Below are 100,051 nucleotides of genomic sequence, written 5' to 3' on the forward strand. Positions count from 1 at the left end.
CGCGCCCAGACCAAAGACCGAGATACCTGAAGCAGTGATGGCAAATGTCAAAATAGCGGCTTCCCTCTCCGCTGGAACATCAAGCGCTGCGTGGGTGGCGTTGGCAAGCACTCCGATCAACGCAATCCCTGTCAGGGTGCCCATCAGCAGCGGATCAGCATGTACGGCAAACCCGGTGATGGCCACCGCGAATACACCAAACAGGCAATAGAATACGCCTGCCATCACCGCCGACCAATACCGTTGGGCCGGGTTTGGGTGGCTGTCTTCGTTGGAACACATGGCGGCGGTGATCGCTGCAAGGCAGGTGGCCGGCGCCCCAAACGGGGCCGACAGGATGCTGGCCGAACCGACCGAAGAGAACAACCTGCCGGGGGCGGGTGTGTAGCCAAAGCTGCGCATCACCGCGATACCGGGGATGTTCTGCGTCGCCATGGTGACAATGAACAGCGGCAGGCCAATACCGACGGCAGAGGCCAGCGAGAAGGTTGGCATTGTCCAGACCGGTGCGGCGACAAGATGGGTTGGCGTGACGGGCGTGTCGCCCGCATTCAGAACCACAACAATTGCTGCGGCTACAACCGCTGCCGGAACCGCAAACAAGCGGTTCACCCGCCCTGCGATGAACCAAGTCAGGATCACCGGCAAAGCCTGCCAGGGCAGTTCAACAGCGGCCTTGAAGGGCAAGATGCACAGGGGCAACAGAACACCACCCAGCATTGCCTGCGCCAATGTTGTCGGGATGGCCGCCGCCAGCCGTCCCAAAGGTCGCCACAGCCCGGCCAGCACGGTCAGCGCTCCCGCGCACAGGAACGCGCCGACCGCGTCAGAAAACCCTGCTGTAGGCATCGCGGACACGGCCAACAGCGCAACGCCCGGAGTGGACCACGCAACGCTGATGGGTTGCCGGTACCACAAGCTGAGACCGATGGCCGTCACTCCCATGGCAATGGCCGCCATCATCAGGCCCGACGCGGAGTCCTGCGCCGAGGCCCCCATGGCCGCCAGTCCCTGCAACACGATAGGGAAAGAGCTGAAGAACCCGACAATGGCGACCACCAGCCCGGTAGAGATGGTTTGGATCGGGGGAAATGCGCGTGCCATCTGAGACCTCGGGGTTATATCCGCCTTTGCTAGCAAGGGCTTGCAAGTGGGGGCAAGGGCCGTGTGTGCAAAAGTAAACCCCACCGTGGCATACGCGGCGGGGTTTGGGATTTGAGTATTTTTGAAAAGATGAATATTAGGCGATTTCGGCCAGGCGGGCCAGCGCCTCGTTCAGCTTTTCTTCTTCCTCTTCGCGGGCGGCGAGATTGGCCTTGGCTTCGGCAACAACCTCCTCCGGGGCCGAGGCCACGAATTTCGGGTTGTTCAGACGTCCACGCAGACCGCCCAGTTCTTTAGCCAACTTGCCCTTGGCTTTTTCCAGCCGTTCCTTTTCAGCACCGATGTCGATGATATCCGCCAGTGGCAGGCCGAAAGTGGCGCCCGGTGCGGCAATGGAAATCGTTCCTTTGGGTAGGTCGTCGACCTTGGTCAGGCTGTCGATCCGTGCGAGACGCTTGATCAGCGCCTCGTTGCGGTCCCACGCTGCCTGTCCGTGGGCGTCGATCTCGGTCACCAACATCGGCACATAGAGCCCTGCGGGAACCCGCATCTGCGCACGGGCCGAGCGAGTATTTTCAATCACCGAAATTACCCAGTTCATCTCACGATCCGCATCGGCGTCGATCAGGTCGGCGGCGGCGTAAGTCGGCCAGTCGGCGTGGACGACCATCTTGGCGCGGTTGCCGGTTAGACCCCACAGTTCTTCGGTGATGAAAGGCATAATCGGGTGCAGCAGGACCATGCACTGATCCAGAACCCAGCGCATTGTGGCGCGGGTTTCGGCTTGCGCCTCGGCGTCATCGCCTTGCAACAAAGGTTTAGAGAGTTCCACATACCAGTCGCAGACCTTGCCCCAAACAAAGGCATAGAGCCCATTGGCCGCGTCGTTGAAACGGTAGCTTTCTAGCGCCGCGTCGACCTCGGCCCGCACACGGGCGGTTTCGCCGATGATCCAGCGGTTGACGGCGGCTTTGGGTTTCAAGTCGGCTACGTCCAGTTGCGGCACGGCGTCGGTGAAGACCTCGTTCATCTCGGCAAAGCGGACGGCGTTCCACAGTTTGGTGCCAAAGTTGCGATAACCGGTGATGCGCTCGCGGGACAGTTTCAGCACGCCGCCAATCGCCGCCATCGAGGCGTTGGTGAAACGCAGCGCGTCAGCGCCGAATTCGTCGACGATCTCCAACGGGTCGATGACGTTGCCGGTGGTTTTGGACATCTTCTTGCCCTTCTCGTCGCGGACGAGCTGGTGCAGGTAGACGGTGTGGAACGGGATCTGATCGACCACGGCCAGCTGCATCATCATCATCCGGGCGACCCAGAAGAACAAGATATCGAAGCCGGTGATCAGCACATCCGTGGGGAAGTAGCGCTCCAGTTCCTCGGTCTGCTCGGGCCAGCCCAGGGTGCCGATGGGCCATAGGCCGGAAGAGAACCAGGTGTCGAGGACGTCGGGGTCGCGCCACACCGGATAGACAAGCTTGGTCGGGTCTTGGTCGACAGCGTATTGAGCAAGGCTTTCAGCGAACTGATGGATCGCTTCCTGTTTGTCTGCGACTTCGATAACGGTCGCGTGGCTCAACGGGCTGGGGATGTTGGCATTGTCGTCGAGGAATTTTTCTGTAACGGCCTCAAGGCTCGCCGCGCATTCCATGACATTGCCACGGTGCAGCATACCGCCTTCGTTCAGCAAACGGCCCAACTCGACCAGATCAAGATCGCCGTCGTTCTCGTCGTCTTTGAACCCCTCTGCGGACAGGTCGATCCCATACCAAACCGGAATCTGGTGCCCCCACCACAGCTGACGCGAGATGCACCAAGGCTCGATGTTTTCCAACCAGTGGTAATAAGTCTTCTCGCCTGACTCGGGGATGATTTTGACCGTGCCGTCTTTGACCGCGTCCAGCGCGGGGCCGACAACCTTTTCGGCGTCGACGAACCACTGGTCGGTGAACATCGGCTCGATGACAACTTTCGAGCGGTCGCCGAAGGGCTGCATGATTGGTTTGCTCTCGACCAGCGGGACCAGCTTGTCGGCACCTTCATGCTCGGGCTTCAGCGCGGTCGAACCCAGACGTGCGTCATCGGCACGGCACATGACGGCCAGTCCATCGGCGGTGATTTCTTCGACCACTTTCGCGCGCGCCTCGAACCGGTCGAGGCCACGCAGGTGATCAGGGACAAGGTTGATTGCGTCAATTTCGTTCTCGGTAAATTTGCGCCCTCGCGCGTATTCCTGCGCTTTCCCTGCTTCGTCTGCGTAAGGGGCGCCATCGGCCCGCATCGCGCCTTTGGTGTCCATTAGACGGTACATCGGAATGCCGCCGCGCTTGGCAACCATGTTGTCGTTGAAGTCATGCGCACCGGTGATCTTCACCGCGCCCGAGCCGAAATCAGGATCAGGGTAGTCGTCGGTGATGATCGGGATCTGACGGCGGTGTTCTTTCGGACCAACCGGGATTTCACATAGTTTACCGACGATTGGCGCGTAACGTTCATCCGACGGATGAACAGCAACCGCGCCGTCGCCCAGCATGGTTTCGGGCCGCGTGGTGGCGATCGAGATATAGTCGCGCTCCTCGCGGAAAGTCACATTTCCATCTTCATCTTTTTCCAAATACTCATATGTCTCACCGCCCGCCAAGGGGTACTTGAAGTGCCACATATGCCCGGCGACTTCGATATTCTCGACCTCCAGATCCGAGATCGCCGTTTCGAAATGAGGATCCCAGTTGACCAGTCGTTTGCCGCGATAGATCAGGCCCTTTTCGTACATATCGACGAAGACCTTGATCACCGCGTCATGAAAATTCGCAGAATTTTCGTGCCCCGTGCGTGGATCACCCGCCGCACCGGCCATGGTGAACGCATTGCGCGACCAGTCGCAGGATGAGCCCAGACGCTTTAGCTGCTCAATGATCGTACCGCCGTATTCGCCTTTCCATTCCCAGACTTTCTCAAGGAACTTCTCACGGCCCAACTCGCGCCGTCCGGGCTGTTGGGTCGCAGCCAGCATCTTTTCCACCTGCATCTGGGTGGCGATACCGGCGTGGTCCTGACCCGGTTGCCACAGCGTGTCGAAGCCACGCATACGGTGCCAGCGGATCAGAATGTCCTGCAGCGTGTTGTTGAAGGCGTGGCCCACGTGCAGCGCGCCCGTCACGTTGGGCGGCGGGATCATGATGGTAAAGCTTTCATCGCGCGATTTGTTTGCGCCTGCCTTGAAGGCTCCGGCCTGTTCCCAGGCCTCGTAAATGCGGGCCTCAGCCTCGGCCGCGTTGAATGTCTTTTCCATCGCCATGGGGTGCGTCCTGCGTCATCAATCTTGGGTCAGCGCCTGCAATAACGAATGCGCAGGGGAAGGGGAAGGGTCTGCGGGTACTCTGGACAACGAACCGGTGCAGCCTAAAGTCGCCCCTACAGGCCGAGGCAGGAGCATCCAATGGACAAGTTCGGAAAAAGTCAGCCGGTCAAACGGACCGAGGATCAGCGGTTTCTAACCGGGAAGGGGCAGTACATCGACGATGCTGTGCCCGGCGACGCCCTGTTTGCGGCGTTTTTTCGCAGCCAGGTTGCGCATGGGCGGATCACCGCGCTGGATCTGGATGCCGCGCGTGAGGCGAATGGCGTGCGGCTGGTCATGGCGCTGGACGAACTGACTGAGGCCGGGATCGACACGGTTTTAAACGCGGCGCTTGTGTCGAACCGGGACGGCTCGAAAGCGGCGGCGCCGGATCGCCACATGCTGGCCAAGGACCGCGTGCGTTTTGTCGGTGAGCCGGTCGCGGTGGTCATCGCCGAAACGCAGATACAGGCCCGTGATGCGGCCGAGTTGATCTGGATGGAAACCGAGGATCTGCCCGCCAAGCTTGACCTGGAGATGGGCGGCGAACCGCTGCACATCGAAGCTCCTGACAACCGTGCCTTTGACTGGGGCATGGGGGATGAGGCAGCGACCGAGGCGGCCTTTCAGGACGCCGCGCACAGAGTGCAACTGAACGTTGCGGATAACCGGGTGATCGTTACATCGATTGAGCCGCGCGGCTGTCAGGCTGCTTGGTCCGACGGGCGGCTGCACTTTGCCTACAGCGGGCAGGGCGTCTGGGCGATGCGCGGGCAATTGGCGCAGAAGCTGAAGCTGGAACCTGAATTCATTAGGGTCACCACGCCCGACGTGGGCGGTGGGTTTGGCATGAAGGTGATGCCGTATCCCGAGTATTTCTGTGTCGCCGTCGCCGCGATGAAACTGGGCCAACCCGTTCACTGGATGTCGGACCGATCTGAGGCGATGCTGTCTGATCACCATGGGCGCGACCTGACTTCGCTGGCTGAGCTGGCCTTTGATGAAGACCACCGAATTACCGCGTACCGCGTGCATAGCAAGATCAATCTTGGGGCCTATAACAGCCATTTCGGTCAGGCAATCCAGACAAATCTGTTCAGCAAAGTTCTGATGGGGGCCTATGATGTGCAGACCTCTTATCTGCGGGTCGAAGGGTTCTTTACCAACACAACGCAGGTGGATGCTTATCGCGGCGCTGGTCGGCCTGAGGCTATCTATGTGCTTGAACGGGCTATGGACCGCGCCGCGCGTGAATTGGGCGTCGATCCGTGGGAGTTGCGGCGCAAAAACTTCATCCGGCCTGAAGCTTTCCCTTACAAAACGACGACTGGTGAGGTCTATGACGTCGGCGATTTCGACATGGTCCTGAGCCGCGCGAGTGAACAGACATTAGGTTTTGCTGCCCGTAAGGCGGTTGATGCCGAACGCGGCCTGATCCGGGGGCAGGGCATCTGTTACTATATCGAAAGTATCTTGGGCGACCCTTCCGAGAACGCAAAGATCGCATTCTGCGAAGATGGCACCGTGAACCTCTATGTGGGGACGCAATCAAACGGCCAGGGCCATGAGACGGCCTATACCCAGTTTTTGTCGGATCAGATCGGAGTTCCGTTGGATCAGATCAATGTCATCCAGGGGGACAGCGATCAGTTACCTGCCGGAGGAGGGACAGGAGGATCGCGGTCCGTTACAGTCCAAAACACGGCCACCCTGGCCACAATCGACGTCATGATCGCCGCATTCGCGCCTTATCTGGCCGATAAGATGGGCGTCGAGGAGGCTGACGTGAATTTTGATCACGAAACATTCCGCGCGCCAGGGTCGAACCTGACGCCTACATTGATCGAAGCGGCCGAGATGGCCCGCGCCGATGGCCGAACCGATCTTCTGCAACATGAGGCGCGCATTACGCTGGACGCACGCAGTTATCCGAATGGCGCACATGTTGCCGAAATCGTTATTGATTGTTTCACCGGTGAAACATGGGTCGACCGCTACACCGTAGTTGACGATTTCGGCAATCTTATCAATCCGATGTTGGCCGAGGGGCAGGTACATGGCGGCGTGGCGCAGGGCATTGGTCAAGCCCTGTCCGAGCGTGTTGAGCATGATGCGCAGGGGCAACTGCTCACGGCTTCGTTGATGGACTACGCCTTGCCCCGTGCGTCTGAGATACCCATGATAAAGTTTACCTCGGCGCCGGTTCCGTCAACTTCGAACCCAATGGGTATGAAAGGATGCGGAGAGGCCGGCACCGTGGGCGCGCTGGCCGCTGTGGCGAACGCGGTGCAGGACGCGCTTTGGGAACATGGGGTACGGCAGGCGGATATGCCATTCACACCCCTAAGAGTTTGGGAATTGCTGACGCATGGTTCTGTCACGGCTAAGTAAAAAGATACTTGGATGGCTCGGACGGCCTTTGCGGTCCGAACATTCGGCCGAGGCGCTGCACCGTGAACCTATTAGTCATGTCATTATCCTTGACGGCACCATGTCGACGTTGGAGCCGGGGTTTGAAACTCATGCGGGTCAGACCTACCATCTGTGCCGCGAGATGGGCGGTAAGGTCTCAGTCTTTTACGAATCCGGTGTGCAGTGGGAAAGCTGGAAAACCTCTCTGGACGTGATGATGGGGCGCGGCATCAACCGGCAAATCCGGCGGGCCTATGGCTATCTGGCGTCACGCTACAAACCTGGTGATAAGATATTTTTCATCGGCTATTCGCGCGGCGCTTACGGCGTGCGCAGCCTTGCGGGCGTGATCGACATGATCGGTCTGCTCAAGGCCGAACACGCAACCGAGCGCAACATCAAGCAGGCCTATCGCCACTATGAATGTACGCCTAGCGGCGAGGCAGCCTGTGAGTTCCGCCAAAAATTCTGTCATGACGAGCTCGCAATTGAAATGATCGGTGTCTGGGACACCGTCAAGGCGTTGGGCCTGCGTCTTCCGCTGCTGTGGCGCTGGGCCGAAGATAAGCACGCGTTTCACAACCATGAACTTGGCCCCGCCACCCGGCATGGCTATCACGCTATGGCGCTGGACGAGACGCGCGAGGTGTACGAGCCGGTTCTGTGGAAATGTACGCCCGAGTTTAAGGGCCACGTTGAACAGGTCTGGTTCCGTGGCACACATGGCGACGTGGGCGGGCAATTGAACGGGTTTGAAGAGGCGCGTCCCCTCAGCAATATTTCCCTGATCTGGATGCTGGACAAGGCCGAGCAGCATGGATTGCCGCTGCCCGAAGGCTGGCGCGACCGGTTCCCAACTTCAACTACTGCAACTTCGGTCGGGACCTGGCGGGGGTGGGGCAAGGTTTTCCTGCTGCGCAAGCATCGCAAAGTCGGGATGGACCAGTCCGAGCAACTGCATGTCTCGGTCGCCCCCGATGAACTGCCGGGTTGGGTACCGATGCCGGATTCGTCCTCGCACCCGGCGCAATAGGTCAATCGAACAGAGTTTGGGATTGGTCTGTTGAATGGGCGCGGAACGCTGCTGTGACATCCGCGTGAATATTTCGTGCCAAAGATAGTGCAGGTATTTTGTCCGGGGGAAAGAAGGCCGCGTCGCTGGTCTCGGCACCCGGCTGCGGGGCGTCCGTGCCATCCTCATCGCACAGGAAGAAAAGTTTATAAAAATCTCGCGAATCCGGCGGGTAGGGATGCCGTGCCTTGTGGCGCAGAGCATAGAGGTGTCTGGCACGGACCTGCAGCCCAGCCTCTTCCCAGACTTCACGTTCCATATTTTCCGCTGGAGAGCTGCCAATGTCCGCAAAACCACCCGGCATGGCCCACAGCCCGTCCAGTCGTTCGCGGACCAGCAGAATGCGGCCATCACGGATTACAGCGCCGCGAATGTCGATGCTGGGCGTGGCATAACCACCGGCATGATTCGAGATCAGCCCCTCGATCCGCGAAAGGGGCACCCGGCCCAAATCAGCCAGCATGGCGCGGGCCATGGCTGCGATCTCGTCATAGCGTTCGCGATCAAATGGGTCTTTGGTGAAATGCTGGCCGGTTTCGGCCAGCGCCAACAAGCGTTTTGCCCGTTTCAGCCAGGCATCCTCCAGTGCAGTCGGATCCTGGCGCATCTTCCTTACCGCCGACGGTCGCGACGCGAGCTCATCGGCTGAAATGCCACGCCCACATGCGCCTCGCAATAGGGTTTACCGGCTTCAACGGGCAGGCCGCAGAACCAGAAATCCTCAGTCGCGGGGTCGCCGACGGGCCATTTGCAGGTTTTCTCGGTCAGTTCCATCAACGTCAGTTTCTTAGCCTTCTTCTCGATCTCATTGACCTTGGCCAAAGCCTCGGGGCTGATTTCGTTGGCCGAAGGCTGTGGCGGCAGCGGCTGACCAGCCGGAATGATCTGGCGTCGAGCAGGCACAGCGGGCTTGGCCTCGGCCGCAGGCGCGGGGGCCGGGCGGGCCGGTTCGGTTTTGGGTGCCGGTTTCGGCTTGGCCTCGGCCTTAGGCGCGGGGGCCGGTTTTTCCTTGGGCTCGGCCTTGGCCGGGGACGCGCCAGTGGCGCGGTTCGACAGGCCCAGACGGTGCACCTTGCCGATCACGGCGTTGCGGGTCACCCCACCCAGTTCCTTGGCGATCTGGCTGGCCGACTGGCCTTCGCCCCACATTTTCTTCAGCAGTTCTACACGCTCGTCAGTCCAGGACATCATTTGCCTTTCAAAAGCGGAAAGCGGCCCCGGATTCGGGCCGCCTTGGGAAATCGTCTCAGCCCCCTATTCTAATCACTGCGCCCCGAGTTACAAGCAGTCTTCGAATCAGGTTGAGGTCAGATGATGCAGATGCCCCTTGAGCAGAACGAACACCGTTTCGGAGTAGTCAATTGGATGGGTCTTTATACGTTGGCTCAGCGCGAAACATTGCGTTTTCTGGCGGTCTGGACCCAGACCCTGTTGGCGCCGCTGGTGACCGCGGGTCTGTTTCTGCTGATCTTCAACATCGCTATTGGCCCCAGCCGACCCGACGTGATGGGGGTGCCGTTCCTGACATTTCTGGCGCCGGGTATCATGATGATGACCGTGATTCAGAATGCTTTTGCCAACACCTCGTCTTCGATGGTGATTGCCAAGGTACAGGGCAACATTGTTGATACGTTGATGCCACCACTGTCTCCGTTGGAAATTCTATTGGGCTATCTGGCGGGAGGCATCGTGCGTGGTGTTCTTATCGCCTGTGTGGTTGCCGTTGCGCTGGCGCTGGTGCTGGGGCTGGTGCCGCGAAACCCGTTGATTGCGCTGCTGTTTGTTGTTCTCGGCGGTGCTTTCATGGGGGCGTTGGGCCTGTTTGCGGGAATATTCGCCAACAAGTTCGATCAAATGGCGGCGATTACCAATTTCATCGTCACGCCGCTGGCCTTCCTGTCGGGTACATTCTATTCGGTCGAGGCATTGCCACCTGTTCTCAACCGCCTCAGCCACGTGAACCCGGTATTCTACCTGATTGATGGGTTGCGAAATGGCATGATCGGGGTGTCTGACAGCTCACCCGCACTGGGTTTCGCGGTTTGCAGTGGCGCAACGTTGATTGTCTGCGCCATTACCTGGCAGATGCTGCGAAAGGGATACAGGCTGAAAGCATGACGGTGCAGGTTTTGGATCCCGAAATCCCAAAAAACGCCGAGCTAGGCGGTTCTGACGCGTGCCTCGCGCCAGACAAGGATTAGTCCGCCCGTCAGAATGATTGCAGAACCGATTTGGCTAACCACATCCGGGATAACGCCAAACACCGCAAAGTCATAGAGGGCGGCAAAGATCAGTGTGGCATAGCTGATTGGCGCCACAAAGGATGCATCCGCGCGCGCCATCCCGTTGACGAAACAGGCTTGGGCACAGGCCATCAGCACCCCGATTGCCACCAGCGCGATCCATTGTTCGGGCGTTGGCATCTGGAACACAAAGCTGACCGCGACCGAGGCGATGGTCAGCCCCATCGCGTTGTTGATCAACAGAATCTGGATGGGAATTTCACGGCCCGAAAGCTTTTTGATAAAGATCAGCTCCATCCCGATCACAGCCGCCGCCGTCAGGGCAAGCAACGCTGCAGGTTGGAAGCTGGCCGGTGTCGGACGCAGTAGGATCAATGCACCGGTCAGAGCAACAGCAGCGGCCAGCCAGCGCCACGGCCCAACGCCCTCTTTCAACAGCGGGATGGCCAGGACCATGCCAAAGACGGGGTTCAAAAAGGAAATCGCAGTGGCATCCGAGATCGGGATGAACGCGACCGAGGCGAACATCAGCGTAATCCCCACCCAGCCAAAGCTCGTCCGCCCAATATGCAACCCCCAATGCGGGCGGCTTAACCGTGGGCGCAACACGCCCACCGCGCTGACGATCACCAGAAACGCGAACAGGAACCGCCCGTGGCTGATCTGCATCGGATGCAACGCCGGGCCTAAGGTATCCGTCCCCAACGCTTTGGCCAGAAGTGTGGTGGCGGCCAGAAAAGCGCTGGCGGTGACGATCAGCAAAGCCGCAAGGGCAGGGTTCTGGCGCGCGGGTGTCATGACCCAGCGGTGCGTCACTGCGCCCTAAATGGCAAGCGATAAAAGCTGAGTTTCAAAGTGAAATTTCTGATTTTGGAAATTCGGGGTTTTCAGAGGCCAAACACCCGGCTATACGGCCCCGCATGATCAAACACGCACATATCCTGCGACTCCGACGCCGACGCATTACTGCGTAACCGGCCTGTTTGATCCATTGCGCGCTGTAAATCCGCGCAAATCCCACCAAATCTGTTGACGAATCCGGCCTTCGTGTATCACTCACGGGGCTTAACCTAACGAAAAGGATGATCCGATGATCCCGTCCGTTCTGCCGACCTATAATCGCGCGCCCCTGACTTTCGTGAAGGGCGAAGGCGCCTGGCTGACCGAGGCGGATGGCCGACGTTTCCTTGACTTAGGTGCCGGGATTGCGGTGAACGCGCTTGGCCACGCACATCCGGCGCTGGTCAACGCGCTGACTGAACAAGCGCACGCACTTTGGCATGTCTCGAACCTGTACAACATCCCGCAGCAGCAAGCGTTGGCGGATAAGTTGGTTGAACATACCTTCGCCGATACGGTTTTCTTCACAAACTCGGGCACGGAATCCTGTGAGCTGGCCGTGAAAATGGCCCGCAAGTATTTCTATGACAAGGGGCAACCCGAACGGGTCGAGATCATTACCTTTGACGGCTCGTTCCATGGCCGGTCGTCGGCTGGTATCGCGGCGGCCGGATCTGAAAAGATGACCAAGGGCTTTGGCCCGCTGTTGCCCGGGTTCGTGCATGTCACATTCGGCGATCTTGACGGCGTTACCAATGCGATCACGGAAAAGACCGCCGCGATCCTGATCGAACCGATTCAGGGTGAGGGTGGCATTCGTCCGGTGCCCGACGCGGAACTCAAGGCCCTGCGCCAGATTTGCGACGACAACGGCCTGTTGTTGATTTTGGATGAGGTGCAATGCGGCGTTGGCCGCACCGGCAAGCTGTTTGCCCACGAATGGGCGGGTATTACCCCCGATATTATGATGGTTGCCAAAGGCATCGGCGGCGGCTTCCCCTTGGGCGCGGTGCTGGCCACCGAAGACGCGGCCAGCGGTATGACCGTGGGTACCCATGGCTCGACTTATGGGGGCAACCCGCTTGGTTGCGCCGTGGGTTGCGCGGTAATCGATCAGGTGGCAACGCCTGCATTCCTTGAAGGTGTGAACCGCAAGGCGGGAATGCTACGCCAGAAGCTCGAAGGCCTGATCGCTGATCACCCCGACGTGTTCGAAGAGGTGCGCGGTACGGGCCTGATGCTGGGCTTGAAATGCAAGGCGACCAATACCGATGTGGTTAACGCGGGCTATGACAATGAGGTCATCACCGTTCCCGCCGCCGACAATGTCATCCGCCTGTTGCCGCCCCTGACGCTGACCGAGGATGACATTGCTCAGGCCATGATCCGCCTCGACAAGGCTGCCGCACAAGTCGAAGCCAGCCTCGAATCCGCGTAATCCTCATCTTTTTCTAAATACTCCGGGGGGCCGGGGGCAGCGCCCCCGGCGACCGACAGCCAAAAGCGAAACGATATGAACCATTTCCTCGATATCCACAAAACCGATGCAGGCGATCTGCGGACGATGATCGATCAGGCCGGCGAAATGAAACAGGCCCGTCTGGGTCGCCCCAAAGCCGCGCAGGATGATGATCAGCCGCTCAAGGACCGCATGGTCGCGCTGATCTTTGAAAAACCCTCGACCCGAACGCGCGTGTCCTTCGATGTGGGCGTACGGCAGATGGGCGGGCAGACCATGGTGTTGTCGGGTAAGGACATGCAACTGGGCCACGGCGAAACCATCGCCGACACGGCCCGTGTCCTTTCGCGTTATGTCGACATGATCATGATCCGGACGTTCGATGAAACCATCCTGACCGAGATGGCTGAATATTCCGACGTGCCGGTGATCAACGGCCTGACCGACCGTACGCATCCCTGCCAGATCATGGCTGACGTGCTGACTTTTGAAGAACATCGCGGGCCGATCAAAGGAAAAAAAGTGGTCTGGACCGGAGACGGCAACAACGTCTGCGCCTCGTTCCTGCATGCGGCGGGCCAGTTCGGATTCGATCTGACCTTCACCGGTCCCGCTCAGTTCGACCCCGAGGAAGAATTCATGGGGTTCGCCCGTCAGAAGGGTTCGAAAATCGTGGTCGAGCGTGACCCTTACAAAGCGGTGGAAGAGGCCGATCTGATCGTGGCCGATACTTGGGTCTCGATGCACGATTCCCAATCGGCCAAAGAGCGTCGTCACAACCTGCTGCGCCCCTATCAGGTGAATACCGAGTTGATGTCTCATGCCAAGCCGGATGCGCTGTTCATGCATTGCCTGCCTGCGCACCGCGAGGAAGAGGCGACATCCGAGGTCATGGACGGACCGAACTCGGTAATCTTTGACGAAGCTGAAAACCGTCTGCATGCCCAAAAGGCGGTCATGCGCTGGTGTCTGGGCGTTTAACTGCGCCGCCGGATATTCCACACACGCAATCTGGCGAGCGTTCGGGCGCTCGCCAACAGAACCAGAACGCAGAGGGCGGTTTTGGTCATGATCTCCATCGTCCCTTCAATCAGCATCGCATGCACGACACTGCCGACAATGGTTATGGCGGCTAACCCTGTGTGACCCAGCCTCCAGATACGGTACCGCGGGGCCAGACGCTGCCGAAAGATGCCCAGACAGGCGGCAGCGAAGGCGGCCCACATCGCAACGACGCCCCAGGCTGAAAACGGGGTGGGTGAGACGAGCAGCAACGCATCCACAACATCCGGGGGGCTGGTGATCCACAAGCCGCCCACATGCACCACAAGGGCGATGATCAGAGTGATGCCAACCCGTCGATGCCAGCGCCGGCTGGCCAAAGGCAGTAATCCAGCCAAGTCGCGCCCGGCCAGCAAGGGTTGCAGCAACAACAGCCCCATACTCAGCACTCCGGCAAACCCGGCCACGATGTAGACTGGATCGCGCCACGCCAATAAGGGGCTATGCGCCGCCGCAATCAGCGGCACAGCTATGGCGGCGATCACAGCCGCCCAGATCAAAAGGCTGCGGATCACGTAAATCAGGCGGGTTGCAGGACGAAATGCGCGGCAAGGGTCTGGTCTTTTGAACTTGCCATGATCGGGCGCAGGAATACCGTCTCAAACTCGCCGCTGTCATAGGCCAGATGCCCGTGCGGCTGGCCAAAGGCGGGCACGATCTGCGGCATCTCCAACCGGAACTCACCATTGGCGTCGGTCAGTGTAGCACCATGGCTTTGCGGATCCCGCTCATGCCCTTCGGTTGTGTGAGCCCAGATTTGGATGCGTTGGCCGGGCAGAGGGGCACCGTCCCCAGCCCGCCGCACAGTGCCGGTCATCCAGAACCCACCGCCGCCGATCCGCTCGACGATGGGTGCGCCGGGGCGGTAGTTGTTCGACCCACCGCGCATGGACTGTGTCGGGGCCAGCCCGGCGGCGCGTGCGGGCATCAGCAAGCCCGAACCGCCAGTGACCAGAACAGCCCCGCCCAGCGCCATTACGGATCTACGAGACAAGTGTGAATTCGTCATGTCGGGACCTCCTGCAAGGTAACATCCATAGCAACCTGAGCGCGCCACAGCGCAAAGATAGCACGGTTCAGATCAATTCCGAGGCGATCTTCACCACTCTGTGATCACCCCAAGCCCCGGCGAATTTCTTTGACCCTGTGCGGGTTGCGGTGCCATCGTCGGTTTAACGATGCGAAAGGCTGAAAAATGAACAAGACACAATCGGTTTCGCCCGACGAAATTGCGGCCTTCAAGCGGGACGGTGCCGTTGTGCTGCGCTCGAAATTCTCGGAACATTGGTTGGACTTGTTGCGCGAAGGTATCAGTGCGGACCTGGCCAACCCGACCGACAATTTCACTCGTCACACCAAGGACCCAGACGCCCCTGCTTATTTCGAGGATTTCTGGGCGTGGAACAAGATTCCGCAATTTAGGGATTTCGTGCATCACTCGCCGTGCGCCCCGCTGGCTGCGGGTTTACTGGATGCCCCGTCGATCAACCTTGTGATGGATAACTGGTTCCTGCGTGAGGCCGGATCGACCTCGCGCCCACCCTTTCATCAGGACCTGTCCTATTTTGATTTCGAAGGCACCATGTGCGTCCTGTGGTTGCCACTTGAGCCGGTGAACAAAGAGAACGGGATCGCCTTTGTCAAAGGCTCTCACCTATGGGACAAGCTGTTCATGCGGGTTCGGTTTGCGGATGGTCATCCTAGTCTTGGAGCGACTGAGGTCGCAGGCCGGAAGTATCATCAGCCTCCGGATATCAACGCTGATCCTGACGCCTATGACTTGTTGCAGTGGGATATGGAGTTGGGGGATTGCATCTATTTCGATATGCGGACTCTGCATGGGGGTCTGTCCTCGGTCACGCCGACGGAAACAGTGCGTCGGTTTAGCCTGCGGATGACAGCGCCGGACGGGATCATCCGATATCGCGGAGATTGGGCGAAAGACGAACGTGCGCAGTTCGAGGCCGCCGGTTACAGCGAGGGCGACCGCATCGACGGGCCGTTTTTCCCCCGGCTTTGGCCAAGAGAGGCACTTTGAGCAATGGGTGATATAACATAACATCAAAATTGCACTTAATCTGTGCGAAATGGCGAATACTCAAGCTGAAAATACCGTGTATTCTGCGATGGTGAACGCAACTACCTGATCGCAGGAGCGCAGCAATGAGTTGGAACCCGACCCAAAGCCCCGAATCTCTGTCACACAACACGGCGCTGGACACATTGATCATTCCGCGCGCTCGTGATCTTGGCGGGTTCGAAGTACGTAGGGCGCTGCCCTCGAGTAAACGGCAGCTGGTTGGGCCATTCATCTTTTTTGACCAAGTAGGTCCAGCCGAATTCCTGACTGGTGACGGCATCGACGTCCGACCACACCCGCATATCGGTCTTGGGACGGTGACGTATCTCTATCAAGGAGAGTTCGAGCATCGCGACAGTCTTGGCACGCATCAAATGATTTACCCCGGCGAGGTCAACTGGATGGTTGCCGGGCGCGGGGTGACTCATTCCGAAAGGACCAGTAAGAAGACACGAGACAAGAAACACAGCCTGTTCGGCATCCAGACCTGGATAGCATTGCCCAAAGCGCATGAGGATATGGCCCCGGATTTCGAGCATCACAAGCAAGGTGCGCTGCCACATATTCAGGACCAAGGTGTCAGCGCCCGTTTAATCCTGGGGTCAGCTTATGGTGAAACCAGCCCGGTTACGATGCTGTCCGAGACCTTCTATCTGGACGTGCGACTTGATCCCGGCGCGTCGCTTCCTTTGCCGGATGACCATGAAGACCGGGGTGTTTATGTCACCCAAGGTTCCGTCGAGATCGCAGGCGATACGTTCGCACAGGGCCGTATGATGGTGTTCCGCCCCGGCGATCCCCTTTCGGTCAAGGCTGGGCCGCAAGGCGCGCGGTTGATGCTGCTGGGCGGGGCGACATTGAACGAAGAGCGCTATATCTGGTGGAATTTCGTGTCATCCTCGAAGGAAAAGATCGAGGCGGCCACGCGTGAATGGAAAACCGCCGATTGGGCAAAAGGTGCGTTCCACCTGCCGCCGGGCGATGATCAAGAGTTCATACCAATCTCGGATGAACTGGAGCGTACTCGACCAAGGCGCGCGCGCTGACCGCGCGTCAGGGGGCCTTGTCCGTGCCCTCGTTCCCGGCGATCCTTTGCGCCGGGAGGGATGCCATGAAAATCGTGATCGCGGGTGCAGGCAGTATCGGATGCTATTGCGGGGCATTGTTGGCGCATTCAGGGCATGACGTTACCCTTTTGGGCCGTCCACGCATATTAGATCCGATCCAAGAACAAGGACTGACGATTTCGGATTTTTCGGGCCTGACCCGGCATGTGGCCGCGCAAGATTTGACCCTGACCGAAGATGCAACCTGCCTGGCCGGTGCCCAGGTCGTCATCGTGACCGTTAAATCAGGTGCCACAGCGGAAATGGCTGCGCAGATCGCGGAATACACGCCCATCTCAATTCCGGTGGTATCGTGGCAAAACGGTATGGAAAACGCCCGTACATTGCGCATGGTTCTGTCAGAGCATGACGTGCGCGCCGGAATGGTGCCGTTCAATGTGGTGCCGACTGAACCGGCCAGCTTTCATCGCGCCACCTCTGGTGAGATCGTCATCCAAAGCGGTCCCGGTGCGCTGGGTCAGAAGCTGAGTAGCGCTGACATGCCGGTTGTGGAAAGCGATGATATCGAAGCGTTCCAATGGGGTAAGCTGGTGATCAACCTCAACAACGCGCTGAATGCGCTGTCGGGGCTGACGTTGAAAGATCAACTGCTGGACCGGAACTGGCGACGGCTGATGGCGGATCAGATGGCCGAGGCTCTGATGGTGTTGAACGCCGCGAACCATCCGGTCGCTTCGACTACTCCGCTGCCTGCATGGATGATGCCGCATATCCTGCGCCTGCCAACGCCGATCTTTTCCAGGATCGCTGCGCGAATGCTGACCATTGACCCCAGCGCGCGCACCTCGATGGCCTATGATCTGATGGCAGGTCGCCCGACTGAAATCGACAGTCTTCAGGGTGAGATCATTCGCCTGGGCGCGCAAATTGGCGTCGAAACCCCGATCTGCGCCAAGATACGAGATTTGATCGAGGACGCGCCTGAAAACGCGATTTCTGTGGATCAAATTGCGTCTTAGGCCGGATTAGGCGAAGGCCGTCAGGATTAGAAATATTGTCGCTGACATCGCCGCGGCTGCGGGGACCGTGATCACCCAGGCGGCCACGATGGTCATGAAGTGTGAACGCCGCACCAGCTTGCGGCGCTGATGCTCTTCCCGGGCCAGCCGCTGTTCGACCGGGCGCTGGCGGTTGGAGTGTTTCCACCGGCGATCTGAATGCCATTCGCGATAGAAACCAACCCCAAACACGCCGCCTACGGCAATATGAGTTGAGCTGACCGGCAGGCCAAGCCAGCTGGCCACGATAACGGTAATGGCTGCGGACAGCGCCACGCAGAAGGCCCGCATTGGGTTCAGTTTGGTGATCTGACTACCGACCATGCGGATCAATTTGGGCCCGAATAGAAACAGGCCGAACGAAATTCCAAAGGCTCCGATCACCATGACCCAGTTGGGGATCGCAACTCTTGCGGCAAAGTCGCCGAATTCCGCTGCGTGTACGATAGCGGCCAGGGGGCCGACCGCGTTGGCCACGTCATTGGCGCCATGCGCAAAGCTGAGGAATGTGGCTGAGATGACCAACGGCAGGCCAAACAGAGTTTTCAGTGATTTGGTGCGGTTTTCCATCCCCTCGGATTTGCGCCGTACCCAGGGCACCGTGACCGACCAGACCAGGAACCCCGTTGCAAGGCCGATCAGCAGCGCCACCTCAAGCTCAATCTTCACGATCCGCTTAAGACCCTTAACGGCCAGATAGGTGGCAAACGCCGCAGCCATTACGGCCACAAGGATCGGAAGCCAGCGCCGTGCAGCCGCTATTTTATCGTCCTGATATTGAATCTTGGCTTTGATCAGTGCCAGAAACCCAGCCGCGATCAACCCACCCAATACTGGCGAGATTACCCAGCTTGCGGCAATCGCGCTCATTGTGCTCCAGTTGACGGCGCTCAGACCCGCTGCGGCGATGCCGGCCCCCATCACGCCGCCGACAACCGAGTGCGTCGTTGACACCGGTGCCCCTACCCATGTGGCCAGGTTGACCCATAAGGCCGACGAAATCAGCGCAGCCATCATTGCCCAGATGAATACATTGCTGGTTTGAACCGAGGCCGGATCGATGATCCCCTTAGAGATGGTCGAAACGACATCTCCGCCTGCCAACAGGGCACCGGCGCTTTCGGCAATGGCGGCGATGACGATAGCACCACCCATGGTCAGTGCGTTGGCACCAACCGCGGGCCCCATGTTGTTGGCCACGTCATTGGCACCGATATTGATCGCCATATAGGCCCCAAAGGCGGCTGCCGCAGCGACGATCAGGCCGCCATCCGCCAGCCCGAACACTATCGCCGCCGACAACCCGGCCAGCGCAATAAAGGCCAGTGAAATACCAGGGGCCAACAGCGGGCGCGCCACATGGGCGTTGGCATTCTCAACGCGCGAGATACGGTGAAGGTCGCTGTCCAGAGCCTGCCAGCGGGATTTCGAGGTCAAATTCGACATGATCTTTTTTCAAGCAGCCAGTGCATTTCGGCACGCGGCTAGACGGTTTCCCCCCTCGGGACAACAGTTATGTTATCAATTTTTTGCGAAACTATCACACTTGCAGCAGCAAATCGCGCAATTCCGGCTCGTTAACACGATCAGCCGCAGTTGAGGGCGAAACCCAGACCCGCTCGCGTTTGCCAGCTTCGGGAAAGTCATCTTCCAGATCCTGAACATCAACCCGATAGACACTGGTCAGAACGGGATAGGCCGTGCCATCGTTCAGGATTTTATCGTAAGTATAGTGCCCGATCGGTTCCTTGGAGGGGTTCGGCGCCCGCACGCCTGCTTCCTCCCATGCCTCCTGCAGTGCAGTTTCGGCACCGTCCATGCCATCAACCGGCCAACCTTTGGGAATGATCCAGCGCCCGGTGTCGCGACTTGTGATCAATAGAACCTCTGGTCCGCTTGGGGTTTCACGGGTGCAAAGGGCTGCAAACTGCACCCGTTGCGGGCGCAGGAAAATCGGTCGGGCGACCTCGTCCCAGATTTTTCGCAGCCATTTCGTCATTGGTCGATCGATCCTGTACTTTTCTTGCCTGAAACGCCGGCACATAACAGTGAAATAGGGCTGATACAAACAATTGCCTGAGCCAACTCTATCACAAATGTCGGGGTCGCGGTTATTTCCGCCGTTTGGCGCGCAGGGTTGGGTTGGCCTGTGTCGGGTCTTCGGGCCAGGGATGCTTGGGGTATTGCGCGCGCATATCCTTGCGAACATCGGCGTAAGAGCCCGCCCAGAATCCCGGTAGATCACGGGTGATCTGGATCGGTCGTTGCGCAGGAGAAAGCAGGGTGATTTTCAACGCCTCGCCCCCCACAACCGGATGCTGCGTGACGCCAAACAACTCTTGCAGGCGCACGGAAATCTCAGGCACCGCGCCGCCATAATCAATCGGCACCTTTCGGCCCAGCGGTGTTTCGAACGATCCGGGCGCGCGGCGATCCAGTTCTTGCGTCTGGGTCCAGTCTAGCCGGGCGCGCAGAGCGGGCAGCAGGTCAAACCGCTTCCACTCTTCGGCGTTGCGTACGCCCGAGAGCATGGGCAGCAGCCAGTCCTCAAGCGACTCGGTAAGCCCTTCGATGGTAAAATCAGGCAGATCAGCCCCTTCGGCCCGCACCAATTCAACGCGCGCCGCTAACCGCGCCGCCGCCCCGCCCAGACGCAATCCAAGATCGCGCACGCCATCCAACATGGCCTGCGCCACGGCATCGTCCGGCACGTCCTTCCACAGACGGTCGCTCAGCGTTATCGCGCCGAACCTTTCCTGTTTGCGCGCCACCACCCGGCGGTCGCGTTTTGACCAGGCGCAGCTGTCGACCCAGCTGATTTGCCCGGCAAACAGATCGCGGATTTCGCCTTCGCTGATCTGGGCGGCCATGCGCACCCGTGCTTCGCGCGGATTACCGTCTGTGTCCGTGACCACCAGATAAGGTGCCGCGGCCAGCGTATCGCCGCTGTCTAGCACCACCCCTTTGCCGCCTGACAGAACATAGCGGGGAACGTCGCCCTTGCGGCGCTGTCCGATGCGGTCGGGATAGGCCGACGCGGCCATGGCGGCGGGGCTCAGATCACTGGCCTGGCCCTTGGTACGCAGACGTTTGGTTTCGGTTTTGATCCGATCCACTGCGCCCGCATTCACTTGCCAGACGCGGTTGCGTTGAAACGCGCGGATGTCGCGCAGCGCCTCTAGTCGCAGCAAAAGGTCTGACGGCGCGCCCTTTAGCGGATCGCGTTCGGCCATCAATGCGGCCAAAGTGGCGGCACCGGAACCGGCAGACACCAACATATGACCCAGACGCGGATGCAGGGGCAGGGCAGCCAGGGCGCGCCCGTGGTCCGTAATCCGCCCCTTGGCATCCAGCGCCCCCAGCATCGTCAGCAGAGCCTTTGACTCGGCCATCGTGCCTTCGGGCGGCGGTGTCAGAAAGGCCAGATCGCCCGGTTCCGCACCCCACAGCGCCAGTTCCAATGCCAAACCTGTCAGGTCCGCGGCCTCGATCTCGGCCGGAGGATAAGCAGACAACGCACCTTCTTCACCCTTGGACCACAACCGATAGCACTTGCCCTCGGCCACGCGGCCTGCGCGACCGGCGCGCTGGGTGGCTTCGGCGCGGGTTACACGCTCGGTTACCAAACGGGACATGCCCGAACCGGGATCGAACCGCGCCCGTCGCGCTTGCCCCATATCAACCACGACCCGAATGTCGGGAATGGTCAGTGAGGTTTCGGCAATCGACGTGGCCAACACCACTTTGCGCCCTTGATCCACCGGCGCAATCGCAGCGCGCTGGGCGGCAAAAGGCATGGCCCCGAATAGGGGGCGCAGCACGCAGTTCTCCGGTAGGCGCGCGGACAAGGCGGACTCGGCCCGGCGAATTTCACCCTCACCTGGCAAGAACACCAACACCCCGCCGCCGGTTTTGCGCGTGTCCCTTTCAGCCTGAACAACCAGATCGACCAGAGCGTCCAGCCGTCGTGCCTGCGCCCCCAAGGGGCGGTCCAGCCATTGTGTTTCGACCGGAAAACTGCGCCCTTCGGAGGTGACCAACGGCGCGCCCATCAACCGTCCAACCGGCTCGGCATCCAACGTTGCCGACATGGCCAGTAGCATCAGGTCATCCCGCAGAGCGCCGGTGACTTCCAAACAAAGGGCCAATCCCAGATCGGCGTTCAGGGATCGTTCGTGGAATTCGTCGAAAATCACGGCGTCCACACCCGGTAAGTCGGGATTGGATTGCAACATCCGGGTCAGAATGCCTTCGGTCACGACCTCGATCCGGGTTGATTTTGAAACCTTGGCTTCGCCCCGCACCCGATAACCTATGGTCTCACCCGCGCGTTGGCCCAAAGTGTCGGCCATCCTTTCGGCAGCAGCGCGCGCGGCCAATCTGCGCGGCTCCAACATCACGATCTTGCCGTCGCACAAGCCCGCCTCGAGTATCGCCAGGGGAACTCGTGTTGTTTTACCTGCCCCCGGAGGGGCCTGAAGAACAGCGCGGCCTGAATCCTGGAGGGCCGCAAGCAGGTCTGGGATGGCGTCATCGATGGGCAGTCGTGTCATGCGGGCTTTATCCGCCAACGGCTCGGTAAGGTCCAGTTCCGCCATGCGCGCAGTACGAACCGGAGTAGCACGACCGCTAACAGCGGAAGAATGGCAACACATGGGCGCGAATAATTGGCGTGCGGCGTATTTCCGCAGCGGTCCAGTCTGGACAAACGGCTTGTCGGGGCGGCAAGTAGTCGTGCCGCAGAATATCGAGGATCAAATGGACATAGACAGCCTGAGCGACAGGATTTTGACCGGTGAGCGGCGCGCACTTGCCCGCGCCATTACTCTGGTCGAAAGCGGCCGTGAGGATCACCGCGCGCAGGCGACCGAATTGCTGGCGCATCTGGCCAAATCCAAACGGCAATCGCTGCGCATAGGCTTGTCAGGAACGCCAGGGGTCGGCAAATCCACCTTTATCGAGAGTTTTGGCATGATGCTGATCGCCCAAGGGCTGCGGGTGGCGGTGCTGGCGGTGGACCCTAGCTCGTCCCGCTCCGGAGGCTCGATTCTGGGCGACAAGACCCGGATGGAGCGTCTGAGTCGCGAGAGAAACGCCTTTATTCGCCCATCCCCCAGCCAGTCGCATCTGGGTGGTGTGGCCCGACGTACGCGCGAGGCGATTGCCCTGTGCGAGGCCGCCGCTTTCGATGTGGTGCTGATCGAAACCGTGGGTGTGGGTCAGTCAGAAACCGTTGTGTCCGAAATGTCCGACCTGTTCCTGTTGCTGCTGGCCCCAGCAGGCGGAGACGAATTGCAAGGCGTCAAGCGCGGCATCATGGAAATGGCCGACATGATTCTGATTAACAAGGCTGACGGAGATCTGAAGCCTACAGCCATCCGCACCTGCGCTGACTATGCCGGAGCGCTGCGCCTGTTGCGAAAGCGCCCGCAGGACCCCGAGACCTTTCCCAAGGCTATGACAGTGTCGGCGGTGGAAGAACACGGCTTGGAAGACGCGTGGTCCGAAATGCAATCGCTGACTGATTGGCGGCGTGAAGCTGGCCATTGGGAGGCCAATCGAACCAATCAAGCGCGATATTGGTTCGATCAAGAGGTCCGGCATGCCCTGTTGGCCCGGCTCGAAACACCACAGGCGCGTGCGATGATGGATCGTTTCAGCACTCAGGTAGGTGAAGGTGTCCTTAGCCCATCGATCGCGGCCAAACAAATGCTGACTGAATTGGCGGAAGACTAACCGGCCGGGCAGAGTGGCGCGTTCATCATTTGTCGTGTAAGATCGACGCGAATGCAATTTTGAGTTGTGCGATTGGCTCAGGCGACAGGAACCGTCGAACATGCCCGATATCAACGGGACGAATAACGACGACGACATTGAAGTCACCGACAATACCGGTTCTTTAAACGGGACAACGGTACCCGGACCAATTGACAATATTCGCGCCAGACAGGGCGATGACGACGTAACCGTTACCAACAGTACGATTTCCGGTTCCGTGCGGGGCAATCGCGGAGACGACGATATCGTTATCACCGGCAGTACTGTGGTCGGGCAAGTGAATGCCGGAATTGATGATGATACGGTCAACCTTCAGGGGTCTACCGTTGGTGATGTTCGGCTGGGGCAGGGCAACGACACCCTGAACATCAACAGCACAAACGTTACAGGCGACGTTCGCGGTGGCGGTGGAACGGACAGCTTGAACCTGCCCGTCGGTACGGTCGTCACCGATGATACGTTTGGAACTTTCACCGTTGCCGAAGGTGTTTCCTACTCGGTCTCAAGCGGCACTTTTATCCTGCCGTCGAACCTACCGTCTGGGCCGTCCGTCACTTATCAGGCATTCGAGAACGGAACAGGGGTTCCATGCTTCACACGCGACACTGAGATTTTGACACGATCCGGCCCGGTGCTTGTCCAAGATCTCCGCACCGGTGACATGATTGAGACACTGGGTAAGGGGTTGCAACAGATTCGCTGGATCGGGAGGCGGCGCTTTGATCTGAACGGATTGAAGAGGAATCCCAAACTTTATCCCATTCGAATTCTGGCAGGGGCGCTGGGCGGCGGTTTTCCAAGTCGGGACTTATTGGTTTCGCGACAGCATCGGATGCTGGTCCAGTCCCCCATTGCCCAACGCATGTTTGACGAACGCGAAGTGCTGATTCCCGCCATCAAGCTAACAGCCTTGCCCGGTATTTTCGTGGACGAAGAGGTCACATCGGTTGAGTACTACCATCTGCTTTTCGATCAACATCAGATCATCTTTGCCGAAGGCGCGCCGACGGAAAGCCTGTTTACAGGGCCCGAAGCGCTCAAAACGCTGAGTTCTGAGGCCCGCCGCGAGATTTTTGAGATACTTCCTGAGCTGATCGAAAAGAAACTGACACCGCGGCCCGCCCGCTATATTCCGCGCGGACGGCAGCAGTCGCATCTGTTGGAACGCCATCGCAAGAACAAAAAACCGCTTTTGCAGGCGCGTATCCAACCGCCCGGTGATGCCTGAGCAAAGATTTCGCGCGATCTGTCTTGACCCTTCTGGCGATTCCCACTACACGCATCCAACCAGTTTTCGGGCGCGACTTCGGGTTGCGCCCCTTGTGATTTGGCCGCTGGCATCATGCCCGGCCTCCAGAAACAAAGGAAGAAACCATGTCGCGCCGTTGCGAACTGACCGGAAAAGGCCCGATGACTGGCAACAATGTCAGCCACGCCAAAAACAGAACTCGTCGTCGTTTTCTGCCGAACCTGAACGACGTTACCTTGCAGTCCGAGACCCTGGGTCGTGGCGTCAAGCTGCGCATCTCGGCGGCTGCACTGCGCTCGGTCGACCACCGTGGTGGTCTAGATGCGTTCCTGGCCAAAGCCAAAGATGACGAACTGTCGGCAAACGCGCTGAAAGTGAAAAAGGAAATTGCCAAGGCACAAGCCACGGCGTAAACCCTTTTCCTTACAAAGAATTCAACCCTGTACCGCAAGGTGCAGGGTTTTTTCTTGCGCGGCCTGCTCCTGAACTGGAATTAAATTTTCAGCCACGGTGATATTGTTCACATACCCTGCGCCAGGACTGTTTTATGTTTAGTCATATTCATCTGGCGGAGTTTACCCCCATGTCTTTTAAATTGTCTGATTTCCTCTCCCTGTTGGCTGCCTTTTTTGGCAAGACGTTTGGGACATGCTTTCGGATGCAACGACAGGTGAACAGGTTGCATACGAGCCTGACCAAAGGGTCCGTCAAACGTCCTGGCGTGGACAGCTGACACGAACCCAGTGGTTGCGGGTTTCAGGCGTATTCGATTGCGCTTGAAGCCCGCTTTGAGTCCGGCCTATATCAGGCGCAGGATGAAACCCGTTCTGAACAGATTTCTGCCTTTGGCGCTTTCGCTGCTTGTCATTCTGACAGGGCAGGGGGTGGCTGCATCGCGCGGAATGGACAGGGCGGTGGGGCAGATGGTGCTTTGCACTGGTACAGGCCCGGTGGTGGTCTATATGGACGCCGAAGGCCAGCCGACTCAGCCCCCTCATTTCTGCCCTGAATACGCGCTGACCCTCTTGGGGGCGGTCGTTGTCCCGGCAGCCGCCATGCCCGTTGCGCCAGAACAGATTCAGCCCGCGCCTTTGCGCAAGGCGGGTAATCTGGTTGCCCTGCCGGTTCCCTACAGACCGGCGCGCGCGCCTCCGGTTGTGATCTGAAGACACGTTTTCTTTCAGACACTTATACAAGGAGAGGTGCAATGTCCCTCAAATCCAAACTTCTGATCACTCTGGTCGCTGCAACGCTGGCAACATCTGCTTTTGCTCAGGATACGATTGCCGTTGATGACGCCTATGCGCGCTCCGCAGGCAAAGCAGCCAAGGCCGGTGCTGCCTTTATGATGATCAAAAACACGGGCGAGGCTGACGACCGGTTGATTGGCGTGGAATCCGATGCGTCTGCACGTGTTGAGCTGCATACCCACAAGATTGATGACAACGGCGTAGCTAAGATGATGCACGTCGAAGAAGGTTTTGTCATTCCAGCCGGTGAAACCCACATGCTGAAGCGCGGTGGCGACCATGTGATGTTCATGGGGCTGACTGCCCCATTCGAGCAAGGCGCGACCGTACCGGTGACGCTGATTTTTGAGAAGGCCGGAGAGATCGAGATCGAGGTGCCGGTTGATCTCGAACGTCAGGACGCCGGCGGCCACGGGACACATTCGAACTGAGGCTACGCTTGTCTTCAGGCCGCGCTGCGGCCCTCATCCATGCGTCAGGTCGGGCTTTGCCCGGCCTGTTGCCGTTTCCGGAGGTGGTTAGCGATTGACCACGCGCATGGCGACCCGGTCATGGGCGCGTTTGAACCGGGCGGTCAGCCAGAACATCACCGCCGAGAAGGCCAGGGCCCCGAAGGCAATTGCCCAACCCAGCGCCACCATTCCGCTGCCGGGCCAGAAGATCAGCACCAACCCGATCAGCAGCGCTATGACCCCGGAATTGCGCACTGAGGGCGCATCGGGGTGTTGATCCGACATTTGCCGCCATGCCATCAGCGAGCCAACGCCGATGATCAGGGCCCACGCCCCCAACAAGAAGAAGGTCAGCCGCGCCACGCCTTCGGGCCACAGGAGAAGTACCAGACCGATCAACAGGGCGCCGACCCCTACGCCCCCTATCAATCCACGCCGACCAAAGCCCAGCAAGGTCAGGCCACCATCCACGATCAGAAGCAGACCGACCAGACGCAACAGCAGTGAAATGCTGCCTGTCGGCCAGAACAGCGCAGCGATGCCCAGTGCCCCAGCGAAGATGCCGCGCAACAGGAACGTCCACCACAGTCCCGCGAGTTGATCGCCCAAAGCGTCGCGGCCGTCCAAAGTGCCATCCTCGAGGATTTCCTCGTGCGGGGATTGAGGGTCTGACATGATGCTCTCCCAGCTGGTTAGGCCTTCACTATAAACGGAAAATTCTGCCGGTGTCTGCTGTCATCTCGGGCTGAGCAAGTCATCTACCCAAGATGGGACTGTTTCCGTTGCGGGGCCGAGAATGACCTCATCAAAACTGGAGGCTCCGGTTGAAGGTTCGAGGTTCAGTTCGACCGTGCGGGCGCCGGATTGCAAGGCTTCATGAACGAAGGCGGCGGCTGGATAGACCTGACCCGAGGTGCCGATGGCAGCAAACAGGGTCGCTTCGGCCAGATGGTCGTAGATTGCGTCCATGTGATAGGGCATCTCGCCAAACCAGACCACATCCGGTCGCGCGGTGGCGGCACCGCAGGCAGGGCAGGGTTCGCCCACGGCCATCTCGGGTGGTGATGCCCAGCGGTGGCTGCATGCCGGGCAAAACGCTCCGGCCAACGTGCCATGCATGTGGATCACATGCTCGGCGCCGCCAGATTCGTGCAGGCTGTCGACGTTCTGAGTGACGATCACCACCTCGCCGGGAAAGTCCATTTGCAACCGTGCCAGCGCGGCATGCGCAGCGTTAGATTTGGCCTTGGCAGCCTGCACGCGCCGGGCGTTGTAGAACCGGTGAACCAGAGCGGGATCGCGGGCGAAACCTTCGGGAGTGGCGACGTCCTCAATCCGGTGTTGTGCCCATAACCCGCCTTCATCGCGGAAGGTGCCCAACCCGCTTTCGGCAGAAATACCGGCCCCTGTCAGTATGACGATCTTTTCCATCTTTGCCCTTCGCGTTACACCTTGGCCCATGACCCACCGTATCCTCTTTGTCTGTCTCGGCAATATCTGTCGTTCTCCTGCTGCCGAAGGCGTGTTTCGCGCCCGCGCGCCGCAGCACACCACCGATAGCGCCGGAACCTCGGGTTGGCATATTGGTAATCCGCCTTATGAGCCGATGCAGGCCGCGGCACAGGCCCGCGAAATTGATCTTAGCGACCTGCGAGCCCGGCTGTTTGTAGCCGAGGATTTCGAACGGTTCGATTTGATCATCGGTATGGACGCCGAAAACATTGCAAGTATCGAGGCGTTGCGCCCCGCTGGGAGCACTACCCCTGTGCAGTTGCTCACCGACTTCGCACCCGAAACGGGTGCTGATCATGTGCCCGATCCGTATTACACCCGTGATTTCGACGGGGCGCTGGACCTAATCGAAGCTGCCGTTGAAGGGCTTCACGCGCATCTGCGGGCCTAGCCCATTACTTTCAGTTTATCCGTCAGCCATGGCAGTTGCACCAACGCCGGGTCGACGATCTGATTGCGCATAAGGCGGCGCATCATGCCCGCGACCTCTTGTGGAACCTGATCGGACCAATCGGTGCGCGTGAACAGGGAAATTGTCCGTGAAAACTCTCCGAATGGTACGGGATGGACCGCCAGCGCGTCGTGGAAACGCGCTGCCCGCATATAGCCCAGCGGCGTTGTGATCGCCCAGCCCAACCCGCGTGCGACCATGGCCATTAAGGCAAGATGCGAACCGATCTCGAACCGTTCCTCATATTTCTGTTGCTGCCGCGCCAGATGCGACTCGATCTGGCGGCTGATTAGCTGTTCACGGGCATAGCGCAGAAAGGGCAGGTCCTGCGTGGCATTGTCGACCCCTTTGGGGGTCACCAGAATAAATGGGTCGCGGACCAAGGGATATTCGACCACACCTTCAAGCACTTCGCCGGAATGGGCCGAGACCATCAGGTGCAGGCGTTGCGCTTCCAACTCGGCGAACAGATCTAGGCTGGGCAGGGTAATGAGCTTGAAATTCGACCGTGTCAGGCTGTCGGCCAATAGGGTTGCCAATCGAGGCGTCAGGTCATTGTCAAAGTCGTCGATCAGCCCGATGGACAAAGTGGTGAGGTGCCCCAGGTCCATCACGGTCAACTCGCTTTGTGCTATTTGCAGCTCGGCCAGAACTGACTCGGTTCGTGCCAGAAAGCTGTGCCCGGCCTGAGTAAGCCGCATCGGGCGTCGCCCGTGATCCACCAATTCGGTGCCAAGAGCGTTTTCCAGATTGCGCAATTGCTGTGACACTGAAGGCTGGCTGAGCCCGGTGATCTCGGCCGCCTGCGCCACCGATCCCGTCCGCGCCAAGGCTTCGAACACTTCGAGCCCACGCAGGGTCAGCCCTTTCATTACCATTGGATACACCTTTCGCTGCGCCTTTTCTGGGGCGCAGGACGGATCAGGTCAAGGATTCAGAATGTCTTAGCTGCAGATCGCCTGTGCCATCTGGCCAAAGTTCTGATACCGATCCCACAGCGCATCATCGCGCGCAGTTTGCGACATCTTCAACTCTTGCGCCTGGTGGGGGTCGGTGAACCACTTCGCGACGGTTTTCTGATCGCTGCGGGTCAATGCCTGATTGGCCACGCGTTGAATGCAGTTGCATCGATCCCGTGTCGCGGCTGTACGATCAGACGCCAGACACGCCCGTTTGATCTGCGCAGCTTCGACCGGTGCTATCGCCGTCAGAGATGTGGCACATAGTGCGATTAGGAGGAACTTTTTCATGCTCTTGCCTCGTTTTTGCCTGCCCGGAGTGATCTGACGCCCCTCTCGGTCTGCGGCGGAGTATGAATCAATCGGGTTTGCGGATCAATGGACAACAGCGATTGGAGCAAAAATGCGGCCTCACGGCGTTTTAAGGCCAGTCTTGCCGTGTCTGTTGTTTCCATAACACGCCCCGTGAGTTCGGGAAAAAATAGCCTGTCTGGGTTTAGCTGATCCGCCAAACATGCGGTCAGCAGACTTTCGGAGGCTGCGCCGTTCGCCCGGACGACGTTATGCCGTTCCAGTAAAAAGTGATGAAAGCGGGCCGTTCGATCTGTAGCCAGATATGCGATACCGGCATCCACAAGGCTTATGGCGGGGACAAAAACTTCATTCTCTGCGAACAACAACTCGGCCAATGGATGTGAAATCAATATCCTATGTTGCTGGGAGACTTTGAGCGGGGCAAAGTTGGATAGAACGCCAACGGGAATTTTCACTAGTTTGAAGCGGCCTGCAGCAATGACATCCTGGACACCCGTCCATTGCACCGAAACAAACCCATCATCCTGTGTCCAAACCCTGTCACCCGGCTTCAATGCTTCGATTGGCAGGTGACCCTGTTCCGTTTCAATTAAAGTTCCAGCATCATAGCAGATCGGTGTAACATATTCGCTTTCATCAAAGCTCGGGCCTTCCTGCGTGCTGACAACGGTCAAGGGCACGCCAGCGGGGGGAAACTGACCGGGCCCTCCGATAAAGGCAATCCCCTCAACGGTTGCGTATGCCGGAGAAGAGTTGGTTACGTTGAACGCAACCGCCTGCCAAGTGTTCACTCCATCTGTTAAGGTGATGCCGTACTCAGCCTCAACTCGCGTGCCGTCGGTGAATAGCGTGCCGTCTATCGTCTGGTCGCCATCCAAACGCTGATTTCCATCGTTGTCGGCAAAATTGGTGTCGCTTCCCGCGTCGGTGATGAAGACCTCGGTCGCCGCGCGAGAGTCAATCGTGATCGTCTGCCCGATCAAATGTATGCCCGTGCCCTGAGTGATGCCGTCCAACCCCTGAGGCACCGTGATCGACAGTTGGCTTTCACCAAGAACGAAAATCGAATAGTCGGCCAACGTTTAAACTGCTTTCTCGTTAGTGTTTGGGCCAATCAACGGCATAATCCTATCCGTTCGCAAATACTGGGTAAATGCATTTAGGTAGAAAGACCCACTGCGCGCCTATGCTGCAACGCTTCACGGCTTGACGAGACCCAAATCTCCGGACATATCCCAACCCATGACAGACCTCGCTCATATCCGCAATTTCTCCATCGTCGCGCATATCGACCATGGCAAATCCACCCTTGCTGACCGGCTCATCCAAGAGACCGGAACGGTCAAGGATCGCGACATGAAGGAACAGCTGCTCGACAGCATGGATATCGAACGCGAGCGTGGCATCACCATCAAGGCCAACACGGTCCGCATCGACTATACCGCCGACAATGGCGAGCAATACGTGCTGAACCTAATCGACACCCCCGGCCACGTGGACTTCGCCTATGAGGTCAGCCGGTCCATGCGCGCGGTCGAGGGCTCGCTACTGGTTGTGGACTCGACCCAAGGGGTTGAGGCGCAGACGCTGGCGAACGTCTATCAGGCCATCGACGCCGATCATGAGATCGTGCCGGTGCTGAACAAGATCGATCTGCCCGCGTCCGATTGTGACCGCGTGGCCGAACAGATCGAAGACGTCATCGGCATCGACGCGACCGACGCCATTCAGGTCAGCGCCAAAACGGGGCAGGGCATCCACGAGACGCTGGAAGCCATCGTGCAGCAACTGCCCGCACCGCAGGGCAATCTGGATGCACCGCTCAAGGCGATGCTGGTGGATTCGTGGTACGACGCCTATCTGGGCGTCATCGTTCTGGTCCGTATCATGGACGGCACGCTCAAAAAGGGCATGCGGGTCAAGTTCATGTCGAACAACACCCTGCACCATGTCGACCGCGTCGGTGTCTTCCGCCCTGAGATGGAGATGGTGGACTCGCTCGGCCCCGGCGAGATCGGCTTTCTCACCGCTTCGATCAAACAGGTTCGCGACACCCGCGTCGGCGACACCATCACCAATGACCGCAACGGCACCGAAGAGGCGCTGACAGGCTTCAAACCCGCGCAGCCGGTGGTGTTCTGTGGCCTCTTCCCCGTCGACAGTTCCGAATTCGAAGACCTGCGTGATGCGATCGACAAGCTGGCCCTGAATGACGCATCGTTCTCGTTCGAAATGGAAACCTCGGCCGCGCTGGGCTTTGGCTTCCGCTGCGGCTTCCTGGGCCTTCTGCACCTTGAGGTCATCCGTGACCGCATCGAACGCGAATATGATATCGAGCTCATCACCACCGCGCCGTCGGTGATCTATCACGTCTACATGAAAGACGGCGAGATGATCGAGCTGCACAACCCCGCTGATATGCCCGACCCCTCCAAGGTCGACCATATCGAGGAACCGCGTATCAAGGCGACCATTCTGGTGCCTGACGAATACCTCGGCGACGTGCTGAAACTCTGCCAGGACCGCCGCGGCATCCAGCTGGACCTGACCTATGCGGGCAGCCGCGCCATGGTCGTCTATGACCTGCCGCTGAACGAGGTCGTTTTCGACTTCTACGACCGCCTGAAATCGGTGACCAAGGGCTATGCCTCGTTTGATTACCAGATGACCGGCTACACCGAGGATAATCTGGTCAAGATGTCGGTGCTGGTGAATGACGAACCGGTCGACGCGCTGTCGACCATGGTTCACCGCGACCGGGCCGAGATGCGGGGCCGGGCGATGTGCGAAAAGCTCAAGGACCTGATCCCGCGCCACATGTTCAAAATCCCGATCCAGGCCGCCATCGGAGGCAAGGTCATCGCGCGCGAGACCCTCTCGGCGCTGCGCAAGGACGTGACCGCCAAATGCTACGGAGGCGACGCTACGCGGAAACGCAAACTGCTGGACAAGCAGAAGGCGGGTAAGAAGAAGATGCGCCAGTTCGGGAAGGTGGATATCCCGCAAGAGGCGTTTATTTCAGCGCTTAAGATGGACAGCTGAGGCGGTCGGCACCCATTCTTGATCGTCTTTTTCACTCAACGGTGTTCTAGATGCAGTATTAGTGCGGCATGTTAGGTGCATTTAAACTGCTTTGCACAAATCCACCTTTGAGAAGGATCTAGTTTGAATCCGAGAGTTATCGAAGCCTTTCTAAACTACGCGTCTTTGTCCGACATGCTTAAGGCGGATCATGAGACTATTTCAAATTTTGTATTTGAGAACCGTTCTTATGATGTGTCTAGTTTCGACGCTTTGATTGACGAATGCCCAGATTGGTCATGCGTCATCGTCTCTCATATTCACGTTGATCACGTACTCGACAAGCTACTGGAAGAGTACTGCGAGAATCCGAATGCGATCACTTCTAGAACAAGGAGAGTTTCCACAATTGACAAAGCTGCTTTCCTACACGGAGTCGGGGCGTTGTCTAAAGGTAGCTTTTCATCTGTAGGAAACTTGAACCGACTTCGTAACAAGTTCGCGCACGAGTTAAAGTTCGAGATATCAGATGCACAAGTCGAGGAATTTCGTGGTGCTATGCTATCGGCGTACGACCAACGGCTGAAAGAGCGCGAAGAGTTCATAGAAGCAAAAGACGGTAAAATAGGCTTTAAGCTGCTGCTCAAGTTTTCTGTGATTTTCGTAGAAGAAGAGCGGCTTGCCAACCTGTTGATTGGACTCAAGCGGGCTCGAAACAATGAAGACCTAAAAGATGCGTTACTTAACGCTCAACGGGTTCTTGATCGTTCAAGTTGAATTACTTTTTGTGCACTTTCTCAGTGAGTTTATGAATGGTCGATTGCCGTGGAAAGTCGAAGGTAAAGAAGCTCTATTAATTCCAACCGTCCGGCGGCATCGCCGGGCCGCGCCGACCCGCCCCCATGGGGCGGCGCGTTTGCGCCACCCCTCGGGCCGGCGCTGCCCTCATCTCTGCTGATCAATCGCCACAAGCGCATCTGCGCCCCGGGGTTTCGCCCGTTCGAAAGTGAAACTGTCCCGCCATCAGCCATCCCCCGCCCATCCGCCGCGTCGGGCGCTGACGCCCGCCGGACCTGACCCGTTTCATGGTATTCTCACCACACCCAAAAAAACGGGAGGATGAATCGATGAAACATCTGACTCTGGCCGCGGCCCTCTGCCTGCTCGCCGCGCCCGCCTTTGCCCATCAATGCCCCACCGACATTGCCGCCATTGATGCCGCTCTGGCCGCGGGGCCTGACCTGTCCGCCGAACAGATCGCACAGGTCGAGGCATGGCGTGACGAAGGCGCTGCGCAGCATGATGCAGGCGACCATGACGCGTCGGTCGCGACACTGGCTCAGGCCAAGGACATGCTCGGACTGAACTAGCGCCACGTCACCGGTCTGGTTTGACAAAGCGGGCGGTGCGATTGGGCATCGCCCGTGAAGTGAGTGTTCTCCCCCATGATCCCACTGTGACCCACCTCACAGCCCCAACCGCACCCTCCTGCTACACTTGACCCAACGGAACCCTCTGCAGGAGGTCCAAATGTCCACATCCATGATCCCCCTTATCGCCCTCGGGTCGGCGGGTCTCTATTCCGTGGCTATGATCGCGATGAAGTTCTGGTGGAAACTCCCCGGCGTGGGCCTCGGCCTGCTGATCGTCGCGACCCTGCTGGCCGGGGCGACGCTGGAACTGGCTGCCCTGCGTGAGGAGCGGTTGGGCATCATCTATACCGGCATTTTGGGGGCCGAGGTCATCCTGATTGCCATCGCCTCTTACTTCCTGTTCGGCGAAAACTTCTCTGGTCGCGAAGTCGCCGGGATTGGCCTAGTCCTGGTCGGCACGGCCTTGGCATGGGCCTGATCGCGCCTCGAACTTCCACTTATTCTGACCCAGATCAAGGACCACCCTCAAGCTTGGTTTTAGTGTGCGCGAAAACAGACTGGAAAAACGAGGCACCCTATGCTGACCCTGATGCTGATCCTTCACATCTTTCTTGGTTCCACCCTTGCCGGGTCCGCTGTAATTGCGGTTTTGGCAATGGGTTACACGTCGGCGACGCATATTCTGGTCGCAGCTGTCGTGGGGTTTGTGGCGGCGTTCCCGGTTTCGTATCTGGTGGCCCGCAAGCTCGAAAGCTGATCCGTGGTGCATAGTTCCCCGCTTTAGACGCACACATCTCAATCTGTTATTGTGTCCGCGGGGGACCGCGTTTGGGCGGCTTTATTCTTCGGGTGCCTGCAACGCATGACCCTCAGAAATGAGAGGTTATTATGCACAAATTCTTAACGACGACCGCAGCCACAGTTCTGACCCTAGGCTTGTCCGCAGGTTTGGCCCAGGCCGAGACCTATGACGCCGCAGCCAAGGGCATGGGGACGAACGCGAACCAGGTCTATGGCATCTCGGACGGGAACGCCGTGGTCAAAACGCAGACCGACTATGACAGTTTCGAAGTTACCGCCGGGCACCCGCTGGAGGGGGCAACGGGTTCGTGCTTCGGTGCGCTGCTGGTCAACGGGGCTGCGGTCTCGGGCACCGGGAATTGTGTGTTCGATACCACCTCGGGCGATAAGGCGGTGATGACCTGGACAGCTACGGGCCTTGGTGCGGATGGGGCTTTGACGGGCGACTGGACCGTCTCGGGAGGTTCGGGCAGTTGGGCCAGCGCCACCGGAAGCGGGAGTTTTTCGTCGCTGACTGATCCTGACACCAAGAAGTTCGTGAATACGATCACAGGTAATATCACAATCGAATAGATCAATCTTTACAAAGGCTTGCGACAGGGGTGCGGGGTTTGACGTGCCCTCGTTCGCTGTGGATGTCTAAGGGGTCCATGAACCATTCATGAAGTTTCCCTTAGGTAAGTTGTAACTGGATCGCGCCCTTCCAATCTGTTGAGCAGGCCAGCATCGGCCCGACAGAAGGAGAGAGCCAATGACCAGATACATGACTGCCGGAGCAGCCGCTCTGGCCACGACCCTCACCCTTGGTACGGCCGCGCTGGCCGATACCGCGCCGGATCTGCGCGGTACCTGGTTGGGCTCGTACACAACCGTTTCACCAAGCCATTATCAACGCGGCGATGAGCCCAGGTTCAATCAGGCTGAATGGATGCTGGATGTCCAGATTCAGGAAGACAACGTGTTCTGGGGTCCCAGCAAATGGCGTCGTGAAGGCGATGCCGAGTGGAACGAAAATGAGGCCACTGGCACCATCAGCCTGGACGGTTCGGGAAGTATCGGGATCATCGAAACCTCGCCCATGATCATCGGCGCAAACGCGTTGATCGACGCCCGGTACGAAGATGGAAAGATCTATGCGGATTTCCGTAGCCTGCGTAACGGAACGACTTACAGCACCGTTCTGGAACGTCAGGTGAACTGAAGCGTTTCCGGCCCGATCGGTCTGTAGGGGGTACTGGCTGCGGTTTGTTGCAGCACGTAATAGGTAATCCTGATCGGGTCGGAGCGCTTCTCAAAAAGCGGAACTATGATCCCCTCGGTGGGGGGCGGGTCGGGCGGTGATGGTGCCACCTGCAACAGGGCTCGGATTGGTCTATGCCCAAAAGCGGCGTTCCTCGGTACAGGCCAGCCGGGTTTCGCGATCCTTCAGCGCGGTATTGCAGAAAGTGGGCAATGGCGCTCGACCCAAAACTCACATTATGTCCGCTGCGAAAAGTGGGATCGATTCTTGGAAACTTGCCTCTGGGGATCGGAGAATCTCACGGTTTTTACTAATTTGACCGATTAATGGCCTTTGCACTCGCAGAAAGACTGCAAAATTGCGTTTTTGTCGGATGATTTTATTTTTCCACCGCCAAGCCAGTGGCACTTCGAAGTTTCCAGAGTTATCCACATAAGCTTCCCGACACATATCAACATCTTATCCCCGTCTAATTTTCATGCTGCAGTGCTATTTTCTTGTTCGAGACAGGTCCGAATGTAACAGTCTGATTACTGCAACGGTTCTTCGGAACCTGAGCGGGGCGCAAAGGCCAGGGGGTCAGAGCGATGAGAGCGGATTTTAGGATTTGTTTTTCGTTGCAATGATTTACCGGTGGGCAAGTGGCTGATCTAGGTTTCGACTTTGGATCAGGCGATTACCCTCTCAGAAGGTCGGCGCGTGCTGTGTGGTGCCAGCAGGTACGACGCAGCGGCTTTGGCCCTTTAGGGGGCCGGGGCAACTGGCTCGGGACGTTCCTCGGACGTGTCGACCCGGCAAGGCGTCAGGAGTATCCGCAAGGATGCATGCATGGACCGCGTCTGCGCACCTGACGCCTTTTCCTTTTGCCGGACATTGGCTTGAAACAGACTGCCACTCTATCCCCTTTGAAAAGGGAACGGGGTTCTTGTGTGTACACAAGAACCCCGTCGTGTTGTCAGAAATGCAATACCGCGTCTATGCACCTGTGATCCGCAGTTTACTGCGGATCGTGGCCGGTATCAACTATATGTTGCGGTTCCTGCCTCGAGCCAGCAATAAATGGAGTGGTTTACAGGTTTTCCTGCACGTCCGTGGCCGCGCCTTGAATCGCGTCGCCTGCTTTCTCGATGTCTTTGCCAGCGCCCTTTGCGGTTTCACAAGCGGTGAGGGTGAACAGGGCCAGGCCAATCAGAATTGCACGGGTCATCGGTGTCTCCATTTGTGTCAGTTATGTGTTGCGTAGCAGTTTTTCCCGAACGGAACCAGAGCTTTGGGTCCCGTATTATTCCTTGCGGATCAACGGACCAAACAGCGCGGTTGCAACAAAGATCAAAGCCGCCGCACAAACGATGCTGGGCCCGGCTGGCGTGTCGGCCAGATACGCGCCCCACAGCCCGCCCAATGCGGCCACAGAGCCTATGATCGCGGCGTAGAACGCCATGGCTTCGGGTGTTCTGACCAAAGACCGCGCACCCGCCGCAGGGATTACCAGCAAGGCTGCGATCAAAAGAACGCCAACCACCTTGATTGCAACGGCCACGACCAGAGCCATGGCAACGGTCAACCACATTTCTTCGCGCTTTGGGTCGATATCTGAGGCGTAGGCCAGGTCCGGGTTGAGCGTGGCCACCAACAAGGCCGACCACCTCCAGATCATTAGGGCAAGGATCAATGTGCCGCCAACCCAGATTGTCGTCAAATCGGTTTTGGTAACGGCTAGGATGTCTCCGAACAAAAAGGCGTTCAGATCCAGTCGGACATCCGCCAACAAGGCTACGGTGACCAATCCGGCTGCCAGTGCAGTATGGGCGATGACGCCCAGCAACGTGTCCATGGCAAAACCCTTACCACGCAGCAGCGTCACGGTCAGACCCATGGCCAAAGCGGCAGCGACAATAGCAGGCAGGAAGGGCAGCGAAAACGCAAGCGCCAGCGCAACCCCCAAAACCGAGGCATGCGCCGTCGCCTCGCCCAGATAAGCCATGCGACGCCAAACCACGAAACAACCCAGAGGGGCCGCCGCAATTGCAACGCCAACCCCTGCAAGGGCGGCGCGTACCATAAAATCGTCCAGCATCAGTTGGTATTGTCCTGTGCGTGATGGTGATCGTGATGGTGGGAATGGCTGTGCTTATGTTGATACAAAGCCATGGTTCCCTTGGTGCCGCTGCCGAACAATGCCCGGTATTCAGGTGCGTCAGCGACAGTGTTGGGCGAACCTTCACAGCATATATGTCCGTTCAAACACAGCACTCGGTCCGAGGCCGCCATGACCACATGCAGGTCGTGGCTGACCATCACGACCGCGCAGCCCAAATCGCGGCGAACCTGCTCAATCCGTTGGTAGAACGCAGCCGCACCGGGTTGATCAAGCCCTTGTGTCGCCTCGTCCAATAGCAGCAGTTGCGGATTTTCCAGCAAAGCACGCGCCAGAAGAACGCGTTGAAACTGGCCACCGGACAGTTTCGTCATCTGCCTGCTGCGAAGGTCGGGGACTCCGGCAATGTCTAATGCATTGACGGCGTCGCGGGCCGAGATGCGCTTGGGAAGACCTAGAAACCGCTGGACTGTCATCGGCAGGGCCGCATCAAGCGCCAGTTTCTGGGGTACATAACCGATACGCAGGCCTGGCGCGCGTTGCACGGTGCCTTGGGCAGGAGAGACCGCACCAATCATCGCGCGCAGAAGGGTCGATTTGCCCGATCCGTTTGGTCCGACAATCGTGACAATCTCGCCTTCGGAAACCGAGGCGTTCACATGTTCAAGAATGGTTCGGCCATCCACGCGAATGGACATGTCCTTCAGAGAGATCAGCGTTTTTGTCACGGTTGATCCCCAATGCATTCGGGGCACAGACCTTCGGCTTCGACCACAACCCGCTCGATCCGAAACCCCGAGGTGCTGGCCGCAGCGCCCAAACGCCCCTGCGTCAGCTCGGTTTCAGTTTCGGCTACAGCTTTGCAGGATCGGCAGATCAGGAAGGCCGGAATATGGTCATGGGTCGGGTGGGCGCAGGCGGTATAGGCGTTCAGTTGTTCGATCCGGTGGACAAACCCGTTCTGCACCAGAAAATCCAGTGCGCGATAAGCCACGGGCGGTTGCGAACCCATCCCCTCGGCGGACAGGACGCTGAGGATGTCGTAGGCACCCATTGCCCGATGTTTTTCCAGCAGAATCTCAAGTACGCGGCGCCTGACCGGTGTGAATTGCAGGCGCTGCGCTTTGCACTTTGCGTCGGCCTGAGCCAGGGCTGTGTGAACGCAATGCGTGTGGTCGTGTTGTCTGAAGCCAACTGTACTCATGGTGATGCGCTCCGGGTATTTTCTGCTTGATATGTTATAACACCAGGCTTATCAAGCGCCCAAAGAATGTGATAACATATCATCTTGGAGTGCGCATGATCCGTTTTTCCCTTTATGTAATTGGTGCCGGATTGGCAGGTCAAGCTGCAGCCGAAGCCCCAAAGGTCGCCACTGATATTGCTCCGGTTCATTCCTTGGTGGCACGCGTCATGGATGGGGTAGGATCGCCAGATCTGATCATCCCGCCGGGTGCTTCGCCGCACAGTAACGCGATGCGGCCTTCTCAGGCGCGTGCATTGCAATCGGCGGATGTGGTGTTCTGGGTCGGCGAAGAGCTGACTCCCTGGATGGCCAAGCCGCTGAGTGCATTGTCCGAGGATGCGCAGCTTGTGACTTTGCTGGATACAGATGGAACAGTTCTGTACGGTTTTCGCGATGTTACCGAAGAGGGTCATGAAGAGGATCATCATGATGATCACGATGACCACGCCAAGCATGACGACCATTCTGATCATGACGACCACGACGATCATGATGGTCATGACGATCATGCCGAAGACAAACATGAAGGCCACGACGACCACGAAGAAGGGCACTCAGGCCACGACGATCACGGTCATGACCATGACGGAATTGATCCGCATGCCTGGTTGGACCCCGAAAATGCGCGGGTTTGGATTCAGGTAATCGCGGAATCTCTGGCGACCGCTGATCCGGAAAACGCGCAACAGTATCGAGACAATGCACAGGCCGCCGATGCCGAACTGGCTGGCTTGCAGGATGATATAGCTGCTGACTTAAGCGGCATGCAGGCACGCAGCTTCATCACATTCCATGATGCCTTTCAGTATTTCGAAAAGCGCTTTGGCTTGGAAACCTCTGGATCCGTCAGCTTGGGCGACGCCTCGGCGCCGGGACCCGCGCGTCTGGCCGCCCTGCAGGAAAAAGTCACCGAAGATCAGATCGTCTGCGCCTTTGCGGAACCGCAATACGACACTCGTTTGGTGAAAACTGCGATTGAGGGAACGGGCGCCGCAATCTATCATCTGGATCCGATCGGCGTGGCCCTTAACCCTGGCGCAGATCAATATACGGATTTGCTGCGCGCATTGGTCGACGGTTATCAGGCCTGTGCCAACGGATCGTAAAAGGCTGAAGGTTCAGCCTTTTTCCTCGCCACAGAACATGTCGTAGACAAGTTCCAGCATGCGGCGCGGGCGGTCATCCGCCAGACGGTAATAGATCGCCTTGCCCTCGCGGCGGGGCGTCACCAGCCCCTCAAGGCGCAGGCGCGACAATTGCTGGGACACGGCAGCCTGACGCGCCGATAACAATTCTTCCAATTCGGTCACGGATTTTTCGCCAGACACCAGGTGGCACAGGATCATCAGGCGACCCTCATGGCTGATGGCTTTCAGAAAATTCGACGCGCGCGTCGCGTTGTTGACCATCTTGTCGAACGACTCGGGAGGCATATTTTGCGAAAGCTGGGGAAGGGCCATCGTTTGTTTCCTTTTCTACGCGTAAGCGGGGTGGGTGTTGTTTTGAGCGGATCCGATACGCGTTATGTTTGGTTACATATTATGATCATGTATTTCCATATGCACGGATCAAAATGATGTGATGTGACAGCGATGAGATTTGATGGATGTCACCGCGATAACTTTGGCGACAGCGGGATTGGGCCTTAAAACACGGCGATAGGGGGTGAAGTATCCGGTCCCCCTTGCAGCCCCCCGATGGCGACACTAAGACTCGGGTAACGTTTCTTCGGGTAATGTCCCGATCCATAGCAAAGCAGGCAGGTTCAGAATGTTCGATCCAGTTGATACCTATATGAATACGCTCGTCCCAATGGTGGTCGAACAGACCAGCCGGGGCGAACGGGCCTACGATATTTTCTCGCGCCTTTTGAAAGAGCGGATCATTTTCATCAACGGCCCGATCCATGACGGGATGAGCCATCTTGTCGTGGCTCAGCTGCTGCATCTTGAGGCGGAAAACCCCAGCAAAGAGATATCGATCTACATCAACTCGCCAGGTGGAGTGGTGACCTCGGGTTTGTCGATTTACGACACAATGCAGTATATCAAGCCGAAATGTTCGACATTGGTAATCGGTCAGGCGGCCTCGATGGGGTCGGTTTTGCTGGCTGGGGGCGAAAAAGGTATGCGGTTCTCGCTGCCCAACAGCCGCATCATGGTCCACCAGCCCAGCGGCGGGTATCAGGGTCAGGCCAGCGACATCATGATTCACGCAGCCGAGACACAGAAACTGAAGGATCGCCTTTATGACATATACGTGCGTCATACGGGCCAGACCAAAAAGGCAGTTGAAAAAGCACTTGATCGTGACAATTTCATGAGCCCGGAAGAGGCGAAAGATTGGGGCCACATCGACGAAATCGTTGAAAACCGCGCCAAAATGGACGGCGACGAGGCCTGAGTTTAAGCCCCCGGGCCGGTGGTGCGGGGGCGCATTTTGAGATTGTAGCCGTCTCGGTGCTGGCCTAAGCTGCACCAACAGGTGGCAAGCGCGGTTCAGGATGGGCCGCAGGGACGAAGCCCGAAAGGTAGAACATGGCGACGAATTCAGGCGGTGACGGCAAGAACACGCTCTACTGTAGCTTCTGCGGCAAGAGCCAGCATGAGGTGCGCAAGCTGATTGCCGGACCGACCGTGTTTATCTGCGATGAATGCGTCGAACTGTGCATGGACATCATCCGCGAGGAAACCAAGGCCAGCGGTCTGAAGTCCTCGGACGGGGTTCCGACACCGAAAGATATCTGCGAGGTTCTGGACGACTATGTGATCGGTCAGGCGACGGCCAAACGGGTTCTGTCGGTTGCGGTTCACAACCACTACAAGCGTTTGAACCACGCCCAAAAGGCGGGTGGCGATATTGAGTTGGCGAAATCCAACATCCTTCTGATCGGCCCAACCGGTTGCGGTAAAACCTTGCTGGCACAGACATTGGCTCGGATTCTGGACGTACCGTTCACCATGGCAGATGCCACCACGCTGACCGAAGCCGGTTACGTGGGTGAGGATGTCGAGAATATCATTCTCAAACTGCTGCAAGCCAGCGAATACAATGTCGAACGCGCGCAGCGCGGCATCGTATATATCGATGAAGTCGACAAGATCACACGCAAGTCCGAAAACCCCTCGATCACGCGCGATGTGTCGGGCGAAGGCGTTCAGCAGGCGCTGCTGAAACTGATGGAAGGCACCGTGGCCAGTGTTCCGCCTCAAGGTGGTCGTAAACATCCGCAGCAGGAATTCCTGCAGGTGGATACGACGAATATCCTGTTCATTTGCGGTGGTGCGTTTGCGGGTCTGGACAAGATCATCGCGCAACGTGGCAAGGGCTCGGCCATGGGCTTTGGTGCTGACGTACGTGACAATGATGAACGCGGTGTGGGCGAAATTTTCAAAGATCTGGAGCCCGAAGATCTGCTGAAATTCGGTCTGATCCCGGAATTTGTCGGTCGTCTGCCGGTTTTGGCAACGCTGGAAGATCTGGATGAGGACGCGCTGGTTACCATTCTGACCAAGCCCAAGAACGCTCTGGTCAAGCAATATCAGCGCCTGTTCGAACTGGAAGATGCCGAGCTGGCGTTTACCGACGACGCGCTGAAGGCGATTGCCAAGAAGGCCATCGAACGTAAGACCGGCGCGCGCGGGCTGCGCTCGATCCTCGAGGACATCCTGCTGGATACGATGTTCGAACTGCCCGGCATGAAAAACGTGACCGAGGTTGTGGTCAACGAAGAGGCTGTGTCGTCCGACAAGCAGCCGCTGATTATCTACGCGGACGCGGCGGAATCTGCCTCGGCCGGTTAAGTTCAAAACGAATTAGCAAACACGGCGCGGCATGGACCGCGCCGTTTTCTTTTGGAGGCATCATGACGATCAAACGTATCTCCTCGGGCGGAGAATTCGAAGCCAAAATAGGCTACTGCCGTGCGGTGGTAGCCGGTAGCTGGGTTCATGTGGCTGGGACGGTCGGGCAGGGCGATGATGTGACCCAACAATGTCGTGCAGCACTGGTGACAATTGAAAAAGCCCTGAGCGAGGCTGGGGCCAGCTTTGCTGATGTTGTTCGCGTAACATACATGCTGCCGGACCGTGCCGAATTTGAACCCTGCTGGCCGATTTTGCGAGAGTATTTCGGAGAAAACCCTCCGGCCACGTCCATGATCGAATGCGGTTTGATTGATCCGAAATTCCGGATCGAAATCGAAGTAACGGCTTATTTGCCGGAATAGTGAGTGCAGCCTTTGTGACACTGGACCTTGGCGTGCCTTTGGTCCATATCTGCGGGGACAGAAATGCCGGAGGCAGCCGATGGGAATCCTGAACACGCTATTGCGGGCCGTAACCTGGTGGAACGGGGCCACTCTGAACACGCAGATTTATACCGCGCGCAAGGGCGTCAAGGTCGGTGAGGACAACGAAGGCAACGTGTTCTACCAAAACGCCGATGACAGTAAGCGCTGGGTGATTTTCAACGGCGAAGCCGAGGCGAGCCGGATCGATCCGGATTGGCACGGTTGGCTGCACCGTACCTGGGACGAGCCGCCAACCGACAAACCGTTACAGCACAAATCCTGGGAAAAGCCCCATCAAGAAAACCTGACGGGTACCGCACTGGCTTATGCACCCTCGGGATCTCTGCGTCGGCAAGACCCGATCGAGCGCAAAGATTATGAGGCCTGGAGCCCGGAATAAACGAGGCGAGCAATGTCTACTTATAATGTGACCGAAGTTTTTGTCGGCGGGGTCGTATTGGCCTGTGCCGTTGCCTTCGGCGTCTATGCAAGCCAATCCACCGGTCTGTCGCAAGGCGGTGAAGGGTATCAACTGGGGGCTTCCTTCCGGTCGCTGGAAGGTGTCGGTGTCGGCACGGATGTACGTCTGGCCGGGGTCAAGATTGGCACGGTAACCGGTGTTACCTTAAACGCAGACACCTATCGTGCGGACACGACATTCACGATCCGGGACGGTATTCTGGTGCCTGATGACAGCGCCATCGTGATCTCTTCCGAAGGGCTGCTGGGCGGCAATTTCGTTGAGGTGATGCCCGGTGGTTCGCCTTTCTATTTCGAGCCGGGCGATCAGGTCGAAGATACCCAAGGCGCGGTGAGCCTGATCTCACTACTGGTCAAATTCGTGGCCGGGGATAGCAGCGAATGAGGCGTTTCGCCCTGATCGCTGCGCTGCTGGTCGCCTCTGGCGCATCAGCTCAGGAAAAGGTTCAATCCGCCCCCGGAGCAATCCTGCGGGGCCTGGACAAAGTCAGCGGCCAAACCGTCGATGTCGAAATGCAAAACGGTCAGACCGGAGAGGTATTCGGTCTGGATGTTGCATTGGGGGATTGCCGCTATCCTGTCGATAACCCGACAGGTGATGCGTTTGCCTATCTGACGATCTGGGAAAAAGGTAAGTCGGATCAATTGTTTGACGGCTGGATGATTGCAACGTCTCCAGCCCTGAACGCGCTGGATCATGCACGCTATGACGTCTGGGTGATCCGCTGTATTACACCCTCGGGCGACTGAACCAAAGGCGTGGTAAAATCTGCGTTGGCGTTCAATGCCTCGTCCAATTCCTGACGGTATTGCGAGCGCGGAATTTCGATTGCACCCAAGGACGCCAGATGAGTTGTCAGAAACTGCGTATCAAACAGCCGAAACCCGGTTTGGCGCAGTCGGTCCACCAGATAGGCCAGCGCGATTTTTGACGCATCTGTTCGGCGTGAGAACATGCTTTCCCCAAAGAATGCAGCCCCCAATGTAACGCCGTAAACACCGCCAACCAATTGATCCTTTTCCCAAACTTCCAGAGAATGCGCATAGCCTGACTGATGAACTTGTATGTACAGCTCGCGAAGTTCGGCATTGATCCAGGTGTCGGCGCGATCTGCGCAGCCGTCGACCACCCCGGTAAATTCCTGATCTATGGTGACAGAGAACCCGCAATTTCGGATGCGGCGTGCCAGACTGCGCGAGACGTGGAATCCATCCAAGGGAAAGACTCCGCGGAACTTGGGATCAACCCAGAACAATTCTGGTGCGTCGCGGTTTTCAGCCATCGGAAAAATTCCGATGGAATAGCCGTGTAGTAAGAGTTCCGGGGAAAGGCTCATGCGGAATGCTCGAAGGGCGAAGGATTGCAGCCCTTCGCCCCCAGTAGGTTAGTCAGGCATGTTCTCAGCAAGCCAGCGTTCCAACCAGTGGATGTTGTAGGTGCCGCTGTGAATATCGGGTTCCTGTAGGAGGTCGTGAAACAGCGGCACAGTGGTATCAATGCCGTCCACGATCAGTTCGCCCAATGCGCGTTCCAGACGCGCCAGCGCCTCGGCCCGGTCGCGGCCCTGTACGATCAGTTTGGCAATCAGAGAGTCGTAATAGGGCGGGATTGAGTAACCATCATAAAGCGCTGAATCCATCCGCACGCCCAATCCGCCGGGCGCATGATAGGCCGTGATCTTGCCCGGGCAGGGTGAGAAGTTGGGCAGTTTTTCAGCATTGATCCGAACTTCGATGGCGTGGCCATTGATTTCCAGATCGTCCTGACCGAACGACATGTCTTCACCGGCAGCCACGAGGATCTGTTCCCGCACCAGGTCGACGCCAAAGATCCCTTCGGTTACCGGGTGTTCAACCTGAAGACGGGTGTTCATCTCGATGAAATAGAACTCACCGTTTTCGTACAGGAACTCGATGGTACCCGCGCCGATGTAGTTGATTTTGGCCACGGCGTCGGCACAGACCTTGCCGATCTTGGCGCGTTCTTCTGGCGTGATGCAAGGGCCAGGGGCCTCTTCAAACACCTTCTGGTGGCGACGCTGCAGCGAACAGTCGCGTTCGCCCAGATGAACCGCTTTGCCTTTGCCATCGCCAAACACCTGAATTTCGATGTGGCGCGGCGTGGTCAGGTATTTCTCAATATAGACCTCGTCATTGCCAAAGGCGGCTTTGCCCTCGGCCCGTGCGGTCATGAATGCGCTTTCCATCTCATCGGCGTTCATCGCGACCTTCATGCCGCGCCCACCGCCACCTGCGGTGGCCTTGATGATAACGGGATAGCCGAAATCTTCGCCAATCTTTTTAGCGGTTGCCAGGTCAGGCACACCACCATCCGAACCGGGAACGCAGGGCACACCCAGTTGTTTCATCGTGTCTTTGGCGGTGATCTTGTCGCCCATGATGCGGATATGTTCCGCGGTGGGGCCAATAAAGGTGATGCCGTGATCTTCGACGATCTGCACGAACTCGGCATTCTCGGACAGGAAGCCGTAACCGGGGTGGATCGCCTGTGCGCCGGTGATTTCACAGGCCGAGATGATCGCGGGCATCGAAAGATAGCTCTGCGGGCTGGGCGGAGGGCCGATACATACCGATTCGTCCGCCATGCGCACATGCATCGCGTCGCTGTCAGCGGTTGAATGCACGGCGACCGTCTTAATCCCCATCTCGCGCGCTGCGCGGATGACGCGCAGGGCGATCTCGCCTCGGTTGGCAATCAGGATTTTGTCGAACATGGGCCCGCCCTACTCAACGATGACCAGAGGGGTGCCGAATTCTACAGCGTCACCATCACCAACCAGAATACGCTTGATGGTGCCTGCTTTGGGCGCGTGGATATGGTTCATGGTTTTCATCGCTTCGACGATCAGCAGCGTGTCGCCTTCGGACACCGACGCGCCGACCGAAATGAACGCAGGTGCGCCCGGTTCAGCTTGCATATACACGGTGCCGACCATGGGCGAGGTTACGGCGCCGGGGTGGCTGGCCGGATCTTCCTGTGCGACGGGGGCTTCGGCTGCCGCAGACGCGGCGGCAGCGGCAGCAACGGGCGCGGCCGGGGCTGCGGCAGGAACGGCAACCTGAACCGGAGCAGCGGCGACCTGGTTCATGCGGCTGACGCGCACGTTCAGGCTGTCTTCTTCGCCATATTCGCGTTTGACCTGCAATTCGGTCAGATCGTTTTCGCGCAGCAATTCAGCCAGTGCCTTGATGAATGCCACATCCGCTTCGTGTTTGGTGTCTGTCATGAGTGTCCTCGACGGTTCCCCTTTGGCCCGTCTGTTCCTGCGGGCTTTGGTCTAATTACGCAGCGTTATAAGCCAAGCGCCCGGCCATGAAAAGCGCAGTCTCGGCCTGACAGATAAGGGTTTTACCCAAGTTTTCCCGGGGGGGAAGGGGCTACAGTGGCATTCCTGAAAGTTTCGCCACCAATTCGGGTAGTTTGCGTGCCCCGAATTTCTCAAGCAGACGTGCGCGATAGGCTTCGATCGTCCGATAACTAAGGCCCAATTCAACCCCGATTTCCTTTGCGGACAGGCCACGGCAAGACATGATGGCAACCTCACGCTCGCGAACAGTCAGTTCGACCAGGGGACGTTCTTCCGAGATGTCGGAAAAGCTCCAGATGCCATGTCGGAACGGATCGTCCGGTGTTAACGAGCGCCCGCGGGCACGGCACCAGAACAGATCGCTGTTGCGCCTCCGCATGACCCGCTCATCCGTGTAATACCCGGTGTCGCGCATCACCTGCAGGCTGCGTGCGCCTATGCGCTCCCAATCGGCGACCGAGGGGTACAGATGCAACAGAGGCATGTTTCGATAATCCGCAACCTCGCCGCCAAAGGTGCGGGCGAACTGCAGGTTGCAGCGCCGGATAATCCGGTTTTCCAATTCGACTAACCCGATTGGCGCATATTCAAAGGCGGGGTCGCTCATCCAGCTATCGTGCCGGGAATTGGGTGAAATGAGAAGGGGCTGTACGCAGATTCTGACCATGGCTGGTGAACGATGCGGCGTGCAGGTGTGTTAAATTTGTAAAGTGGTTTTGAAAATTTGCGCATAACTAATAGAAAAGAACAACAAGTTTTGAAAACATCCTCAAGAAATGACTTAATAAGTTCGTATAAGATAGGGGTAAGGGTATGCGCGATACGCTGACAGGCAGTCGCATTCGGGAAAGGCGTCAGATCGCCGGGATGCGCCAGGCTGAGCTGGCGCGGCGGGTCGGGATATCGGCATCTTACCTTAATCTTATCGAACACAACCGCCGCCGGATCGGTGGCAAGTTGCTGGTCAATATAGCGACGGTGCTGGCGGTGGAACCTTCGGTGCTGACACAGGGGATCGAAGCCACATTGATTGCCGCGCTACGCGAGGCGGCGGCTGATGCCGTTGGTCAACAGGCTGAACTGGACGGGTTAGAAGAATTCGCGGGCCGGTTCCCTGGATGGGCGGGTGTACTGGCCCAGATGCATCGGCGTGTGGTGTCGTTGGAGCGCACAGTCGAAACGTTATCCGACAGGTTGACTCACGATCCCCATCTGGCGGCGTCCATGCACGAGGTCCTGTCAACCGCTGCTGCGATTCGTTCAACCGCGGCTATTCTGGCAGACACGCAGGAAATCGAACCCGAATGGCGGGACCGGTTCCACAGCAACCTGCATCAGGATGCGGAACGCTTGGCGGATAGCTCGAAATCGCTTGTGGCTTACCTTGATGAAAGCGATTCCGCCGGGGATCATCGGGGCGTTCCGCTGGAGGATGTCGAGGCGTTTTTCGACGCCAACGGGCATCATTTCCCGCAGATCGAACAGGGTGGGCCCGGCGCTGAAATTGATCTGAGCGATCTGGATTCGGCGACAGCCAAATCCCTGACACGAGACTTTCTTGACATCTATGCTGCAGATGCCCGGGCCATGCCGCTAGAGGATGTGCAAGCGGCTTTGGCAGAATCTGCGTTGAACCCACTGCAATTGGCGTCCCGGTTTTCGGTGGATCTTGCGACGGTGCTGCGTCGGTTGGCGGCCCTGCCGGACGGGTATCTGGGCCGCCCGACGGGTCTGGTGGTGTGTGACGCATCCGGCAGCATTCTGTTCAACAAATCCGTCCCCGGCTTTGCTATGCCGCGTTTTGGCGAAGCCTGCCCCCTGTGGCCGTTGTTTCAGGCCCTGAACCGGCCCTTGGTGCCCATTCGGCAACGCATTGTACAACTTGGTCGGACGGCCGCTGTCTTCGACTGTTATGCCTATGCCTGGCCGCAATCCGTTTCCGGGTACGACGAGGGGCCAGTTTATCGCTCGGTGATGCTGGTACGCTCGGTCGAAGACGTGGCGCATGACGAACAGGCTGTGGCCCGGGTTGGGCCCAGTTGCAGGGTCTGCCCGCACAGCGACTGCAAGTCGCGGCGCGAACCGTCAATTCTGAGCGAAGGTTTTTGACAGTTTCCTGACACTGCGCGTAAGCTGTCGGAGACGGGTCTGCCAGTTTGTAGCCCGTCACGGGGAGGACAGATAATGAGCCGTAAGGTTCTGTTAATTGAGGATGAGCCCAACATCGCCGAGGCCATTCGGTTTCTACTGACGCGTGAGGGTTGGCAGGTGGAAACCCATGCCGAAGGCGCGGACGCGTTGCAGGTCATTCAGGGGGCAAGCCCGGATTTGGTCATTCTGGACGTGATGTTGCCGGGCAAAAGCGGGATGGAGATTCTACGCGATCTGCGTGAGCTTGAAGATATGCAGGGCCTTCCGGTTCTGATGCTGACAGCTCGCGGCCAATCTCGGGATCGCGAAATGGCCGAAAATGCCGGTGTCAGCCGCTTCATGACCAAGCCGTTTTCCAATACCGAGATGCTGACGGCAGTGCGCGACCTGCATGCGCAGGCGACACAGTCATGAGCACCGGCGAAGACCGGCCGCCCTCGGGGGTTCGGCCTTCGCTGTTTCTGGAGCGACAGAGCTATCGCCGCCGCAGGCTGTCAGACGCCGCGCGCCTGTTGCCGTTTTTGGGGGCGGCGCTGCTGGCCATTCCGTTGCTGTGGCCAGATGAGCCGGGCGCGCCGGAAGGGGTGCCTCTGTCCTCAGCGATCTTTTACATCTTTGCCTGCTGGGCGGGCTTGATTGTTGCCAGCCTAGTGTTTGGCTTTGCTGCCCGGCGTATGGCCATTCCGGACGATTCCGAGCCCGAGACGGATTGATGGCCACGCTGAACGTCCTTATTCTGGTCTGCCTTGCCTATGTTGTTCTGCTGTTCGGGGTCGCTTTTGCCGCGGATCGGATGGCGGCGGCCGGGCGGGGGGCTTGGCTGCGTTCTCCACTGATCTACACACTGTCGCTGTCGATCTATTGTACGGCTTGGACGTTTTATGGCGCCGTGGGCAACGCCGCGCGGTCGGGGTTAGAGTTTGTAACCATTTACCTGGGGCCAACGCTGGTGATGGTCGGTTGGTGGTGGGGACTGCGCAAACTGGTGCGGGTCGGGCGCAGTCAGCGAGTGACCTCGATCGCTGACCTGATTTCTTCACGCTATGGCAAATCCAATACGCTGGCGATCTGTGTGACCATTCTGGCTGTGCTGGGCGGAACCCCCTACATCGCGTTGCAACTGCAATCCATTACCCTGTCGTTTTCTATCTTTGCCGAGGCTGACCCCTCGGGCCTGTATCGCGAAGGTGCCAGTGTTTTCTGGGTTGCTGCAGGGTTGGCCATCTTTGCGATCCTGTTTGGGACCCGGAACCTGGATGCCAATGAACGGCACCACGGAGTAGTGACGGCCATCGCATTGGAATCCGTGGTCAAGCTGTTCGCGCTTTTGGCGGTTGGTGCCTTTGTGGTCTGGGGCGTTGCGGGGGGCGTGGGGCCGATGATGGACCGGATCGACGCCTCTGAGATCGGTCAGTGGAATGTGGATGCGGGGCGCTGGACAACGTTTATTTTCCTCTCTGCCGCGGCTTTTATCTGCCTGCCGCGTATGTTTCAGGTGATGGTGGTTGAAAACGCGGATGAAGGGCACCTGAGGACCGCTGCCTGGGCCTTTCCGCTGTATCTGCTGTTGATGAGCCTTTTTGTGGTGCCGATCGCGGTCGTTGGTCTGGACCTGATGCCCGAAGGGTCAAATCCCGATCTGTTTGTCCTGACTGTACCCTTGTCTCAGGGCAATGATTGGTTGGCGATGTTGTCCTTTATCGGCGGCTTCTCTTCGGCCACATCGATGGTCATCGTTACCGCAATGGCGCTGTCGACCATGGTGTCAAACCATTTGGTCATGCCGATCTGGCTTAGCACGCAGGAAGGGTCCGGCTCGGTTTCGGGTGACGTTCGGAATGTCGTTCTGATGGCACGGCGGGTGTCGATCGCTGTCATCATGGCGCTGGGTTTCTTTTACTACCGCCTGTCCGGTGGCGGCGCGGCTTTGGCGTCAATCGGATTGGTGGCCTTTGCCGGGATTTCCCAGATCCTGCCCGCACTAGTCGGCGGTCTGTTCTGGCGCGGTGCTACGCGGACCGGCGCGCTGGTGGGACTGACGGTAGGTTTCCTGCTTTGGATATACACACTGCTGTTGCCGGGGATGAGTGGGGCGTTGATACCCGAAACGGTCGTTCTAAACGGGCCCTTCGGGTGGGGTTGGCTGCGCCCGCAGGCCCTGTTTGGGATCGAAGGTATGGACCCGATGGTACACACCGTAATGTGGTCACTGTCCCTGAATACGGTGGCGTTCTGTGTTGCATCGTTGCTAAGCGTTCCCAGCCCTTTGGAACGCCTGCAAGGGGCGCAATTCGTTAACGTTTTCGACCATTCGGTCGCGCCGCGCGGCTGGACGGGATCGGTGGCCCAGAGCGAAGATTTGATGATCATGACCCAGCGGATATTGGGGGCGGGCCCGGCGCAAGACTTCTTTCATGCCGAGGCAGAACAGCAGGGTGGTCGCTCTAGCCTGCCGGAACCCACGCCCGCCTTTCTGGAACGTCTGGAACGGGAACTCAGCGGCTCTGTCGGTGCGGCCACAGCGCATGCGATGATTGGCCAGATCGTCGGGGGATCATCCGTTTCGGTCGAAGACCTGTTGGCGGTGGCCGACGAATCCGCGCAGTTGCTGGAATATTCCAGCCAACTGGAGGTCAAATCCGCCGAGCTGTCCCGCACCGCGCGGCAATTGCGCGAGGCAAACACCAAGCTCACGCAAATCTCGGAACAGAAGGATAGTTTCCTCAGCCAGGTCAGCCATGAGTTGCGCACACCCATGACCTCGATCCGCGCGTTTTCCGAGATCATGCGTGACACCGACGGGCTGAGCCCCGAAGAACAGACGCGCTATGCCGCGATCATTCATGACGAAGCTTTGCGCCTGACGCGATTGTTGGATGACCTACTTGATCTTAGCGTGCTGGAAAGCGGACAGGTTAGCCTGAACGTGGGCGGGGATACGCTTCGCTCGGTTCTGGATCGGGCGGTGTCCAGTGCATTGGCCGGAACCGGGCAAACACTGACCGTCAAACGCGCGAAAGCGTCCGAGCGTATCCCGCTGTTAACCGATCTGGATCGGCTGGGGCAGGTGTTCATCAATTTGATTTCCAATGCTCAGAAATATTGCGATGCCGACGAGCCCGAACTGACTATCTCGGCCCATGATGTTGGCGGGCAAGTTGTGATTGATTTTGCCGATAACGGCAGTGGCATCCCGCCCGAGGCCCGCTCGATGGTGTTCGAAAAATTCGCCCGTGTTGGCGTCGACAAGGCCGGGGGTGCCGGGTTGGGTTTGGCGATCTGCCGCGAGATTATGCAGCGCCTGGGCGGTGAAATCACCTATCTGCCCGGTCAGGGCGGGGCGGCCTTCCGTGTTCGGTTGCCACTGGCCTATCGGCAGGCCGCGCAGTGATGTGCTTGTAAAGACATTCGTAACCAGCACCGGTTTAGACAGGGTGTCAGACGCGGAAAAACACAGCGGATTCGGGAATGTCGCAAACGGTCAGCGCAGCATTGGCGCGCAAGCTTTCAGCGGGACGGGAAGAGCAGGGCAATAAGCCACGCTCGATCTTGCGGGCGCTGCGGCTGGCTTTTGCCCGCTCGGCCGGGGACAATTTGCAACTCCCGCTTGTTGTCATAGGGGCCAAACAATCCAACCGTACGCCGGACATGCTGGCGGGGCCGGTTGGGGAAGATTGGTTGATGCTGCAGTTTATGAACAGCGAAGGAATCTCTGCCGCTGTCTGCATGGATCTGGGCGCTGTTTCAGCCATCGTTCAAGTGCAAACGATTGGTGAGGTAATGGCGGATGATCCTGCGCCACGTGCCTTCACGCACACGGATGGTGCGATGGTTGCCCCGTTGGTCGAGCAGGTCTTGGCACGGTCTGTGGAACTGGTGGATGCGCCCTTGGATCAATCCAGTTTGTTGGGGTATGAATTTTCCACGCGTTTGGCAGATTTGCGCACATTGTCGCTGGCGATGGTTGAAGATACGTATCGGGTGTTTGACCTTACCGTGGAACTTGGCGGTGGCCTGCGGCAGGGCCAAATTTCTGTCTTTCTGCCCGATTATCCGGCAGAGCAGGAGGGGGAGGTCAGGCAAGAGGACACAGGTCCAAACCTTGAACAGGCTTCGGGTGTTTTGCGGGCAGAGTTAAACGCGGTGATCTGCCGAATGACCTTGCCGCTGGCGTCGCTGTCTGACCTTGCCGTTGGGGATGTGCTGCCGTTGACGGGATCACGGCTGGATCGGGCGCAGGTCTTGACGATCGACCGCGCGCCCGCTGCCGTTGGCCGTTTGGGGCAATGTGGCGGGATGCGCGCCGTGCGCCTGAACGAATGCGCACCGCTTACGGCGTTGACCCAATCTGAAGCGGAGGAGTTTCTGGAGGCCCGGTCGCCTGTGGCATCTCATCAGGAACCGGACATGCCCGCACAACCAGAGATGTCGCAGATGCCTGTGCCGTTCGATTCAATCGCACCGGAGGATTTGGAAACGAACCTGAATTTTGCCGACTCAGATCAAATGGTTGCCGAAATTTCGCAGCTGGCCGGGTTGTCGACGCCCACAACTGATCCCAATAATTCTAGCTAGTTTACTCAGTGTCGCCGCGGATCTGTTCAAGGATCGGGCGCAGGTTGTCCAGCGTGTAACCCGCTTTGGTAGTCGCGTTCAGGATGTCGTCCGCACTCATCCGATCGCACTGCCCCAATGCCCACACTACCGAACACCGCGTGCCCGAGGCGCAATAGGCCAGAACCGGTCCGCCGCAGCTTTCGGCCAACTCGCGTTGCAGGGCCACATTTTCAGGGGTCATGGTCTGGTGGGTCAGTTCCAGAACCTCGTATTCCATACCCGCCGCACGCACCGCGTCGCCGATGGCGTCTGATTGCATGTCCGCAGGAACCTCGACATTGGGCCGGTTGCAAATCACTTTGACAAAACCGGCATCGGCGATGGCTGGGACGTCCTCGACCGAAATTTGCGGCGAGACGGCATAGCGGGGGGTAATCGGGCGAATCTCCATGGCAATTGCTTAGGCCGCGTTGGCGGCTCTGTCCAGTTGCGCACCAAGGGTAGGGGCCGCAACCATGCCCACAATCATGGCGATCAGGAACACAATTCCGCCAACTCCCCCATAGCCAAGCGAGGCAAGGGCCGGTCCGGGGCACAGCCCAACCAATCCCCAACCCATGCCAAACAGAACAGAGCCAAAGATCAACTGGCGGTCCAATTCGGGTGCGGCTTTTTGCGGAAACCTCCCTCCGGTCAGTGGGCGGCGGTTGGACGTCAACCGCCATGCGACAAGCATGGGAAGGATCGCCCCAGCCATCACAAAGGCGAGCGTTGGATCCCATTGTCCGAACATATCCAACCAGCCCTGCACTTTGGTTGTGTCGGTCATACCAGAGATCAGCAGGCCGATTCCGAACAACGATCCTGCAAGAAATGAAATGACTACGCGCATCAGATCAGCCCCCAGACATGGCGCAGCAGAGCGACCGTTGCGATCCCAGCCATGATGTAGACGATTGTGGCGACAATGCCCCGCAGGGAAAATCGGGATATTCCGCAAACGCCGTGCCCCGATGTACACCCATTGGCGATGCGTGTGCCCAAGCCCACCAATAGACCGGCGATAATCACGAGGGTGATGTTCCCGGTCAGATGAGTTTGGGCCGCGGGCAAGAGCAGGGGTCGCAGCAACAAGGGCACTCCGATCAATCCCGCAAGAAAAGCCAGCCGTTCAAGTGATCGATCACTGCCGTCGACCAGTCCGCCCAGAATGCCACTGGCCCCCATGATGCGCCCATTGCCCAGTAAATAAAGGGCAGCACTCAGCCCAATTAGAAGACCTCCGCCAAGGCCCCATATCCATTCAGGTTGCATTGTTTGTCCTTTGCGTGACAGCCGCCAATGTTTCAGAGTTTGTTCAGTGGCAGTTTCAGGTAAACGTCGCCATCTTCATCGGCAGGTGGCATCTGCCCTGCACGCATATTCACCTGCAGCGACGGCAGAATCAGGCGGGGCATGGGCAGCGTTGCATCACGGGCGTCGCGCATTTCAACGAACTCTTCGACAGAGCGTCCTTGACCAATATGGACGTTCAGCGCCTTTTGCTCTCCCACGGTTGTTTCCCAAGCATATTCGTCGCGCCCCGGCGCCATGTAATCATGCCCCACAAAGACGCGCGTCTGATCCGGTAGTGCCAGAATTTTTTGGATCGATTCGTATAGCGTTGCGGATGACCCACCTGGAAAATCACAGCGCGCCGTGCCGAAATCGGGCATGAACAGAGTGTCGCCGACAAACGCGGCATCGCCAATCACATAGGTCAGGCAGGCCGGAGTGTGGCCGGGCGTATGCAGAACATCGCCGCGCATCTGACCAACGTGAAAGCTGTCGCCTTCGCGGAACAGGGCGTCGAACTGACTGCCGTCCCGCTGAAACTCCGTCCCTTCGTTGAAAATTTTACCGAAGGTTTCCTGAATTGTAACGATCTGATCCCCGATCCCGATCTTGCCGCCCAGCTTTTCCTGCAGATAGGGGGCAGCGGATAAGTGGTCGGCGTGCACATGGCTTTCCAGAATCCATTCAACCCGCAGGTTGTTCGCCCGCACGTACTCGATGATCTTATCGGCTGCGTGCGTACCCGTCCGGCCAGAGGCGTGGTCAAAATCCAGAACGCTGTCGATAATCGCGCATGCAAGCCCTTCGGGCTCTTGCGCCAAGTAGGAAACCGTAAAGGTCTCGGGGTCGAAAAACGCTTTTACTTTTGGTGTCATGTGGTCCTCCGCCTATGTCGGTAATTCATATATTAATTACGGAATATATTGTAATCAACACTGCGTGATTTGATGCGGGTCAAAGCAGGGTAGCCTCGTTTCGAGTAAAAATTAATCAAATCGCCCCCGGTCGCAAAAATAGCTCGACGAACAGGCGGTTTTCCGCGCGATTGTGTGGCAATCTATACGGGTCTTAAAACGGTCACATATATCAGACTAAATGAAGACATTTGGGAGGATAGAAATGTCGTCAGTCAATTTATACTCAGAAGCCGAACAACTTGAAGAAAAGCTCAGCGGAGCGTGCCTTGATACACGTCTGGCATTGCAACCAAGTGTGGCCAAAGTGATTCAACGGATGCGCCAGCAGGGAATGCATGTCCCGTCGCGCCTACGTCGTTTGGATGCAGCCCTGTGCGAAGATGCGATGGAAGCGCGCTTTGATAATCTGCCCGTTTGAATTCAACGCTCAGCCAAAAGAAATCCCGACGATCACCACCATCAGGCCAAGAACCGACAAAAACAGTGATGCCAGGTTCCACGGCAATACACCTTGAACAACAGCGCGCAGTTCCTCGTCCGACAGGCCAGACTTGCGCGCCTTCATCACACGCAGGATACACCAAACCAGGCCGCAGAGCCCGGCAAGCGACAGGGCGGCACCGCCCCAGGTGATGAATTCGAACATGGTTCCCCACATTTGCTTGTCAATTCCACCAGCGCTTAGCGGATAGCCACTGCTCACACAAGCCCGGCAGGATTGGGTGCTTGCGGCCCGTGCGGCAGCAATGTATCCGGCGTAGAGCCCGCTGTCACAGCATCAGATATCCACCTCTGGGAGAGACATTTATGGATGACATGACCGAAGATCAGGCCACTGCGAATTATCGTGTTACCGCGGGTGAGCTGCGCCAGTTCATCGAACGCTTTGAACGCCTGGACGCAGAAAAGAAAGACCTTGCGGAACAGCAAAAAGAGGTGATGGCGGAGGCCAAAGCCCGTGGATACGACACCAAGGTCATGCGCAAAGTAATCGCGCTGCGCAAGCGCGACAAGGACGATATTGCCGAAGAAGAGGCGGTGCTTGAGATGTACAAGGAAGCGCTGGGCATGAGCTGAAACAGGGCTGGGTCCGTCTGACGATTCTTGTCATGCGGGTCCCTCACATTCACGATCAGGGTTTTAGAACACGCACGCCCGGTACGGCACCAAGCCGTTCAAGATCCTGTTCGTACAGTTCGGAAAACGCGTCCACGATCTCGGTGGACCAGCCGGGCATGTCCAACTCTTCCTCAATTTTCTCAGGCAGCGCGTGCTCTTCAAAAATCTGAGCCAACTGTTCATGCAGGGCTGACCTGTCTTGCGGCTCAATTTGGTTGCTCAGGGCCAGCAATTTGGTTTGTCCGGCTTCATCCAGCAAAGTCGCCAACAGGTCATATTCATCCACCAGCGTCGTACTGTCGTCCAAGCCAGTTAAAGACCGTATAATGTCCCCCCAGATAAACGGGGTGTCCTCATTGCTCCACAATGTGATTTGAACGCTGGGGGCGAGGTCCTGAATGTCTTCGATCATGCCGATCCAGCTAAGGCAGCTCAGGTCAGTGTTTCGAACAATTTCGGCACGCTCACCTTCGGGCAGCGACATCAGGAGTTTGGGGATAAAGCTGCCCGGATTTCTGAGCCCTATGAACAATTCAAGTTGGTGTTCATCAAAGGCTTGCTCCAACAGCGCCATTCTGCGACCGGCTAAAGGATACAACTGCCCTTCCTGCAAGGCATCAGCCGGTTCACCCGCGAATCTTCCACTGGAAAAGATCGCCCGCAGGGTATGTGAATCGTTTGGCAGAATGCTATTGAGGTTTTGGGATAAGTCGACGGCCTCAGTTCCCAACTTTTCAAAAATGGGATTGAAGGTCCAGTTGTATCGTCGCGCGCCAAAAATCTTGACCCCGTTATTTTTCAGGATGCCTGAGTTTTTCTTCAACGAGTTCAGCACGCGGCCTTCATCTGTAAAAGCCGCGCCCGCGTGGATAGCAACCTTCATTTTCGGTTCTTGTCCTTGCTTTCAACTCTTCTAGTCGGGTTACAGCCTGCGGTCGAAACAGTCAAATCCACACCATTCTGCCCGGTTGTTTCTTCGCGTTGCCAAGAAATCCGACATTCACTAAGTTAAGATAAAAATATGGGCTTGCAGTCTCCAACAAGAGAAAGTAATCGACACTCAGTGCCCCTATAGCTCAGCTGGTAGAGCAACTGATTTGTAATCAGTAGGTCCGCGGTTCGAGTCCGTGTGGGGGCACCAAACCAGACGCAGAAGCGTTGCAATCCGCTAACGCTCTGAAAGGTAAAGTCAGATTCACGGTTCGAAACCCTTGTTTATGGCTGTAGACCGCTGGAGCGGCAAAGATCATTCGAAGCATAGATTTTCGCCATTCGAGCGTTGACTTTTTCCATATATCAAAAGGGCTTGAGAGAATCCGCATTGCCGGTTCGAACGCATCTGAGAAGTCTGGGCTGTTTTGGTCGAATTCTCTTAATTTGTGCTCCTCATGGGCCTTTTCATTGTGTAGTTTTTCTAGCTTTCTCTCCAGGGCCGAAGACACAACTTCCAACTCAGTGTCTACGTACTTGTCAGTCGTCTTTTCGATTTCACTGTTTATCTGAGAGATTCGCTTTCTGCGCTCCTTACGTGACTGTTTATCCTTGAGCCTCCGAAGCTCCCACGCATCTCGCAGCATTTGGGAAAAGACCTTCACGAAACCAGGCTCGGGTTGAATCTGGCGCAACAAAGATTCGAACTCACCTTCAAGCTGCTCTCTTCGAATTGACTTTCCGGCCCTGCTGCATCCGTGTTTTCGGCAAATGTAGTAAGGATAGTGCTTTGATCTTCCTCCTGACCAATTCGAGGTCATGAAGTTCCCGCAAGCTTCACAAAGGACGAATCCACGGAGAGGAAAATCCTCGCTGACATCTTGCCTGACACGAGCCACCACCTTTCCATCCAAACGCTTCAGAATTTTCTGATGTTCCTCATATGAGATCAGTGGAGAATGCTTTCCTTTGGTGAGTGGGATGTTCCACTTGAGGTTGCTGTAGCGCCCTGCATATAACGGGCGCCGCAATATCGCTGAGACGTATGAGTAAGTAAGTTTGCTTTTTCCGATATAGCGCATGAATGTAGGATCATTCTCAAGGAACGATTTGGATTCTCCCACAGTTTCGAAGCGACCAGCGGCAAACCCTGATAACATCTCTGATAGAATGGATGCCACGGGCTCGTCCCTTACAACCTTTTTTCGCCCTTGATTGTCCGAACGAACATACAGGTAGCCAACCGGCAAGCGGCTGAAAGCATAATATCCGTTCAACATTCGACCACGAGTGCGGCTCTTGTTTGTCTCTGCATTTTTTTGGCTAAAGTGCTGAGAGAACACTGCTTGCATCATCTCAAACAGGATTTCATCGGCGCTTTCGCCAAAGCGAAGTCGAGGGCTTACCAATTTACCGCCCGCGCTTTCGATTTCCTCCTTTATTCGCAAGTATGCCTTCATACCTCGGGCAAGCCGAGAGACGTCATCAATGATGACGGCTTTCGTATGCCCTTTAGATCGTTTTAGATAACTAAGCAGACTGCTCATGCCTTTTCTTTTATCCAATCGACCCGACGCTATATCTCTAAATTCTTTTTCGACATCTAAGTTGTTTTTAAGTGCAAACTCGCGGCATATGGTTAGCTGCGATTCTAACCCATCGCCTTCCTTAATTTGCTTGGAACTCGAAACTCTGACATAAATTACTGCCGCGATCTTTGTGTCAAGGTTGCTCATTTTTAATTCTCCCTTTTTATTCGATGTAATTCCGCTATTTTTGATATTTCATTCACTAATATTCGCAATAGCGAGCACGATTTGCCATGAGGCCCATAAATGTGATCTTCCAATTCTCCTTTGACCCGCTACCCAGTTGAGCTCGGTGCAATATTTTTCGAAATTCTCATTAAATTTCGCCGTCACACATAGAGAACTTGTTCGCGTAGCCAACGCGTCTACGTCTGAACATACCGCGCCCCAACCATTTGAAATTGCGCCGACTGTGCTGGCTCCCTTGGTCGACTTCCACGAGATGCTTGGCTTATCTTTCTTTTCCTTTTTTGATCGGATCATTTCACAAACCATTTATTACATTAACTGACTTCCCTATTGCCTCAAATGAAACTCAATTCGTCAAGGGTAATGAAAAAACAAGCTCGGTGGAGTAGCGTCACTAATTCTAGACCAGTTCATTTATCCTTGAATTCCTGCTGCTAAAATTCTGTGAGGTCTATTCTTTCAAAATCTCCTATCGGACTCATCTATTCATGTTGGCAAGAATAAATTTGGCACCCATTAGATCTAAAAATACGAATATTGCCTTGAAGTCTTGGTAAGTATTTTGGTGTGGAATTCCATTTGCCATTGGGAAAATGGTAGCCAGTCAAACTCAAAATTCTACGAGAAAAAAAAGCGAATCAGTCAGGAGTGCTGTCGCGATTTTCGGGCCTACCTGTTAGCAATTGACTTGAGTCCCAAGTCTTCTCAACTTAGGAGAAAATTCCTGAGTTTGGGGTTTCCCGAATGGAAGTACAGGTAGCGCCATGCCGCTCATGAAGTGGGATCAGTTTTGAACACTACGGTCGCAGGCATCTCCAGGGATGGCCAGCGGAGGCAAACTGGCCTCGTTCAGCCATGATAGATAGATCGCAGAAAACAACACTGACGATAGTCACAACTGCCACCGAACAATGAACTTCTCGATCTGAATGACGTTGGCTTGGAGCTTCGCTCGCAGCCTCGATGCCAGGATGCCTGCCGTGGGCGTGTCCTCATGCTGCGTGATGAGTCCATCATTGCCAGTCCACCGGATGTCGAAGAAATCAGGGCAGGGTATCTCCATGCCGCGGACGGTTGCTTTCTCGTATTCCTCGAAAAACCACTCCCTAACGGTTCGCTTGATAGTAAGCGGTGCTGCCCAGGACGGCATCCTGCTGACCGAGGAACAGATGGCGGCGCTGGAGAAGGCCAAGCAGCAGAGGGAGGCGCATGGCGAGATCGAGAGCCACCATCCCGGTTATCTTGGCAGCCAAGACACCTACTATGTGGGCACGATGAAAGGCGTGGGGCGCATCTACCAGCAGACCTTTGTCGATACCTTTGCCCGCGTGGCGATCTGCAAGCTCTATACCGAGAAGACGGCGATCTCCGCCGCAGACCTGCTGAATGACCGGGTGATCCCGTTCTTCGCCGAACAAGGCATCAACCTGCTGCGCATCCTGACCGACCGGGGCACCGAGTATTGCGGCAAGGTCGAAAACCACGCCTACCAGCTTTATCTGGCGGTCGTGGATGTGGATCATTCCAGGACCAAAGCAAACAGCCCACAGACCAACGGCATCTGCGAGCGCTTCCACAGGACCATCAAGGATGAGTTCTACGACATTGCCTTCCGCAAAAAGCTCTACCGCTCGGTGGAGGAGTTGCAGACCGATCTGGATATTTGGCTGGCCAAATACAACGAACAGCGGCCACATTCGGGAAGATACTGCTACGGCAAAACACCTATGCAGACCTTCCGAGAAACGCTACACATCGCCGTGGACAAGACAATCAGGGGTTCCGATCAATCGGACGGCCAACAACCCATTCTCAGCCCTGTTCGCTGAGGTGTCCGTCAGATCAAGTCTGAAGTTTTACATCTCATTGTTCTTCGGTAAGCCGTTTCAAACCAAGCTCCAGCTTCGCTCCAGTGCTTACAACTCGCGTTGCCTCTCGAAACCAGAGCCGATCTTCGGCGGATACCTCGAGAAGGAACCACTTTGCCAACTCGTTGTGATTGTGCGTGTAGAGCTGCGTTAGTGCAGTTGTTCCGTCGTCAAGTTTGTCTCTCACGTTTGCTCCGTATTCTATCAGTGTGCGAAAAAGCCAGGGATCTCCTATTTCAGCCGCAAAAAGAAACGGAGTCATTCCGTCGCAAGAGACTTTTGTGGTGATGTCTGCCCCTGCGTCTAGAAGGGACAAAACGATCTCTTTACAGTTTACAAGTTCGCTCTGTTGCTTCTGAAAATACTCATCCATTTGCGGCACGATCCGAGGGTTTTTGTTGATAAAACTCTCCCACGCTTCTGCATGCCTATGCCTGAATGGAGATGGTGTCTGCCAATGCCGGTCACCCCAAATGGACACCTTTTGAGCACGTTGGTGAGGATCAAGGAAGTCTTCCAACAACCTTTGTGGCGACCGGAAGTTATTTGCTGCTGCAAATAAAGGCGAACCTCCTTGCGGCCCTTCAATTTCGAAATCTGCACCTTTAGAAAGCAAAGATTCAACAAAACCCGAGTGGCGCTCCTTTATTGCTTCATGCAAGCATGTCTCGCCATTTTTTGCCTTCGTATCGATTGTAGCCTTCTTTGTGGCGTCGATTAGTTCGTAAAAGACATCTTTGTCACCTCGCTTAATCGCAAAAAACAAAGGTGACCTTTCCCGCTTATCGAGGTCGCCTGGATCAGCTCCCTTCTTCAAAAGTGCTTGGATATTTTCCCTGTCGAGGAGGAATGTGTAAATATGAAGCTGGCTCACGGGTCCATCGCCCCAATCCCTAAGTCTCCTGCCCGGGTTAGATAAATCTGGTGTCCGGCCTTTCCATTTAGCTGCTGCGGGAAACCCGACTTTCGATGTCTTTATTGGCAGGCAACCAAGTGCTTCAGGATAAGAATTTGGAAACAAAGACTTGAAAGAAGTATCCGTCTCCTGAGGCATTACCTCTAGTCCGATTGTTTCACAACGCGCAGTCCAGCGGTTGCGAATTTGCTTTTCGTTGATGGCGGCTGAAGTGGCGAACAAGTAGGTCATTGCGCATTCAAATCCGGCGGCACTATGGTAGCTGAACGCTGCGCCCGCTTCATCAAAACACTTCAGCGCGGCCTTGCGATCTCCAAGCTGTGCCAAGTGCATCCCTTCCATCAAAGAAAGGTTAGCCAGACTGAAGCTATCGCAAAGCTCTTCCTTAAGCAGCTCGATACAAGCTTCGGCCCTTGCTACATCTCCAGCCACCTTCTCTCTACTAGGGGCTGTGAGCTCCGAGAGCTCCAATAAGTTTTTACAACGGGCTTCTCGAAATTGCTCATGCGAAATAGAGTTTTGGAGTTTTATTTCTTCAAGGACCGTCTCGACCGACTTCTCGTAACGCGAAGTGTGCCGAGAAGTATCTACCATTTCGAGACAGCAATAGTTTCTGTATGCATTCGCAAGTGCCAAAGCAAAACCGAGATCAAAGTCATATTTGCTCTGGATTGCTAAGATCTTCGAAACGCTCATGCCGGACTTACGCGACCATCGACCGATCTCAGTTTCCCAACTGCGCGCCTCTATCGGAATTTTTTTTTGTAGGTCAGCAGATAGCGCCCGGATGGTTTTACCCTGAAGACGTGCACTCCATACAACGGAGACACCTTCCGCCGGATGACCAATAACATCTTCAACCTTGAAACCGAGTTTCTGCGAAAGCGGCGTCAGGAGTTCGACAAACAAAGAAACAGCGTAGCTGTCAAAGACGCTTCTAACTTCAATAGCACCACGAGATCCGCACTCGAGTTCTCGGACGGCAAAAAAGTAGTGGTCCTTATAGTTGACCAGAGTTTCTAGAATCCCAGTAGAATCGGGGCAGGACTTCAACAAACTCGAAAGCTTTTTAAGTGAGAGTTCGCGGATTTCTTCAGAAAGAAAACCCTGTAGATCAGCCATTCGTTGAAGTTTCTTGTCGAGAGCAGAGTTGTTCTCACCGTCAACGTGCGTGAAATTACGAAGTATAAACTCTAAGATTTCGCCGGGTTGTGGGATTGGCTTCATTGGGAGGCTATTCGTTTTAGATTCTCTAGCTGCATGCGCGTGTTCAGGTAAGCTCTCCGGCAGCTTGGGGATCTTGCTACGACCAAAATTCCGCCATTCGCTAACCGCAATTTGCCGTGCTTTCGACCAATTGCAAAGCGTGCTCCTGCTTTTACTTCTTGACGGATCATTTTGTCTATATCTCTGTTTTTACAGTACTTCATGTGTGAGATTTGGGGGGAGGTGATGAAAGCCTCATCACCTCGATGATATTATTTTTTTGTCTGCTTTGCCGCAGCAGCCTGGGCACGGGCCGGAAAGCTGCCTTTACTCACTTTGCCACCGTTGCTTTTCGCGGAGGCACTCTGTACTCGCGCAGCAGCTTTTGCAGTCATTGGTTTTGATTTTCTCATAACGTCTTCCTTGTTGCGTTGTAGATGGCCAATATTTGGCAAGCACCAAGAAACAAATCGAGAGACATACTCGGGACACCAATCTTCATTTTTAGGGAAGGTCGGGTTGAGGTTGCGCGTCCAACGGGCTCAGTAACCCCTTTTACGCATACTACTCAGTGAAGCCGCCAAATCTCTCATACAGTATCACTGACACTGCGACACGCGGTCTGCTCGTCTTTGCCCTGTGTAATCAAGACCCTGCGCTAGAGACTTCGAAATGGGTATTCACCACACGCAACAAGTGCTCAAAGTCACCCTGGACGGCGTCCTCGAGGAAGGCCCGAACTCTGGCTTGTTCGGCTCCGGCTTTTTCGGCTGCGGTCTGGCAGCGTGCCAGCACTTCAAAGGCGTTGCCGCTTGTCCTGGGCAGGTCGATGGTTGCAAGTTTTTTCATGTCAAATCCTCATCTAGAATACCGGGCAACCATTGCAGGTCGAAATTAATCTCAGGTATAAGAATTGCGGATTTTGCCCCGATCCAGAGACTGATTGGGATTTAACATAAGTTGCGATTATAGAGTGATTGCGCTTTCGTCAGCCTGCTACCCGCTGCATCCGAACATCGACCAGTCGTGAAACTTCGATAGGTGACAGCCTTGAGCCCTAAGTTCAAAATGCTTCTTCGCACTCAAAGGTCTGCGATGCGCAGCAAGCGGACTTTGCAAAGTTTGGTGGCCATCTCTGCTGTGCTGCTTCGTCAAATCAGACATATGAAAGCCGTTGCGTTAATGCTGGGTATCAGTGACAGATTGTAGCACGTTTATGCGAGTTTGGTTTCAGCAAAGATATACGATGAGCAGAGCAATTCCGACAAAACTGATACAAAGTTTGAGGGATGAGTTAGCATCCGCGATATCAGATTATAAGGCCTATGAAGTGCCGGGTGTCTGCGCACGATTGGGTTTGGCCGAAGGAAGCGAAGAAGAAGCGTTTCAGAGTAAGTACAAGTATGCGTCCAGCAGGTTGGCAGCAGTTGAGGTCGAACCACTCGTAAAAATGGCTCGTTCGCTTCTTCAAGAGATCGACGCTTTCAACCTCCTTGAGTTGGTTGATAAGATCGCGGATCTGGAACGGCCCGAGATTACTAGCATCACGCGCCGAAGATTAGTCAAACTGCTGACCGTGGGCCCACTGGTGAGTGAAGTTGATGATTTTACGTTTGTGGCGGCTGTCTTTCCACTGGAAAACATGTCCGCACCCCATCGAAATGATAATCGCACACTCGAAGAATACTTAATCCAACACACAATTCGAAACGATGATCTGACTCAACAGGAGTACTTGGAAGCTCTTGGGCTGCTGACTTGCTCCACCCGTTTGTTGTTTAGCTTTATCGAACAGCTCACCTCTGCCGAATATCAAAGTGAGGAACGCCAGAGGATACTATCTGGGAAGGTCGACGATTTGCTGCGCCATGATGGGTACACGCTGTCTGAAGCCGGAAGAATCTCAGGATCACCGATTTTCGAGGTAAACCCGCTGCCAGAAGGAAATCCGGCTGATATTGAGATCACGGCGACCCTGAGCACCTTTAACCCGGATCAAATTGGCGAAAGATGGCAAAGTGCACTCGACAGCAGGTCAAAAGACGCTGAACGCGCAATCACATTGGCCCGAACTCTAATGGAAGACGTTTGCAAGTGGATCTTGCACGAGGCAGGTGAAAGCTGGGAAGAAAAAGATGATCTTCCAGTTCTATACAAAAAACTCTCCAAGACGCTAAGGTTGGCCCCTGATGATTACACGGAACAAGTATTCAAACAGATTTTGAGTGGGTCACAATCGGTTGTGACGGCACTCGGTGCGCTCAGAAACAAGCTGGGAGATGCTCATAGTATTGGACCGAAGCGCATCAAACCAGCGGCTAGACACGCAGAGTTGGCCGTCAACTTGTCAGGTACTATGGCCACGTTTCTTGTTTCCACTTGGAACGCGAGGCAAGCTGAAAAGTAGAAACACAGATACTGGTTGGCAGGTTTGGCTGAGCAGCCTCATCTGACTGGTCCAAGTTGATTGTTAGTGCATCATTGGCCTGTGATCCATTGAGATGATGGTTTCGGGCGCTGGCGGGCGGTAGCCCAGTGCACTGTGGGGACGTTTTGTGTTGTAGTGTCTCCTCCATTGTTCGATCAAGATTTGTGCTTCGCGCAGGCTGTAGAAGATTTCGCCGTTGAGCAGCTCGTCTCTGAACCTGCCATTGAAGCTTTCACAATATCCGTTCTCCCAAGGGCTTCCAGGTTCGATGTAGGCTGTCTTGGCCCCGACAGCAGCCATCCAATCCCTGACGGCCAGGGCAACAAATTCCGGCCCATTGTCTGAACGAATGAAACCGGGCGCGCCACGCAGGATGAACAGATCCGTTAGAGCATCAATCACGTCCGTTGAGTTCAGCTTGCGCTTCACTCTAATCGTCAGGCACTCCCGGCTGTGCTCATCAAGGATGTTCAGCGTCCGAAAGGCTTTGCCATCGTCGGTTCGACAATGAACGAAGTCATAGCTCCATACATGATTGCGATACTCCGGCCTCAGCCGAACACACGACCCATCGTTCAGCCAGAGCCGTCCTTTCTTCGGTTGTTTCACTGGCACTTTCAGCCCCTCTCGTCGCCACAGGCGTTCAACCCGCCCGTCGCTAACAGACCATCCAGCCTCTCTCAGCAGCGCTGCGATCCTGCGATAGCCATATCGGCCGTACTGTCGGGTCAACTCGATCATGTCGGCCACCAGTCGGTCTTCGTCTGCGCGACCTTGTGGGACGCGCCGTTGCGTGGACCGGTGTTGCCCCAGCACGCGGCAGGCGCGTCTCTCGGAAACGTTCAGCTGGTTGCGTACATGGTTAATACAAGCACGACGACGAGCGGGGCTCAGTAGTTTCCCTTTGTGGCTTCCGTCAGGATCAGTTTGTCCAGCGTCAGATCTGAAACTGCGCGTCTCAGCCGCTCGTTCTCTTTCTGAAGCCGTTTCAGTTCCTTCAATTGATCAACACCCATTCCACCGTACTTCCTCCGCCAGCGGTAATAGGTTTGTTCGACAACTCCGATCTGTCTGATCGCGTCAAGACGGGACATGCCTTGCCCCATCAGAACTTCAACCTGCCGTAACTTCGAGACAATCTCTTCAGGCTTCGGTCTCTTATTTGCCATTCGTGGCCCTCCGTTTCCTAAACATAACGGTGGACCAGTTCAGTTGGGGAGGCTCAAGACCAGACGTTCGCAGGGCGAAGGCACGTTGGTACAACGAGCACTCCGCTGCCAATCTCTGCGCCCCGGACAAGCGACCGAAGGAAGCCCAAAACAGACATTGCGATTGCAGTCCGTACTCCGGTAGCTTTCACATTATGAATGTACTACCTTACCTCTCCGAGCATTACTCAGACCCTAAAACATATCCTCCTGGTGTGGCTTTCCTGGACGGACAGTATTTGCCGATTTCGGAAGCCAAGATTTCGGTGCTGGACTATGGGCTACTTCATTCTGACGCGACGTATGATGTCGTCCATGTTTGGAACGGAGCTTTCTTTCGACTCGAAAATCACCTTGATCGGTTCTTTGCAGGTTTGGAAAAGCTGCATATGTCGATTGAGTATGACCGAGAACAGGTCATCGAGATACTGCACAACTGCGTCGCACTGTCAGGGTTAAAGAACTCCTACGTCGAGTACATTTGCACACGCGGTATGTCTCCGACATTCAGTCGGGATCCACGTGATGCGGTCAACCAGTTCATTGCATTCGCAATACCGTTTGGATCGGTGGCCAATCCAGAGCAGATGAAACATGGACTAAATGCAGCAATATCATCCTTAGTCCGCATTTCTCCAAAGTCAGTCGATCCGACCGTGAAGAACTATCATTGGTTGGATCTGGTCAAAGGCCTCTACGAGGCTTACGACCGCGGTGCTGACACTGCGATCCTTGTCGATACAAATGGTAACGTATCTGAAGGGCCCGGATTCAATATTTTTGCCGTCATCGACGGAAAAGTTCTAACACCGAAGTTCGGTGTGCTTCTCGGGGTCACTCGTCAGACGGTCTTCGACATTTGCACGAACCTGGATATCGACTGCTCAGCCGTCGACATACCCCAAGACCAACTCCTAGTTGCAGACGAAGTCTTTATATCTTCAACCGCCGGTGGGATCATGCCAGTGACCAAAGTAAATGGACGAAATATCGGTGCTGGATCTCCCGGCCAAATCACAAGTCAGATTACCATGAGTTATTGGGAACTGCACAAGGAAGAGAACAAAAGGATGTTTGTCAGATACTTGGATGACAAATAGCCTTCAGTCGGTGTCTGGTTGGCTCGGAGAAACGGAAGCTTTTCTGCAAGACGGACCCCGGCAAGACACGCCAAAATAGCGGACCAAAACAGAGCTTTTCTGTGACCGGTCTCAGCCCTAAGCGGACATTCGAGTCTCGGGTAGCAGCTGCGCGGAAGCCCCCCGAACTAGTATTCGGCAACCAATAGATGTGCATCATTTACCGTCCCGTACCTAGTTGTTTGGGAAGACTAGCTTGGTTTCATCAGTTCAGATATGCCGTGCCAAGTGAGCGGTGTCAGGATGCGCCGCGGAAATTTCTTTTTTGGAGAGCAATTTGGAACACGCTGAATACATTGCATTGGCCGGTGTGGTCGCAACACTTCTGGGAGTGTTTGTGACTTGGAAACTGGCGAAGAGACAGTTTGCAATGAAAAAACTAACTTACTCTTATGACATCGAAAGGCTCGTCAAAAACGACGACCCTGATCTATCGCTAGATCTCAAAGTACTATATCGCGGTGAGGAACTTCCTGAGCCCACATTGATGACGTTAGAAATTACAAATTCCGGCCATAGCGCAGTCGAGGACGCAGAAGTTGTCGTGCAACTCCCAGGCTCCACTTACTTGATCCCTGGACATTTTATTGATCTCCCACCTGGATATCTGTCTCTGTGGGACATCGAAAGAACCGATGCTGAAGAATGCACTGTGAAGCTCAAGCATATCAACCCGAGACAGACTGCCAAAATGCGGTTTCTGATGGACGAGATGCCGCAGGGAAATCCTCAGCTGGCCTGTCCGATGCCAAACGTCGAGTTCGACAAAGCTAGTGTTGCTAAGATGGGTGTAATGGCAGAAATTGTCGTGTCGTTCGTTGCCCCACAGGTATTGGGTGCCACGCGGCTACGCTGAGCGTGTGAGCTGCACGCCTGGGAAGCCCATATCTTAAGAAACGCAGGGAGCATCAACCAATAAACTCACTCTCCCACCTCTAGCCATATAGCTACTGCAACAAGCCGCAGGCAGCCCCAAGCGGACATTCGTAACAAGTATTTTCAGCTCCTGCTTCGGACCATAGGCCGTCAGAGATTGATAGGAGGTGTCGTCACACTGGTTAGCATCGCCGTTGCAAACAGGATCAGGACAACAGCCAACATCTCCATTGAAATCGACCGCCGGAGAGCAATTTCCGCGCCACGCTTCTCAGCCCTGAGAGCCGGAACAAATCTCAGCTTGTTCAGCGCCGCCAGGCCAAGAAGGGCAGAAACGATAACGACCTTGGCCAAAAGTACCAATCCATAGGCCGTTCCGAACAAGGCGACCACAGAGCCCGAAAGCAGCCATGCGAGTGCTGCGCCAGCAACAATCAGGACGGCAACTCCGTAAGCAGCGACATTGCCAAAATGGTGCAGTAGATCGGCCCCAGTGGGAGTGAGCGCCGCTTTGTGCAGGGGCAGAAGAGCGCCAACCCAAAAGGCGACTGCCAGAAGATGAAGAACCAGTAAGACTGCGAGAGGCGCCCTGGGCTCTCCAAGCGAGTGTCCCACCTGAGCAAAGGAAATCGCTATGGCAAGGCTGCCCGCCAAAGCGACCCACTGCCCTACGCGGGGGAGCAGGATTGCCAATATCGCGAGTTCGCCCACCCCTCGCCAAATCGCAGCGGTGCCAAGCGGGCTGTCCCAGACAATGCCAAGCATCATTGGGTCCGTCGCGCCCTCAAAGCCCATTCCGGATATCCGCGCCGCTCTGATGCCGAAACGTAGAGCCAGAACGGCGAGACCGAGAAGCGCCGCACCGACCGAGAGGTGACGTGCAAGGCGCAAAACGGACGCCTCGGCGCGCGTGGCAAAGAGAACGGTGAACAGGATGCTGCCCATCGCCAGCAGCGCCGCGCCGTAGCCAAGTGCTTTCGCCAAAATGGCCAAGACGACAACACCGTCAATGGGGGCCAGTCCGGTCACTCAGCGACCGTGAAAGAGAAGCTGCCCTGCATCGGGTGACCGTCTGACGCCATACCTCGCCAGTCGAAGCGGTAGCTTCCCGGTGCAAGCTCTTCCAACGGCATGGCCCGGAATTCTGTGGCGGGGTCCATACCTGTCTCGCGTTCAATTTCGACGTCGCCATCTGAGGAGGTCAGCGTAATCGAAATGATGCGCATCGGATCATCGAACCGCATGGAAATCTCCGGCGCGTTCGTGACAGTCGCGCCGTCAGCCGGTGTCGTTGCTTCAGACTTTGAATGCGCAGCCGCAAGCATCGGAGCCATTGCAACGGCCAAACCGAAAAGAGTTTGTTTGATCATCTGAGTTGTTTCCTATTCGGACTGGGCATTCAGTTCGTCATGATACTCACGAAGGTCATCGGGCCAGGTTGATTTGATAAAGGATAGCACCGCAATGATTTCGTCATCGCTGAGCACACCTTCATAGACCGGCATACCAGTTGCGGGCGCATTCTCTATCAGCCCGGCCAGGCCAAATTTGGTCAGGGTGAAAAGCGTTTCATCATCGTGGTGCCACGTATGCCCTGTGGCGTCATGCGGAGGTGCCGGTAGCAAACCATCCTCGCCGCGTATCCGCCAGTTTGGCTGTCCTTCCAGGCGTGCTCCGTGGCAGGCAGCACATTGTTCCGCGTAAATTATTTGGCCAATGGCGACCAGTTCAGCGTCATCCGGTGTCAATAGACCGACCGCTTTGGTGGGCTGGGCCAGAACGAATGCTACGGTGAAACCGGCGAGCGTAAGCCCGCCGGTGACCAATAATGTTGTGCGCCCAGCCATCAGGTGTCGAACGGCTGCGCGGTGCCCGCGCGGTAGTACACCGTTCCGGTTCCAGCCTTTCCCCCAAATGCAATGACATCATAGCGGGCGGACGGATCGTCGCCCATACCAGGGGACCCCACTGGCATGCCGGGAACAGCAAGCCCTGTGATGTCAGGCCGATCCTTCAACACGGCTTCCAGTGCTTCAAACGGCACATGGCCTTCAAAGACATAACCATCGGCTTCTATGGTGTGACAGGATGCGAGGTTCAACGGGATACCCCGCGCTGACTTCTGTGCCTCGGGGTCGGTCAGTTCCTCAACGGTAACGGCGTAGCCACGTGCGCGAGCCAAGTCGGCCCATGCGTGACAACATCCGCAACCTGGTGAGCTGAGCACGTGCATTGGGGTGCCTGCACGAACGGGAAGAGCGGTCGCGATGAGAGCAGTTGCAGACAGTGCTGTGAAGTAACGACGTGTGATCATGTCTGTCGGTCCTTTGAAGTGAAATTTGAACGGATTGCGGGCGAGCGCCCGTAGCCATTCAGGCTTTCGGAGGACCGGTGGGGACACCCAGTGCGAGGCTCGAATAATCGGAACCAGCGTGCGTCACACCACCCACTGAGATCACCAATGGAGCAATCGGCGAAATCCCCGCCGTGGCGACAAAATCACCAAAACAGGATGTTGAACCCATGCCGCTACTGGTGTCGCAACAATCCGCAGCAACTTTTTCGGCATCAGCCAACGGATCGTCGCCCGCCATTTGAGCATGATGACCAGAATGATCCGATCCATGGGTCAAGCCATGCTTCGCGGACGCTGCGGATGCGCCAGAGAATGCAACAACTAGAAATATCGACAGGACCAGGCGAAACATACCAAATACCTACTGGGGGTATGTGGTTTTGACAAGTTGCGAGGATGGGTCGCCATATACATCCTAGTTGCACTCATTATGGGTGCGCCACATCTCTGGATCATGCCCGTCCGGAACAGTGGAACACAGATCACCTGAAATTCCGGTAAGACTGATTATTGACTGACTTGCGCATTAGTTGGCAACGGCAATGTCAGCAGGTAGGCGTTTAGCCCAAGGTGTTGCCGGTGATGAAGGTGTACGAGCTTTCAACCAGATCGATGACGACATCCAACTCTTCGGGTGTCGTCGGTGTATAGATCATAACAAAGCCGCTCCACCCAGGACGTTGATTGGCCCACGGGTGCGCTACGGCCCAACCCGCCTCAACTGCCCGTCGCGCCATTGCGGGGTCTAGCGAAGCGTGCAAGCTGCCATCAGGATGCATGTGCGCAAACTCAAACCCACCAACGATAGAGTTCGGGTGAGACAACAACATGTCGGGATCAAGTTGAAAACCAATCGCGCCAGGTAGTGATATGCGTGTGGGGCCTAGTGTGACCCCCGGGAATTGCGCAACACGCTCCAGCAATAGCTGGGCCAATTCGGCATCAATTTTGACACCAATCTGAGTATGCGGTACGCCGCTTGTCGTTTCCGGACGGGGCGAGGTGCGCTCTGGCAAGGAGCGCTCTTGTGCGGATACCATCGGGCACATCAATGCCACCACCGTTACAGCAACCGCCAATGTTCTCAGGTAGACATTCATCGCTTTGACCATCCGCCAAAATTAAAGATTGAGTGCTCAGCGCCGTATCGGTGCCCCTGCACACATCATTCAGCTTTTAGCGCTTCGATATTGATCAAGAGCTCTATTTCGTCGCTCACCGCAGGTGCAAAGGCCCCAAGTCCGAACTCAGACCGCACGATAGTCGCCGTGGCTGCCAGACCCAAGGTCGGCGTGCCCTCTTTTTGGCCAAACGGGTATGGCGCTGACTTGTTAAGCGTTGTTTCCAGAACCACAGGTTTGGTGATGCCATTCATGGTCAGGTCGCCAGAAATATTCGCGGTATTGTCCCCGGTCACTTCAATGCTGGTTGAGGCGAAGGTGACCACGTCATCGTCACTCGCGCTGAAAAAGTCATCGGACATGAAGTGTTGCAGACGGGCGTCCCAGCCGGTGATCATGGATTTTACAGGCATAGACACTGTGACAGATGACGCAGACGGATCATCTTCATTGAACTCTATCTCGCCGCTAAAACCTGAGAACATTCCAAACGTTTCTGAGAACCCGATGTGGTTGTAGCTGAACAAGACCTGGCTGTGTCCAGGATCCAGCTCGTAAGTGCCACTCTCGGACAGCGCGGTTGTCGCACCAATCGATAAGAGTACCGCCAGCGGGGTTGCTGCCACTTTGAACATTGATACGCTCCCATTTTGACAAGACGTGTTCGCGGAATTGAGTATTGAGCTTTAGTTTTTAGCCGGCCATACTTTTAGTACAAAATGTTCTGCTATGCAACAATATGTTCTATAGGAGGGGCGATTGAAAGAAGATCCCAGGCTGATCGCCACACGACAGGCCGCACTTGATGCGGCGCAAAGGATACTGATGGATGAGGGCGTGCTGCACGTAACTCATGGCGCGGTTTCAAAGGCAACGGGCATTTCGCGCAGCACACTTTACAGGCACTGGCCAGATGCGCGCAGTCTGCGTGATGCAGCATTCAGGCGCATAGCAACCCCGCCGAACATACCGCCCAAAACCCATGGCCCGCTACGATCTGATCTGCGCTGGTTACTCGGAGTACTGATGGGAGCCTTAAATGACACACCATGGGGCCAGATCGCGCCTCAAGTGGTCGCTGCTGCGTCCACCGACGAAGAGGCGCGGTTAGTGATAACTGAATTCATGAAAGACAGGTTCGCAAGTGTAGAAGCAGTATTTGCAGCCGCAATCGGCCGCGGTGAGATCACCGCCGACGTTCCGGTTGACCAGCTCATAGAACTAGCAGTCGCTGCACCTTATTTTCGCAAGCTCATACGTCACGAGGCCCTGGACGAAGATTGGTTGGATCGACATGTCGATCTGCTTTGCAGTTTTGCGAAAACCAATTCTGGACGGTGAGAACCGCCTGAAATTGCAAACAAAGCGGCCAATAAACATAACAGTTTCCAAGATCGCAGTATGGCTACGTTCGCCGCTTGACATCAGCACGTCGCAGGGTCAATTCGATGCGCTCCTCACAACGTTGACGACTGCACTCTGATTTGTCGCTGCCGCTAATTCACAATGCAACATGAATACCTTTGGGTTCAGTGTCGCCCACGGCAATGTCGACTTTCGGGAACCGGCCAAACAATGCAATGTCCAGTATCCTCCTCGGATGCGCCTTTCTCTGACTTGCACATAAGTGACTTGAAGCAGCCCAAACTGAACCTTCTCACCCAAGCATTGCAATTTAGTAAACTCGCAACGAAGCGGCATTTAGACTATTTCCGCCCAAAAACCGCTTCCAAAACGCGATCCCCCAGACTGACTTGGTAATGTCAGGTTCAATGCGGGCGTCACGCGTACCAATGCTGCCCGATTAGTCCGTTGCGAAGCAATAAAACAGACCTGCCCCGCCTGAACGTGGCAGATGTTCCTCTCCGCAACCGCGCGAGCCGTGCGATGAGTTCCAGGACACCATGTTTCGGGCATCGTTGAGACCGATACGGTCATGATGCCCGACAATCGCAGATCCATCCTCGCTGTTCGAAGTCCAGTTACTGCATGTTGTGTCACCGCCTGCCGTAGAGAAGTAACCTGCGGAATCGGAGCCGGTCAGAATGTCATGTTTGTTCGGCTGGCTACCACGCCCATTGACGGGGTTACCGTTTTCGTCGAGCGCTGTCTGTAGACTAATGTTCACGCTGTCGCGGTGCAGTTCTTCAACATTGTTGGCGATGAGCTCTCCATTGGCATTGTACCAGGGGCCTGATCCGATCCGGTCGCGTGCAGAAATGCCATTGGTGATTGTCATCGGGTCGGTGCTGCGATCAATGGACATTGAGGTGCTCAGATAGGCCGCGAAAGTCTTGGAAGAACCGGTCGCGGAGGCAAGCGCATTGCAATGAGCATCGGCGCCTTCGAGGCCACCTAAGTTGGCACCGTCGCCCTTGCCCACACTAGTGATGAAGAACGACATCTCCTCGCCTGCCGATTGCGCCTGTGCGGTCGCCGCGATACAGCAGATTAGGAGTGCAACAACCCCGTGGGCAGTTTTTCGTTTGGTGAACTTCGACATGTGTGTCTCTCTTCGTGCTGTGTGATCACTGATGCTAGCCGTATGTAACAATCGGGTCCATCCGAGTAACAGATGTATGACGCTGTGGTGCCAGCGCCATTCACGACAGCCGGTCGAGCATGACCGACCCTACGGCCCTGTTCATCTTTATCCTAATCCTGTCTTACGTGTTAAGCACGATAGCTCATCTGTTCCTAGGATCTCTTGTAACGATTGACTGAGGCTCGTGACCGAATGACACAAAAATTTGCTCTTTGGTCCATTCCGATTTCCATTGCGGTACTGGCTCTGAAACTGCTGGCCTGGTGGCTGACGGGCTCGGTGGCGTTGTTGTCAGACGCAATGGAATCAACCGTGAACGTCGTTGCGGCGCTGCTGGCGTATTTCGCAGTTCGCGTTGCAAACAAGCCTCCTGACGAAAACCACCCATTTGGTCACAAAAAAGCTGAGTATCTTTCCGCCGTCGCCGAGGGCGTACTGATTGTGCTGGCAGCTTTCCTGATCATCAGAGAAGCTGTGCTGGCGCTCCCTAACCCGCATCTTGAGGATGCGCCGCTGCTTGGAATTGCCGTCAATGTCATTGCAACAGGTGTGAATGGCGCATGGGCCTACCTATTGCTCAAAATCGGCCGGCGCGAGGGTTCGCCTGCATTGGAGGCAAGCGCCCGGCACATTTTTACGGATGTCATGACTTCAGTTGGTGTCATAGCAGGTCTGATACTTGCACTTGTCACCGGCTGGCTGATCCTCGACCCGATTCTGGCAATTCTTGTTGCACTGAACATCTTGTGGGAGGGATGGAAAGTTATTCGGGCATCCATCGATGGCCTGATGGATGTGAGCCTTTCAGACCATGACTTGCGGGCTATTTCTAACGCAATCGAAGCAAATCTCGGCGCAGCCTTAGAGTACCACGACCTCAAAGGGCGCAGATCCGCGAATGTCATCTTCGTGGAGTTTCATCTTGTTGTGGACGGCACAATGCCAGTCAGCGCGGCGCATGATATATGCAATGACATCGAGGAAGAATTGGATCGTTTGTATCCGGGTTCCGTCTTTGTCATTCACCTCGAACCTGATGACGAGTTGAAGGGTGACGGGGTTAATTCCCACTAAACTGGTCAAATGGCTCAGCAAAAACTCTATTGGTTTGACTGATCTGACTAAGACGTTCGGCTTGAAATTCGTCAGACCTAAGCCCGATGTGGGAAAGCCGAACCAGAAGTAACCTGTCTCCAACGTCACGAAGCGTGACGCTTAGAAATGGAGGCGAACATGAAAATTCAAAGAAAGCTGGGTCAACTTCTTAGTACAGCAGCGTTGGCTTCGTTGATTGCGGCTACGCCTTATGTGCCAGCGTTTGATGCCGATGGTCGCCTACATTTTGAACCGTCCTATGCCTTTGCCAAGAGCGGCAAGGGGAAAGACGGGGATGGTCGCGACGATGATCGGGATGATGATCGTAACGACGACAGAGATGATGACCGCGACGACAACTCGGGGTCAGGTAATAGCGGCCGTGGTGGTGACCGGGACGATGATCGTGATGACGATAGGGACGATGATCGCGACGACGACCGAGATGATGATCGTGACGACAATTCGGGATCAGGAAAAAGTGGTCGCGACGACGATGACGATGATGATGATGATGATGATGCCTCCAAACGCTCCAACAAAGGCAGCGGAAAGAAGGATCGGTCTCAAACAGGGGGCAAGCCGTCGGGCTCGGCTGGGATAACAAAGATCGAAACAAACGCTAACGGCATTGAAGTGCGTTACGCCGACGGAACCAAGGAGGAGATCGAAAACGGGCGGTATGAAAGAAAGAATGCTCAGAACCGAACTGTTGAGGAGCGCCCCGCGACTGGTGCTGACGTCTCAAGGCTCCGGTCTTTGGCAAATGGCATCTCAATCGGCAACGTGCGCTCTTCAGGGCAAAGCGGCGCTGCTGGAAGTCGGCCCACGAAAATCGAACGCCAGGGCAACAACATCGAAGTGAACTATGCCAATGGTTGGAAAGAGGAGATCGAGTTTGGGCGCTACGAGTTGAAAGACCCGTACAACCGAACTGTTGTTGAAAGAAACGCAACGGCCTCTGATCGCAGGAGGTTGCAGTCGGTTGCCAACTGAACAGCAACTCCAGTCGATAATCCGTTGGCGGCTTCTTTGAGTGAGGGGCCGTCATCGTCTTCAAAGGGACCGCAGTTAATCTCCCTTGTTCCAAACATCATGCGCAATGAGCGCGGCCTCTACCCGATTTCGCGCATGAAGCTTGGACAGGATTGCCGTCATGTAGTGCTTCACGGTCTTTTCCTGAAGGTCTAACTCATCAGCGATTTCACGATTGCTCAGTCCCTTGGCCACGCGTCGAAGTATTTCTTCCTCACGATGCGTAAGATCATCGAGAATGCTGCTGTTGATAGACATGCCAGTGTCAGCGTTGATTTGAAGCAATACCCGCGAGGCCAAGCCCGGAGAAACGAACCCTTCACCTGCGGCGATGCTGTGTAAGGAAGCGGTCAATTCGCTCGCGGTTACGCCCTTTACAATGTACCCAATCGCGCCCGCCTCCAAGGCGTCCGCGACATCGCTGCTGTTCTCTGAGACCGTTAAGATTGCAATGATGGGCGGATTTGCCATTGCCGCAATTTCACGTGTTGCGCTTATCCCGCCACCGGGCATCGAGAGGTCAAGAATGGCTATGTCCGGCTGATGCGTGACGACCAGCGATACTGCATCTTCCGCGCTGGACCCAGCAGCCAAAACTTCAAAACCATCAGCTTCATCCAGCGTGCGTTGCAAGCCATCCCTGAATATCGGGTGATCATCAGCTATTACGACAGATGTAGTCATGATGTGCCTAACTTTCTGGGAAAGAGTGTCATAGAAATGGTCGTGCCCTCACCCGGTCTCGATGCGACTTCGAACCTGCCGCCAATACTCTCGACCCGATCCCGCAAGCCCATAAGCCCCTGGCCACCATCGTCTCGCAACGCGGCTTCTTCTGACCTGTCAAATCCAGGTCCGTCGTCTTTGACCTTTACAACTATGCGGTCGTTCTGCGCCTCAGAAATAACAGTGCACTTGGAAGCTGGAGCATATCTCGCGGCATTGGAAAGCGTCTCCTGAAGGAAACGAAAAACGCACAGCTTGTCGGACAATGACAACCTTGGGGCCTGGCTACCCAGGAATGAAATATCCGGTCGCAACGGGCTGTGTTCGGCGTGATCCTCTACGGCTCTCTTCACAACATCGGCAAGCGCCAGGTTGTCGATGTCCGGGGCGGACAGCCCTCGCGATATTGCACGAATTTCAACCAGAGATTTTTGCAAAGACTGCTGAATTCCCTCTGCCTCTTTAGGCCTTTCGGACTCTTTGGAAAACGCCGCCTCCAGTCTAAGGGCAGCGAGCGACAGGTATTGTGCAGGACCATCATGCAGCTCGGCACCGAGTTTCTTGAGGAACCGATCTGTTTGCGTGGCATATCTTTCTGACGCCTCGACCACACGCGACCGCAGCAGGGCATTCTGCTCAGCCATCCTTTCACTTTCTGTCAAGCGCTGTTTAAGAAGAGTCCCCTGTCGTCGAATTGTTTTGTCGCCAATTGCGACGATGGAATACAAGACAATCGTACTTGCAAGAAATGCGGAACCGACGACCAACCAACTCGTTCGCCTGGCCTTGGCTAAGTCTAACTCCAGCTGGTCAGCTCTTTCGTAGAACTCCGCGACCGCGATGATTTCGCCGGACCAGAGTTCGCGGATAGGGCTGTAAACTTCAAGTAGTGGTATCCCCAGTGCTGCCTCGGCAGCGCTTTCGGCATGATCAAGCTCTTCAAAAGAGCCGGAGATATTTCCACCCCATGCTCGTTTCAGATCATCCGTTGGATTGAAACGGTTTCCTATGATGTCTGTATCCGAGGCATGTGCAATCACGCCGCCTTGCTTCCAGAATTTGTAGGAAACAATGCGGTCACGCATTGGCTGGCTCATGAAAATCTCGTCCAGCGCTAGGCTCGCCTGCTCGGAAAGGCGGTAGCCATGTGCCAATTCCTGGCTGAGCGGGGATACTACGCTTTCCATATACAGCGCCGCGGAGTTGGCGGAGTTTTGCACGACTGCGTTCTGGATTCGATTAGACACCCAGACCCCGACGATTGCGGTAGCAGTACCCATCACGAAAATGCTGGCCGCAAGAAAGACTCGCGACAACGACCAATTTCCAATCGTCAGGTCAGTTACTTTGGCTCTCATCGTGAAATCGACTATGAACTACAATCTGTTATCGCACCACGGACCTTGGTCTGACGTGATCTGGCTAAATCTCGGATACTGAGCTTCTGCCCAGTGGCCGGAGTCAGATATCATCCATCGTTCTCAGTCTTTGCAGCATCGGGCAGTGAACGTTACCGCTATCACAATTGGCCGTAAGCTCACTCAAGGCGTGCTCCAGTTGTCTGAGCTCATCAATCTTGCTTCGAACGCTGGCAATGTGTGCCTCGGCCAATTCTTTCACTGACCGGCAATCTTCAGCACTTCCTTCTGACAGCTCTAAAAGCACCTTTGCGTCAGATAGAGGAAACCCCAGGTCGCGGCACTTCTTCAAAAATCGAAGTCTTCCCACATCGTTTGCTGAATAGAGGCGACGATTGTTCAGAGCTCGTGCGGGTCCTGGTACGATACCTTCGCGTTCGTAGTAGCGGATAGTTTCTATGCCGACCCCGCTTTGCCGGGAAGCCTCACCAATCGCAATCATGTGAAGTGCCTCCACTTGATCCTGTAGTTACTACAGGAGTTATACGCTCTGAATGCCGGTGCCTCAACACAATCAAATAGAGTACCTCGGGAGCAAAAGATGAAGAAATATTTGAGCCTCAGCTACTTGGGATCGGTTTCAGCTCTGGGGGTCGCGACATGCTGTGTTCTTCCAATGGCCATGATGTTGCTCGGCTTGGGTGGCAGTTGGTTGGCGATATTCGGAAAAATAGCGGCAGCAAGCTACTATGTTCTCGCCATCTCAACAGCGCTGGTCGCGGTTTCGTTGTTCGTAGCGCATCGAAACGGGACGTTGGCAAATCTGAAATGGTGGCTTGTCGGAAGCACGGCGACTACCGCGTTGGCATGGGTCATCGTGTTCAATGAGGCTCAAATCAACGATTATCTAATCATGCAGATGTGAGACAATGACAAAACAAACTGTGGTGCTGAATAGCATTTTGACCTGCCCTCGGTGTGGGCACGTTGAAACCGAGAAAATGCCAACTGAATCGTGCCAGTGGTTTTATGAATGCAAGTCATGCAAGGCAGTCTTGAAACCGTTAGAAGGCGATTGCTGTGTTTTTTGTTCCTACGCAACTGTCCCGTGCCCGCCAATTCAGTTAGGTGATTGCTGTTGTGGATGAGCGGGCCGCAACCGCAATATCCGACAAAGATGTTGAGTGTCTTAATTGGCTCGTCCGCCAAAGTTTGCAATGTCTGCTTTCTGCGCTAAGCCGGAATTGCAAAGTCTTGAGTTCAATGTCTGCTTTGGGCTGAGGCTGTGTGAAAACTCCGGCCCACGAGCTCTCTCGTCGCGCTCGTTTTGAGCGCCTGAGCAAAAGCTCTCTCAGAAGTGCGAGAGAATGCACATAGAAGGTGTTTTCGGCGTATTTCGCCAGACTGTCAGAGTTTTCACACAGCCTCGGCTGCGAGCGGTCTATCGCACCATTTCAGAAATCGCCGGCACTGACCCTTTTTAGACCTGCTTTGGGGCGAGTTTGTTCCACTCATCCGCGCTCATGCTTTTTCGCGCTAGCCCATCCTCTGACGCGAACTGAGCTGCTTTGACGAGGAGAAAGGCCACCGTGATGGCGTCTACCTCGCAGCGTTTCTCGAATTCTTCGGTAGTTTCATTGGGCCTTTCTTCTGACATTCCCATTCCCCTCTGTATCTGACGCTTTCGGGTAATTGGCTCACTTTGCATAATACTTCGTCGCCCTAAGAAAGCCAGTTCTCGGGCGTGCGAGCGCTTCTTCAGGAGAGGCTCTAATTCTGCAAACAACCTCGTCCTCCAGCGCAAGTGATTTGCAACGGTGTTGAAGGGCGGGAGATCGGCTCTGATACTCCTCATTGTTCGTTTTGATGGGCGTCATCTGGCGACACATCCCGCTCATTTTCAGACGTTGCCATTCTCCCGAACAGCCAACTCGGCGATTTTTCGAACCAGATACCAAACGCTGCTGCGGCGCGCGTGACCCTTGATCCAGCCGGTGACATTCTTGACCAGGATATCGAGATGCGGGGCTTCGTCTTCGAATACTCTGACTTTGTAGTCGGAGATATCCGCAAGCCCGGACATGTTTCCTGCACGGGCTTCCGCGATTGGGGTACGATTTACGTAAACAACAACTCTTAGCATTTTCGCCTTTCCTATTTTGTGGTGTCTGCATGCTTGGGTCCTCGTGGATCCGTCCTAGTTCCACGAGTGGGTTTTGGTCTTTTGATGCAGAAGGCCGCGCACCAGCCGTCTCAAAACCCGCACTGATCGGTGCCGTCCATAGGTACTCACCAAAGCTTCAACATCGCCGAGATCCAGCCGAAAGAACTCAGGCCTCAACCCAAACTCAGCAGCGAATTCGCTCACCAGGCTTTGAATGATCGCAGGCAGTTGTTCTTGGGTCGGGGGCGGGATTTCATAGATTGTGCAACGGCTGAGAAGAGGGGCGGGTACGCCACTCAAGTGATTTGCGGTCAAAATCCAGCTCACATGTGAGGCATCCACGTCAACCGCCAGATATTTCTCTCGATATCTCCTGGCCTCAGAGGGCTCGAGCAACGCAAGAAGTTCGCCGGTGATATCTCCGTTGCGGCTCGCGTGCGTCTTGTCGATTTCGTCGAGGATGATCATTGGGTTAAGGAGGCGTGCCGTTGCCACGGCCTCCGTCACGATCCCTGCATGCGCGCTACTCCAACCTACCGAAAGACCAAACAAATGGTTCTCCGATTTGCCGCCGACGTTTGCGCTTTGCACATAAAGGCCGAGAGCTTTACAGGCTGTCTTTGCAAAAGCTGTTTTGCCGACGCCGGGCTCGCCAACCAGTAGGGTGGGTTGGATATGAAGGATGTCAGATCCGATGCTCCATCGACACTCGATATCGTGGACCATCCCCTCGATGACGAAGTTGCAATGAGGGAACCTTTGGGAAACTGCACGAAGCTCGTTCAACTCATCAAGTGAGGCCAGTCGGGCGAACTGATTGCTCCAGGTTGTGAGTTGCTTGATATGTTCCGGCATCTCGTTTCGGAGGGTGCGCGGCAGTTACTCAAAGTCCACTTTGTCCAGAAGATATCGGGCAGCAGTGGTCTTCTCACCCTCTGCACGAGAAGCTTCCATGCTCATATCGGCAGTGTGACGTTCCGAAATGAGGCCCATGACCTCTTTCCAGCGCTTCAGGCTCGGCATCTGTTCCACCGTGTCTTGGGCGAAGACTGCCAGAGCAGGATCGATTTCCCTCAAACGGTTAATTTCCGTCTGCCGCCAGTTGTCAGGATCATCGCTAAATCTTGCGGTTTCTTCTGATCGTTGTTTGATCACCTTGAGGAGGTCTTCAGAACTGGCTCTTTCCAAAATCATTTGCTTCACGATTTCCCAGGATGCACGGGAGTTGAGAGCGCTTAAAACAAGGCGGAGGATGTCTGCCTCGTCATGGCAGAAGCCAGCCAGCGCAAAGATTTCATCTTCTTCCCAGGTTGTTTCACTCATCGGGCTACCAACCTTTCGCGACACAGGAAGGGCAGCGGTGACCCGATGCGCCCCAGGCAATTTGGCCGATATAGCCGCAGCTTCGGCATTGAAGCACATCTCGCTTGGCACGCGTATTCAAACGCACTGTGGGAAAGGTCTCCATCCGTTCACTGGCCGCCTCGTGCGCGTGCCAGCAGCACAGGTTGACATGCCAGGCAGCAATGACTTGAGTTGTGGAGGCGTTGCCGCACCGCTCGCAAGACATCTCTGCTTCCTGCACGGCTTGCTGCAACCGCAGTTGAATGAATGTGTCTTCCTGCACGCCGTCTAGGTAGATCCGAAGCGAGCCGAATTTTTGCTTGATCTGTCCGACCGTGAGATAGCTTTCCTCTCGCTGATCGCAGTGCTTCTTGATCGCTTCAAAACACTCAGTGACAATCCGAACCCAGCCCAGATTGTCTTTTCCCAGATGCTTCTCAACGGAGCCGCGGATGTCATCGTAGTCGAAGGTGTCAGTCATCCGTCAGATCCCCGGTTCCAGGGGGCTCGGACTCTTGCGCTGAAGCGATTTCCTCCAGCGCAGCAATGAGACGATGCAGGCCTTTTTCTGTCTCTGCCGCCACCGTCGATTTGAGAGCGGAGAAGTGTTCGTCCGGTAAGTCGAACAGGCATTCAGCGACGTTTTGATGCCTGATACTGTCTGGGTCGAATTCGTGAAAAGGGAATACCAACCGCAGAATGGCATCTGGAGGAAGAAGGCGCTTATCTTCCTTCCCATCGTCTGAGTACATGCGACCTGTATCGCCATGGAACAGAAGCGTTTCTTTCAGCTCACCAGTCTCGATGCGCGTTTTGACTTCAGATAGAAGCTCGTCGTTGGCGTAGAGCTTCAGGCGTCTTCTCAGATCTTCATTTGTTTTGGGGTCTTGTGACATGGAATGCCTCCAAAGAATGGTAGGAGGCGTCGGAATCGAACCGACTCGTGCACTCTGATCTGGAGCTATCACAGGGGTATAAGCCCCGCCCGCATACCAATGCTGCCTCCCGCGTGTTTCGCGTGGGCTATCGACCTCAGGTCGATATTCGCTGGCAGTGGATGCGTGTGTTGGTCATGCGGTGAAGCTGAACCAGCGCGGGCCGTCGTGTCAAGATGAAGTGAGCAATACATCGTGGTTTACCGCGTAGTTCCGGGAACTTTCTATCATGGGTTGTGTGAATTGCTGCCTCCCGACCGTATCAGGCACGTATATTTCGCCACTCAAGGTGAGAATCGGTCGGTGATTCTGATCTAATGAAGAGCGCCCGAACGTTCTGTTTCTCGGTCGGCGCAACCGGGGTTTATGTATTCGCGTCTTCGCTGACACCGCTGGAGAGTGGTTCTTGTTTTATCGAACGTAGTGCGACGGGTTTCATGATCGGCGTGGAACCCGCCCAGATCTCACCAGTCTTTTTTCACGCAGCAGGGGCACCTCCGCCTGTCATCGGAACGGTCAATATGTCCAACATAACCGCAAACAGCACAGGTAAGGTGCTCGGCTGCGTCCGTTCGGCGGAAATAGCGGCGTTTGTGCTCGTTGAACCGTCTGGCAGCTTCTTCATGTGCACACCAACAGCATAACGTCATGATCCAGCTCTCTAAAATCTGTGGGCGTGCCGCGTTCCCGCATCGCTCGCAGCTCTGGTTTGCCCTATTGATAGTAGCTGCGACCCAGCTGCGGATGCGTTCATCCTCAGATGCCTTGCTGAAGTAGATCCGGAGCTCGCCGAATTTTTCTTTGATCTGGAGAATCTTTGGATAGTCGATCCCAATCTCGTCACTGCGTGCTTTGATCTGCTCAAAAAGCTCGGTCACGATCCCTGACCAACCCAGTGGGGTCTCACCCAATTCGTGTTCAACGCTTGTTTTAATATCGTCGTAGTCGACCACATTGATGGTGGCTTCGGTTTCGGACATGCCGCGTCCTCCTGGAATTCCGCCGGTAGGGGGTCAGCTCCGATTGGGTTCCGGCAGCACTTCGCTGGACAAAATGGTCTTTGCTTGGAGTGTCAACTGCAAGTTGTAGTATCTATTACTACAGGAAAGTCGCGTTTCTTTGTGCCGGATTTGCAACTGCTTCTCGTCGCGCATGACCTCAGGGAATTTTGGCTCGGTCGTGGGGTTTTCTCCTAGAGCGCATGCTTCCCATGCTTGCCTTGTTCCAACCGTGCGATCTCGGCTTTCAACAGCGCGATCCTCTGCGACGTCTGATGTTCCGCAATCAGATCGAGAAACATCTTAGTCTTGCCGCCGTGCTTCATGCCATAGCGCTCGTAGACCATCGCATTAAACACATCCAGCTTCGCCTTCGGAATCCGGAACTGGATGTGTTCATATTGTTCAATCGCTGTTTTTGTCATCGAATCCACCTTTATTGTCTGGTCGGTCATTTCAAACCTTTGTATTTTTTAGAGAGTTCAGAAAGGGTCAGTTTCAGGGATAAGCCAAGTTCCCGCTGCAACAGTCTTTGCTGGAAAAATGGCTTGATGAGATTGCTTTTCCTTGCAATTGCCAAGCAGTATCAAGGCATTGCTAACAACGAATACTTGATCGAACGGAAGCTACAACTTGACTACACCAAATGAACTTGGTCCCCACAACGCAATTTGGCTCGGCGACGGTGAGTGGATTAGCTGGGATGAGATCAACTGGCAGATTCAGTGCAAGGAATGGCGAGCAAGGTATCCGAACGCCCGGCTCTCACTCGTGCCTATTTTCGAGCAACTATTGGATGCTGCTGCCGCGTATTATGATGCCACCGGCAGCCATCTTCAGGTCTACGGTGACATCGGTGAGCTTTATGGCGCCATTACCTACGGCCTTGAACTTCATAGGAACTACGCACAGGGGTCAGACGGCCGCATGGGCAATGATTTCGTTGAGGTAAAGACGATTACACCATTCAAGAATAGAGACGAGGTCGTCGTCAACATGGATGGGAACTTCAGCAAACTGCTGGTGGTTCGTATTAACGAAGACTTTGACCTGTCTCACAAACTTGTCGACCGCAAGGACATACCCAAGCGAAAGGGGAAAGTCATAGTTAAATGGGCTGACATGTAATCAGGTATGCAAGGAGTCACTATCCTTTCCTTGTGGTAAGTGACAACACAGAGTTAGCCAATGAACGCGGATTCTAGGGGGTGCAGATCATCTGATTTACTACCTTTGACCAGTCTGCGAGTTCCTCCAAGATCCGGTTCGAAGTTTGTTCGTTTGGGGGCACCACGAAACTCATGAAATTACCTAAATATCAAAGCGTTAAAGTGCAGTCGCTAGATTCGAAGGTGACACAAGAGGTGACGTTATGCCTCTAGTCATCGCTGAACTTGGAGCGATCATGATCTTAGCAAGGCACGTATCGCAGAAGAAAGAGGGTGGTGTTAACCAAGTCCTAAACAGTCACGGTCGTGAGAACGAGGTGAACCTCTTTTTGGATGTCTGCGTGCAACAGCTGCCATCGACATATTTAATCCGAAATGATCGACCATCGTCGTCCAAGCCAATTTCCAGCAGCTTCTGGCACTGGCCGCCAAGATATTCAGAATAGTTTCTTTTTTGTTGCATCCAGTGACGTTTCGATAGGGGCAGGCGCTACGGGCTGTTCAGCTCAACTCGATGGTATTGCCGAAAAAATAGATGCTGGAAGGTTTCGTTATACTTTGTATGAACTCCACCCATTCTTCTCCGTAAACCTGCTCGAAAGATTCCGGGTAGGCCCAGACTGCATTGTGGTAGGTAAATGTGGTCAGCAAAACACCTAGCGTGCAGGCGCTGGCAAATTCCCTCTGCTTACCTTTGAAAAGCATCGAAACAAACAGACCAGCCATGCTTGCAAGGCCAATTCCGACAATGTCTTGCGCGCCGGGTTGCCCACTTCCAGGCACGTTAACCAGCTGAGACTGAAAATAGCGTGTCAGAAAAACTGCAATAGCACCTAGGAAAAATGCTCCGATGAAAGAACCGGGGTATGCTAATCGTACCCAGATGCTGTCTGTTCTGACAGGAGTGGCTTTGCCGGCGGCCACTTCGGCGCGCTGATTGATGCTTGTAACGCGGTCCTGAAAGGACTTTTGTTCTTTCTGCATAATAATACTCAGGGACCTTGATGAATCATCTCAATCAAACACCCCTCGGAGTAGCGAAGCTGTAATGAGCGTGCAGCCCTGGCGCGTGTGAACCTGTTCTGAGTAGAGCTTGCGCATCATTTTGGGAAATCACATGAGGTTGCGTAGCAAGCGTGTGGGTCGCCAACAAGCTGCGTGCTTTTTGGCCTACGCAAGCATTTGCAGCCGGGATGTTTGCCGGTTCTCTTGGCGGCAAGCAACTTGCGGCTTTTCAATCACTTTGGTTGGCAGTATGAGTTTCGGAAGTCACCCGCTTTACAGCTTTGGTGGCGCGCGGATGTGGCGAAACTGGTAAACGCAAGGGACTTAAAATCCCTCGCCCTAGGGCTTGCGGGTTCGATCCCCGCCATCCGCACCAATTTTTACTGAAATGAGATAGTGCCAGATTGCCTTTGCCCGAGATTACAGCCGGCTTGGCAGGCAATGCGGCGACTGTTCAGCAAGATGGATGGCAGCTGAAGAGGGCATTTAAGTACGGTTCTAATGATGTATGATCAGACCGGGAAACCAAGTTGGTTGATCAGGCGCCAGATATCACGGTTTGCCGTCGACAATTGCGCTACGATGCTTTCGATTTCCTGAATGGCCTTTTCATCAACCGTGTCTTCACGCCCCAGCTTAATATCGGTCTTTCGGTCCGCAATGCGCATCAGGATGGTCTTGGGGTTCCCGCTGTCGGCATCAAAGGAATAGATGCAATGGTTATACCTGTTCCGAATGGACGACAGTTTGGCCAGCCGTTGCGTGTGGGCCAGGATCGGATCGCGAATTTCGGCAGGGCGGCCTTCCATCTTGGCAAGACGTTCAACCAGATCGATCCGGGCGCGCGTCGTGTTGAGCGTCAAGAAGATGATAACGGCGACGTCCTTGTTGGTGCCGCTCAGCCCGGCAATCAGGTGGATCAACAGGCTTTCTGTGTTGGTCCACATGTAGTTCAGTTTGCCGACCAGCAAGATTAAGCGGTCAAAGCGGGTTTCCAGCGTCTCAGTCAATGGTTTGTCCGTGCGCTTCATCGGACGCCACTTCGAAATAGAACTGTGCTGCCGCGGTCCGGTTGCTTACACCGATCTTACCGGCAACATTGTGCATGTGCAGCTTTACCGTGTGCTCAGTGATGCCGAGGTTCGACGCGATGATCTTGTTGCTTTGCCCTTTCGAGACAAGGTGCAGAACCTGTTTTTCCCGCCGCGTCAGCCGGGAATAGATCGGATTAGGTTTCTTTGGATTTTGTTCTGGCTTTGCGGGTGTTTCACGCAGCAAGCGGGGTTTGTTCTGATTTTGCAGATTTGACACGCAATCAGCCATAAAGCACGGCAGATACAATTCCTCATGCATCAGCAGGCGCAGAATGGACCGCCACACATCCGGTGCAACATTCATGGGAAGATAGCCGACATCCCCGAACTGCCCCCGATCCCAGTTTTCGAACAGAAAACGGGCCGAGTCCTCTTTGCGGTATGCAAAGGCCAAACAACCTGATCCGGTTGCTTCGGTATAGACCTGCGGGCGGGCCAGCAAATCGTCTAACATAATCTGATCGACAACAACCACTTTGCCAGCCGCGGCAACCGGGGAGCCGGAAGTTTTCAAGTCGGCGATGTCGTCATACCGATGAGCGGCCACACCGAATTCGGATTGAACGCTTCGCAGTGTCTGGTTGGAAAAGAAGAGTTCCTTGCCGATGAAATTGATCGAGAAATCTTCGGTACTAACATCAAGTTGGGCAATATTATCCTGTAACGGATTGCTCATTATTTCCCCCTATAAACCCACGCCACAAAATCGGTGACGAAATCGTAAACAACAATCGGAACACAAATTAACGGCAAATTAGCCGACAGTCCTCACCGACTATACCTGAAAGTCTAATTTTCTTCAATAATTCGTATCGCCCTGCCAATTGGGACTAGAACTATTGATTAGGTTCGCCATGGCCGTTCTCGTAAAAGTAGAGAAAAATTATGGATTTAACCGAGTGGTCGAATTTCCGCCGCATTTTCGTGTATTTGCGCGTTAATTTTAGGTTAATTTTTAAAATTTTTAATTAAATCAGCATCTTACCATATCTAATGCTTTAGGGCAGCTATTCAGGCAGCCTTCCCGCTGCAACCATGTCCCTGCTTCAATTTGAGAAGCTTGGTTCCTGACGTGTCCGCGATTCGTGAATTTGCACGAATCTTGATTATCGCGGACAGCGCATCGGCTTAGCCGGGAAAGGAAGGTGGTGAACGAATCAACCAAATGAAACCGCTTCACGCGCGTATTGCGCCTGAATGCTCAAATTTTTTGTTTCAACTGCGCCAGTAGCCGTTTTGTAGATGAATGACGGTCGGGCGCTTAAAAAGTGGAATTTTGAAATGAGACGCAACCATCAACAACCCGTCAATGATATTACAGCCATCGGCGAAGTAGAAGTCGATGAAGCATATGTTCATGTCGAAGCAGACGTGACCGTTGAAGAAGCAGAAATTGACGCGAACAATAATGAGCAAAGTCAGGGTCAGGACCAAGGCCAGGACCAGGATCAGGGTCAGGATCAAGACCAGGGGCAGGATCAGGGTCAGGAACAGGGTCAGGAACAGACTGCAGACGCGGACCAGCAACAGGGTCAGGACCAAGGTCAGGATCAGGACCAGACTCAAACCAACGGTGACAACACCAACGATAACTCCAACTCTGTAAACATCGACTTTGGTGAGGAAGGTCTCCGCCCCAATGACGATGATCTGGTTGATGTCGACGTATATGACGGTGGCTCAGTCGAAGACATTATCACCGTCGGAAACGACTTTAACTATGATCCGGGCGACGACATGAACCTGGATATCTCGTTGGACGGTCAAGGCAACGACATGCTGGCCATCAACAACCAGGTGGCCCACCTGAACGACGATGACCATCTGGGCGCGGCACGTGTGTCGAATGACGGTGGTACCTTCGAACAGCACGGTGATGCCCATGGTGGCGAAGCCAACGCTGCTGAAGGTATTGCATCGCACGCAGACGGCGGTGACTCCGGTGACGGTGGATCAACTGACGGCGGCAATGCAATGTCCTACACCAAAGGCGCATCTGCCTATGCCGGTGGTGGTGAAGCAGGTGATGCTGACGCCGACGCAGATGCCGGAAACGGCGGCGACTCGGGTGATGCAACAACCTTGGGTCTGAACGTTGGTAAAGGCTATGCAAGCGCTGACGGTTCCGGGGACGGTGGCGACAGTGGCGATGCAAGTGCCGACTCGAGTGCCGACAATCACGGTGACTCGGACGCGTCGGATGCTGACAGTGACGGTGGCGACGGCGGTAATGCCGGATCGATCGGTCTGGGTCTTGGTGTTGGTCTGTCGGGCGCTGGCAATGATGGCGACTCAACCGGCGGTGACAATGACTCCGATGCTGACGCTGACCAAGACAGCGATGCAGACGTCGATTCCTCGACTGGAGACGCAGACGGCGGCGACAGCGGTGCTGGCAACTTGGGTCTGGGCCTTGCAGGTAGTCTTGCGGGCAGCCTTGCCGGTAGCGACGCCAGCGGCGACGGTGGCAACAGTGACGGTGGCAATGCCAATGGCGGCGACGGTAGCAATAACGACGCAACTGGCGGCGCGGGTACCGGTGGTGCCGGTGGTGCTGGCAGCCCTGACGACGACTTCGAAGCTCCTTCAAATGGTGGCGGTGCCGGTGGACCTGGAACTGGCGGTAACGCGTTGAACGAGAACGTCACCGGTGGCGGAACTGGCGGTAACGGAGCCGGTGGTTCAGGTGACGGTGGTGACGCGGATGCGGACGCAGATGCGACTGCGGATGCTCAAGGTGTCGGTAACCAGGATGCGGATTCCGCGGGCGGTGCCGGTGGGTCCAACAATTCCGATGGTTCGGCAGATGCTAGCGGATCCGCTGACGCGATGGCCGACGGTGTCGGTGGCGGCGGCGGAGCACTGGATCTGGACGCAACTTCGGATGCCAGCGGTTCTGGGTCTGTAGACGCTGACAACGACGCCGGTAATGGCGCAGCTTCCAGCCTTTGGGCGGTTGCGGACACTGATGGATCCGCTGACGCGATGGCTGACGCAATCTCTGGCTATGGCGGCGCAGGCAGCTCCGACAACGATGCAACGGCTACCGGATACGGTACATCGGACGGTACGTCCACGTCAGGCATCGGTGGCGGCGGCGGTGCTGCACAAGCCATGGGTGGCCAAGGCGGTAACTCGCACGGCTTCGTCGATATTGGTGACACCAAAGGTGGCATGCAGCAAGGCGGCGACGCATCGGGTGCGAACTCGGGCGCAGGTGGTGCCGGTGGCAACGCTGGTGACTGGGGCTCGGGCAACGGTGGCGATGGCATCGTCAACGGTGAGTCGCACGCATCGGCCGCAGCGGTCGTCGATACTTCGGCGTTCAATCAGTCGATCGTCATGGGTGCTAACGTTCTTGGTAACTCGGTCGATACGACCATGGTTGGCGGCAACATGTCGTCCAGCTACTCCAGCGACGACACCGACGTTTAATCGGAAGCAGAGCTCGCTTTGGCGGGCTCTGACCTCTTAAAAACTGCCGGGGGCGCATAATGCGGCCTCGGCCCAACTTAACCTAAACCGGAAATTTCAGGCTGGGGCGGGGAAAGGAAACTAAAATGGCACTCGACAGTATTACGGAACAAATTGCACATTTTGTTGGCACTTTTGAACTTACGACCGAACAGGCCCGTTGGCGTGATTTTTATGAAGAATTTACTGCTCTGCGTAAGAAAGCAGAACTTGAGGGTCTCGAAGATCCGGCCCGCATCAATGTCAAAGCCAATCTGAAAATGGATCCGGGCGATTACGGCCCGGTGCCTTACAAGTTTGGACCCGCACAAGATGATGTCCCCCCACCAACGGAAAATTCTGGTCTGATTGATGGTGCTGATGGGGCACCCGGCCCTGCGATCGGCCCGGATGCCATCTTGCCCGAAGATGCGCCGGGATTCAGCTCGTTTGTGCAGATGAACATCATTCTGGAGCCCGAATACATCACCGAGCTGATTGGATCAGCGGTCACCTACACGGTGCAGAAAATCCATCTGATCGACAACGATGTCGTGGGCGAAGGTGACTTCCGCGATGTCGAGGCCCTGATGGCGCAAGCCGACGCGCTGCAAAGCGCGGCACTGTCCTTGCATGCCATATCGACCCCATCGATCCACATCCAGGACTATCAGTCCGGTGAGGCTGTCGAACAACTCATCGAACAAATGCAATCGCCCATTAATCTTGAGATTGAAGGCGTAACGGTACATCAATTCCACGGCGAGGATGCCTCGGGCATTATCGTGAATGGCGAGTATATCGATGAAATTCCAGACTTTTTGGAACTGCTGCCGGAACATCACAAGGAAGATTTGGAGGACGAAGACGCCGAGGACGAGTTGGCCGAGGCATTGCCGGCCGAATGGGATCAATCTGAAGACCCCGAATTTGAAGACGGTCATTCGGTGGTCGCGGGTGGCAACTATGCCGTCAACGAGGTCGCGGTATCGGTTGGCTGGGTCGATGCGCCCAACATCGTGGTCGGTGGGCAGGCGATCAATCTGACGGCTGTCAGCCAGGTCGCCGTCGTCTCTGATGTCGACCAAGGTGCGCCGGGTGCGCAAAGCGACACGCATGTTGTCCAGTCTTCAAACATCGCGACCGAAGCCAACGAGGCATCATGGGTGGAACACAATGTCTCGGATAATCCCGATCAGGACCCGATTGTCATGATCGACTGGATTTCCGGTGATCTGCTGGTGACCAATTTCATTGAGCAGCTTATCGACGCCACGGATATTGACCACATCAATACGGAAATCTCAGCTTCGTCCACAGCCTATACGCTGGGCGATAATGATATGGCCAATGTGACCAACATCATTCAGCTGGGCAGCTACTATGATGTGATCATTATTGGCGGCGATATGGTCTCGATCGACGTTGTGAACCAGACCATCGTTTTGTTGGACAATGATGTGATTCACGGCGCAAGCCCGACGGATGCCGAAGACAATCTTGTAATGAACCAGGTATCGTTGACGACCGAAGGGGAAGACACCCACGAAGAGTTAAGCGACAATCTGGCCAGCACGGTATCTTTGCAAGAGGTGGATACCGATGCACTGGAAGACGCGTTGTTGAACGATCCGATGTTTGCCGGAACAGAAGTGGTGCGGGTTCTCAAGATCGAAGGTGACCTGCTGCAGATCAACGTCATTGACCAGGTAACCATGTTGCAGGATGACGACGATGTTTACGTCGAAAACTCAAGCGGAGAAGGGGTTTCCGCGCTAGGTGCGGGCAACGCGCTATTGAATTCGGCCAACGTGACCAAAATGGGAATCGACTCTGTCGTGATGGCGCAAGAGGGCGAATACTCGGATGTGATGTTGCATCAGGCCAGCCTTATCGACAGCCCAGAAGAGGAAAATGCCGAGCTTGTCAACGAAGCGATCGCGATGTTGTTGGAGGATGTAGACGGGCCGGGCAATTCGGAAAACGCCCCAGGCCAGAGCAATCTGACGTCCTCAGAAGCGGCTGCCATCGACGACGGCCTGCAATCTATGCTAGCGTAGTAACCCTGTTTGTTACGAGTGTTTTGAAAGTTTTAACATGTCGATTGTTTTTCCGTCGCGCCCGAGACGATACGCCAGTCCGTTGGATCGTAACGCTGGTGCCGTTTCCAAGCCGCCAAGTGCGAGCAAATCAGATTTGAAACGGAAAAAAGTTCTCGGATTGCGCTTGAGCGAAGATTTACGCGTTAGTAGTCCGCCAGACGGTGAACGGGAGGCAGTCGCCAAAAGCGATGCGAGCGCCGGCAAAACCGTGAAAGCTGATCCTGAACATCACGAAGTGAAAGAGGAACCGCACCTGCGCGCCGGATCTTCCCCCCGGCGCAAGCAGCCGCAGCCTGCCGAAGACAATGACCAACAGGGCAGCGGTGATGGGGTGGCCGATGTCGAGGGCCCCGATCCTGAACCCGTCAATAAAACGAGCGACCGTACACCCCCCGCGTCGCGCTCGAGTGGCGGTGATCGCATGGGCACCACTATCGAGGCCAAAGCGAACGAGCCAATGCTGCGCAGTAATTCTGGCGGCGGCGATGGCAAGGGGCCACCCCAAACATTTCACAAGCGAACGCCGCCTGAAGATTTTCAGGCGACGTTGCGCACTTCGTTACGCGCGATCTATCGCAATCTGGCTTTTGTGCTGGTTCTGACCTGTGCAACGAATGTTCTGATATTGGCGATCCCGATCTATCTGTTCCAGATCAGTGACCGCGTCCTGACTAGCCGGTCGTTGGACACGCTGATCATGTTGACCGCCATTGTCGCCGGGGCAGTGATTTTCCAATCCGCCTTCGATGCGGTGCGGCGGTTCATGCTGATGCGCACCGCGGTTGAGGTGGCAGCCCGTCTGGGTGCCCCGGTTCTCAGCGCTGCGGCGCATGCGTCGCTGCATGGCTCTGGGCGGGAATACCAAACACTGGGTGATTTGCAGCAAGTGCGTAGCTTTTTGGTCTCGGGGACACTGATTTCCTTCCTGGACGTGCCCTTCGCACCATTGTTCATCCTGATGATCTTTTTGGTTCACCCGCAGCTTGGGATGATCGTGATCGTTACGGCGGTTTTGCTGATGACAATTGCATTCATCAACCAGCGTATGACGGCCAAACCCTTTGCCGAAGCCAACAAGGCGCAGTCCATGGCCAACATGCATCTGGATTCGATGTCGCGAAATAGTCAGATCATCAACGCTCTGGCAATGATCCCCGAGGCCGTGCGCATCTGGGGACGCGACACCGCACAATCCCTGACATGGCAGGTCCGCGCGCAGGACCGGAATGTGATTTTCGCGGCCATTTCGCGGGCGGTGCGTTTGCTGACGCAGATCGGCATTCTGGGTTGGGGCGCGTTTCTGGCTTTGCAGGGTGAGATCACCGGCGGCATGGTCATTGCGGCCTCAATTATCGCGGGCCGCGCTTTCGCGCCGATCGAGGGTTCGATCGAAGGCTGGAACGGCTTCCTTCTGACACGCGGAGCCTATGGCCGGATCAATCAATTGCTATCCAACTCGGCCCTGCAATTCGAAAAGCTGCGCTTGCCGCGCCCCGAGGGTCGGCTGGACGTGGAACGCCTTCTCTATGTGCCTGGCGGCACCAAGCGTGTTGTGCTGAACGGGATCAGTTTCTCGCTGAACCCGGGTGAAACTTTGGCCATCATCGGCAACTCGGGTGCGGGCAAGACCACGCTGGGCAAAACGCTGGTTGGGTCAATCCTGCCCACATCCGGCAGCGTCCGGCTGGACCTGATGGATATCCGCAACTGGGATCCGCGTCAGTTTGGCGAAAGCATCGGCTATCTTCCGCAGGACGTGCAATTGTTCCCCGGTACGATCAAAGACAATATCGGCCGGATGCGGGACGATGCGACCGACGAACAAATCCACGACGCCGCCGTTCTGGCCGATGTACACAACATGATTGCCACGTTGCCGCAAGGCTATGAAACCGTAGTGGCTGCGGATGGGTCACCTTTGTCGGGTGGTCAGAAACAGCGCATCGCACTGGCGCGGGCCTTCTTTGGCAATCCGCGCATGGTGGTTCTGGACGAGCCGAACTCGAACTTGGACGTTGCTGGTGACAGGGCCCTTGCCCGGGCCATCGAACAGGCACGGGAAAGCAAGATTACCGTCGTAGTGATCACGCAGAAACCAACGCTGCTGAACGTGGTCGACAAGATCATGCTGCTGACGGATGGCCGTGTGGCGCTGTTTGGTCATCGCGAACAGGTTCTGCAACAACTGAACGGGCCGCGTAATAATCAGCCCGGCATTCAAAACAATTAAGGGGGGTGCGACATGAATGAACTGGTACCCGTGAACAACGATCCCAATGATCCGACCGTCTGGTATGCCGAAGTTCCACGCTCGATCAATCGTCTGGTCGTAATTGGGCTTACCATGCTTGTCGTTTGCTTTGGCGGTTTTGGCGTCTGGTCGTTCAGTGCACCGCTGGCCGCTGCTGTGATTGCACAAGGTAGTTTTGTCGCGACAGGTCGCAACAAGATCGTGCAGCACCTTGAAGGCGGTATCATCGAGGAAATCCAGGTTGTTGAAGGTCAGGCTATCAAAGCCGGGCAAGTGATGATGACGCTGGATCAGACCTCGGCCGAAGCCAATGAGCGTGAATTGTTCATCCGTAAAATCCGCCTGCAGGCCATGTCAGATCGTCTGAATGCCGAGTACAATGAACTGCAGCGGCTGGAGTTCTCGCCTGACCTTATTGCCAATTCAGAAGATACAGAAGTTCTGTCCATTCTCGATGGGCAAAAGATCACTTTTGATCTGTCCCGCAAGACGCTGTTGAACGACATCGCTCTGCTCGAACGCAACATGGAAGCTCTGAGAATTCGCTCCAGCGGGTTCAATGCACAGTTGGACAGCATGGTGCGGCGCTCGGAAATCCTGCAGGAAGAACTCGAAACCAAGCAGGCGCTGTTCGAAAAAGGCCTGGTGCGCAAAGGTGAGCTGAACACGATCCGTCGGGTTCAGGCTGAAGCGGAAGGGCAACAAGCACGGCTGCAGGCCGAAGCGGCCGAGATCAGCCAGATGTTGTTGAAATACGAAGAACAAATTACCCGCACCCGTGCTGCCTATCGTGAGGCCGCGCTGGATGAGTTGGGCGTGATTGAAGCCGATCTGGAAAGTGTCCGTGAAAAAGCTCGCCAGGCCCGCAGCGTTCTGGACCGCGCCGTTGTGCGGGCTCCGGTATCCGGGACAGTGGTGCGACTGCACTATCATACGCCGGGTGGTGTGATCGAAACCGGTGAACCCATTGCCGAGATTCTACCTGCAGACGCTCCGCTGATCATCGAAGCACAGATTCCGCGCACCGAGATCGACAGTGTCGTGACAGGCCAGGACGCCACTGTGCGTCTGGTCGCCCTGAATCAGAGGACAACACCGGTGCTGCAAGGGCAGGTGTTCTATCTGTCTGCGGACTCGGTGATCGAGGATTCAACTGGAGCCCCGCAAGAGGTCTATCTGGCCCGCATTTCACTGGAACCAGAAGAGATTGAACGCGTGCGCGGCTTTATCCCAACACCGGGTATGCCCGCAGAGATCATGATCCAGACCGAAGAGCGGACCTTTGCGGCCTATATCGCGAAACCTGTGACGGACAGCATGTCGCGCGCGTTCCGCGAACAATAACAGGGGCGGTCTACACCTTCCATTTTTCGCATGTTAGCCTGCGGTGATATTCACCGGAGGATTACTGATGCCATTGACAGTAAAAGCCATGATGGAGGCCGCAAATGCGGTCGTCGAACGTGTAGACACCGATTTTGCCCAACAAGTCATGGAACAGGGCGGGTTGCTTCTGGATGTGCGCGATGCCGTCGAATTGCAGCAGACGGGCCGGGCCAATGGCGCTCATCACATTCCGCGCAGCATGTTGGAATTTCGCGCCGATGAAAGCTTGCAATCTCACGACCCCGAGCTTCGGAAAGACCGCCCCATCGTTCTTTATTGTGCCGCTGGTGGCCGCGCCGCTTTGGCCGGTAAGCTGCTGAAAGACATGGGATATGAGCAGGTCTACAATCTTGGCGGATTGCCGGATTGGATTAATGGTGGGGGTGAGGTGTCGTCCTAAAAGATCAGGCGTTCAGAAACGCCCTTACGGCGGCTTCGAATTCGCGCGGTTTTTCGGCGTGCAGCCAGTGGCCTGCACCGGGGATTTTGGCAAACCTGGCGGCCGGGAATAGCGTGCGGATCAGGTCACGGTGTTCAGGCAGGACATAGTCAGAATCGCCGCCCGAAAGAAACAGGGTCGGACCATCCCAGGTTGCGTCCAGCTGCGGAAAACCCATGATTTTGGGCATCTCGGCGGCCAGAACATCCAGGTTCAGTAGCCAGCGTTGCCCCTGAACATCCAACGACTGCGTGAAAAAGCTTTGAAGCGCTTTTTCTACACCCAGTTCGGCCAATTGCTGTGACGCATCCGAACGTCGCTCGACTTTTGACAGGTCAACGGCGCGCATCGCCTCGATGAACTGGATCTGGCTATGAGAATAGGTGACTGGCGCGATGTCGGCGACCACCAGTTTGCGCAGCAGTTCGCCGTGTTGCAGCGCCAGCGTCATCGCCGCCTTGCCGCCCATCGAATGGCCCACCACGTCGGCTTTGCCGCCAAAATGCGTGATCACTTCGGCCAGATCATTGGCAAGGTCGCCATAGCTGTGCTGCTCGGTCCACATGCTGTACGCGTGGTTGCGCATATCGACGGCCACAACCTGCCGCTCATCAGCCAGCCGTCTGGCAATTACGCCCCAGTTCCGGGCCGAGCCGTACAGCCCATGCGCAATCAGCAAAGGGGGGTTCGCGGTCGGTTCACCATGTATGATCGTGTTCAGCATGAAGTCGTGATACCCGCCGTGAATAGAAACGACCAGCCCCATTGTCGCCTTCGCAAGAGGCGGCTAGATTGGCGGGCTTGGAGGCCTCGTCATGTCGGAAAAAACAGATATCCAAACCCAGATCGCGCAGACGGTTCAGTTGCTGCGCAAAAAGCTGGGGGTGCGGGACAAGACGCTGACGGCTTCGATCCGCAAGGCCAAGCGGCAACTGCCCCGGCGGATTTACAAACAGGCCTTGCTGTTGGCCAGTGCCGAGCCGATGGCGGCACATCCAAAGCTGCGGCTGGTTCTGGATACCCCGAAACTTGCGCGTGCGTCAGAAGAGGTTCAGGCGCATCTCAGCGGTATCAATCGCGCCGACCGACGGCTGGGCTGGTTCCTGGGGATGCTGGGGGGACTGGCGTTCAACCTGATCGCTTTAACGATTCTGTTGCTTGTCTTCTTGTGGTGGCAGGGTTTTATCTGATCCGTATGAAAAACGGCGCCTCAAAGGCGCCGTTCAAGTCTTTAATTTTCGACCTGATTACAGGTTCGGATAGAGAGGGAAGCGCGCGCAGAGGTCCGCGACCTCGGCTTTGACCTTGGCTTCGACGGCGCTGTTGCCGTCTTCGCCATTGGCGGCCAGCCCGTCGACCACCTCGATGATCCAGTCGGCGATCTGGCGGAATTCGACCTCGCCAAAGCCGCGGGTGGTGCCGGCGGGCGAGCCCAGGCGGATGCCGCTGGTGACGGTCGGTTTTT

At 56.0% G+C, this 100,051-nt stretch carries 108 protein-coding genes, 3 tRNA genes and 2 pseudogenes (1 of these 113 running past the window's edge); 53 read left to right on the forward strand and 60 right to left on the reverse strand.

The genetic code is table 11. From position 1 onward, the window contains the following. Both ACR0DL_RS19165 and ACR0DL_RS19170 read right to left on the reverse strand, forming a co-directional pair. A protein-coding gene (locus tag ACR0DL_RS19165) for a benzoate/H(+) symporter BenE family transporter (RefSeq protein WP_480690797.1) crosses the window boundary here: on the reverse strand, positions 1 to 1,104 show its 5' portion. Its footprint begins 60 nt before the window's first position; the window shows 1,104 of its 1,164 coding nt (coding positions 1-1,104); its start codon is at positions 1,102 to 1,104; the stop codon falls past the left edge of the window. 136 nt (positions 1,105 to 1,240) lie between these two features. Then, positions 1,241 to 4,402 (reverse strand): valine--tRNA ligase, encoded by a 3,162-nt coding sequence (locus tag ACR0DL_RS19170; protein WP_226689798.1) that lies wholly within the window; start codon positions 4,400 to 4,402, stop codon positions 1,241 to 1,243. Positions 4,403 to 4,543: 141 nt separating this feature from the next. Between ACR0DL_RS19170 and ACR0DL_RS19175 the strand changes: the two genes are divergently transcribed. Together ACR0DL_RS19175 and ACR0DL_RS19180 are read left to right on the forward strand one after the other, a co-directional pair. Continuing rightward, positions 4,544 to 6,835, forward strand: a complete 2,292-nt coding sequence (locus tag ACR0DL_RS19175; RefSeq protein WP_480690800.1) for a xanthine dehydrogenase family protein molybdopterin-binding subunit — start codon at positions 4,544 to 4,546, stop codon at positions 6,833 to 6,835. After that, on the forward strand, positions 6,813 to 7,889 hold the full coding sequence (locus tag ACR0DL_RS19180) for a DUF2235 domain-containing protein (RefSeq protein WP_170362536.1): 1,077 nt from the start codon (positions 6,813 to 6,815) through the stop codon (positions 7,887 to 7,889). The genes ACR0DL_RS19175 and ACR0DL_RS19180 overlap by 23 nt, the downstream gene beginning before the upstream one ends. 1 nt (position 7,890) lies before the next feature. Here the strand turns inward: ACR0DL_RS19180 and ACR0DL_RS19185 are convergent, their stop codons facing one another. Both ACR0DL_RS19185 and ACR0DL_RS19190 read right to left on the reverse strand, forming a co-directional pair. Continuing rightward, positions 7,891 to 8,535: an NUDIX hydrolase gene (locus tag ACR0DL_RS19185; protein WP_480690802.1), complete on the reverse strand. Its 645-nt coding sequence runs from the start codon at positions 8,533 to 8,535 to the stop codon at positions 7,891 to 7,893. 5 nt (positions 8,536 to 8,540) lie between these two features. After that, positions 8,541 to 9,116: a GcrA family cell cycle regulator gene (locus ACR0DL_RS19190; protein WP_170351487.1), complete on the reverse strand. Its 576-nt coding sequence runs from the start codon at positions 9,114 to 9,116 to the stop codon at positions 8,541 to 8,543. Positions 9,117 to 9,242: 126 nt separating this feature from the next. On the opposite strand from ACR0DL_RS19190, the gene ACR0DL_RS19195 reads away from it, so the two are divergent. Next, a complete protein-coding gene (locus tag ACR0DL_RS19195; RefSeq protein ID WP_480690855.1) occupies positions 9,243 to 10,046 on the forward strand; it encodes an ABC transporter permease in 804 nt (267 codons plus the stop codon). 41 nt (positions 10,047 to 10,087) lie between these two features. Here ACR0DL_RS19195 and ACR0DL_RS19200 read toward each other — a convergent pair whose 3' ends face one another. Next, positions 10,088 to 10,969, reverse strand: coding sequence for a DMT family transporter (locus tag ACR0DL_RS19200; protein WP_480637366.1), 882 nt, complete (start codon positions 10,967 to 10,969; stop codon positions 10,088 to 10,090). A gap of 292 nt (positions 10,970 to 11,261) precedes the next feature. Here ACR0DL_RS19200 and ACR0DL_RS19205 point away from each other — a divergent pair, with 292 nt between their 5' ends. Together ACR0DL_RS19205 and argF are read left to right on the forward strand one after the other, a co-directional pair. Beyond that, entirely contained in the window at positions 11,262 to 12,449 is a 1,188-nt protein-coding gene (locus ACR0DL_RS19205; RefSeq protein WP_480690803.1) for an acetylornithine transaminase, read from the forward strand. A 75-nt stretch (positions 12,450 to 12,524) separates the two neighbouring features. Next, positions 12,525 to 13,451 (forward strand): ornithine carbamoyltransferase, encoded by a 927-nt coding sequence (argF, locus tag ACR0DL_RS19210; RefSeq protein WP_480690805.1) that lies wholly within the window; start codon positions 12,525 to 12,527, stop codon positions 13,449 to 13,451. On the opposite strand, the gene ACR0DL_RS19215 is transcribed toward argF, so the two are convergent. Both ACR0DL_RS19215 and ACR0DL_RS19220 read right to left on the reverse strand, forming a co-directional pair. After that, on the reverse strand, positions 13,448 to 14,044 hold the full coding sequence (locus tag ACR0DL_RS19215) for a ferric reductase-like transmembrane domain-containing protein (RefSeq protein WP_480690857.1): 597 nt from the start codon (positions 14,042 to 14,044) through the stop codon (positions 13,448 to 13,450). The genes argF and ACR0DL_RS19215 overlap by 4 nt on opposite strands. Before the next feature lie 8 nt (positions 14,045 to 14,052). Beyond that, positions 14,053 to 14,541, reverse strand: a complete 489-nt coding sequence (locus ACR0DL_RS19220; protein ID WP_480690807.1) for a twin-arginine translocation pathway signal — start codon at positions 14,539 to 14,541, stop codon at positions 14,053 to 14,055. Between the two features lie 186 nt (positions 14,542 to 14,727). Between ACR0DL_RS19220 and ACR0DL_RS19225 the strand changes: the two genes are divergently transcribed. From ACR0DL_RS19225 to ACR0DL_RS19235, 3 genes are all read left to right on the forward strand, one after another. Beyond that, complete coding sequence (locus ACR0DL_RS19225; protein WP_480690809.1) at positions 14,728 to 15,570, forward strand: phytanoyl-CoA dioxygenase family protein; 843 nt, start codon at positions 14,728 to 14,730, stop codon at positions 15,568 to 15,570. Positions 15,571 to 15,695: 125 nt separating this feature from the next. After that, positions 15,696 to 16,658, forward strand: a complete 963-nt coding sequence (locus tag ACR0DL_RS19230) for a pirin family protein (RefSeq protein ID WP_480690811.1) — start codon at positions 15,696 to 15,698, stop codon at positions 16,656 to 16,658. 65 nt (positions 16,659 to 16,723) lie between these two features. Next, a complete protein-coding gene (locus ACR0DL_RS19235; RefSeq protein WP_480690813.1) occupies positions 16,724 to 17,698 on the forward strand; it encodes a 2-dehydropantoate 2-reductase in 975 nt (324 codons plus the stop codon). A gap of 6 nt (positions 17,699 to 17,704) precedes the next feature. Here ACR0DL_RS19235 and ACR0DL_RS19240 read toward each other — a convergent pair whose 3' ends face one another. The 3 genes from ACR0DL_RS19240 to hrpB form a co-directional block, all read right to left on the reverse strand. Continuing rightward, positions 17,705 to 19,183, reverse strand: coding sequence for an inorganic phosphate transporter (locus tag ACR0DL_RS19240; RefSeq protein WP_480690815.1), 1,479 nt, complete (start codon positions 19,181 to 19,183; stop codon positions 17,705 to 17,707). A 94-nt stretch (positions 19,184 to 19,277) separates the two neighbouring features. Beyond that, on the reverse strand, positions 19,278 to 19,736 hold the full coding sequence (locus ACR0DL_RS19245; protein WP_170351364.1) for an NUDIX hydrolase: 459 nt from the start codon (positions 19,734 to 19,736) through the stop codon (positions 19,278 to 19,280). A gap of 112 nt (positions 19,737 to 19,848) precedes the next feature. Beyond that, entirely contained in the window at positions 19,849 to 22,290 is a 2,442-nt protein-coding gene (gene hrpB, locus ACR0DL_RS19250) for an ATP-dependent helicase HrpB (protein WP_480690817.1), read from the reverse strand. A gap of 205 nt (positions 22,291 to 22,495) precedes the next feature. Between hrpB and meaB the strand changes: the two genes are divergently transcribed. The 5 genes from meaB to ACR0DL_RS19275 all read left to right on the forward strand — a co-directional run bounded on the left by meaB (position 22,496) and on the right by ACR0DL_RS19275 (position 26,445). After that, entirely contained in the window at positions 22,496 to 23,473 is a 978-nt protein-coding gene (meaB, locus tag ACR0DL_RS19255) for a methylmalonyl Co-A mutase-associated GTPase MeaB (protein WP_480690859.1), read from the forward strand. A 100-nt stretch (positions 23,474 to 23,573) separates the two neighbouring features. Next, the gene (locus tag ACR0DL_RS19260; RefSeq protein WP_480690819.1) at positions 23,574 to 24,743 is read left to right on the forward strand and encodes a Hint domain-containing protein; all 1,170 of its coding nucleotides are present in this window, start codon (positions 23,574 to 23,576) and stop codon (positions 24,741 to 24,743) included. A 146-nt stretch (positions 24,744 to 24,889) separates the two neighbouring features. Then, the gene (rpmB, locus tag ACR0DL_RS19265) at positions 24,890 to 25,177 is read left to right on the forward strand and encodes a 50S ribosomal protein L28 (RefSeq protein ID WP_170362546.1); all 288 of its coding nucleotides are present in this window, start codon (positions 24,890 to 24,892) and stop codon (positions 25,175 to 25,177) included. A 402-nt stretch (positions 25,178 to 25,579) separates the two neighbouring features. Continuing rightward, complete coding sequence (locus tag ACR0DL_RS19270) at positions 25,580 to 25,930, forward strand: hypothetical protein (protein WP_480690821.1); 351 nt, start codon at positions 25,580 to 25,582, stop codon at positions 25,928 to 25,930. 41 nt (positions 25,931 to 25,971) lie between these two features. Further along, positions 25,972 to 26,445 carry a copper chaperone PCu(A)C gene (locus ACR0DL_RS19275; RefSeq protein WP_170362548.1) on the forward strand — a complete coding sequence of 158 codons (474 nt, stop codon included), beginning with the start codon at positions 25,972 to 25,974 and terminating at the stop codon, positions 26,443 to 26,445. 87 nt (positions 26,446 to 26,532) lie between these two features. Here the strand turns inward: ACR0DL_RS19275 and ACR0DL_RS19280 are convergent, their stop codons facing one another. Continuing rightward, entirely contained in the window at positions 26,533 to 27,141 is a 609-nt protein-coding gene (locus tag ACR0DL_RS19280) for an HdeD family acid-resistance protein (protein WP_170351359.1), read from the reverse strand. Positions 27,142 to 27,201: 60 nt separating this feature from the next. Next, positions 27,202 to 27,897, reverse strand: a complete 696-nt coding sequence (locus ACR0DL_RS19285; RefSeq protein ID WP_170414381.1) for an NAD-dependent deacylase — start codon at positions 27,895 to 27,897, stop codon at positions 27,202 to 27,204. Between the two features lie 28 nt (positions 27,898 to 27,925). On the opposite strand from ACR0DL_RS19285, the gene ACR0DL_RS19290 reads away from it, so the two are divergent. After that, positions 27,926 to 28,369, forward strand: coding sequence for a low molecular weight protein-tyrosine-phosphatase (locus ACR0DL_RS19290; protein ID WP_480690861.1), 444 nt, complete (start codon positions 27,926 to 27,928; stop codon positions 28,367 to 28,369). On the opposite strand, the gene ACR0DL_RS19295 is transcribed toward ACR0DL_RS19290, so the two are convergent. The 3 genes from ACR0DL_RS19295 to ACR0DL_RS19305 all read right to left on the reverse strand — a co-directional run bounded on the left by ACR0DL_RS19295 (position 28,366) and on the right by ACR0DL_RS19305 (position 30,782). Further along, on the reverse strand, positions 28,366 to 29,307 hold the full coding sequence (locus ACR0DL_RS19295; protein ID WP_170414383.1) for a LysR family transcriptional regulator: 942 nt from the start codon (positions 29,305 to 29,307) through the stop codon (positions 28,366 to 28,368). The genes ACR0DL_RS19290 and ACR0DL_RS19295 overlap by 4 nt on opposite strands. 66 nt (positions 29,308 to 29,373) lie before the next feature. Then, positions 29,374 to 29,679 carry a hypothetical protein gene (locus ACR0DL_RS19300; protein WP_170351356.1) on the reverse strand — a complete coding sequence of 102 codons (306 nt, stop codon included), beginning with the start codon at positions 29,677 to 29,679 and terminating at the stop codon, positions 29,374 to 29,376. After that, the gene (locus ACR0DL_RS19305) at positions 29,676 to 30,782 is read right to left on the reverse strand and encodes a Hint domain-containing protein (protein ID WP_425082177.1); all 1,107 of its coding nucleotides are present in this window, start codon (positions 30,780 to 30,782) and stop codon (positions 29,676 to 29,678) included. The genes ACR0DL_RS19300 and ACR0DL_RS19305 overlap by 4 nt, the downstream gene beginning before the upstream one ends. 163 nt (positions 30,783 to 30,945) lie before the next feature. Here ACR0DL_RS19305 and lepA point away from each other — a divergent pair, with 163 nt between their 5' ends. The 7 genes from lepA (at position 30,946) to ACR0DL_RS19340 (ending at position 36,099) form a co-directional block, all read left to right on the forward strand. Then, entirely contained in the window at positions 30,946 to 32,745 is a 1,800-nt protein-coding gene (lepA, locus tag ACR0DL_RS19310; RefSeq protein WP_319545095.1) for a translation elongation factor 4, read from the forward strand. Between the two features lie 123 nt (positions 32,746 to 32,868). Further along, entirely contained in the window at positions 32,869 to 33,501 is a 633-nt protein-coding gene (locus ACR0DL_RS19315; RefSeq protein ID WP_480690824.1) for a hypothetical protein, read from the forward strand. A 350-nt stretch (positions 33,502 to 33,851) separates the two neighbouring features. Beyond that, positions 33,852 to 34,094 carry a hypothetical protein gene (locus tag ACR0DL_RS19320; RefSeq protein ID WP_480690826.1) on the forward strand — a complete coding sequence of 81 codons (243 nt, stop codon included), beginning with the start codon at positions 33,852 to 33,854 and terminating at the stop codon, positions 34,092 to 34,094. A gap of 160 nt (positions 34,095 to 34,254) precedes the next feature. Continuing rightward, the gene (locus ACR0DL_RS19325; RefSeq protein WP_480690828.1) at positions 34,255 to 34,575 is read left to right on the forward strand and encodes a hypothetical protein; all 321 of its coding nucleotides are present in this window, start codon (positions 34,255 to 34,257) and stop codon (positions 34,573 to 34,575) included. Positions 34,576 to 34,674: 99 nt separating this feature from the next. Beyond that, positions 34,675 to 34,854, forward strand: a complete 180-nt coding sequence (locus tag ACR0DL_RS19330; protein WP_170362555.1) for a CTP synthetase — start codon at positions 34,675 to 34,677, stop codon at positions 34,852 to 34,854. Positions 34,855 to 34,985: 131 nt separating this feature from the next. Further along, positions 34,986 to 35,471, forward strand: a complete 486-nt coding sequence (locus ACR0DL_RS19335) for a hypothetical protein (protein ID WP_480690830.1) — start codon at positions 34,986 to 34,988, stop codon at positions 35,469 to 35,471. 178 nt (positions 35,472 to 35,649) lie between these two features. Next, positions 35,650 to 36,099: a hypothetical protein gene (locus ACR0DL_RS19340; RefSeq protein ID WP_170351349.1), complete on the forward strand. Its 450-nt coding sequence runs from the start codon at positions 35,650 to 35,652 to the stop codon at positions 36,097 to 36,099. Between the two features lie 1,108 nt (positions 36,100 to 37,207). Here the strand turns inward: ACR0DL_RS19340 and ACR0DL_RS19345 are convergent. The 4 genes from ACR0DL_RS19345 to ACR0DL_RS19360 form a co-directional block, all read right to left on the reverse strand. Continuing rightward, positions 37,208 to 37,345, reverse strand: a complete 138-nt coding sequence (locus ACR0DL_RS19345; protein WP_082643663.1) for an entericidin A/B family lipoprotein — start codon at positions 37,343 to 37,345, stop codon at positions 37,208 to 37,210. Positions 37,346 to 37,420: 75 nt separating this feature from the next. Then, entirely contained in the window at positions 37,421 to 38,215 is a 795-nt protein-coding gene (locus ACR0DL_RS19350) for a metal ABC transporter permease (protein ID WP_170398827.1), read from the reverse strand. After that, positions 38,215 to 38,934 (reverse strand): ATP-binding cassette domain-containing protein, encoded by a 720-nt coding sequence (locus tag ACR0DL_RS19355; protein WP_254438811.1) that lies wholly within the window; start codon positions 38,932 to 38,934, stop codon positions 38,215 to 38,217. Before ACR0DL_RS19355 ends, ACR0DL_RS19350 begins: the two co-directional genes overlap by 1 nt. A gap of 26 nt (positions 38,935 to 38,960) precedes the next feature. Continuing rightward, on the reverse strand, positions 38,961 to 39,440 hold the full coding sequence (locus ACR0DL_RS19360; protein ID WP_170362560.1) for a Fur family transcriptional regulator: 480 nt from the start codon (positions 39,438 to 39,440) through the stop codon (positions 38,961 to 38,963). 95 nt (positions 39,441 to 39,535) lie between these two features. Here ACR0DL_RS19360 and ACR0DL_RS19365 point away from each other — a divergent pair, with 95 nt between their 5' ends. After that, the gene (locus ACR0DL_RS19365; RefSeq protein ID WP_170362561.1) at positions 39,536 to 40,588 is read left to right on the forward strand and encodes a zinc ABC transporter substrate-binding protein; all 1,053 of its coding nucleotides are present in this window, start codon (positions 39,536 to 39,538) and stop codon (positions 40,586 to 40,588) included. Positions 40,589 to 40,600: 12 nt separating this feature from the next. On the opposite strand, the gene ACR0DL_RS19370 is transcribed toward ACR0DL_RS19365, so the two are convergent. Then, positions 40,601 to 40,942 (reverse strand): ArsR/SmtB family transcription factor, encoded by a 342-nt coding sequence (locus ACR0DL_RS19370; protein WP_170351344.1) that lies wholly within the window; start codon positions 40,940 to 40,942, stop codon positions 40,601 to 40,603. A gap of 310 nt (positions 40,943 to 41,252) precedes the next feature. Here ACR0DL_RS19370 and ACR0DL_RS19375 point away from each other — a divergent pair, with 310 nt between their 5' ends. The 6 genes from ACR0DL_RS19375 to ACR0DL_RS19400 all read left to right on the forward strand — a co-directional run bounded on the left by ACR0DL_RS19375 (position 41,253) and on the right by ACR0DL_RS19400 (position 45,003). Continuing rightward, the gene (locus ACR0DL_RS19375; RefSeq protein ID WP_058282412.1) at positions 41,253 to 41,885 is read left to right on the forward strand and encodes an ATP-dependent Clp protease proteolytic subunit; all 633 of its coding nucleotides are present in this window, start codon (positions 41,253 to 41,255) and stop codon (positions 41,883 to 41,885) included. Positions 41,886 to 42,019: 134 nt separating this feature from the next. Further along, a complete protein-coding gene (clpX, locus tag ACR0DL_RS19380) occupies positions 42,020 to 43,285 on the forward strand; it encodes an ATP-dependent Clp protease ATP-binding subunit ClpX (RefSeq protein ID WP_170351343.1) in 1,266 nt (421 codons plus the stop codon). A 62-nt stretch (positions 43,286 to 43,347) separates the two neighbouring features. Next, positions 43,348 to 43,710, forward strand: coding sequence for a RidA family protein (locus ACR0DL_RS19385; RefSeq protein ID WP_480690832.1), 363 nt, complete (start codon positions 43,348 to 43,350; stop codon positions 43,708 to 43,710). Positions 43,711 to 43,789: 79 nt separating this feature from the next. Then, positions 43,790 to 44,173 carry an NADH:ubiquinone oxidoreductase subunit NDUFA12 gene (locus tag ACR0DL_RS19390; RefSeq protein WP_480690834.1) on the forward strand — a complete coding sequence of 128 codons (384 nt, stop codon included), beginning with the start codon at positions 43,790 to 43,792 and terminating at the stop codon, positions 44,171 to 44,173. Positions 44,174 to 44,185: 12 nt separating this feature from the next. Then, positions 44,186 to 44,638 (forward strand): outer membrane lipid asymmetry maintenance protein MlaD, encoded by a 453-nt coding sequence (gene mlaD, locus ACR0DL_RS19395; protein ID WP_480690836.1) that lies wholly within the window; start codon positions 44,186 to 44,188, stop codon positions 44,636 to 44,638. Further along, on the forward strand, positions 44,635 to 45,003 hold the full coding sequence (locus tag ACR0DL_RS19400) for a DUF2155 domain-containing protein (RefSeq protein ID WP_480649098.1): 369 nt from the start codon (positions 44,635 to 44,637) through the stop codon (positions 45,001 to 45,003). The genes mlaD and ACR0DL_RS19400 overlap by 4 nt, the downstream gene beginning before the upstream one ends. On the opposite strand, the gene aat is transcribed toward ACR0DL_RS19400, so the two are convergent. From aat to ACR0DL_RS19420, 4 genes are all read right to left on the reverse strand, one after another. Next, positions 44,958 to 45,590, reverse strand: a complete 633-nt coding sequence (gene aat, locus ACR0DL_RS19405) for a leucyl/phenylalanyl-tRNA--protein transferase (protein WP_170379189.1) — start codon at positions 45,588 to 45,590, stop codon at positions 44,958 to 44,960. The genes ACR0DL_RS19400 and aat overlap by 46 nt on opposite strands. A gap of 48 nt (positions 45,591 to 45,638) precedes the next feature. Next, positions 45,639 to 46,988, reverse strand: coding sequence for an acetyl-CoA carboxylase biotin carboxylase subunit (accC, locus tag ACR0DL_RS19410; protein WP_170351337.1), 1,350 nt, complete (start codon positions 46,986 to 46,988; stop codon positions 45,639 to 45,641). 9 nt (positions 46,989 to 46,997) lie between these two features. Beyond that, entirely contained in the window at positions 46,998 to 47,501 is a 504-nt protein-coding gene (accB, locus tag ACR0DL_RS19415; protein WP_480690838.1) for an acetyl-CoA carboxylase biotin carboxyl carrier protein, read from the reverse strand. Between the two features lie 151 nt (positions 47,502 to 47,652). Beyond that, a complete protein-coding gene (locus tag ACR0DL_RS19420) occupies positions 47,653 to 48,189 on the reverse strand; it encodes a LuxR C-terminal-related transcriptional regulator (protein ID WP_170351335.1) in 537 nt (178 codons plus the stop codon). A 206-nt stretch (positions 48,190 to 48,395) separates the two neighbouring features. On the opposite strand from ACR0DL_RS19420, the gene ACR0DL_RS19425 reads away from it, so the two are divergent. The 5 genes from ACR0DL_RS19425 to ACR0DL_RS19445 all read left to right on the forward strand — a co-directional run bounded on the left by ACR0DL_RS19425 (position 48,396) and on the right by ACR0DL_RS19445 (position 54,308). Beyond that, on the forward strand, positions 48,396 to 49,691 hold the full coding sequence (locus ACR0DL_RS19425) for a helix-turn-helix transcriptional regulator (RefSeq protein WP_170379193.1): 1,296 nt from the start codon (positions 48,396 to 48,398) through the stop codon (positions 49,689 to 49,691). A gap of 75 nt (positions 49,692 to 49,766) precedes the next feature. Continuing rightward, positions 49,767 to 50,147 carry a response regulator transcription factor gene (locus ACR0DL_RS19430; RefSeq protein WP_170379195.1) on the forward strand — a complete coding sequence of 127 codons (381 nt, stop codon included), beginning with the start codon at positions 49,767 to 49,769 and terminating at the stop codon, positions 50,145 to 50,147. After that, a complete protein-coding gene (locus ACR0DL_RS19435; RefSeq protein WP_170351332.1) occupies positions 50,144 to 50,446 on the forward strand; it encodes a hypothetical protein in 303 nt (100 codons plus the stop codon). Before ACR0DL_RS19430 ends, ACR0DL_RS19435 begins: the two co-directional genes overlap by 4 nt. Then, entirely contained in the window at positions 50,446 to 53,124 is a 2,679-nt protein-coding gene (locus tag ACR0DL_RS19440) for a sensor histidine kinase (protein WP_170379196.1), read from the forward strand. The genes ACR0DL_RS19435 and ACR0DL_RS19440 overlap by 1 nt, the downstream gene beginning before the upstream one ends. A 77-nt stretch (positions 53,125 to 53,201) precedes the next feature. Beyond that, on the forward strand, positions 53,202 to 54,308 hold the full coding sequence (locus ACR0DL_RS19445) for a FliM/FliN family flagellar motor C-terminal domain-containing protein (protein WP_480637321.1): 1,107 nt from the start codon (positions 53,202 to 53,204) through the stop codon (positions 54,306 to 54,308). Position 54,309: 1 nt separating this feature from the next. Here ACR0DL_RS19445 and ACR0DL_RS19450 read toward each other — a convergent pair whose 3' ends face one another. Genes ACR0DL_RS19450 through ACR0DL_RS19465 form a run of 4 tightly spaced genes read right to left on the reverse strand, consistent with a single transcriptional unit; the run spans position 54,310 to position 56,500 of the window. Then, on the reverse strand, positions 54,310 to 54,741 hold the full coding sequence (locus tag ACR0DL_RS19450) for a protein tyrosine phosphatase family protein (RefSeq protein ID WP_170362573.1): 432 nt from the start codon (positions 54,739 to 54,741) through the stop codon (positions 54,310 to 54,312). A gap of 9 nt (positions 54,742 to 54,750) precedes the next feature. Next, entirely contained in the window at positions 54,751 to 55,182 is a 432-nt protein-coding gene (locus ACR0DL_RS19455) for a DUF6691 family protein (RefSeq protein WP_170398798.1), read from the reverse strand. Further along, complete coding sequence (locus ACR0DL_RS19460; RefSeq protein WP_170379201.1) at positions 55,182 to 55,604, reverse strand: YeeE/YedE family protein; 423 nt, start codon at positions 55,602 to 55,604, stop codon at positions 55,182 to 55,184. Before ACR0DL_RS19460 ends, ACR0DL_RS19455 begins: the two co-directional genes overlap by 1 nt. Positions 55,605 to 55,636: 32 nt before the next feature. After that, on the reverse strand, positions 55,637 to 56,500 hold the full coding sequence (locus ACR0DL_RS19465; RefSeq protein ID WP_480637319.1) for an MBL fold metallo-hydrolase: 864 nt from the start codon (positions 56,498 to 56,500) through the stop codon (positions 55,637 to 55,639). Positions 56,501 to 56,744: 244 nt separating this feature from the next. On the opposite strand from ACR0DL_RS19465, the gene ACR0DL_RS19470 reads away from it, so the two are divergent. After that, a complete protein-coding gene (locus ACR0DL_RS19470) occupies positions 56,745 to 56,960 on the forward strand; it encodes a hypothetical protein (protein WP_170351325.1) in 216 nt (71 codons plus the stop codon). Positions 56,961 to 56,969: 9 nt separating this feature from the next. Here ACR0DL_RS19470 and ACR0DL_RS19475 read toward each other — a convergent pair whose 3' ends face one another. Then, positions 56,970 to 57,188, reverse strand: coding sequence for a hypothetical protein (locus ACR0DL_RS19475; RefSeq protein WP_170351324.1), 219 nt, complete (start codon positions 57,186 to 57,188; stop codon positions 56,970 to 56,972). Positions 57,189 to 57,349: 161 nt separating this feature from the next. Between ACR0DL_RS19475 and ACR0DL_RS19480 the strand changes: the two genes are divergently transcribed. Further along, entirely contained in the window at positions 57,350 to 57,619 is a 270-nt protein-coding gene (locus ACR0DL_RS19480; RefSeq protein ID WP_058282431.1) for a DUF2312 domain-containing protein, read from the forward strand. A 55-nt stretch (positions 57,620 to 57,674) separates the two neighbouring features. Here the strand turns inward: ACR0DL_RS19480 and ACR0DL_RS19485 are convergent, their stop codons facing one another. Then, positions 57,675 to 58,544 (reverse strand): hypothetical protein, encoded by an 870-nt coding sequence (locus ACR0DL_RS19485; protein ID WP_480690840.1) that lies wholly within the window; start codon positions 58,542 to 58,544, stop codon positions 57,675 to 57,677. A 182-nt stretch (positions 58,545 to 58,726) separates the two neighbouring features. Between ACR0DL_RS19485 and ACR0DL_RS19490 the strand changes: the two genes are divergently transcribed. Then, positions 58,727 to 58,802, forward strand: a tRNA-Thr gene (locus tag ACR0DL_RS19490). On the opposite strand, the gene ACR0DL_RS19495 is transcribed toward ACR0DL_RS19490, so the two are convergent. After that, on the reverse strand, positions 58,765 to 60,327 hold the full coding sequence (locus ACR0DL_RS19495; RefSeq protein WP_368040063.1) for a recombinase family protein: 1,563 nt from the start codon (positions 60,325 to 60,327) through the stop codon (positions 58,765 to 58,767). The two genes, ACR0DL_RS19490 and ACR0DL_RS19495, sit on opposite strands and share 38 nt — an antisense overlap. A gap of 1,178 nt (positions 60,328 to 61,505) precedes the next feature. Here ACR0DL_RS19495 and ACR0DL_RS19500 point away from each other — a divergent pair. Next, positions 61,506 to 62,198, forward strand: a pseudogene (locus tag ACR0DL_RS19500) (integrase core domain-containing protein); the annotation flags it as partial. A 34-nt stretch (positions 62,199 to 62,232) separates the two neighbouring features. Here the strand turns inward: ACR0DL_RS19500 and ACR0DL_RS19505 are convergent. From ACR0DL_RS19505 to ACR0DL_RS19515, 3 genes are all read right to left on the reverse strand, one after another. Further along, positions 62,233 to 64,275, reverse strand: coding sequence for an ankyrin repeat domain-containing protein (locus ACR0DL_RS19505; protein WP_170351322.1), 2,043 nt, complete (start codon positions 64,273 to 64,275; stop codon positions 62,233 to 62,235). A 356-nt stretch (positions 64,276 to 64,631) separates the two neighbouring features. Continuing rightward, positions 64,632 to 64,772 (reverse strand): hypothetical protein, encoded by a 141-nt coding sequence (locus tag ACR0DL_RS19510; RefSeq protein ID WP_170351321.1) that lies wholly within the window; start codon positions 64,770 to 64,772, stop codon positions 64,632 to 64,634. A 232-nt stretch (positions 64,773 to 65,004) separates the two neighbouring features. Next, entirely contained in the window at positions 65,005 to 65,208 is a 204-nt protein-coding gene (locus ACR0DL_RS19515; RefSeq protein WP_170351320.1) for a hypothetical protein, read from the reverse strand. Between the two features lie 397 nt (positions 65,209 to 65,605). Here ACR0DL_RS19515 and ACR0DL_RS19520 point away from each other — a divergent pair, with 397 nt between their 5' ends. After that, positions 65,606 to 66,766, forward strand: coding sequence for an abortive infection family protein (locus tag ACR0DL_RS19520; RefSeq protein ID WP_170351319.1), 1,161 nt, complete (start codon positions 65,606 to 65,608; stop codon positions 66,764 to 66,766). 63 nt (positions 66,767 to 66,829) lie between these two features. Here ACR0DL_RS19520 and ACR0DL_RS19525 read toward each other — a convergent pair. Then, positions 66,830 to 67,956 (reverse strand): IS3 family transposase gene (locus tag ACR0DL_RS19525; RefSeq protein ID WP_170351318.1). Its coding sequence is split into 2 segments (ribosomal slippage): positions 66,830 to 67,695 and positions 67,695 to 67,956, totalling 1,128 coding nucleotides; the frame shifts between segments, so codons are not numbered across the junction. A gap of 194 nt (positions 67,957 to 68,150) precedes the next feature. Between ACR0DL_RS19525 and ACR0DL_RS19530 the strand changes: the two genes are divergently transcribed. Both ACR0DL_RS19530 and ACR0DL_RS19535 read left to right on the forward strand, forming a co-directional pair. Beyond that, positions 68,151 to 69,095, forward strand: coding sequence for an aminotransferase class IV (locus tag ACR0DL_RS19530; RefSeq protein ID WP_425082159.1), 945 nt, complete (start codon positions 68,151 to 68,153; stop codon positions 69,093 to 69,095). 316 nt (positions 69,096 to 69,411) lie between these two features. After that, positions 69,412 to 69,990 carry a hypothetical protein gene (locus ACR0DL_RS19535; protein ID WP_170533625.1) on the forward strand — a complete coding sequence of 193 codons (579 nt, stop codon included), beginning with the start codon at positions 69,412 to 69,414 and terminating at the stop codon, positions 69,988 to 69,990. Positions 69,991 to 70,160: 170 nt separating this feature from the next. Here the strand turns inward: ACR0DL_RS19535 and ACR0DL_RS19540 are convergent, their stop codons facing one another. The 7 genes from ACR0DL_RS19540 to ACR0DL_RS19570 all read right to left on the reverse strand — a co-directional run bounded on the left by ACR0DL_RS19540 (position 70,161) and on the right by ACR0DL_RS19570 (position 74,122). Further along, the gene (locus tag ACR0DL_RS19540; RefSeq protein WP_170351316.1) at positions 70,161 to 71,039 is read right to left on the reverse strand and encodes a CopD family protein; all 879 of its coding nucleotides are present in this window, start codon (positions 71,037 to 71,039) and stop codon (positions 70,161 to 70,163) included. After that, a complete protein-coding gene (locus ACR0DL_RS19545) occupies positions 71,036 to 71,380 on the reverse strand; it encodes a copper resistance CopC family protein (RefSeq protein ID WP_226689772.1) in 345 nt (114 codons plus the stop codon). Before ACR0DL_RS19545 ends, ACR0DL_RS19540 begins: the two co-directional genes overlap by 4 nt. A 12-nt stretch (positions 71,381 to 71,392) precedes the next feature. After that, the gene (locus tag ACR0DL_RS19550) at positions 71,393 to 71,857 is read right to left on the reverse strand and encodes a c-type cytochrome (protein WP_170351315.1); all 465 of its coding nucleotides are present in this window, start codon (positions 71,855 to 71,857) and stop codon (positions 71,393 to 71,395) included. Continuing rightward, positions 71,857 to 72,324, reverse strand: a complete 468-nt coding sequence (locus ACR0DL_RS19555; protein WP_170351314.1) for a DUF411 domain-containing protein — start codon at positions 72,322 to 72,324, stop codon at positions 71,857 to 71,859. Before ACR0DL_RS19555 ends, ACR0DL_RS19550 begins: the two co-directional genes overlap by 1 nt. A gap of 58 nt (positions 72,325 to 72,382) precedes the next feature. Continuing rightward, positions 72,383 to 72,718: a hypothetical protein gene (locus tag ACR0DL_RS19560; RefSeq protein WP_425082158.1), complete on the reverse strand. Its 336-nt coding sequence runs from the start codon at positions 72,716 to 72,718 to the stop codon at positions 72,383 to 72,385. A gap of 208 nt (positions 72,719 to 72,926) precedes the next feature. After that, positions 72,927 to 73,466: a luciferase domain-containing protein gene (locus ACR0DL_RS19565; RefSeq protein WP_226689770.1), complete on the reverse strand. Its 540-nt coding sequence runs from the start codon at positions 73,464 to 73,466 to the stop codon at positions 72,927 to 72,929. 65 nt (positions 73,467 to 73,531) lie between these two features. Further along, complete coding sequence (locus tag ACR0DL_RS19570; RefSeq protein ID WP_170351311.1) at positions 73,532 to 74,122, reverse strand: YceI family protein; 591 nt, start codon at positions 74,120 to 74,122, stop codon at positions 73,532 to 73,534. Between the two features lie 124 nt (positions 74,123 to 74,246). Here ACR0DL_RS19570 and ACR0DL_RS19575 point away from each other — a divergent pair, with 124 nt between their 5' ends. Continuing rightward, positions 74,247 to 74,828, forward strand: coding sequence for a TetR/AcrR family transcriptional regulator (locus tag ACR0DL_RS19575; protein WP_170351310.1), 582 nt, complete (start codon positions 74,247 to 74,249; stop codon positions 74,826 to 74,828). A gap of 463 nt (positions 74,829 to 75,291) precedes the next feature. Here ACR0DL_RS19575 and ACR0DL_RS19580 read toward each other — a convergent pair whose 3' ends face one another. Beyond that, positions 75,292 to 75,990: a hypothetical protein gene (locus tag ACR0DL_RS19580; protein WP_170351309.1), complete on the reverse strand. Its 699-nt coding sequence runs from the start codon at positions 75,988 to 75,990 to the stop codon at positions 75,292 to 75,294. A 234-nt stretch (positions 75,991 to 76,224) separates the two neighbouring features. Between ACR0DL_RS19580 and ACR0DL_RS19585 the strand changes: the two genes are divergently transcribed. Together ACR0DL_RS19585 and ACR0DL_RS19590 are read left to right on the forward strand one after the other, a co-directional pair. Continuing rightward, positions 76,225 to 77,106 (forward strand): cation diffusion facilitator family transporter, encoded by an 882-nt coding sequence (locus ACR0DL_RS19585; RefSeq protein ID WP_170351308.1) that lies wholly within the window; start codon positions 76,225 to 76,227, stop codon positions 77,104 to 77,106. A gap of 159 nt (positions 77,107 to 77,265) precedes the next feature. Continuing rightward, on the forward strand, positions 77,266 to 78,123 hold the full coding sequence (locus ACR0DL_RS19590; protein WP_174820553.1) for a hypothetical protein: 858 nt from the start codon (positions 77,266 to 77,268) through the stop codon (positions 78,121 to 78,123). Between the two features lie 75 nt (positions 78,124 to 78,198). Here ACR0DL_RS19590 and ACR0DL_RS19595 read toward each other — a convergent pair whose 3' ends face one another. From ACR0DL_RS19595 to ACR0DL_RS19605, 3 genes are all read right to left on the reverse strand, one after another. Beyond that, on the reverse strand, positions 78,199 to 78,846 hold the full coding sequence (locus ACR0DL_RS19595) for a response regulator (RefSeq protein WP_170351307.1): 648 nt from the start codon (positions 78,844 to 78,846) through the stop codon (positions 78,199 to 78,201). After that, on the reverse strand, positions 78,843 to 80,246 hold the full coding sequence (locus ACR0DL_RS19600; RefSeq protein ID WP_170351306.1) for a sensor histidine kinase: 1,404 nt from the start codon (positions 80,244 to 80,246) through the stop codon (positions 78,843 to 78,845). The genes ACR0DL_RS19595 and ACR0DL_RS19600 overlap by 4 nt, the downstream gene beginning before the upstream one ends. Before the next feature lie 103 nt (positions 80,247 to 80,349). Continuing rightward, entirely contained in the window at positions 80,350 to 80,748 is a 399-nt protein-coding gene (locus ACR0DL_RS19605) for a MerR family transcriptional regulator (protein ID WP_170351305.1), read from the reverse strand. Between the two features lie 99 nt (positions 80,749 to 80,847). On the opposite strand from ACR0DL_RS19605, the gene ACR0DL_RS19610 reads away from it, so the two are divergent. Continuing rightward, positions 80,848 to 81,171: a hypothetical protein gene (locus ACR0DL_RS19610; RefSeq protein WP_170351304.1), complete on the forward strand. Its 324-nt coding sequence runs from the start codon at positions 80,848 to 80,850 to the stop codon at positions 81,169 to 81,171. A gap of 4 nt (positions 81,172 to 81,175) precedes the next feature. Continuing rightward, positions 81,176 to 81,394 (forward strand): GDCCVxC domain-containing (seleno)protein, encoded by a 219-nt coding sequence (locus ACR0DL_RS19615; RefSeq protein ID WP_226689765.1) that lies wholly within the window; start codon positions 81,176 to 81,178, stop codon positions 81,392 to 81,394. Between the two features lie 332 nt (positions 81,395 to 81,726). Here ACR0DL_RS19615 and ACR0DL_RS19620 read toward each other — a convergent pair whose 3' ends face one another. The 9 genes from ACR0DL_RS19620 to ACR0DL_RS19660 all read right to left on the reverse strand — a co-directional run bounded on the left by ACR0DL_RS19620 (position 81,727) and on the right by ACR0DL_RS19660 (position 86,112). Then, positions 81,727 to 81,903, reverse strand: coding sequence for a hypothetical protein (locus ACR0DL_RS19620; RefSeq protein WP_170351303.1), 177 nt, complete (start codon positions 81,901 to 81,903; stop codon positions 81,727 to 81,729). Between the two features lie 243 nt (positions 81,904 to 82,146). Beyond that, complete coding sequence (locus ACR0DL_RS19625; RefSeq protein WP_170351302.1) at positions 82,147 to 82,389, reverse strand: hypothetical protein; 243 nt, start codon at positions 82,387 to 82,389, stop codon at positions 82,147 to 82,149. 54 nt (positions 82,390 to 82,443) lie between these two features. Continuing rightward, positions 82,444 to 83,265, reverse strand: a complete 822-nt coding sequence (locus ACR0DL_RS19630; RefSeq protein ID WP_170351301.1) for an AAA family ATPase — start codon at positions 83,263 to 83,265, stop codon at positions 82,444 to 82,446. Between the two features lie 24 nt (positions 83,266 to 83,289). Then, positions 83,290 to 83,733: a hypothetical protein gene (locus ACR0DL_RS19635; protein WP_170351300.1), complete on the reverse strand. Its 444-nt coding sequence runs from the start codon at positions 83,731 to 83,733 to the stop codon at positions 83,290 to 83,292. A 4-nt stretch (positions 83,734 to 83,737) separates the two neighbouring features. Further along, entirely contained in the window at positions 83,738 to 84,235 is a 498-nt protein-coding gene (locus tag ACR0DL_RS19640) for a hypothetical protein (RefSeq protein WP_170351299.1), read from the reverse strand. Then, on the reverse strand, positions 84,228 to 84,650 hold the full coding sequence (locus tag ACR0DL_RS19645; RefSeq protein ID WP_170351298.1) for a hypothetical protein: 423 nt from the start codon (positions 84,648 to 84,650) through the stop codon (positions 84,228 to 84,230). The genes ACR0DL_RS19640 and ACR0DL_RS19645 overlap by 8 nt, the downstream gene beginning before the upstream one ends. 17 nt (positions 84,651 to 84,667) lie before the next feature. After that, positions 84,668 to 84,761: transfer RNA gene (locus ACR0DL_RS19650), tRNA-Ile, on the reverse strand. A gap of 392 nt (positions 84,762 to 85,153) precedes the next feature. Then, positions 85,154 to 85,669, reverse strand: a complete 516-nt coding sequence (locus ACR0DL_RS19655) for a hypothetical protein (protein ID WP_170533628.1) — start codon at positions 85,667 to 85,669, stop codon at positions 85,154 to 85,156. Between the two features lie 212 nt (positions 85,670 to 85,881). Next, entirely contained in the window at positions 85,882 to 86,112 is a 231-nt protein-coding gene (locus ACR0DL_RS19660) for a hypothetical protein (protein ID WP_170351296.1), read from the reverse strand. Positions 86,113 to 86,320: 208 nt separating this feature from the next. Between ACR0DL_RS19660 and ACR0DL_RS19665 the strand changes: the two genes are divergently transcribed. Then, on the forward strand, positions 86,321 to 86,815 hold the full coding sequence (locus ACR0DL_RS19665; protein ID WP_170351295.1) for a hypothetical protein: 495 nt from the start codon (positions 86,321 to 86,323) through the stop codon (positions 86,813 to 86,815). Positions 86,816 to 87,357: 542 nt separating this feature from the next. Here the strand turns inward: ACR0DL_RS19665 and ACR0DL_RS19670 are convergent. Next, positions 87,358 to 87,840 carry a hypothetical protein gene (locus ACR0DL_RS19670; RefSeq protein WP_480690843.1) on the reverse strand — a complete coding sequence of 161 codons (483 nt, stop codon included), beginning with the start codon at positions 87,838 to 87,840 and terminating at the stop codon, positions 87,358 to 87,360. 312 nt (positions 87,841 to 88,152) lie between these two features. On the opposite strand from ACR0DL_RS19670, the gene ACR0DL_RS19675 reads away from it, so the two are divergent. After that, positions 88,153 to 88,237 (forward strand) — tRNA-Leu (locus tag ACR0DL_RS19675). A 136-nt stretch (positions 88,238 to 88,373) separates the two neighbouring features. On the opposite strand, the gene ACR0DL_RS19680 is transcribed toward ACR0DL_RS19675, so the two are convergent. Both ACR0DL_RS19680 and ACR0DL_RS19685 read right to left on the reverse strand, forming a co-directional pair. Beyond that, positions 88,374 to 88,892 (reverse strand): hypothetical protein, encoded by a 519-nt coding sequence (locus tag ACR0DL_RS19680; protein ID WP_170398754.1) that lies wholly within the window; start codon positions 88,890 to 88,892, stop codon positions 88,374 to 88,376. Further along, on the reverse strand, positions 88,864 to 89,631 hold the full coding sequence (locus tag ACR0DL_RS19685; protein ID WP_480690845.1) for a helix-turn-helix domain-containing protein: 768 nt from the start codon (positions 89,629 to 89,631) through the stop codon (positions 88,864 to 88,866). Before ACR0DL_RS19685 ends, ACR0DL_RS19680 begins: the two co-directional genes overlap by 29 nt. Before the next feature lie 605 nt (positions 89,632 to 90,236). Between ACR0DL_RS19685 and ACR0DL_RS19690 the strand changes: the two genes are divergently transcribed. The 5 genes from ACR0DL_RS19690 (at position 90,237) to ACR0DL_RS19710 (ending at position 98,547) form a co-directional block, all read left to right on the forward strand. Further along, positions 90,237 to 92,390, forward strand: a complete 2,154-nt coding sequence (locus ACR0DL_RS19690) for a hypothetical protein (protein ID WP_480690847.1) — start codon at positions 90,237 to 90,239, stop codon at positions 92,388 to 92,390. A 125-nt stretch (positions 92,391 to 92,515) separates the two neighbouring features. Beyond that, on the forward strand, positions 92,516 to 94,468 hold the full coding sequence (locus ACR0DL_RS19695) for a type I secretion protein (RefSeq protein WP_480690849.1): 1,953 nt from the start codon (positions 92,516 to 92,518) through the stop codon (positions 94,466 to 94,468). A 250-nt stretch (positions 94,469 to 94,718) separates the two neighbouring features. Then, positions 94,719 to 96,740, forward strand: coding sequence for a type I secretion system permease/ATPase (locus ACR0DL_RS19700; protein ID WP_480690851.1), 2,022 nt, complete (start codon positions 94,719 to 94,721; stop codon positions 96,738 to 96,740). A gap of 12 nt (positions 96,741 to 96,752) precedes the next feature. Continuing rightward, entirely contained in the window at positions 96,753 to 98,105 is a 1,353-nt protein-coding gene (locus ACR0DL_RS19705) for an HlyD family type I secretion periplasmic adaptor subunit (protein ID WP_170351284.1), read from the forward strand. Positions 98,106 to 98,172: 67 nt separating this feature from the next. Beyond that, positions 98,173 to 98,547, forward strand: coding sequence for a rhodanese-like domain-containing protein (locus tag ACR0DL_RS19710; protein ID WP_170379222.1), 375 nt, complete (start codon positions 98,173 to 98,175; stop codon positions 98,545 to 98,547). 4 nt (positions 98,548 to 98,551) lie between these two features. On the opposite strand, the gene ACR0DL_RS19715 is transcribed toward ACR0DL_RS19710, so the two are convergent. Further along, complete coding sequence (locus ACR0DL_RS19715) at positions 98,552 to 99,352, reverse strand: alpha/beta fold hydrolase (protein ID WP_480690853.1); 801 nt, start codon at positions 99,350 to 99,352, stop codon at positions 98,552 to 98,554. Positions 99,353 to 99,401: 49 nt separating this feature from the next. Here ACR0DL_RS19715 and ACR0DL_RS19720 point away from each other — a divergent pair, with 49 nt between their 5' ends. After that, entirely contained in the window at positions 99,402 to 99,776 is a 375-nt protein-coding gene (locus ACR0DL_RS19720) for a hypothetical protein (RefSeq protein WP_170362584.1), read from the forward strand. Between the two features lie 57 nt (positions 99,777 to 99,833). Here the strand turns inward: ACR0DL_RS19720 and glyA are convergent. Further along, positions 99,834 to 100,051, reverse strand: a pseudogene (gene glyA / locus ACR0DL_RS19725) (serine hydroxymethyltransferase); the annotation flags it as partial.

The organism is Ruegeria sp. BB5 (genome assembly GCF_056539405.1).

Coding starts and splice junctions, on each gene's coding strand:
- ACR0DL_RS19365 (WP_170362561.1), top strand. CDS start 39,536: ATGATCCGTTTTTCCCTTTATGTAATTGGTGCCGGATTGGCAGGTCAA.
- ACR0DL_RS19480 (WP_058282431.1), top strand. CDS start 57,350: ATGGATGACATGACCGAAGATCAGGCCACTGCGAATTATCGTGTTACC.
- ACR0DL_RS19690 (WP_480690847.1), top strand. CDS start 90,237: ATGAGACGCAACCATCAACAACCCGTCAATGATATTACAGCCATCGGC.
- ACR0DL_RS19270 (WP_480690821.1), top strand. CDS start 25,580: ATGAAACCCGTTCTGAACAGATTTCTGCCTTTGGCGCTTTCGCTGCTT.
- ACR0DL_RS19170 (WP_226689798.1), bottom strand. CDS start 4,402: ATGGCGATGGAAAAGACATTCAACGCGGCCGAGGCTGAGGCCCGCATT.
- ACR0DL_RS19375 (WP_058282412.1), top strand. CDS start 41,253: ATGTTCGATCCAGTTGATACCTATATGAATACGCTCGTCCCAATGGTG.
- ACR0DL_RS19195 (WP_480690855.1), top strand. CDS start 9,243: ATGCAGATGCCCCTTGAGCAGAACGAACACCGTTTCGGAGTAGTCAAT.
- ACR0DL_RS19295 (WP_170414383.1), bottom strand. CDS start 29,307: ATGGTAATGAAAGGGCTGACCCTGCGTGGGCTCGAAGTGTTCGAAGCC.
- ACR0DL_RS19645 (WP_170351298.1), bottom strand. CDS start 84,650: ATGTCACAAGACCCCAAAACAAATGAAGATCTGAGAAGACGCCTGAAG.
- clpX (WP_170351343.1), top strand. CDS start 42,020: ATGGCGACGAATTCAGGCGGTGACGGCAAGAACACGCTCTACTGTAGC.
- ACR0DL_RS19680 (WP_170398754.1), bottom strand. CDS start 88,892: ATGAAGCGCACGGACAAACCATTGACTGAGACGCTGGAAACCCGCTTT.
- rpmB (WP_170362546.1), top strand. CDS start 24,890: ATGTCGCGCCGTTGCGAACTGACCGGAAAAGGCCCGATGACTGGCAAC.
- ACR0DL_RS19190 (WP_170351487.1), bottom strand. CDS start 9,116: ATGTCCTGGACTGACGAGCGTGTAGAACTGCTGAAGAAAATGTGGGGC.
- ACR0DL_RS19610 (WP_170351304.1), top strand. CDS start 80,848: ATGAAGAAATATTTGAGCCTCAGCTACTTGGGATCGGTTTCAGCTCTG.
- ACR0DL_RS19705 (WP_170351284.1), top strand. CDS start 96,753: ATGAATGAACTGGTACCCGTGAACAACGATCCCAATGATCCGACCGTC.
- ACR0DL_RS19600 (WP_170351306.1), bottom strand. CDS start 80,246: ATGAGAGCCAAAGTAACTGACCTGACGATTGGAAATTGGTCGTTGTCG.
- ACR0DL_RS19435 (WP_170351332.1), top strand. CDS start 50,144: ATGAGCACCGGCGAAGACCGGCCGCCCTCGGGGGTTCGGCCTTCGCTG.
- ACR0DL_RS19450 (WP_170362573.1), bottom strand. CDS start 54,741: ATGGAGATTCGCCCGATTACCCCCCGCTATGCCGTCTCGCCGCAAATT.
- ACR0DL_RS19280 (WP_170351359.1), bottom strand. CDS start 27,141: ATGTCAGACCCTCAATCCCCGCACGAGGAAATCCTCGAGGATGGCACT.
- ACR0DL_RS19355 (WP_254438811.1), bottom strand. CDS start 38,934: ATGTCCATTCGCGTGGATGGCCGAACCATTCTTGAACATGTGAACGCC.
- ACR0DL_RS19325 (WP_480690828.1), top strand. CDS start 34,255: ATGTCCACATCCATGATCCCCCTTATCGCCCTCGGGTCGGCGGGTCTC.
- ACR0DL_RS19505 (WP_170351322.1), bottom strand. CDS start 64,275: ATGGCTGATCTACAGGGTTTTCTTTCTGAAGAAATCCGCGAACTCTCA.
- ACR0DL_RS19230 (WP_480690811.1), top strand. CDS start 15,696: ATGAGTTGGAACCCGACCCAAAGCCCCGAATCTCTGTCACACAACACG.
- ACR0DL_RS19235 (WP_480690813.1), top strand. CDS start 16,724: ATGAAAATCGTGATCGCGGGTGCAGGCAGTATCGGATGCTATTGCGGG.
- ACR0DL_RS19555 (WP_170351314.1), bottom strand. CDS start 72,324: ATGATCACACGTCGTTACTTCACAGCACTGTCTGCAACTGCTCTCATC.
- ACR0DL_RS19550 (WP_170351315.1), bottom strand. CDS start 71,857: ATGGCTGGGCGCACAACATTATTGGTCACCGGCGGGCTTACGCTCGCC.
- ACR0DL_RS19495 (WP_368040063.1), bottom strand. CDS start 60,327: ATGAGCAACCTTGACACAAAGATCGCGGCAGTAATTTATGTCAGAGTT.
- ACR0DL_RS19595 (WP_170351307.1), bottom strand. CDS start 78,846: ATGACTACATCTGTCGTAATAGCTGATGATCACCCGATATTCAGGGAT.
- ACR0DL_RS19455 (WP_170398798.1), bottom strand. CDS start 55,182: ATGCGCGTAGTCATTTCATTTCTTGCAGGATCGTTGTTCGGAATCGGC.
- ACR0DL_RS19625 (WP_170351302.1), bottom strand. CDS start 82,389: ATGCTAAGAGTTGTTGTTTACGTAAATCGTACCCCAATCGCGGAAGCC.
- ACR0DL_RS19510 (WP_170351321.1), bottom strand. CDS start 64,772: ATGAGAAAATCAAAACCAATGACTGCAAAAGCTGCTGCGCGAGTACAG.
- ACR0DL_RS19640 (WP_170351299.1), bottom strand. CDS start 84,235: ATGACTGACACCTTCGACTACGATGACATCCGCGGCTCCGTTGAGAAG.
- ACR0DL_RS19400 (WP_480649098.1), top strand. CDS start 44,635: ATGAGGCGTTTCGCCCTGATCGCTGCGCTGCTGGTCGCCTCTGGCGCA.
- ACR0DL_RS19345 (WP_082643663.1), bottom strand. CDS start 37,345: ATGACCCGTGCAATTCTGATTGGCCTGGCCCTGTTCACCCTCACCGCT.
- ACR0DL_RS19590 (WP_174820553.1), top strand. CDS start 77,266: ATGAAAATTCAAAGAAAGCTGGGTCAACTTCTTAGTACAGCAGCGTTG.
- ACR0DL_RS19605 (WP_170351305.1), bottom strand. CDS start 80,748: ATGATTGCGATTGGTGAGGCTTCCCGGCAAAGCGGGGTCGGCATAGAA.
- ACR0DL_RS19420 (WP_170351335.1), bottom strand. CDS start 48,189: ATGAGCGACCCCGCCTTTGAATATGCGCCAATCGGGTTAGTCGAATTG.
- ACR0DL_RS19225 (WP_480690809.1), top strand. CDS start 14,728: ATGAACAAGACACAATCGGTTTCGCCCGACGAAATTGCGGCCTTCAAG.
- ACR0DL_RS19615 (WP_226689765.1), top strand. CDS start 81,176: ATGACAAAACAAACTGTGGTGCTGAATAGCATTTTGACCTGCCCTCGG.
- ACR0DL_RS19630 (WP_170351301.1), bottom strand. CDS start 83,265: ATGCCGGAACATATCAAGCAACTCACAACCTGGAGCAATCAGTTCGCC.
- ACR0DL_RS19350 (WP_170398827.1), bottom strand. CDS start 38,215: ATGCTGGACGATTTTATGGTACGCGCCGCCCTTGCAGGGGTTGGCGTT.
- ACR0DL_RS19620 (WP_170351303.1), bottom strand. CDS start 81,903: ATGTCAGAAGAAAGGCCCAATGAAACTACCGAAGAATTCGAGAAACGC.
- ACR0DL_RS19275 (WP_170362548.1), top strand. CDS start 25,972: ATGTCCCTCAAATCCAAACTTCTGATCACTCTGGTCGCTGCAACGCTG.
- accC (WP_170351337.1), bottom strand. CDS start 46,988: ATGTTCGACAAAATCCTGATTGCCAACCGAGGCGAGATCGCCCTGCGC.
- ACR0DL_RS19300 (WP_170351356.1), bottom strand. CDS start 29,679: ATGAAAAAGTTCCTCCTAATCGCACTATGTGCCACATCTCTGACGGCG.
- aat (WP_170379189.1), bottom strand. CDS start 45,590: ATGAGCCTTTCCCCGGAACTCTTACTACACGGCTATTCCATCGGAATT.
- ACR0DL_RS19440 (WP_170379196.1), top strand. CDS start 50,446: ATGGCCACGCTGAACGTCCTTATTCTGGTCTGCCTTGCCTATGTTGTT.
- ACR0DL_RS19320 (WP_480690826.1), top strand. CDS start 33,852: ATGAAACATCTGACTCTGGCCGCGGCCCTCTGCCTGCTCGCCGCGCCC.
- meaB (WP_480690859.1), top strand. CDS start 22,496: ATGGACATAGACAGCCTGAGCGACAGGATTTTGACCGGTGAGCGGCGC.
- ACR0DL_RS19715 (WP_480690853.1), bottom strand. CDS start 99,352: ATGGGGCTGGTCGTTTCTATTCACGGCGGGTATCACGACTTCATGCTG.
- ACR0DL_RS19390 (WP_480690834.1), top strand. CDS start 43,790: ATGGGAATCCTGAACACGCTATTGCGGGCCGTAACCTGGTGGAACGGG.
- ACR0DL_RS19545 (WP_226689772.1), bottom strand. CDS start 71,380: ATGATCAAACAAACTCTTTTCGGTTTGGCCGTTGCAATGGCTCCGATG.
- ACR0DL_RS19685 (WP_480690845.1), bottom strand. CDS start 89,631: ATGAGCAATCCGTTACAGGATAATATTGCCCAACTTGATGTTAGTACC.
- ACR0DL_RS19695 (WP_480690849.1), top strand. CDS start 92,516: ATGGCACTCGACAGTATTACGGAACAAATTGCACATTTTGTTGGCACT.
- ACR0DL_RS19335 (WP_480690830.1), top strand. CDS start 34,986: ATGCACAAATTCTTAACGACGACCGCAGCCACAGTTCTGACCCTAGGC.
- ACR0DL_RS19430 (WP_170379195.1), top strand. CDS start 49,767: ATGAGCCGTAAGGTTCTGTTAATTGAGGATGAGCCCAACATCGCCGAG.
- ACR0DL_RS19560 (WP_425082158.1), bottom strand. CDS start 72,718: ATGTTTCGCCTGGTCCTGTCGATATTTCTAGTTGTTGCATTCTCTGGC.
- ACR0DL_RS19360 (WP_170362560.1), bottom strand. CDS start 39,440: ATGAGTACAGTTGGCTTCAGACAACACGACCACACGCATTGCGTTCAC.
- ACR0DL_RS19565 (WP_226689770.1), bottom strand. CDS start 73,466: ATGAATGTCTACCTGAGAACATTGGCGGTTGCTGTAACGGTGGTGGCA.
- ACR0DL_RS19220 (WP_480690807.1), bottom strand. CDS start 14,541: ATGACGAATTCACACTTGTCTCGTAGATCCGTAATGGCGCTGGGCGGG.
- ACR0DL_RS19385 (WP_480690832.1), top strand. CDS start 43,348: ATGACGATCAAACGTATCTCCTCGGGCGGAGAATTCGAAGCCAAAATA.
- ACR0DL_RS19205 (WP_480690803.1), top strand. CDS start 11,262: ATGATCCCGTCCGTTCTGCCGACCTATAATCGCGCGCCCCTGACTTTC.
- ACR0DL_RS19425 (WP_170379193.1), top strand. CDS start 48,396: ATGCGCGATACGCTGACAGGCAGTCGCATTCGGGAAAGGCGTCAGATC.
- ACR0DL_RS19330 (WP_170362555.1), top strand. CDS start 34,675: ATGCTGACCCTGATGCTGATCCTTCACATCTTTCTTGGTTCCACCCTT.
- ACR0DL_RS19530 (WP_425082159.1), top strand. CDS start 68,151: ATGAATGTACTACCTTACCTCTCCGAGCATTACTCAGACCCTAAAACA.
- ACR0DL_RS19585 (WP_170351308.1), top strand. CDS start 76,225: ATGACACAAAAATTTGCTCTTTGGTCCATTCCGATTTCCATTGCGGTA.
- ACR0DL_RS19290 (WP_480690861.1), top strand. CDS start 27,926: ATGACCCACCGTATCCTCTTTGTCTGTCTCGGCAATATCTGTCGTTCT.
- ACR0DL_RS19465 (WP_480637319.1), bottom strand. CDS start 56,500: ATGACACCAAAAGTAAAAGCGTTTTTCGACCCCGAGACCTTTACGGTT.
- ACR0DL_RS19520 (WP_170351319.1), top strand. CDS start 65,606: ATGAGCAGAGCAATTCCGACAAAACTGATACAAAGTTTGAGGGATGAG.
- ACR0DL_RS19635 (WP_170351300.1), bottom strand. CDS start 83,733: ATGAGTGAAACAACCTGGGAAGAAGATGAAATCTTTGCGCTGGCTGGC.
- ACR0DL_RS19340 (WP_170351349.1), top strand. CDS start 35,650: ATGACCAGATACATGACTGCCGGAGCAGCCGCTCTGGCCACGACCCTC.
- ACR0DL_RS19445 (WP_480637321.1), top strand. CDS start 53,202: ATGTCGCAAACGGTCAGCGCAGCATTGGCGCGCAAGCTTTCAGCGGGA.
- mlaD (WP_480690836.1), top strand. CDS start 44,186: ATGTCTACTTATAATGTGACCGAAGTTTTTGTCGGCGGGGTCGTATTG.
- ACR0DL_RS19580 (WP_170351309.1), bottom strand. CDS start 75,990: ATGTCGAAGTTCACCAAACGAAAAACTGCCCACGGGGTTGTTGCACTC.
- ACR0DL_RS19285 (WP_170414381.1), bottom strand. CDS start 27,897: ATGGAAAAGATCGTCATACTGACAGGGGCCGGTATTTCTGCCGAAAGC.
- ACR0DL_RS19475 (WP_170351324.1), bottom strand. CDS start 57,188: ATGTTCGAATTCATCACCTGGGGCGGTGCCGCCCTGTCGCTTGCCGGG.
- ACR0DL_RS19240 (WP_480690815.1), bottom strand. CDS start 19,183: ATGTCGAATTTGACCTCGAAATCCCGCTGGCAGGCTCTGGACAGCGAC.
- ACR0DL_RS19200 (WP_480637366.1), bottom strand. CDS start 10,969: ATGACACCCGCGCGCCAGAACCCTGCCCTTGCGGCTTTGCTGATCGTC.
- accB (WP_480690838.1), bottom strand. CDS start 47,501: ATGACAGACACCAAACACGAAGCGGATGTGGCATTCATCAAGGCACTG.
- ACR0DL_RS19655 (WP_170533628.1), bottom strand. CDS start 85,669: ATGTCCGAAACCGAAGCCACCATCAATGTGGTCGACTACGACGATATT.
- ACR0DL_RS19470 (WP_170351325.1), top strand. CDS start 56,745: ATGTCGTCAGTCAATTTATACTCAGAAGCCGAACAACTTGAAGAAAAG.
- ACR0DL_RS19660 (WP_170351296.1), bottom strand. CDS start 86,112: ATGACAAAAACAGCGATTGAACAATATGAACACATCCAGTTCCGGATT.
- lepA (WP_319545095.1), top strand. CDS start 30,946: ATGACAGACCTCGCTCATATCCGCAATTTCTCCATCGTCGCGCATATC.
- ACR0DL_RS19485 (WP_480690840.1), bottom strand. CDS start 58,544: ATGAAGGTTGCTATCCACGCGGGCGCGGCTTTTACAGATGAAGGCCGC.
- hrpB (WP_480690817.1), bottom strand. CDS start 22,290: ATGACACGACTGCCCATCGATGACGCCATCCCAGACCTGCTTGCGGCC.
- ACR0DL_RS19460 (WP_170379201.1), bottom strand. CDS start 55,604: ATGCAACCTGAATGGATATGGGGCCTTGGCGGAGGTCTTCTAATTGGG.
- ACR0DL_RS19515 (WP_170351320.1), bottom strand. CDS start 65,208: ATGAAAAAACTTGCAACCATCGACCTGCCCAGGACAAGCGGCAACGCC.
- ACR0DL_RS19570 (WP_170351311.1), bottom strand. CDS start 74,122: ATGTTCAAAGTGGCAGCAACCCCGCTGGCGGTACTCTTATCGATTGGT.
- ACR0DL_RS19720 (WP_170362584.1), top strand. CDS start 99,402: ATGTCGGAAAAAACAGATATCCAAACCCAGATCGCGCAGACGGTTCAG.
- ACR0DL_RS19185 (WP_480690802.1), bottom strand. CDS start 8,535: ATGCGCCAGGATCCGACTGCACTGGAGGATGCCTGGCTGAAACGGGCA.
- ACR0DL_RS19260 (WP_480690819.1), top strand. CDS start 23,574: ATGCCCGATATCAACGGGACGAATAACGACGACGACATTGAAGTCACC.
- ACR0DL_RS19180 (WP_170362536.1), top strand. CDS start 6,813: ATGGTTCTGTCACGGCTAAGTAAAAAGATACTTGGATGGCTCGGACGG.
- argF (WP_480690805.1), top strand. CDS start 12,525: ATGAACCATTTCCTCGATATCCACAAAACCGATGCAGGCGATCTGCGG.
- ACR0DL_RS19245 (WP_170351364.1), bottom strand. CDS start 19,736: ATGACGAAATGGCTGCGAAAAATCTGGGACGAGGTCGCCCGACCGATT.
- ACR0DL_RS19370 (WP_170351344.1), bottom strand. CDS start 40,942: ATGGCCCTTCCCCAGCTTTCGCAAAATATGCCTCCCGAGTCGTTCGAC.
- ACR0DL_RS19710 (WP_170379222.1), top strand. CDS start 98,173: ATGCCATTGACAGTAAAAGCCATGATGGAGGCCGCAAATGCGGTCGTC.
- ACR0DL_RS19670 (WP_480690843.1), bottom strand. CDS start 87,840: ATGCAGAAAGAACAAAAGTCCTTTCAGGACCGCGTTACAAGCATCAAT.
- ACR0DL_RS19175 (WP_480690800.1), top strand. CDS start 4,544: ATGGACAAGTTCGGAAAAAGTCAGCCGGTCAAACGGACCGAGGATCAG.